Below are 115,343 nucleotides of genomic sequence, written 5' to 3'. Positions count from 1 at the left end.
AAAGGATAGGCGCCGAAGACGGTCCCTTCGCAGCCCTCGTTGAGGCTGCACATGCTGCAGTCAATATAATATCCCGGATTTGAAAAGTCAATGTATGGAGTGCCGGCGGCGGCTCTGAGCCAGGTGAGGAGCTTTTCCTGTGAGAAGGCGACGGGCCATCTGCTGCCAGCGTGATGGCCTGCATTTTCGTCTGCAAGGGAGCGGTCAAAGGGGGTATTACCGAAGAGGAGCTCATAGAGAATGATGCCCAGGGACCACATGTCATTTTTCTCGACGATTATCCTTTCAGCATGCTCAGGAGGAGAATACACCGAATATTCCCGCACGCTCCTTCTGTCCTCATTCCCAAGGCCAAGGTCAAGAAGGAGCACCCGGGGCTTTTCTCCCTGGAGGATCGCGATATTTTCAGGCCTGAGCTCGCCGTGAACTATGCCCTGCGAGTGGAGATAAGCCAGGATGTCAATGAGCTGGAGGCCGATTTCCTTCACCATGCTGGGCCGCAGGAAGGCGTTGAAGTTGGTGAAAGAGTTCAAAATATGCCTGCTCAGGTTTTTTGAGTGAAACGCTTCAAAGACAAGAGCGGTTCTGTCATTTAAGGTTATGGAAGTATAAAAGGTGGGGAGGCCCGGGTGGGAGAGCTCCGAGAGGAGAGCCGCCTCTCTCGCGAGGGGGTCATTATTTGTATCGGTGGCCGGGCAGAGTTTCAGAGAGTAGAGCTTCCCTGTTCTCTTCGCTTCAACGAGGTAGAAATTGGAATAGATCCCTCCGCCAAGCCATTCCTTGACGAAAAAATCTTCCAGCCGCGGGAAGACATCGCGGCCGTGGTAGCGGGTCCGGGGTGCGGGAAGGTTGCTGCTCATCGTCAGTAAATCCTGCGTACCTGATTATAGCAGATTATCATGATTCGATCAAAGGGCCTGTGGCAGGTAATTCACTGACCTGCTCCGAAAGGTTTTTGGGCATGATCCACTAAGTTTCAGTTCAGGAGGACCATGATGCGCCGACGCCTTTATGGAGTGATAATCGTTTTCCTGCTCCTGCTTGCGGGAGAGTACGCGGCAGGAACGCCGGTCTTCGCCGCCGGCGTCATGATAAACGTCGATTACAGGGCTCCTGCGGGAGAGTTCAGCCGCCTTTCAGGTGTCCAGGGCTCTCCTTATCCCATTGTGTCCTATGACAGGGAGAAAGTTTCCCTTTTCAGGGAATATCACGTGGAGCTCTGCCGCTTCCCCCAGGACTGCTACCCCAACACCCTTACCCTTGCAGGCATTTTCCCCGTCGATATCACAAACCCCGATGATCCGGGGAATTATGACTTCAGTGAAATTGACAGGCATATCAAGGCGGCAAGGGAGGCAGGATGCGACATCCTCTGGCAGTCTTCCTATGACGTGGGGCATTCTGATTTCTGGGTGACACCCAACCTCGGCGGGAGGGCACCGGAGAACATGATGCGGTGGTGCCGGGTTGTGGAAAAATGCCTTGAGCATTTCAATAACGGCTGGGCAGGGGGAAGCGACTATGCCGTAAAGTACGTGGAGTTCGTCAATGAGCCGAACGGCCTTGGCGGCTTCAAGGGGAAGGAGTCGGAGAGGCTTATCCCTGCCTTCATCGAGTTTATCGGGACTATAGAGCGGTACAACAGGAATCATCCCCGCACGCCTGTCAAGGCCGTGGGGCCGGGGATCCCCTTCAGCTGGGACCAGTGGGGCACCTGGGAGCCAAGGTTCAGGAAATTGTTCACGATCCTGAAGGAACAGAAAGTCACCCTGCCGGTGCTGAGCTTCCACACTTACGGCAGGGACACCTCTCCCCAGGCGAATCAGAAAATTGCAAGGGCATACCGCGCGCTCCTCGATGAATATGGCATGAAGGGCACGGCCCTGTGGAACTCGGAGTGGCAGGCCGGCGGTTTCCTGAAGGAGTACCTCAACGACAGGGTAATGGCGGCACAATCATCTCCTACGCCAGAGGAAGTGGCAGCCTATTCAAAGGCTATTGCCACCTATGCCCTTTCATGCAAGATACGCTGGCAGGGCATCCTGGATGGATCCTGTTATTATCTTGCAAGCGCCCGTGCCTTTCCTCCGACGATAGAAGAAAAGGCGAAGAAGAGAAACTTCTATGCATACTGTTATTTCACCCCCGAGAACAAGGCCACTCCCCTGGCATGCCACGAGAGGCTCACATGGCTTGTCAAGGAAAAGACCCCTTTGCGGTGCCGTACGGTGGTGCTCCAGGATGACGGCCTTTTCGCGGGCCTGGGGACCCGCTCGCAGGCAGGAGACAGGGCCGGACTCCTCATCGCCAACCTGGGAAGAGAAAAGCGCGTGGTGACTGTGAACGCTTTTCTCCCCGACGAATGGAAGGATGCGGATCTCTCACTTGCCACCCTCGAAGGGGAGAAGCCTTTCCCGGGGAGCCTGGAAAGGCCCCGCAATAAGGGCGATGCCTGGAAGATTGTCCTTGGCGTGCCCCCCCTTGATTCGTGGTTTCTCACCATGATAAAGAGGCCCTGAAAATTCACCTTGCCTCCCGGCTCCTGCATCTTGGCTCCCCCTTTTTTCCCCTTGCCGGAAAGATGATGCATGGCATGGGCATTTCGCGGTATGCTTAGGCTGTGAAAAATGAGCAGTAAAATTTAGGAGGATACACGATCATGACGCTTCAGAGTGTTGCATTAAATCAGCCGGTGAATCTTACCGCCCAGGAGCAGGCAAAGCCCCGGGAGAGAGCTCCCCAGCAGGCCGATGCCCAGCCCCAGGACAGCGTTTCAGTGAGCGACGGCTCAACGGAGCACAAAAAAGAGGACATCACCATCAAGCAGGCCGTCACCGGCCTTGCGAGCGCCGTTGCCGGCGCCGGCATAGAGACAGTGGGAAACACCGCATCGTCGCTCGTGAACCTTCCGAAAGCAGTATATCACGCAGGAAGAACGATATGGATGACCGACACCATCGGCCCCGTCCTCAAGACCACCCTTACCGCGCTTCTCCCCGTCGCGACTGTAGCCGCCCCTATCATTGTAGCAGTTGGATCTCTTGGATACGGCATGTTCCACGGCTTCGGCGAGGGCGTTGAGCACGGCTTCGGTTCCGCGGTGAAAGCAACGGCAGATGATGTGAAGCATTTCCATAATGACCTTGCCAAGAAGGCTGTCGATGCGATGCAGGAATTCGAGACGCCCCACCTTGAGCCCGGCGAGAAGCCCTATGACATCAAGCTCGTTGAGGCAGGCAAGGGCCTTGTCGGTGCCGTCGCAGGCGGAACCATTGAGGGTGTGGGAATCGGCGGCCTGACCCTTGCAAAGACTCCCAAGGCAACTTACAGAACCTATGAGGCAATTTACAAGACTGATAGCGTCGGCCCCGTCATCAAGACCACCGCGTCCATACTGGTTCCCGTGGCAGTAGCGCTCGCCACCCCCCTCGGCACGGTCGGCGGTGCAGTATACGGCGTCTACAAGGGCTTCGCCGATGCCTACAAGGAAGGGCTTGTGGAGTCGGTGAAAAACAGGGCCCACGATGTCAAGGAGTTCCACGAGACTACCTCAAAGTGGCTCAGCAAATCATGGGCTGACTAGGAAACTTTTCAGGAAGCAACAAAAGGTGCTCCGCGTCTCGCGGGGCACCTTTTTGCATGTCTGACCCTTAATGGTTATTTCAATTCTATGGCAGGCAGGGCCACTTTCTCGTCAACGCGGGTGACGCGGGCGATGCCGGGGCCTGACGCTGCCGTGAGGCGGCTCTCGTTTCCTTCGAGCATTATGGCCACCACGTAGTCATCGACGGGAAGCTCACTGAAGGTGAAACGGCCCGCCTCATCGGTTTTTGTCACGGCATAGAGCTCACGCATATTGAGGAAGTTGGGGCATGTGCGCCTGAGAAATTCTTTCAGGTCCTGCCTGCGGGTCTTCTGCTCCTCCTTGAGGCGCTGGTAAATTCCCTCGGAGAGGGCCCTGTCATCGCTGTAGCCCGGGGGCTTTTTGGGAAAGAGGCGCACCTTGATGCCGGAAAGCCCTTTCCCTTCCCGGAGCACCTCCCCAGTAATGACCCCGAGGCCCTCGGAGACGTCATTGTGTCTCTTGAGATACTGCGCCACCTGCTCATTTCCCTGGGGGCGCTTCAAAGCCTGCTCCATGAACTTTGCCGCCTCGCTGTGGTGGCCGTAATGAAGCATGACGTTGTAAATGTGAAGGCATGAGTATGCGCCGGGGTAGGTGAAGACCTTTGGATCAGCGAGGTGTGCGACATATTTTTCCAGGTCCGGCGAGCTGTGAGCCCTTGAGAGCACCGCCAGCGAGATCATGATGTCAATGATATTCTCATAGTGGCTGTCTATTCTCACCCTTGTCCATTCAAAGGCGCCGGGGAGATCCCAGCCGGTGATGTGCCAGTCGGCAAGGCGGGACGTCGCCAGCGAGGTATAGGCCGTTGGCCTGCGGTGCCTGAGCAGGTACTGCCTGAGGCGCTCCATGTTCTCTTCTGTATAGAAAGTAGTGGGAGCTGAGAGCATGCACTCCCTCACCGATGACCCCTCGCCGAAGAAAAGAGCTTTCCTGGGGGTGGCCTGTGCCTCGGTGACCGCGAGGACTTCCCGGCCGTCAGTGAAGAAATGGAGTTTTTCCACCAGCACCAGTTTATAAAACAGCGCGCCTCCCCCGATGATCACCGCCATAAGGGCGAGGTAGGAAAGAGCTTCCCTTGTGAGGGGATAGTCCCTGCCTTCTTCTTTTCTGAAGGCCATGAGAGGCAGGAGGAGCCCCCCCATGAAGCCGAGGAGCGCCAGGGCGAGGGTGAAGCCTATGGCGATAGCCCTGGGGGTGCAGTTCACCACGATGAACTCAAGGAGCCCCTCGATCTTTCCGCTCTGGACAAAATTGGTAATTGTGGTGTTCCCCATGTAGAGGACAAGAGCAGGGGGGAGGGCAAAGAGAATCGAGTAAAGGACAGAGCCGTAAGGGCCGAAGCCTTTGAGGGCCTTGATATGCCGCCACTGGTATCTTGATATGATGAGGAGCACCACAAAGCATACTGAGGTCATCCACTGGAGTATTGTCATCAGGAAGGCCGATTCACCGTAGTAGCCGAAAGGCACCAGGGCGCGGGCATCCGGCACTATGAAAAGGGATGCGATGAGCATGAGAAACGTGAGAGGTGCCATGAAGAGTGCCTGCTCTGCGAAGGGCACATATTCGGTGAACATGGCCTTGATGAAAGAGAAGAAATTCATTTTTCTCATGGCGATGTAGCCCATAATCACTGCAAGGACAATAATGCTTCCCGTGTACCAGGAGGTTTTTTCCAGGAAAGCGGGGTACATGGCGGCTACCCAGGCGCAGTTCTTATAGAAGCTGTGCGTGACGACAGCCCTCATGAAGTTAGGAGTCACTATGGCGAAGTATATGGCGAGGAAGCCCTGGGCCACGAGGGCCGCCATGACGGCGAACTGCAACCCTGTGAGATATGTCTTTCTTGTGAACATCGTAAGGTCCCTCCTTTTTGTTTTCAATGGAGTTTATCTCGGGTATCTCTTCACCGCGCGACACGACAATCTTCACGGCGTCGCCCTTTTTTGCGAGAGCCTGCACGAACGCGGGATTGTTGAGCTGGGCAAACTCTCCATGGGTGTCCGTGGGGGGAGAGAGGCAGAACCTGCCTACGACACAGAGGAGTGCCAGGCCATAGAAGGCGGGGGACCGGAAAAGGAGTATTCCCGCCTGTTCCACCGGGGCCAGCAGGCGCCTTATAAGAGGCACCCGCTTCTCCTCCCTGGCAATTCTTGCCAATGCCGACCCGGTGAAATCAGCCCGCGGTGAGGGCGCCGGCATGCCCTTCACCACGGTGATCACCTCCATCAGCTCATTGGCGTGCTCCCTGCAGGCTTTGCACGTTGCAAGATGCTCCTCCACGGTCTGCCGTTCCCCGGCGGTGAGCTCCCCGTCGAGAAAAGCACTCAGTTTTTCCTTGAGATCATTGCACGGCATTCTCTGTCACCTCTTTCTGTTTCAAAAAGCGCAATGCGAAGCTTCTCGCGCGCTGATGAGATTCTTGACTTCACGGTTCCAAGGGGGACCTGGAGCACCGCCGCTATCTGTTCGTAGGACAGCCCCTCGATGTCTCTCAGGATGACGGCGCTTCGGTAATGGGGAGGGAGTTTCGCGAGGGCCTCTTTCATGGCATCGTGACGCTCCTTTTTCTGGTAGAGGCTCTCCGGATCGTAGCGCCTGTCCTCGAGCATCGACTCATACTCATCGACGCTCTCCTCGGTCCTTGTTCCCTTAAGCTTCCTTCTTGACGTATTGGCGAGGATCTGGAAGAACCATCCGGTGAAGGAGCCCTCGTCCCTGAGGGTCTCAAGCCTCCGCCAGGCCTGGAGAAATGCCTCCTGCGCCGCGTCCTCGGCATCGAGGTAGTTTCCCAGGAAGTGGTAGGCGAACCTCACGGCCCTTGATGAAAGGGCATCGACGACTGCGCGGTAGGCGCTTCTGTTGCCCCCTCTGCACTGGCTGACTGCCTGTTCAAGTTCGCTCACATGTGCTCCCCGGTAACGGATTTTGTTCTCCAAAGAGTATGAGGCACGGAGGGTGAAAAAAGTTCGAACAGCAGAAAAAATTTCCTGCACAGCGGTGACACCGGGTGATCTTGACTTTCTGCACCAGAATCGTGAGGCCAGGGGCATTCTCCCGGCCAATAGAGTTTGTCTGTGTTACTTGGACAAGATAGTGACAAACTCAATCATTGGCTGAAGAGGAGAATGGCCCCTGGCCTCTTGGTGATTAAAAGTAACAATCCACGCCCCTGCGCGAGGGGCGACCCGGTATTTTTAACCTTGTGCCCTGCAATGTAGTGACGGATGTATGTATATATGCTATAATGATTACAGGATGCATATGCATATCGTTACTGATGTGAGACATATTTCCGGGTATATACTTCTGCTCACGTTCGATGATGGCGCCGTTAAAGTCTTTGACTTCGAGCCCGAATTATGGGGGGAGGTTATGCAGCCGCTGAAAGACATAGAGATTTTCGGGCAGGTGGAAATAGATCACGGTGCCCTGAGGTGGCCCAAGTATGATATAGACTTCTGTCCCGATTCTCTCTATGAGGCAGCGGTCCCCCTGAAAAGAGTAGTTGAAGCCTGGAAGGGGGCGGCATAATGAATGGCCACAAGCAAGGATGCCGATGCCCGGTATGCAGGTCTGAGAGGGGAGAGCGGGAAAGCAAGAAGCCTTTTACGCTCAGGCTCTCTCAGAAGATGCTCGACAAGCTGAAGGACAAAGCAGATAAGCAAGGTGTGACAGTGACGGCCATTATTGAAAAAGCCATAGAGAGCCTGTGACCATTCCCTCCTCTGTTTCAATCCACGCCCCTGCGCGAGGGGCGACCAAGTTCCTCGCGACGAAGGTCAAGTGTCACTGATCGCCTTAATCGATCCACCCATGATCGGCTAAGAGGGATTATTCAGTGGATCATTAGGGTGATTACTCAGTGGATCATTTCAGGTGACTAGTGACATCCCGGGCGTAATTAGAGATATAAGGGGTGGGTCAGGAAGGGCTCTGGTTCTGCGCATACAGAATCAGGGTTTTCTACCCGCTGTCCTGTCTTTTTCCCCACTCGGACTCACCGCTTTCCGGAATTTTTCTCTCTTTGGCCCCTTTAACCGCTCTTCTTTAAGAAATATTTGGACTTTTCGGAAATTTATTGTATAATTTCTGCGGATTCCGACGGAGGCCGGACTCAAAACTCCTTTCCTCAATCTGGAGGTGGCGACGAGATCTGTGAAGAAATTAATCCCAAATATAAGCCTGATATATGATATTAGCGTAATTGGCGAGGTTCAACATTTTATTTGATAATGAACGAATACTGTGTATTTCAGTACAGCTAAGGGAATCGATTTATCCGTAAAAACGGATCCGTTCAAATTTTATTGATGGAAACCCGAACTACTATGAGCAATGAAATCTATATCCCGCCTCATTACACGTTCTTTTCAGATTTCAAGGGATTTGAAGATTTAAGAGATAAAATTTCTCAGGATTATCTGGGCTCACGATATAGAAAGGAGACGCATGATATTTTTGAAGCTCTGGAATCCAAGAAGAGAGCAATAATACTTGCTGATCCGGGTTACGGCAAGACAAGGTTATTTGAAGAATTTAAGAAGTGGAATGAAAGAAAAAGCTTAGGCACCTTCATTATTAAACTCAAATCTTATCTTGAAAGAGATCAGCTTGTAGACTTCATCGAGAACCAAATTTCGATCGAACTTGGGTCTGTCTTCGTCCTTGCGAACAATTCAAGGCCGTTGAGTCTATGCCTCGATGGCCTTGATGAAGTCGATCAGAATCTTTTCAACTACCTTATACAGCAGATTCGTACCTTCATGGTGCGTTTCAGCAACAATAATATCTATATAGCTTGCAGATCATTCTTCTATAGAAAATTTCCAGTCTTCAGAGAAAGTGGCATCCCTTATTTCTATCTGGATAGATTTAATAATCAGCAGATTCGTGAATATCTTTCTTTAGTCATGAGCCCAGAAGCCAAAAGAGAATTCAGTGAAGAACTCATAAATGAAATCATCAATGATTTCCGGACACCTGACAATGAAGCGATAATACGAATCCCTCGTTATCTTGAAAAATATGCGCACTATTTCCTGAAGTTCAGACCCAATAAGCCCTCAAAATCGGAGCTCTTCGATTATTTCATTGATGAGAGGTTAACGTTGGAGGATTCAAAGAAAGGCTTTCAGGACAGTGCGCTTGTCAGACATCTCCTGGAAAAGATCGCCCTTATAATGGAGATATATCAGAAGAATGAGTTAGACAAGAATGAATTGTTGACGATCCTCGATGATCTCAACTCGAATATTGCAGCAAATTTCTTGAGCTCAGATAAATTGAGAATTCTCTTCGATCGTAGCCTATTGGTGGACAATGGAAAATCCATCTCATTCGAAGATAGGTCTCTCCAGGAATACCGGGCCTCACGTGAATTACTTCGTTTGGGCGGCCAAAGGGCAATTTTCGAATTGGCTGTTGAACAAATAGTCGAGGAAATTCATCCAAGTTGGTTCGAAACATTAATGTTTGCGGTTGATCAGAGTATAGATCTGCTTGAACCCCTCGTTGAATTTGGAATGAATAATTATGGAATTCATGACAGAGTCATTGAAAGTAAGGAATACTTGAGATTTCTCATAAATGCTAATACTTCACGATTATCGAAAGCTCAGAAAATAAGCATCTTCATGCGAGTCTTTGACCAATATCAGAAAGAGCTTGTCTGGATCGATTGGGAAATTGATGAGAAACTCGCAGATTTCTATGATGATTCAGTGGAAAAATACCTGAAGACTTTCATAAAGAAAAGAAAGAGAGTTAAGAAGAGTGTAAGTCTCAGCAATGACAATATCAGGCAGGGGAATATAACAATCATAATTGGCTATCTCCTGCATAAGAACAAGTTTGGCGAGAAATCCAAGAAATACTGGAGAAATAGACTAATACGATTCGCAAATGACAAGAATGAAAACGGTGTCCTCCAGAGAAAAGCACTGTATGCGTTGGCTGGCTTACAGGATAACTCAATCATAAAACAAGTTGCTAGTGCCTTCGATCATCCCGATTCGGCTGTCAGAGATAGTTTCCTTGAATTCTGTCGTGTCACTGATCCAAATGCTGTTGAAAGTGTGTCTTATTTTATCAAAGGAATGAAGCAAAATCAATCCCATGCTTTTCAGTGCCTGAATTCGATTACTGAGTCCGAAGCCATTAGGAGGGTTCTAGACAGCCTCATTGAAGATTCTGCATTCTTGAGAGCTTTTTCAAGAGACAATAGATCTTCTTCTAGAGATGGTGAGGGGATTTTCAAAGCCATCAACGCATGTTATAACATCGAAATAGGAGAGAAATTGTTCAAAATTCTTTTCCTTATGGTGAAGAATGCCTGGTCCACGGACTCTTTGGAAAATGAAATACTTAAATTGCTGGAGGCAAAAGACCAACACATCTTTGACAAAATCTGTAAAGAAATTGTGGATGCCGGTGCTTCGAACGAACTCATAATCAGTTTCAAAGATTTCTTTGCGGAGAATATAACGATGAAGAATGTATCAGCCTTCGCTGAATACTTTCGGGATTACAGTGGACCCATCTGGATCTTGTATGGTATCTTCAGAGCAGCCAGAGATATGCGAGGAGATGAGGGGATATCTATCTATGAGGAGGGCCGTAAATATTTCAGATCCATATTTGAGACTGCTGAGCATACTGCGAATGAAAATAAGGAAGAACAGACTTCAAAAGAAGAAGGAATCTATGATGAATTCCGATTCAGGTTAGCGCCCCTAGAAGGCAAATATATGACCAATTTATTCTCATTCTTTCTCAATAATCGTAAGAAATTGGAGCAATACCTACAGAAGGAAGATATTGACAGAATTAAGTTGTTGACGGTTGAAATTCTCACCAAATTCGATCCGAAGGATTTTCACCTGAAAATTCTAGAGAGTGATAGTAAGAAAGGAAATAGAAAGTTCAGTTTGAGCGGAGACATATTTCTTTTCGAGGACTGCATTGAGGTCGCACATGAACTCTCAATCCTGATAAGCCCAGAGATGAGACAAAATCTCATTAGTTTCATTCCATATGCTCATCAGTGCATGGAGACGATTCTCAAATTGATCGATAATATTCGCGATAGCGATATGCATCGCATCATGGACATCTACCATTCTGAGAATGATCTAAGATACTTCAGACCTGATAATCTGATAGATTTGGCCAAACATAGCAGGAGTAACGGTCTGCTTTCAATTCTACGAGGATTTGTTGTCGATGATAAAATTGATGATTCCCTGCGCGAAAAGGCTTTGAGGGCATGTGAAGAATTCCAGCCAGACCGAAATTACTTGAATGAAATAAGCAACTCTGAGAGTCTATGTGAGGCTCTGCAGATCATAGCGAATGAACTTCTAATTAGAAACCATGATGATCAGGAGGCGACTAAGTGGCGTATTAATCAAATAAAGGAGAGAAAATTCAAGTTTTCTTACCCTCTGAACGGACACATGGTGGGTCCAGAAGAGGAAGAGCTGGATAATAAGAGATTCGCATATCCAATTATGGTGATTAAATCGTCGATATACTGGTATGAATTTCAGGATCTCTTGAGATTCTCACTCACCATCATAAGGGAAGACATGAATTATTGGAATTATGCTCAATACATATGGCATATTGTAGTTCAATATGTCGATAATCTAAAACATCTCGGCAACTATGAACCAATAAGATTGCTTGAGCAGTTTATAGCGGGGCATGCAGAGGAAGAAGGCATTAATTGGTTCAAGCAAAAATTTAAAACACTAAAGAGGAGCTATCTTGTATATCTCGGTCAACAAAAATCAATCACTGCCTGCATTAAGAAATACAATACTCTAAAGGCTCACCAATATGTTGATATCAACACACCACGTGAACTCCATGAGAAGGTGATCGAACTCATAGATGGAAAATTTCGCTCATGGATTGAAATTGAGGGAGCTCGTGAACAATTCTATGATTCCAATAGAAGGGCATTCCGTGAACCGAGATTACAGAAACTTATCTATACAAAATTGAATGACGAATTGAGGCATCTGGGGATAAGAAGCATATTGAGAGAACCCCAGAAACTTGATGATGAAAGAGTGGACTTCCTGGTTTCATATGGTTTCTCTCCCAACATCAAGGAGGCGATTGAAGTCAAGAAATCTGACCATAAAGATCTTGGTCTAAATGCAGAACTTACGGAAAAAGAATCTTTTCTGAAGTTGAAAAGTTACATGGAAGGATTCCATTGTGATAATGGAATATTATTGATTTTCAATATTCATCATGATGATCTCAAGTGGTCTGCTCTGCTCAAGAAGGTGAAAGTTGCTTATTCCTGCATCAGGAATATAACTGTAATTGGCATCGATGCGAGAAATTGAGCTTGGGCACTAATACAGAAATACAAGCAAACATCCGAGTTCATGGTTCATCTAATATGCTAAGAGCGGAGCCATTGCTTACCTCAAGAACCTGCCACAGGCGATGGGTGTCCAGTCGCTGTCATGCTTCAATGGAGCCACCGATTTTCATCGGTGGATAGCATACAACCGGGCCGGGGTGGTGACGAAAGTTGAAGTGCTTCAATGGGGCCACCGATCTTCATCGATGGATATGAACCTGCAACGGTCCGGTTGTTGGGAATGTCACCGGGCTTCAATGGAGCCACCGATTTTTATCGGTGGATATCAATGTTGCCCACGATCTTCTGGTTGCCGTAAAGGTCGCTTCAATGGAGCCAACGATCTTCATCGGTGGATATAAGAAGAGATATATGAGATAGAAGGCATCGGTATCGAGCTTCAATGGAGCCACCGATTTCATCGATGGATATTGTGATCAACTATGTGCCTCGCCTTTACGATTTTGCGCTTCAATGGAGCCAACGATTTTCATCGGTGGATATTCTAGGAGCGTGTCACGTCGCCGGTGTAGACATTGTAGCTTCAATGGGGCCAACGATCTTCATCGGTGGATATGAAGAACGGGTAATGGAGAGCCGTCGAAGTGTGGGAGCTTCAATGGAGCCACCGATTTTCATCGATGGATATTTCAAGTGCCCCGGGGTAGAGCACCATGTCGCAGTCGCTTCAATGGAGCCGCCGATTTGCATCGGTGGATATAGGTCCTGCCACCACTCTCTGATCATCAGTGATATTACTTCAATGGAGCCAACGATCTTCATCGGTAGACACTTGCATCATCTGACGCGTCGTCGAAAAAAGCCGTAACCCTTCAATGTATCCACCGATTTTCATCGGTGGATACGTAGAAGAGGTCAATGGGTTCGACCCAATTCCCCTCGCTTCAATGGAGCCACCGGTTTTCATCGGTGGATATAGGCAGGAGGCACGGTGCTTGTATATTTCGAGGGCACGCTTCAATGGAGCCACCGATTTTCAATGACCACAGCAGTTCCTACTCTATATTCATTTGTCAAAGAACAAAAAACTATATCACTATAACAGTAGGTATTTCTGAAAAAATAGTCTCGGGCAATACTGATTCAGCATTCTGACCGGCACCAAATCAGGAATGTTGTGAGATGCCATTGCCATAGATGTTTCTGCCATCCTTTCGCTAATCAGGGAGAAAGAGCCCCATTCCATAATGGCTGCTGTGGCCAATGGTGAAAGGGACCTTCTGTTCATTCTCAAACTCGACCTCAAAACCCCAGCCCCATCGAGGTATTTCATTCTTGGACGGCCGCGCTCTCCTGAAGTCATACCATTTATTCTTACCTGAAGGATACAATGGCGACACTTTCAGTGGTTCAGGATATCCATGCAAACCGAACTCTTTCTTAAGCTTTTCACAGTGCCAGGCCAGGAAATCGCCTCTGCCCTTCCTGTAATGGTAATCAGGCAAAAAAGGGGTTACGCTTTTGTATCTTCTGGAAGATTTGTGCTTCTTTGGTAGCGCTTTGAGAACGCCTTCCTGGCTTCCCCAGTAAATAGGAACCAGATTTATTTCATAGTTCCCCCTTTGTGGAATTCTCGTATTTCTCCCCAAAGCCTCAAGTTCAGTATCAGTGTAATCTTCGCCGGCAATCACGGCAATATGATCGGTTTTCCCATCCTGATCGTTATCGAATACAATAAATTTGCAATGCTTATGGCCTTTCAGCGGAACACTCTTCCTCGTCTTGCCACTGAATTTTTCAGATACTGCGGCAGGATCACCAATAACTTTCTTATGAATCCCCATAAGGAACCTTCGAACCATTTCTGACGTGGAAATTGCCTCTGTGTACCGTGGAAGCACCTTTGAATTCAGAGCATACAGGACGGTATTTACCTTCAGTTTAGGCAATTTTTTTACCTGATAGTCTTTTCCATAAAGCTCATTTTTGCATATATAGGGCAGTGTAATCATTCCAGGAGGAGAACTGAGACAATCCTGCAGAACATTCGAAGTATCGTAGCATATTGCGTCAAGCCAACTTACCGTTTGTCGCTTCTTCCCTCTGATTATCTCGTACGGTTCCTTCTCGTACTCTCCTTTTGGCTTGGTGCAGCAGATAAATAAACGGTGTTCATCATCAATGGGATTTGATGGGTCATCATGCCGCTCTTCCGGAATACAGTTCCATTTTATCTTCTCCCATTCATTTTCCAGCTGGCATTGGACCCAGGATTCAGAACGGCCGAGATACTGCAAACCTGAAAGAAGCGTGCTTAAAAACTCCTGGCTGCCGTCAGACAATGGTTCACTTGTATGCCACCCTATATGCATTGTATCAGCTTTCCCCAACGAGATGAAAGGATCCAGAATCTTGTTTTTGTCTGAGGGATCAATTGTATTGGCACTCATGAAGTATCTCAGGTGTGAAGTCATCACTCTCGGAAGTGCATAAAAGGCCGGAGTATCGGATAGATGTTCCAGAATTGGAGCAATCTGCATTTCAGTGTAATTGCAGAATTTGCGCTTCCATGTATCTATCAGGGCTCGTACGAAACGATACTGAGATGGCGGCCATTCTGGAGTGCCTTCATTAACGTGTTTACCATAGGGTGTCGCATGATACCTGCCGGCAATGAATTTTATGCTTATCACAATCACAGCCGATGCCTCCTTGGTCAAAAATAACAGTCTGATACTGAAGCATCTGCCAGGATTATGCAGATTCTCTCTCTTCGTTCACGGCACCATCATCCGCAGGCTTTGCCTTACTTTCCTTCTTGACTGATTCGCATTCCAATTCAGTCACCGCAGGAGAGGCGAAAAGCCCTTCGTCTGCACACTCTTTTATCATTGATTGAAGGGCATTGAGCAGTTCACCTTCGTCAGGCACAGCAGGTAATTTTTCAGGCATGGTAATCTTCAGGCCGCCTTTACACTTGAAATCACATGAAGTCCTTAATCGAAGGCCCCTGTTGAGAAAGCGTCGAATTTTAAGCAGGCAGAATACCAGGAAGAATTTTTTCACACGGTCATTTCCGGCAAAATATCCCTGTAACTGGGTGATATCAATATTAAAGTATGCCTTTATTACAGATGCGGTATATTCCGTTCTGTGATACGGCACATTTCCATATACATCTTTATCAAAATCCTTTGCTCTTATTTCACCCTTAGGATCATAGGCATTGTTTTTAACGCCGCCGTATGAGACTTCCCTCACATCTTCGGCTTCAATGAATGCTGACAAAAGCCGCGGCACCTTCAGCCTTCCATCTCCAATATTGGCCATAAAAACACCATGCACAAGAGAAGAAGGATCATAATATAGCAAAGCCCCTGCAACTTTTTGCCAGTCAATCGGCTTTTTTTCTTCATAGCCGCTTTTGGCTCTGAACACCGATTCAAAGGGCTCCTTTGATTTATGAGCCTTAATAATAAAAGGTGAATTAATTCTATGGGCTTCCACAAGAGAGGAGGTTTCAGATTTCAGTGCTCCTTTCAGCTTTACTTTGATATATGGAATCCCAGCCAGATCATCATCTATACCGGGTCCATCACCTTTCACGCAGACTTTTTCAAATCTGTTTGCCATAGACTGCGCTGATTCCACGAGAATTTTGCGCCTTCCATCAGGGAGCTCATAGACCGCCGACCCGATATCGGGGAAGCCTGTCGGCTGAAATCTTTCACCCTGCACAGGCTCAAGCTCACATTCAAGGAGCAGTCTCGGACTTTTAAGGATCTGGTCGCAGAAAACCGTCACATTGTTATTCATCTCTTACCTCCTAAATTTTTATTAAGGAACCTTCAGAAAGACTTTCTCAGTTTTAAAACTCCAGATCAGCAGTTTTCACCGGTATGAGCATTGAGGCAGCAAGCCTGCCCCCATTGCAGTGATCAGGAAATATGACGTCCGGAGGATTAAGACCCGATGAAAAAAGGCGTCTTTGTGCAGTTCGGCAGGCATCACTAATTCTGTTGGCCAATAATTTCGGAATAATTCCCTCTTCCGGCTTAATTGTCTGCTTTTTACCAGAAATGCTGAATGGAATATACGGCAGAAAGAGCTTCTTTAACAGTTTGTATTCGCCGGAGACAGGAAGCTGATATACCGGCTTCTTCCACCTTTCAGGTGTTTTCATAAACCTGATATCTTTGATAGAAAAACAGGCGAAGAGGAGGTCTTCTATCAGAGAATCGCTACATAAATTCATTATGAAAGCCATCACATCTCGGGCAGATAAACAGACGGCAGATGACAGCGGATTTCTTTCAGCATTTTCTCTTGCAGCATCAACCATTCTCCTCATCAGTACATAAGAGAGCCTCCTGGAAAAATTCGATCCCTTCCAGCTTACCTTGCCTGAGCTCTTGTTCCATTGATAGGCATTTATAGGATCAACCCCATACAGGTATGCACTGAGAGAACCCAGCTTCTCCTCTGTCTGTATGGAAGCCAATGCCGCTGCAATGCGAAGCTCTACAGAACCATCATCAGCTGCTTCAATCCACCTGCTTGTGAGCGAATATATTGGATTTATACTATTTTGTTTATGATCCTGTATTGAGAGGACCTTATTTATACGGCCGAGAACAGTGAATGCATCAATGACCGCAGAAGCGTTACCACGCATCAGCATCTGATATATCTTTTCACGCAACATCTTCAGATGGGACAGGAGAGTCGTATTCTCGGTTTTTCTGAACTGCCTGAACACGGGGTCAAATTCTCTTACGAGATCATTATGGGTTCTCTCCTTAACTGATATGACTCCCGCCGGAACCGTTACATAGGCGTTCCCCCTTCTTTCTAGAAGTGCATACCTCGCAAAAGAGCCGACTCCTCTGTCTGTGCCGAGAGAAGAAACCGCTTCTGCAAACTGCATTGCACTGCGGACCCGCTTGGATTTTAATTCAGCCCTTCCTTCCGAAATAAAATGAATAAATTCAATTAATGTGACAGGATTTTTCCATACTGGAAGCCAGATCTCGCCTCGTGACTTTTCGTCATCTGATGCTGAAGAGAAGCCAAATGCGCCATTGCTTACCGTGAAGGGGCTCCTTGCGGATATACTCCCTGTGGAAGCAAATCTTCTTGAGAGAGAGCCATTCCAGCAGAGCACACCTTCAATGGCAAGAACATATTCCCAGGGATTTATCGGTATGTTTTCTGTCACGATTCTATTGCCCTGATTAGGTCCACCGGCTCTGCCGGGATAGAGAAATCCTATAGGGTATTTCTGAAAATCCTCACATGGCTTCCCATAGAACGAGTTATCCAGCAGATTCATTGATTTCTGGCAATTCTTGGGATCAAGGATCAGCCAGTGGATCATCTGCATAAACAATGACGAAAACTCGGAATTGCCGTCATTCCCCCCGCTGCCCATCACCGGCGGGAAGCTGAGCTCCCCGGAAGAGTCGATTATGACTGCTGTGTCAAGCCATTTCAAAAAATTCTCGCCAAGCGAGTTCCTGCACTGCTGTATCAATCTGGATTTATATGCTTTATCCTTATCGCCGCTGCATTTGAGCTTCTCGTTAAAACCCGGCAGACGCCTTATGTCCTCAATGGTCTCACAATATTCTCTCACCCTCGGATCGGCCGAATTGGATATTTGATTGAGAGACTTCACACATTCCCTGTTTCCGGGCACTCCCTTTGCATCATATGGATAAAATCCGCTTCCCATGTTCCAGGGAGAAAGAATGGGTGACGGTTTATACTTATCAATAAAGAAGTCGATAATATTGATATTTTGGGACATTTCAAGGCGGAAGATTCCTTCCTTCCAGTATCCCCTTATTTGGTCTGAGACTTGCTCTGAGAGAATGCGGAATATTCCCAGTGACTTGAAGAAGGATGAGAAGGGTTCCAATTTGCAGCCAGGCAAATCTACGGTCATCATATAAGCCCTCCACTTTCGCGTTCATCAGCGGCTCGAATAAGGCTTTCCATAAAAGCCAGCCTGAAAGGCCCGTATTCTTCTCGTAAACCAAGAACGCGCTGAGTCCAGCTTTCCATTTTACCGCTGCGGCCCAATTCCATATAAACCAAATCTATATCCGAGGGTAGTATCTTGAGTTCATTACCGACTCTTATTTCTGAATGCGGAGCTTCAGGAATTCTGTCTCCTTCCCAGACACCGCGGGCAAATCTCTTCTGCTTATCACCAGGCCGATCTTCTTCAGGTAATGCCCTTATGGAAAGCCTCACTTTCCCATGATGAGATGCCGCCAGATATGCAATAAGATCACCTGCTCCGTTCTGAAGTGCAAGAAGTGCCGACGCCAGCTCATGGCGGAATCCCTTCCGCTCGTGCCTTATCCGTTTTGAAGGCGACTTCGCATAAAGCTCATTGGAAGATGGAGCAGGACTGCTGTTATTGTGAAGGCTTTTTTGAAACACCGGGTGAGCCTTCCCAACATCATGCCACAAAGCCGATTTGATTAACCTGTCCTCGGGAAGACTACTATCATAGCCCAGCATTTTCAGAATATATCGCAGCTTGTTCACTACCCCGGTTGTATGATCCTGGATAGTCTTCCACGAATTGCTTTCAGAGAGGTCATCGGACGCGTTATTATCCATAGATGCCAAATGTATTGGATTACCTGGCAATACAACAGGGCTTTTGCTCTCCTTGCTCCATCCGATTTCTTCCAGGTAGCCTCCATCAGCACAATTCATCATCAGCACCATTCCCGGCACAATCTCATTTGCGCCGGCCGGTTGCCACTCACCTTCAATATAGTTTTTCTTCCACACAGTACCGGGCTTTTTCTTCAGGATCTCCTTTATATCTGCCACCGGCACATTACAAAGCTCCTTACGCGCAGGATCATTCTGATATTTCAAAAGCACAGTCTTACTGTCTTCCCTCCAAAACACATGCACGTTGAAATCTTCTGCCTCACGGATGAATCTTGAAATATCCATATCAAACCCGGAAATGTCTGCCGTGGTGTCGAAAAGCTCTACAATATCTTTTTTTCTTATCACAAAGCCCTCTTCTACCTCCATTTGCTGATTGCAGGAGTTAAGCGATCCTGGATTGACCTGCTTATTTTCGAATTTTTTGCAGATATCAGAAGATGTCCTTATCTGTTCAATTTGATAAGGACTTACGATTTTCAAGAGGTCCTTGTCAGCCGGTTCATCACTGAATCCGATCCAGTATATTTCAGAATGGTCAAGGTTTCCCCATCGGTTAACTCTGCCGTATCTCTGTACCATTGATGCCCATGGGGCTATTTCAGTGAACATGAGCGAACACGAGATATCCACTCCCGCTTCAATAACCTGTGTGGATACCACTATTCTGCCGAACTGGCCGACATTTTCATCTAAAGCTTTTTTCAAAGCTTTTTCTCTGTCATCTGGCCGAAACTGAGAATGCAACAAGACAATCTCCGGTTTCACCGCACAATCAGGTTTTCCTTGTTGTTCCTTAATTTTACGGTAAAGATCCCTTGCTCTTCGAACGGTATTCAGGACAACGATTGTGTTTCTGGATTCGCTTGGAGATCGCTCAGAGGCTTTCTGTTTCATATTGTTACAATGACGTTCCAAAACCTCCTTGGCAAGGCTTGAAATATAATTCTTATCGTCTAGTGTTGAAGAGGCCTTGCGCAGAGTTTTGTATGCCTTCATCCTGCTATTCAATAAGCGGTTCTTTTGATCATCATCTAGAAGCTCTTCGCGATGCATGCTTTGTGTCTGGTAATTCACTGTTCTGAGCCATTCTTCTCTCAGCGTGGCACTCATCCATAATGAATGACTGCCTCCATAGACTCCAAATGAATCCCTGAATGCCTGAAGCTGGGTTGTTGTATAAAGGCCGCTTCCCATGAGCTGTATCTCATCCATCACCCATAAACAGTCGTTATTGAGTAACGCGAAATCTTTCGGCCAGCGGTATTTTGATGCTCCGTATCCCCTGTTCAAAGCACGGGAAAGAAGCATGTCCTGAGTGCCCACCAATATTGCATCAGATTCCGGATAAAGAGACCAAAGATTCTCATTATCGGATTTGCTCGAACCTCCCGATGAATCGGCTGAAAAGGTATAAACACTCTTATCACCGCCGAGAAGCTTGGCAACAATAACACCCTTGCACGAATTCATATTGAAAGGGACGTCCAATTTCTCAATCCATTCCTTGATTACATTAAATGTCTGTTCTACAAGCACCCGCATGGGAAGACAGTAAATTAAGCGCATTGGAGTCTGCTTTCTCAACTTTTCGTCACCAGAAAACAATCTGCGCCAAAGCCAGGAGATTACGACTGCAGCGGTTTTCCCGGCACCTGTAGGTACACTGAGAACAGTGGGATATTCTTGATGACATCCCATTCTCTTTTGATATGGCCAAGGATCTGTGCCGGTTGCCGCCTTAAAGAAAACATCATAAGAACTGAAATTAGTCACCGTCATCTCCTCCGTCGGCCTCAAATAATCAAAGCGTTAGATTTTCAGATCAAATCATAATATCACTTTGCATGTCCGACAAACTTTCACGATCATTACATAACCGCATTTTACTATGCTCTGCTGACATCATGAATGTCAGTGAAAACAAATCAGGTACCATGTGAGCCATCAGAAAACTGTCTTCAGATCTCCTTCATACAAAACACTTCCAGATCGAACACAGTATTTTACGGGAAAAAAGCGGGGATTCTTGCTAGGATATTTGAAAAGATGAGTTTGATTTTCCTTATAATCTTTGACACCGTAATAAAATGCACCTCCATGCATTACTTATTCATCGTAGCACCTTCCGCTGACACATGTACGGCAGAGCTATTCTAAAACTTTTCACCTTAGTAAAACATTGCCGAGCGAATAGTGACAGAGAGGCGGGAAATTCTTTGAGAATTTTTCCCGGGGAGATGAAGACGAGGAAAACTTGCAGTTACAAAGCCATATGCGAAGAGGGCAGGGGACATTCTCCTCTTCAGCAAACAATTGGGATTGTCGCTATAGGTGCATCTCAGCGCAGACAATCCCTGTTTGCCGGGAGAATTCCCCTGCCCTCTCTTGACGCTTATAGTTATTTCCTCAGGTGGTCGGCTTTCTCTTTTTCGTTCACCGGCTCGGCCCTGCCGCCCAGGTGCTTTGCAAAGAACTGCTCGGCGGCGGCATAGAATATCATGTTGTTTTCCGGCCGCGCGAAGCCGTGGCCCTCGTCGGGGAAGAGGAGATACTCTACCTCTTTGCCGTTTTTCCTCATGGCCGCCACTATCTGATCGCTTTCAGCCTGCTTCACCCTGGGGTCGTTGGCGCCCTGGGCTATGAGGAGAGGCGCTTTAATCTGGCCCGCCTTGAAGAGAGGAGAGCGGGACTTCAGGAACTCCTCGTCCTTTTCGAGGCTTCCCACGCGCCTGGTGAAAATGGCCTTTCCGGCCTCCCAGTAAGGGGGAAGTGTTTTCATCAGGGTGATGATATTGGAAGGGCCCACCATGTCCACACCGCAGGCAAACTCGTCGGGGGTGAAGGCCAGTCCCACGAGCGTGGCATACCCTCCGTAGCTTCCCCCGTATATGGCAACACGCCTGGGATCCGCAAAGCCCTGGGCAAGAGCCCACTTTTTCCCGTCAAGAAGGTCATCATGCATTTTCCCTGCCCATTCCCTGTTTCCCGCGTTCAGGTAAGCCTTCCCGTAGCCCGTGGAGCCGCGGAAATTTATCTGGAGCACCGCGTAGCCCCTGTTCGCGAACCACTGCACCTCCCTGTTGAAGCACCAGCGGTCGCGGTACCATGGCCCTCCATGGACGTTCAGGATGAGGGGGAGGTTTTTGTGGGGGAGGCCCGCGGGAAGGGTGAGATAACCATAGATCTGCATGCCGTCGCGGGCTTTGAAGCTTATCGGCTTCATCGGGGAAAAGGCATACTTGTCGAGATCGGGATAATAACTGAAAAGGAAGGCGGCCTTCCCCGTGCTCCTGTCATACTCGTAAGCGCAGGGAGGCTTGCTGTCAATGGTATAATCAACGGTCCAGCGGGAGTTGGCATAATCCCTGCTGATGATCTGGAAGTCGCCGTCGCAGGCTTTCCTGAGGTTCTCAAGATCGGCGGCAACGCCGGGATCAATGGCTTTCCAGGTGGCGCGCTCACCGAGGATCTGCACTGCCAGCAGGGTGTGGTTTTTGGGATGGGTGAGGATGCGGGCCACGTCGAACTGGGGATCGGAGGCGATAACCTTCCGGGCTTTCGTGGCAAGATCAATTTCCAGCAGTCTTATGGCGTTAGCGCCGAGGCTTGTGAGGACATACACCCCCTTGTTATCGGGAGTGAAGGCAACGACGCCGTCGCCGGTATCATCACCGGACCATTTCATGAGGACTTCCCAGGGCGATTGCCCGTCTTTTCTTGTGCGGATCTCCATGCCGCCGTCGGGGAGGCTTGCCCCTGCAGCCCGCACAGTGAACGTGTTGTCGGGCACCCAGTCTGCAACATCACCGGGGTTCTTCGTATCAAGCTCCATGGCTCCGTTCTTCAGGTTAATCCTGTAAACATCCATGTAGCGCCTGTCGCGGATGTTGCACTGGACAAGGAGGGTATCGGGGAATGCGGGATCGACAGCGAGAATCTCCGCCCTGATACCCATGAAGGGCGTGAGGTCACGTGTCGCTTTGGTGGCAAGCTCGGTCTGGAAGATGTGGTAGTTTTCATCGCCGTCATTGTCCTGCATGTAGAGAATGTGGGCGCTGTCGCCCTGCCAGAGGAATACGTGGATGCCCCTTTTCCTGTCGCCCGTCACGACGGCGTCATCGGTTTTCCCCAGGGTCTTTACCCAGACATTGAGAACTCCCTGGTGGGGCGCAAGGTACGCAAGTCTTGTCCCGTCGGGCGAGATCCTGGGAACGGCTCTGGCGGGATTCCCGAAAAGAAGGCTCCTTGGAATGAGCGGCGGAGCCCCGGCCTCTGCCGGATCCGCTGCAAGCCCCGCAAAAATGAAAAAGCATGCCATTGCGCCAAGCCCCCACACTATATATCTGACTATTCCGCTCATGAGATATTTCCTTCCCTTCACTGTAAGAATAAAAAGGCAGAAACACAGGGTCTATGCCGCAGCAGCGCTGCGGGCCTCTCACACATTGGGTATGTTCGTTCCGTAGAATATCTCCACCATCTCTTTCTTGAGCCTGGCCTTTATCCTTTTCCTTTCCTCCCTGTCAAGCTCTTTCCTGGTGGTGCCGAAGAGGTAGTTGTCCAGGTCGAACTGGTTCAGCAGCATCTTGGTATGAAAAATATTTTCCTGGTATACGTTCACATCGATCATCTGGTAACGGTTCTTATATTTTCCCAGGATGAAATTCTGTATGGAAGTGATCTTGTGATCGATAAAGAGCTTCCTGCCGTCAATTTTTCTGGTGAACCCCCTCACGCGGTAATCAATGGTCACAATGTCGGAGTCAAAGCTCCCCAGCAGGTAATTGAGGGCCTTGAGGGGCGAGATGTGGCCGCATGTTGATACATCGATGTCGGCCCTGAAGGTGCTGATGCCCTCGTCGGGGTGGCTTTCAGGGTAAGTGTGGACCGTGATGTGGCTCTTGTCCAGGTGGGCCACCACCGCGTCGGGGAAGGCGCAGGGCCCCTCTTCCCCGTTGAGGATATGACTCCCGTTATGCTCTTCAATGGGCTTCCCGTCAGAGATCAGCATGGTGACACTCGCTCCCTGGGGATCATAATCCTGGCTGGCAATATTCAGGATGGTAGCGCCTATTATATCAGAGACATCGGTGAGAATCTTGGTAAGTCTCTCGGCGTTGTACTGCTCGTCGATATACTCGATGTAGCCTTTCCTGTGCTTTATTGATTTCGCGTAACAGATGTCGTATATGTTAAAGCTCAGTATCTTGGTGAGGTTGTTGAAGCCATGAAGCCTGAGTTTCCTGATTGGTTTATACTGCATCGGGCGCTCCTGCGGGAAAAGTGGCACTGGGCCTCTTGAAGGTCACTGGAAAGATTCTATCAAAAAAATTCCCTTTGCGCAACATGGCGGCCCTCTTCCCTGATCCTGCAGCAGTGCCGTTCCCGGTGAAGGATATCTCACCGGGTGAGATTAAATCTTTACCTGAGGAAAAATTCGTACAATAAGGAGGAGCCTTGAGCGAGACAGCATCATTTTGCAGTTACTGTGGCCGGGAATTCAAGCCTGGCGAGGATTTTTGTGCTGACTGCGGTGCGCCGAAAGAGGGGGAAGGCCCGCAGCCGGCCATTTCAGAGCCGCCGCCTGGAGGCCCCCCCGGTGGCCCGGAAGCAGTCCTGGACGTGATCCCTTACCTTGTAGAGATCAAGGGCTTCCTGGGCCTTGGCACAAAATTCATGAACCTGGTGGTGACAACTGAACGCCTTATTTTCGCCCTCATGCCTGATGAGCTGTTCAGCGAGGTCAGCGACATAGATATCAAGGTGACGGAAAAGGCTGAAGAGAAAGGGCTGGACTGGAGGGAATACATAGAAAGCCATGATTTTTCCAGTGCGCCATGGAGAAAATACCTGGCATGGCAGCCAGAGGATATAGTGAAGGAGCATAAAGGCAATTTCGCCTTTACCTTCAAGGATATTCTCACGGCGCGACTTTTGCTGGACAAAGGTTCCGAAGGCGAAGTTCCCTATGACGTGCTTGTCCTTGAGGCGGGGGGCAAAACCTGGGAACTCAACTGCGCCTGGGGCAACGGCCACCATGTGCGGAGGGCACTCTCGGAAGTGATAAGGCTCGAAGTAGGGGAGAGGGAGATCTCCAGTTGACATTTCCCGTATTTTGATATATCCTTTGATGTAACTGCCCGCCCTTATGAACTGCGGGCGGAATATCAATGAAAGCAGGTTATGGCAATGAGTGAATCATTAGTGTTGCACCGGTCGTTTTACTGCCCGGCAATGAACAAGGAGAAGCGCTACACCATCTATCTCCCTCCGAGCTACCGCTACCAGCCCGAAGCTCGCTATTCCGCCGTGTATCTTCTCCCGGGCCTTATGGATTACGAGATGACATGGGTGGAGAAGGGGAGAGTCCATGAACATATGGATCATCTCATATACAGCGGCACCATCGGCGAGATGATAGTTGTCATGCCTGACAAGGACGATGCCGCCCTTGACCCCCACAGGAAGGCGGAGTTTGCCTACTACCTCGGCAGAGACCTGGTAGGCCATATCGATTACGAGTTCAGGACCATCGCCAGCCGCTACCACCGCGGGATTGAAGGCCTCTCGCTGGGAGCCTCATGGGCTATCTTCATGGGAGCTCATTTCCCCGAGATGTTCTGTTCCGTCGGCTGCCTCTCGGGAGGCTTCGGTGATGATATCTACAGGACCATATGGGAGAAAAAGGAGTACCTCCATGAGCTGGGCATGCGCTTCAGAGTCGGAGTCGGCGCCTGGGAGCCCGAGTTTATCCCCGGGAACGAGAAGTTTGTCCATTTCCTGAGAGACCTTGGCTTTTTCTGCGAGTTTGAGATGACGGAAGGTCCCCATGACTGGCCCCTCTGGGTAAAGCAGATATACAACTCGCTCCAGTTCCACTTTTATTCCTTCAACCCGGTGCATGCGTAAAGGGAGCGTCCCCGGTCGTCAGACCGTCGAGAGGGAGCCAGAAAGGGGGATACCGGGAAGGTTATGGAAAATATGGTGCAGGTGAAAAGGATAATGGCATGTGCCATCCTTCTCCTCATTGTCGTCATGCCGCTCCAGGGCTTTGCAGAGAAGGAAAGACAGGGCGAAGAGAGCCGGGAGCAGGTGGAAAATACCAATGATGACATGCTGTGGAGCCATGCCTTCGAGTTTCTCAAGGCGGTCCTCAAAGGCTCTATGAGCAAAGCCCGGGTGATTCTGGAGGAGAATCCCCAGATACCCTTCGCCAGGGATAGAAACGGCTTTACCCTTCTCCATTACATGGCGCGGGAAAACAAGCCCGAAGCCGCAACAATGCTCATTGAAAGAAATGCCCCTGTCAAGGCGGAGACCACCCTGGGCTTCACTCCGCTGGAGTTTGCCGCGCAGACGGGAAGTATCGGCGTTGCAAGGCTCCTCATCGCCAAGGGTGCTCCCGTCAACGACGGCAGGGCGGGAAGCTCGCCTTCACTGAGCTATGCCGTGCAGAGCAACCAGAAGGACATGGTGCTCTACCTTATTGCACAGGGGGCAAATGTGGCGAAGGGCATTAATCAATCGGGCTATACCGCACTCCATTATGCCGCGAGAAACGGGAACCTGGAGATCGTGAAGATACTTGTTGAAAAGGGAGCCAACGTGAATGCCCGCGTGTCGGACGGCCCCACTCCCCTGAGATGTGCCGCCAGCAAGGGTAAAAAAGAGGTAATGCAGTACCTCAAGGAGCGCGGGGCAGAAGAATAGGCTGGTATGCTCCGGAGTATAAAAAAGGAGGACGAGGGGAAATGAACCGGTATGTCATCATTGGAAACGGAGTGGCCGGTGACAGCGCCGCAGTGAAGATCCGCGAGCTGGACAGCGCTGGCCCCATCGATATGTTTACCAGGGAGGAGCATTCTTTCTACTACCGCCCGCGGCTCATAGACTATCTTGCCGGGGAAGTGACCCTCCAGCGGATCACGCTTCACCGCAAGGAATGGTACGATGAGCAGCATATCGGCCTCCATCTGTCAACGGAGATAGCTTCCGTCGATACGGTGAAAAAAGAGGTAGCCACTTCTTCGGGAGAGGTCTTTCCCTATGACAGGCTCCTTTTCGCGACGGGCGCCGAATGCTTCGTGCCGCCCATTTCAGGCGTGCCAGAGCAGAAGGAGAGGGTTTTCACCCTGAAGCACAGCGGCGATGCCGACAGGATACTTGAAAAAGCGAAGGCCTCGAAGGAGGCACTGCTCATCGGCGGGGGGCTCCTGGGGCTTGAAACGGGAAACAGCCTCAGAAAACTGGGTCTCTCGGTGCATGTGGTGGAGTTTTTCCCGCGCCTGCTGCCGCGCCAGCTCGACGTGAAGGGGGCAGGGATCCTGCAGAGCATCCTCGCTTCCCTGGGGTTTGTCTTTTACCTGGGGGAGACATCGGAGAGGCTTGACGGCGACGGCGCAAGGCTCAGGCTCCACCTGAAGAGCGGAAAAACCGTGGAAGGAGACTTTGTCATAGTCTCGGCAGGAGTGAGGCCCGATCTCACGCTCGCACGGAAGGCCGGCCTGGCCGTCGGCAAGGGCATCACAGCCGATGACCTCATGAAGACCAGCGTGGCTGACATCTTTGCCGCCGGTGATGCCATTGAGCACAGGAGCAGGCTTTACGGCATCTGGCCCCCTGCCAGGGAGCAGGGAGAGGTGGCAGGATCGGTGATGGCGGGCCATCAAAAGGCCTACGAGGGCACCCTCCCCTCGCACAAGCTCAAGGTGGTGGGAATCGATCTTGTCTCCATGGGGGAGATTGACGCCGAGGAAAAGCATGAGTCTCTCGTGCTTTTCCATGAGGGAAAGTCCTATAAGAAGGCAGTGGTCTCAGAAGGCACGGTAATCGGGGCCATCATGCTCGGTGACACCGCCGGCGAGACCCAGGTGGCAAAGGCCATCAGGGAGAAAGCCCCTGTTGACAGCGTCAGGGAGTTTTTCCGCTGAGTGCCTTCAGACCCTTTTGGCCCCGATATGGATGTGGTTGAAATGGTTGCCGCCGACATTGGTTCTGTAGAGCACCTGGTAGCGGATGCCGTTGATGGTCTTCGTGAAGACGCCGCCCTTGGAGCCCCAGTTTGCGGGGCCGCCGAGGGCCTGGACAATTCTTGATGCCGCTGAGTCTGACGATGCCGTAGGTGTGCTTGATCCCCACCCGACATCATTGGCATAGGCTGTTTTGTTGCCGATGTAGTGATCAGACACGTTCCCCGAGGCGGTCATCTGCGTGCCGCGCTTTGCAGAGGTGACGCTGAAGCCTTTACCCGCAAGGGACACGAGGCTCTTCACCGGGTTCTCGGTGCCTGCCCATCCCCCTGAAGGTGAGAGATTCGCCTTGCCATTGGGCGTGCCATTCGTGTCAACGGGGCCTGTGTCGCCGTTGTCGTAGTCAGCGCCGCCTCCGCCGCCGTTGCCGCCTCCACCGTCATAGTTGTTTCCCTGGAGGCCGCCGTTGTTCATGCCGTTTGCCTGCATGAACTGGCTGTACATCGCCATTATTTCCATGAAGCTCTTCATCATGCTCATGAGGGTACCCTGCATGGCGAAGGAAGGAATCCCGGCCATCATCCCTGAAGCCTGAGGATTCTGCGTCATGAGGTTTGATGCTTCGAGGCTCGAGGAGAGCCTGTCGGTTCCCGTGCCAAATCCTCCCGTAAAGGATGGCATCCCGAATGAGCCCGAGGTGCCGGGAAGCCCCATCAGCGACGTGGCGCTGAAGCCTGAAAGGGCCGGCATACTGCCGGAAAATGAAGGCATGGAGCCTGTGAATGCTGGCTGCGTATATCCCATCCTGGTCATAATGATCCTCCTGGTGCAGTACCTTTGAGGCCATGTCACGACAGCAGATAAAAAGGCCCTGAAAGGGCCCTTAAAAAATGCTGAAATGATGAACGGGATGTTACTTTTTACCTCATTTTCCCATGCTCTGCCTCATCTGGGTGCAGCAGGGAAAGGAGGGATGGACAGGCTCATGGCCTACTACCTGGAGCGTTAAGGAGCTTTGCCCCTTCCTCACCGAGACTTCCCTGGGAAACCCGCTGTTGAGGCTCCCGTAGGAGGCGGGGTACCTGAAGAAATGCTCCCGGGCGAGGCTTTTTGGAGGGATGGTCCTGGGCCTCCCTCCTGTTCCTGCCTCCCCTCCGTATGCGACGGAATAGAGGGCGTAATTGTTCGCCGAGGCAATATTGAAGATGTATCTTGTCTTCAGGAACAGGTCAAACTTCCTGCAGTAGATGAGAGCCTTGTCGATAAGCCTGTTGGAGCTGTCATAGACCTCCACGAGATGCGTGCCTCCCGGAATGTCGAGCTTGGCGGTGGTATGCGGATCCACAGCTATGAGCTTTTTTGAATCAAGATGCACGGTTACTGAGGTCCCGAGGCCGTTGTCGAAATACACTTCGGCCAGGTTGGGGAAGAGCGCCCTGAGGGCAAAGAGGACAAGAAAAAGCGCAAGGACAATCAGGAGACCTGTAAAAAGCCATTTTCTGCCCTTTTTCAAGAACACCACCTCTCCTGAGATTTCAGCGAAGCGGCGTGAGAATCCTCTCTCACCTCCGGGGGCTTTCAGCGAAGCGGCTTTTTCAGAAGCCTGGAAGCGCTTTGCCAGGCCTCCTCCTCCCTCAGGATGCGCGCTTCTTCTTCCACATCTGGGGTGAAGTGCCTGATGATGAGATCCTGCTCCTGGCAGGCAGTCCGGGCCTTTCCGGGGGACCGCATGGTTCTTTCGAGGCGCTTGAAGAGAATGGAGCTCTCGACTCTCTCCCTGTTCTGCACGACACTCACCGAGAGGCGCGAGAGGGAAAGCTTCCTGGCATGGCTGTTAAAGCAGGCGATGATTTTCCGCATCAGTTTTACCAGGGAGGGATCTTTAAGGGAGAGGCCCGAGAAATACACGGTGAAAGAGTCAATGAAGCGGGCGATGTGGACCTGCTGGGCTTTTGCCCGCCTTCCTTTCCTGAAGCGTGCCATGGTCCGGAAAAAGGCCGATTCCAGCAGGCATATTACTTTGTCGCCCATCTCGTAGCCGAGAAGATCGTTGATGCCCTTGAGGCCGATTCCATACTCATCGCCCCTCAGGATGTCACGGGAGACGGCTTTGAGCCTGTCGCCAAGGGCGAGGGAGTAGACAGGCTCGGCGTGGAGAAGCACGCCCCGCTCTCCCGCCCTGTTGAGGTTGTTCACCACCGTTTTCAGGAATTCTTCGCTGATGATGGGGTATTTTACCCTCCGGGGATTGTAGGGCCTGAAGGGGGCGAGCGTCACTTTCAGGAGCTCCCGGGTCTCGGAGCCTATATCGCTTGTGACGCTGTCGAGGCTTATCCTGTGCGGGAGACTCTTGGCCCGCTTGAGATTGTGCTGGGCAAGCTCGAACATCATGAAGGCCGCCTTGCTGAGGTGCTCTTCCCCGAAGGGGGCTTCATGGTCAATTCCGGCGAGATGGAGAGCCTGCCTGCTTGAGATCACTCCGAATGAGATGGTGAGAGGCCATATTTTCCCGCTGTTGAACTCTTCGAAGCTTCCCGTCTGCCTGTTGAAAAGCCAGCGGGTCGTCGCCTTCACAGCTTCACCGTATCCCGCCGGAAGATGCTTTCCCACCTCTTTTGTGACTCTCCTGAGAGCGTCGGCCGATGACTCGCCGCTTTCCCTGCTGAACAGGACAAGGTGCCCCGCCGATCTCGGGAGGGGATCGAGGATAATGCCCTTTTCTTCAAGGTGATGCCTGATTGATGCGATAAAAGCCGTCGGCGATGTCCCCTGGCCGGCCTCGATGCCTGAAAGGCAGGCCACAATGTGGCGCTCCCTGAAGGCTCCCTCAAGGGCATGCTGGACTTTTTCAAGCAGATGCGTGAGGTGCGCCCCGTCGCTCTGAGATCGGGGGAAGACCAGGGCTGCCTCGTCACCAACGAAGGTGACCTCAGGGGACTCTTTTCCTCCAGGACCCCTGAACCGGGCGGCCCTGTCCCTTATCAACGCCCTGGCCTGCTTGAGCAGCGCGTCCATTATGGCTCTCCCGTAAAGGCTGTTCAGGTCTTTGAAATTATTGAAGTCACCTATGGCGAGCCATACAGTGGAAAGGGGAGTATCAGGCGGCAGGGCCAGGGCCTTCACGAGCTGGGTGATAAGGTGCTGTCCCTTTGATGCCATGGGTTATTCCGCTGAGCAGAAAGGGTTGTTCCTGAGGAATTCCAGGTATTCTCCGTAAATCTCGGCGACTTTCCTGAAGACATCCCTGATGCGGCAGATTTCGTCGCTCAGCATGAAGGAGCGGTATCCCATCAGGTGGAGCATATGGAGGTCGGCGAGGTCGCCCATCGCGGGGGTGTCCTTTTCATAGAGCGAGGTGAGGAGCCTGGAAGCGGCGATTGCCTGCGGGTCCTGCGAGACGAGGTAATAGAGGGCCGGGAGCATCTGCACCTTCTCTTCTCCAAGGTTGATATAGAGGTCGTCGCGGGCTGCCATGAGGCGCACGCAGTGACGGTATGAGGGGTAATCACGCTCGACAAAGTCAATGCCCCGCTTGGATTCTATCTTGGCGATAATCTCGGCATCGGGATCAAGGGAAAGGAGCTCTTCAATGTCCTCCCTCCTCTCCACGAAGGAGAGCATGTAGCGGTGGAGGCCCAGGCTCTTTGCCGCCTCGATGTAAGCCCTGTCCTGCTCGGTGAGGAATCCCTCGATGCGCAGCGACGGGTCAAGGATATTGACGGGCTCGCCGGCGCCCACGGTGCGAAGGGGCCTCTCGGCCAGGATGAGCCTGGTGCCGTTCACGACGCTCTCTATGTCTGCCACGCAGTCCTTGAAATAGAGCTTTGTCGGCATATTCACCGTGATTGGATGGCTTATTTCCACGTAGTCATAGGGCAGGTAGGAGAACTTCGTGATACGCAGCTGCCGGCACTTCAGGTCAATCCAGAGGGGCTTTTCGCCGGCAAGCTCGAGGAGCTGCTCGACGACGGTGATAATCTCCACGTCAATGGGCATCACGGTATTATAGCGAAGCTGGTCCACCACGGGGCTCCTCACTATGTCATGGCGGTACCTTGGCAGGAGGGGAAGCGTCGCAATGAGCATTACTTTTTGTCCTTCTTCACCGGCACCGGAAGCCGGCCCTTCACGGTGACCTTCACGAGGGCAAGGCTTTCGTGGTACTGGGACAGGGAATTCTCCACGTCCTTGAGGCGCCTGGTTGACTGTCCCCGGTCTTTCATATCCTTGAGGTAAGTATCGAGGCTTCTTGAGCCGCTCGTGAGGGCTACGGCTCCGAGCATCACGTCTATTATGGCCTTGGGATCATTGAGCATGAGGATCCTTTCGCCAAGGACGTCTTTCCACTGCTTGAGAATCTTGCCTTCCATGCCGTCGTATTCGTAGCGCTTGTGGATCAGAAACACGTTGAACTTGTTCCTGAGCTGCTCGAAGACCTTTCTGCTCTCCAGCTTTTCAATGCTGTCGCCGAAAAGATTTTTTACCTGCGAGGGCTCGATATGAGGGTAAAATCCCTCGTCACCGGTGATGAAAAGGAATGAGAGCTCCGGTTTGCTAAGGATGCAGTGGTGGAGATAATAGTACGCCATGAGCTCGTAGGACTCCATGTTCTGTCCGCCGCCGCCTGCTTCAAGGAACACCCTGGAGAGGTAGTCGTCAAGCTCGCGGCTCTGAGAAAAGTTGCAGACCTGGATCGGTGCCCTGTCGGTATAAGCGTCGCCGACGGCGGCGAAGCTTATTGCCGGATCTGTGAGGTATCCCTGCTTCTCGACCTCACCGAAGAAGAGGGGGAGCTTGTCGTAGATGGTCTTGCTCCAGTCACCCATCGAGCCTGTGACGTCAAAGATGCACACGATGGGGTTCTTGTGGAAGCAGTCAATCTCGCGGCATTTCCTGGCGCCGGGGTACTTCGGGAGGAGGTCATCGTCAACACCTGACCGGCTGATGACGGTGTCGGAAATATCGGAGAAAGCCCTGTTGCTGCTTGTGCTTATCACATCACGGTCGTAGCAGGAACCGCCCATACTTTGCCACCCTCTTTCCTCTGGTTTTACGTGTATTCAATACCCCTCCGGGCTTCACAGCGCGAAGGGATAGAATTCATGGCGCGCCCCGAAGACCTCCAGGCGAAGATCCGAGATTCTCCCGTACATATTCCAGGCGTCGTTGGCTCTCTGCACAGGGTTTTTGGTAAGAAACTCCTTGATAAATCTTGCGATTCTCCTGTCCACGTGGTGCGGTACCGTGTCACCTCTTGCATCACCGCCCAGAAGGTATATCATGGACTTCCCGAGGGCATACATATCGGCAGCCGGATGGGGTTTTGCTTTCGAGGCAAAGGAGGTGAGCTCGGGAGCGGCAAAGTCCTTGTGGGCTGCTTTCATCTTGTCGCTTCCATCGGGATGAACGAGGCTGTGGAGAAAATCAATCAGAAACACGTTATGGTCCCGGGGCCTCACAATGATGTTCCCGGGATGTATGTTGCAGTGCAGCACGGCGTTGTAATGCATGAATCCCAGCACGGAAAGGAGGCGCTCCATTATCCAGCACACGTGCCTGTCAGGGACGCCGTCAGGATATTTCTGCCTTATGGACGTGAGGTCGGCGCCTTCAATAAACCTTGAAATCACCGCCTTCTTTTTCTCTTCAGGCATGATGAAATGATCGATGAACTGCGGAAGAGACTGGTGCGTGAGGAGCCTGAGCACCTGGATCTCGTTCTCAATGAGGTGGTTTTCCGAGGGCAATGCTATGATCTTGATGACGGCCTGCTTGAAGGGGAGAATCTTGTCCTCGGGATCATCATACTCGGCATGGTAGATGTCGCATTTCTCCCCTTCGGCAAAGTGTCTCGTGACCCTGTACTCCCTGAGGGACGTGGTGATGATGCACTCGGAAGCCTCGTGGGCCTGATCGATGGGCTGGCCGTATGTCCCCTTTTCAATCTTTTTCTCGGCATCGGTGCGGAGAGAATTGATGAGCTTGGTCACGATGCCGGCAAGATGCTGCTCTTCGCTCCCCGAGGGGAAGAGGTCGGGATGGTAGAGTTTCACAAGGTATTTGAACGCATTGGAGAGGGTCTTGTACCGGGTCTCGTTGTCTTCTCCGAGGTCGCCGAAGAGCTCCTCGGGATGCTCGAAATGGCATATCCTGTCATGAAATTCCTTGATGGTCTCCTGGGAGCTCATTCCTTCTTATTATGCCCGGCCTTTCTCTCTTTACTCAACAATTTATCTTAAGCTCCTTCTTTTTCCTTCAAAAGGGGAAATATTGGCCATATAAAATAAGGACCCCCGGGGTTTTGATGCTCCGGGGGGGATGTGTGCTGATTAATAACGGTCGGCCGCTTCAGGGCTTGATGGTCCCAAGCTCGCTTTTCGCCCTCCTGAGGGCATCGGCGGCGTAATTGATGTTCTGGAGGGTGTCGCGCATGTCCATATCGGCCCTGCGCATGGTGCTCTCCGCCGAATTAAGGTCGTTACCGGTGCGCTGAGAAGTTGAGGCAAGGCTGTAACCCGCATGGGAGACATTTTTGCCGGGGCCGTCCATCTTGATGGTCATTATATCGGAGCTTATCCACGTGAGATCGCTCTCTGCCCTGTCCACGTCCCTGTCGGTGTCGTGGATGTCGCGGTCTGAATCCTTGCCGCCCCGCTGGGCCTGGGCTATGTCATTTTTCGCCTTGCGCAGGTGGGTGAGCACGCTCGAGTACGTGGGGCCCTCGGACTGGAGCTCCCGCTCGAGGCGCTCGACCTTGCTGTATGACGAGGCAAGCGAGTCATTTGAGCGGTCCACCCTGCTGTCGGCATCGTTGACTCCTCTTCCCGCCGAGCCAGTCTCCCTCTTCGCGTCGGAGAAGTACATGTCCAGCATGAAGCCTTCATTGCTCATATCTGTCTTGTCATTGTCCATCTGGACCCGGCGGAGGGAGAAATCGGCTCTCCTGAGGGCAGATTCAGCGTTCCTCACGCTGTATCCCGCGTTGTTGAGTCCTGACTTTGCCCAGTCCATTGAGCTTGTCGCGTCAGAGAGAAGGGAGAGGGCTTCATCGATAGTCCTTCCGGGATCGATCAGCAGATTTTCCTTGCCGGGATCGATCCCGGGCTTCTGCATAACCTGAGCGTCCTCTTTTGTGAAGGAATCCGCAGGCGGTCCGGCTTCCTGTTCCTTCTCCAGGGGCGGCTTGAAAGCCTTGAGGGGCTGCGGTGCTCCCGCGGAAATCCTCGGCTCCAGAGGGTTTGTCTGCATGGCGTGTCCTCCCGTTCCCTGACGGAAAATTCTGCCCAGGTCTCCCTCAGGCACTGCCAGGTACTCTCCATTATAGCACCTGAAGGGTGCCGGTGCTATGAACGAATCGTTAACTTTTTTCAAAAAAAAGACCGGGCCTTGCCGGCACCGGTCGTATATCAATGGGATCGCAGACTTTGTTACGCGGCCTGGTCCTGGAGCCAGCCCTCGGTCTGGACATCATCGGCGGCGATTGAGATGTCAAGGTAGTCGCCGCTGGCGTTTTCCTGGGGATTGATGGTCTGGGTCACGGTGCCGTCACCGCTCTTGGAGGTGACGGTATAGCTCCCGTCGTCATTCCTCTTGATGGTGGAGGTCCTGTTGACCTGATACTCCTCACCGTTGTCCATCGTGAACTCTTTGCCGTTAATCTTCAGCACCCCGTTCTCACCGTCGGCATCGAAGGAGAGCTTGTCGGCATCCCTTCCGAAGCCCGTGGTGATAGTGGCGTTGGTGGTCACTGCCGTATTTGCGTTGCCTCCCCACTGTTCTGTCGTGGTGTCCAGCTGGAAGCCCTCGCCTTCGAGCATTGTCCTGGTGCCGATTTCCTGGTTGTCAAAAGAGGTGCTCACGTCTTCGCCGTCGATCTCGCCGTCAATGGTGAAGTGGGGATCACCCGTGATTGATGCCGTGAAGTCCTCCTCCTCGGTGCCCACGCCGTAGTCTTCGCCGAAGCCCTCGAAGGGACGGGGCCTGAAACCGAAGCCACTGCCGTAGTCATTGCCGTAATTGTCGCCGTTGTAGATATTGATGATGTTGTTGATGATGTCAAGCGAGTTGCTGAAGCCTATATCTGAGCCGAAGCCGTTATTCCCGTAAAGGTTCGAATAGTCGCCGTAGCCTGACCAGCCGTTTGACTGGCCGGAATAGTCATTGGAGCTGCCCCACCCTTCAAGGCCGGAAAAGCCCAGGTTCGAGCCGAAGCCGTAATTCCCGAAGAGGCTCGAGTAGTCGCCGAAGCCGGAGTTCCCGAAAAGTCCCGAGCTGCTGCCGAGCCCGTTCATGCCGCTGCCCCATCCGTCAAGGCCCGAGAAGCCCATAGGCATGCCGAAACCCATCGGTGACCCGAAGCTGCCGAGTCCCGAGCCGAGACCTGACTGTGAGCTCTGGCCCATATTCGCGAAGAGCCCCGCGAGCATTATGAGATCCATCATCGTGGGTCCCTGGTTGGCGCTGGCGTAGTTGTTGCCGTATCCGAGCAGGCCGGAATAATCTGAGCCGACATTGTTGAAATATGAGCCGGAGCTCCCGTTGACAAGTATCTGATTCACTGTGATTCCTGACATTTTTTTTCTCCTCCTTTATGTTTCTGCAACCCTCTGGCTCCATGATAAGCCACCCCTTCCATGGAAATCTCAAAAGTGCCTCAAAAAAAACTCAAATCTGTAACGGCCACGTTAATTTTTGGCGCAGCGGGGATAATTTTCCGGTACCTGGTGCGGTACCATCGATGAAGGTATGGTCTCACGGAGGCTCGAATGTACCAATGAAAAGCAGCATTGAAAGGATTTCTTATGGGAAAGGAAGAGCGGAGATCCGAAAAGAGAAGGGAAAAGAGAAAGCAGACCCAGCAAAAAGAGAAGGTAAGCCTCTTACCCCGCCCTGAAGAAGCCTCTCAAGAGGAAGCAGTGAAAGACGCGGCCCCTGAAGAGCCACAGGTGCCGCCGCCGGAGAAGGATTCGCCCCGGCCCGGGAAACCCGCGCTAAAAAGGCCGAAGGAGCCTTCCGCGCCGCCTGTAAGCGCCTGCTATGTGGACTACGAGAACCTCTTCTATGGCGTGAAGAAGCAGTCCTATACCTTGAATGTGCCCCGGCTGGTGAGGGGCCTTAACAGGATCACCCGCGGCATGGGGGGAGAAGGGTTCTTCAAGACAGCCGTCTATGCCAACTGGGACGCCCTTGTGCCTGAGCACCGCCGCGCCCAGGATGACTGGGCGCTTGTAGGGTGGCGTACCGTGGCGGTGCCGTCAAAGGAAGACTACTGGAGCGGCAGGCCTGTCAAGAACCTCGTGGATTTTGTCATGAGCCTCGATATCGTGGAAGATGCCCATGTGACGCCCATCAGCCATTTTTTCATACTCTCGGGGGACAATGACTTTGTCGAGGCCATAGAGCGCGTCAGGCGCCTTGGGAAGAAATCCGTAGTGATGTCGCTGCAGCCGAACCTCTCCTTCCGCCTCCAGGAGGCTGCCGACGAGTTCGTGATCCTGAACATCGAGGAGATCACCGGCAGTGAGCCTCCTCCCATAGATACCTATGGCCGGGGCAGGATTGTACCCCGCCTTTCATTGAAAAAGCGGCAGGGTGAATCAGTCGATCATTTCCAGGCCCTCAGGATGGCCATTGAAGAGGCACAGCGCGATCAGAACACCCCCTCTGTCCCCTGGAGCGTCGTGAGAGACGAGTATTTTCTCAGGGTCGTCAGCATGACCGTTGAGGAGGCCAACAGGTTTCTCGAGATGGTGAGCGGGGCAGGATATGTGGAGGCAGCAAGGCGCTCCGTCGCCGGCATCGGCGCAGTGCTTTACATAAAGCTCTCGAAGATATGAAGGGAGCCGGCTCACTTACCGGGGGCCTTCGTCAAGCTTTCCTCCCTGCACGAGGTGGGGCTTTTTTTCCACCACTCTCAGGAATGCTTCCACGAGCCGGGGGTCAAAATGGGTCCCCCCGCATTTTCTGAGCTCGGCCACGGCTTCCTCCACACCCATCCCTTTGCGGTAGGGACGATCTGAGACCATCGCATCATAGGCATCGGTGATACAGACTATCCTCGCCGCCAGAGGTGTCTCTTCGCCCGCGAGGCCGTCAGGATATCCTTTCCCGTCCCATTTCTCATGGTGGTGCCGTGCCACGGGCAGCACATGGGCGAGGGAGGCGATGGGCTTCAGAATGGCTTCCCCGATGACGGGGTGCTGCTTGAGAACCTGGAACTCCTCGTCGGTGAGGCGTCCCGGCTTGTAGAGGATGCTGTCGGGAATCTTCACCTTTCCTATGTCATGGAGAAAGCTGCAGTTCTTCAGGTCAAGAATCCCTATATACCAGGAGAGACGGTCTTTCACCCGCGGCGGCGCGCTGTCAAGCTCAAGACCCACCTGGCCGATGTCATGAAAGCGGGCGCCGTCCTCAATGGTCTTGAGCTGGTCCTCGTCGGTTATTCCTATCTCCTGTGCCAGCGCTACTGAAAGGCCGATCACTCTCGATGAATGCTCGAAAGTGAAAGTGCTCGAGGCCTTCATGAGGAGATAGATAAGCTTTGCCGCCATCTCGTCGCCAGTCCACTCCTCGCCCGCCGATTTTTTTATCACGGACTCGATGCAGGTGGCGGCGTTTCTGGACGCCTGGGAGACCTGCTCGTTCTTCAGCTCAAGCTCCGTCCTGTTGTCAATGGCTGTCTCAACGAGTGCCTTCTCGCCGGCCTCTTCCGGGGTGCCCTGGTCCGGGAGGACAGGTACCTGGAGCACTGCCGGCTCTTTCTCCGCAGGTACACTCTTGATGGCCCTGACGGTGAGGCCCCTGGCCTCTGACTCCTCTTCGCGGCCTTCGCCGCCGGAATTGCCGGACTCTCTTTCATTGCCGGTGTTCTTCTCCTCCCTTGTCACCTTCTGGACCGATCCGGCGGTGCTTCTGTCGATGAAAACAGGGGTGCGGAATTTCTCGGCGACGGCCTTGAAGCGGGCGAGGTGCTCTTCAGTGACGGCAGCCGGGAAGGCGGCCACCATGGGGCTCTGGAAGAGGAGAATGCGGGATATGGAGCTTATGGCTTTGATAGAGGCCGTTGAGCGTCTGCCGATGGAGAGCGGTGCCTGCTCCTTCTCCCTTGCGGAGGCTTTTTTCTCAACAAGGGGCTTTTCCCTCGAGGGGACGGGGGCCGGGGAAGGCTTTCCAGGTGCTCTTGTCCCTGAAAGGGCCGCCTTTTCCTCGAGGCCCCTCTGTGCCCGGAGCGCGGGAGCGGCAGGCCTTGTTTCAATGTCCCCGGGGTGCGGAGGCGCTTTCTCCCTTCCGGGGGAAGGCACATCAAGGGCATTCTTTACGGGTATGCCTGTCATTCCTGGTCTTGGCGGGGGTAGCTCAGAGACTGCAGCCTGGCTCAGGCTTTTTACGGCTTTTGCTGCAGTCTTTTCGGCGCCCCCGATATTTGGAGCTCCCGGTAAATCACCTCTCATGCGCAGCGGTTCGCTGCCTGGCATTGGTTTCACCGGGTGCCGTGCTTCGCCGGGATTCATGGTAACCTTCAGGGGCTCACGGATTATGGCCTGAAATGCCTCTTTCCTTGCGTCAATGCGGGGAGTCTCTGTTTTCCGGAGCCTGTCCAGAGGAGGGGCTTCCCGTGAAGGCACTGCGGCCCCAGGGATTTTCGGAGTGATGGCCTGAACTTCTGCGGTGCCTCTTTCGCCTGCCGTGATGGAATTGCGCCCCTGGAAAGGGAGAGTGCCGGTGGCCTGTGAAGCTGTTGCCTGAAAAGGCTCCCGGGCCTGCGCTGAAGGGGAATCCGCCGGTCGCTGCTTCAATGCATCTCCGGGCGGGATGAGAGGCGTCCGGGAGAGCGTTTCAGGCAAGCCGTTCATTGCCGCTCCCGCAGATTCAAACGGACGTTTCTGGAGGCGGAATCGAGACTCCTTGCTCTCTCCGGCAGTGTGCGGATTCTGAAGCACTTGCCGATTACTCTCCCGGGGATTTTGAATGGCTTGAGAGGCCCTGGTGACACCTGGAAGGCTCTGCATGGGCATCTTGATAAAGGCGGCGTCATTCTGGCCGCCGGGCCTTGGCAAGCTTTCCGGGGGTAATGGCGCCACGGGCTTTGGCCTCAGGGGCTCCTGCTTTTCCGCCGGAGCGGGGGGAGCAAAAGTAAGGCCAGGTTTCCGGGCCGGCACACCATTCTTGGCCGACACACCTTTCGGGGAGATCGCAGCATGCGCTCCCAGGGCTTCGGGGGCTTTTTTCACAGGCACTGGCGTTCCTTTTGCCTGAAAGGGAGGGGCTGCAAAAGACCTTTCGGCTCTTTGAGAAGCCTCCTTCACTGTTCCCGGCGCCGGGTGCTTTATCGGCACCGGAGCGGGGTGGAATTCCCGGCAAGGTGTTTCAGGCTGCCGGGATTCCTTGCTACCGCTTCCGCCATTCTCTTTCGCGGCAGTTGCTGTTCTGGTAAGGCCTTCTCCCTGACCCTCTCTTTTCAGCGGCGCTGCCTGCGCGGTCTTGGGTACCTGGTCCCCGCCCTGAGAGGGCGTCTGCCGCTTTTCCCGGCTATTCTCCCCTCGTCTTTCACGGCCCGCCGTCTTCTGAAAGGGAACCTGCGCCATTATCTGCGAGGCCATTTTCTCGTCCTGCGAGATGAGGAGGGAGCGCGCCGAGGTCCCTCTCTGCCTGATTGAAGCCTCGGCCTTCTCGAGGGGCGACCCCCCGCTTTTCTGCTGCAGCAGGTTTTTCGCGGCAGGTTGTCTCTCGGACTGGCGGCCGAGCCTTTCAGCGCTTTTTTCAAACCTGTCATGGACTTTTCTGCAGGCCTTCCATGCCTTCTCATCAACGATTGCCCCAAGGTGCTCGACGGCTGACCTTGTTTTTTCACCTACAAGAGTGGTAATCTCATCTTTATCGTTGAGCGTGGCCGCCGGTTCAACGCTTTCTGCCTCTGTTCCCCCGGGGGAGAGGCCCTCTCTCTCCATCTCCTCTATTATTTTTCCAATATCAGACGCTCCTTCGTCAAGATAGAAGGTAAGGTCTCTCTCGAGGCCGGAAAGATCCCTCTCCATGCGGGCCTGGGTTATCTGCACGTCACTTTCGAGACGCAGCGCATCTGGAGTGCGCCTCTCGTCTGACTCGACAAAGCCGCGGTACACTCCATCGAGACGGGAGTTCGCCATCTTTCTCTCCCCTGCCTGGTCATCGGAGGAAGGGACCGTACCTGGTGGCTGCGTCGAACGCAGGAAGGGAAGGGCCGCATTTCTCTGTCCTGAGGGCTGTGAAGGCGGTCTGCGGGTTTCTCCGGAATTTTCTCCCTGTATCCGTAAAAGCTCCATAGAATTCCTCCCGTGACCACTATCACGACAGGGTGTTACAAATTCCTGCAAATTATGTTAAATAGCGGTGAACTTTCTTAAACTTTTGTTAAAAGAATAAATTTTTCGTTCACACGGGCCGGCGATTCATGAGGGGATAAAAGCGCATGGGAAAATGTGATCCCCTGTTTTTGCCGTGAAACTTGAGGGGATCCCCTTTTTTGTGCTATAATTGGAGCGATGCAAGATGAAAATCTTTGAGAGACAGTCGATGGTGAAAGCTCTCCGTCAAAAGTCGAGGGACCATGGGATTGCTATTCCTACGGCACTTTTCGTCGTGATGGCGATTTTTTTTCTCGTCACGGCAACGATTACCCTGGTGAACCAGAATATCAACTTCACCCGGTACACCCATCTGAAAACCAGGGCCTACTTTCTGGCCAAGGGCGCCGCAAACAGGTTCTACAAGGATCTTGCCGAGACGCCGTCGTACGAGTCGGCCCATACTGGCTTCGCCAATGCCGCCACCGAGCAGCCTTCGCCCGATGAGCAGCTCTTGGCCTGGATTGAGCCCCATCCCACCTTGAGCAATATTCTCTATATACACGGCCGCGGCGTCATGAGCCCCGGGAGCCCCCAGGCCATAAGCCAGGATTATGAACTCATCGTGAACAGGGAAATCAATTGTGACAGTATCACTTTTGCGGTCCGCTCCCTGAGCGGACCCGACATAATATACTACAAGCAGGGGAGCAGCGACTGGGTTGCCCTCGATCCCTTCGTCAAGAAAATGTATGATAATAATTTCACCTACGAGGAGGCAACCGGCGCCAGATCAGGCGATTACGCGTCAAATATGCGCTTCGCCTGCGGGGACAACAAGGGCAATCTCTATGCCGTGTGGGGCAGGAGCGGCCCTGACACGATATACCGTTACAATTTCACCACAACCCCGCCGACCTGCGATGCCATAAAGCCGCCAAGCCTCGTGACCTACAATTCCCTGGGCGAAAAAAAGGTCTATGACAGGCCTGTTGACAGCATTGACGACATGATCACCGACGGGAAAAAAAACCTCTATCTCCGCGATAGCCGGTCGGGCGTCGATACCATCTACCGCCTGGACCTCAACAGCATTGAGAGCAATCCGGCCGATGCCTCGTGGAGCGTCCTCCCCCCCGCGCTGATCAAATATTACGATTACTATGGTGCTCTCCACTGGGGGACAACCTATGCCGGGAATCTCACTGATATCGCAGCCAGCGAGTCGGGGGGGCTTTATGCCAGATATGCGAGAGACGGAATAGACACCCTTTACCGCTACAAGGAATACCAGGTGGGGGCGGAGACGAAGGGCCAGTGGGAGGTCCTGGACAAGGTGCCTTATAAATACTACCGCTATGAATCAGGGAAGCTCAACCTCTATGAGCCGCCGAGAACCTACGTGGGCAATGTATCCTGCCTGTCCTGCAGCGCCGATGGAACGCTCTACGGCCGTTATGCGAGGGAAGGTGTTGACACGATTTACCGCTTTTCGGGGACAAGGGATCCCGGGTACGGCAACTGGAGAAAGGTCGTGAAAGGCACGTGGGACACCATTGAGCCCCCCACCCAGGACTTTTATGCTTCCCTGACTCTTCCTCCCGGGGAATTTGATGACGGGATCGACACCGATCCCGACCCGCCCCCGAGAAACAACGTAGGCAGGACTGCCATTGACGGAGAAGGAAAGCTCAGCATGAAATTCTACGGCGATGGAGGGCCTGACGCTGTGATAAGGCTCCTGGACGATCAGAAATTCACTTACGAGAAATTTAATCCCATCCCCGTGACACGGTTCAAGTGGGAGGCCGGAGCCTATAAGAAAGAGGAGCGCTATGGCGCCACCGGCCGCTTGTATGAAAAGAAAATCAATGATCTCGGAGCCGGGGGAGTTCCCAGGAACACCGTCCAATACCGCTATGTGCACAAATCAGACTACTAAGCGGAGCAGGGGCTTTACCCTTGCAGAGATCATGGTCTGCCTGCTGCTCCTCACCATCGCAGTGATGGGCCTTGTGAGCACCCAGATATACTCGCTGAAAGCCACGGGAGGAAACAAATACCGTCACCTGGCAAGCGTGATAGCCTACCGCGTCATGAGCGAGAAGGAAAAGGCCCTCCGCACCGATTTTTCGGTATCAGCCGCCCACAGCAGGAGCGATGTGCCAGGTGAAGAGGGCTTTCAATACGAGGTCCTCGAGGAGGCGCCGGGGACCAGCATCAAAAAGGTCACTGTCAAGGTGTACTGGACAGAAGGAACGGAGCTGAAGAGCTATTCCCTCTGGACTTATCTCTATGACTATTGAAGAAGGATCATTATGAGGCTCAGCCTGGCAAGAATCCGTTTTCTGCGGGGGCTCTCGCTGGTCGAGACAACAGTTGCCGTTGCGGTGTTCATGGGCATCCTGGTTACGGTGATCCTGATTCACCACTCCAGCGCCACGGCCTTCCAGAAGACCCAGGTGGAGGGGAACACCTACCGCATGGCGATGCTTGCCGTGGAGCAGGTGAAAACGGAGCTCCATGGCTCTGTCGTTTCTGACGTGAAGTCCGATGAAATAACGTACCAGGTACCCAATGTTTCGGGCGGCCATGTGGAAGTGGACAGCTCTGGATATATTATCTACGACGCCGATGAAGCGAAGCTCACCTCGCAGGCTTCGGGAGGAAACCGCTACCTTGTGCGGATATGGAAGGGAGAGACGAAGCGCCTTGCCTGCATAGGAAATGGCGGCGCCGTCGCCTTTTCAAAGCCCGAGGAGAGGATGCTGGAAGTGGTTGTTACAGCCGCCGTCACCGGCCAGGGCACAAAGGAAAAGGAGAGCACCTACAAGGCCGCTGAAAGGTTCTTTCTCTCAAACCAGCTCCACTAGCTACAATGTCTGGATGAGCTGGAAGACGGGAAGAAATGCCGCAAGCACTATAAATCCCACGACAAACCCCATTATGAAAAGCATGCAAGGCTCGAGGACCTTGATGAAATCTTGAAGGGCAAGCTCGCTCTGGAATTCCTGGAGAGCGGCATACTGATCGAGGAGATCGCTCACCTCGCCGGTGGCTTCCCCTGCGGCAACGATGCTTATAAGCATCCGGGGGAACACGGGATGCTGCGCGAGAGCCTCTGAAAAGCTCATCCCATCTTGCGAGATATTCCTCAGCACATCGGCCAGGCCTGCGTCGAGGAGGTAGTAGCCTGTGGTGCCCATGCAGATCGTTTTCAGGGAGAGCGCGATGTTTCCCGTGCTCCTTATCAGGACAGCCAGCGTGCGGCTCAGGCGTTCAATCACTATGGTCCTGAAGTAATGGCCCATGAGGGGGGAATCATAGATGAGGCGCTGGAAGTGGATTTTTCCCAGGGGCGTCCTGAAAAAGGGCACAATCAAAAGCAGAGCGACAAGAAGGGTGGCCAGGCCTGCAAGGATCATCGAGGGGCGGGTGACGGCCATCAGAGTCCTGGTCAGCCCGGGTATCTGGGCGCCGCTCTGCAGGAACACCGCGTTGAACTGGGGCACCATGTAGAAGACCATGAAGGCCACCATTGCGAAGGAAAGAAGAAGGATGCAGCAGGGGTAGGTGAGGGCCTGGGTTATCTGGAGGCGCTTTCTCTCCTCCTTGAAAAGGAATTGAGCGAGCCTCGCGAAGGCTCCGGCGAGCTTTCCTGTTTTTTCATTGATCCGCACCACGTTGACGAAAAAGGGGGGAAAGGCCTCGGGAAGGCTTGCGAGGGCTTGTGAGAGCGATGAGCCCGAGATTATCTTCCCCTTCAGGTGAAGCACTGCCTCGTTAAGCTCAGGGTCCGAAGTGGCAGTGAGCGTCTCAAGGGCTGAGGCAATATTGATTCCCACGTCGAGCATCAAGCCGAACTGGAGGGCGAATATGCCAAGGGAGCGCGGGGTGAGCCTGCGAAGATGGTTGGGCCTTTCCACGGTTTCTCTCCGGGATCTGAACTTATTTGGGAGGTTCCTTCACCGACTCTTTCAGCACTATTACCACGTAATCACCGAGGAGCTTCGCTTCCTGGCCGGAGAGGGCAATGAAGGAGATGCCCGTAAGCCAGACCTTGTTATATGAAGAGTATTTCTTCCTTACCACCTTGCCCAGCAGAAGCAGGGAGGCAAGCTTCCCGTAGGGTCCAATCCGGATCTTGAGTTCCTCGTGCATGGGAACCTCGTTGAGTCCTGCAAGAAGCATTCCCCCCAGGCCGATATTCTGCGCGATTCCCTTCTGCCAGCTATTTTTCAGCTCGTACTGGATGGGGAGCTTCGAGCTTGCCCTCACGTCCTTTCTCTTCTGGAACGATGACCCGGCGTTGAAGCCGAACTTGTTGAGGAGGAAGGTGACCCAGGATTTTCCGATATTCTCCTCGGTCTCGCAGTATTTTACCCCGATATAGAAGACCTTGTCATCGGGCTTTTTCTTGCACCAGCGCACTTCAACGGTCACCTTGTCCACTTCGAACTTGGTGATGGTGTGAAGTCCCTGGCCTTTGAGGACCCTTATGCCGATTTTCTCCCCTCTATGCAGAGCCTTTGCTGATTCCAGCCTCATGCCGGTGACGCCGACTTCGACTATCTTGCCGGTAAGGGCGCTGTCCTCGGACTTATAGAAGGCCGCATCAATTGCGCAGCGGATCCGGGGTGACGACCTTTTCTCCTGCAGCAGGCCTTTTGAGGGAGGGATGATGACCTCGATAATCCTTGAGAAGAGCTCCATTTGGGGGTCCCCACCTTTCAATGAGAGTTGTCACAAGGCACCCTATTAACCATCTATCACCACAATATTCCTCATCATGGTATTTCCTCCTTTTAAATCGACAATTTTTATTGGAGCATCCCCCCTTGCAGGGACAGGAAGCCCGGGCGCGCCAGTTGAAGAGAGAGGAAGGCTGTGATATACTCAAGAGTAAGACTGACGACATCATCAGCATGATGGTATAAGGTGCGTCAGTACATAATCGGCAGGGAAGCAGTGTGAGGTGGTTTTCTTGAGAGACCTGGTGAGAAAAGCAGATTTCCTGTCAAAGCTCTTGCCCGTGTGCCTTGTTTTTCTCCTTCTTTTCCCCATGGGAAGGAAGACATGGGCGGTAACAGAGGGCATGGCATCCTGGACTGCCGAGTACGTGGCGTACATGAGAGCCCTTGCGGCCCTCGATCCCGATGAGAAAATAAGAAATCCTGATTCCATGGCGGGAAAGTTCATCCACCCAGATTTCTGGGCCACGGTCCCCGGTCTTTCCCTTGATTTTCCCGAAGCGAGGAGAACTATCGATGTCTGGAAGGTGGCCGTCTATTACTACGTGAATGCAAGGACGAAGCATATTGACGCCCTTCTCAGGGAGGCTGTCGCCGGGGGGGCCACTCAGGTGGTGATCCTGGGCGCCGGATATGACAGCCGGGCTTACCGTTTCCACAGTGAGATGCCCCAGGTGACCTTTTTCGAGGTTGACCTGCCGGAGACCCAGGCAGCAAAAAAGAAGAAAGTAACTGAGCTGCTGGGAGCCCCGCCTTCCTGGGTCTCCTTTGCGCCCATCGATTTCAACAAGGATACTCTGGAGAGCGTGCTGGCCAGGCAGGGCTTCAGGAAGGATGTTGTCTCTTTCTTCATATGGGAGGGAGTGAGTTTTTATATATCTGCCGAGGGTGTTGAGAGCACCCTCAGGTGTATCTCCAGAGAATCAGCCCCCGGGAGCACTCTGGTCTTTGACTACGTGCTTTCGCCGGTCATCAGAGGCGATTACCGCTATTACCGTGCACGGGCCGCCGCAGAAGTCGTCGCCGAGAAGGGTGAGCCTTTTACCTTCGGCATAGATGAAGGCCAGGCAGGGCATTACCTCAATCTCCAGGGCCTTGCCCTTGTCTATGACCTGGGCCCTCCTGAGCTGACATCACGGTATCTCAGCAGAAGCGACGGCCGTCCCGATGGCAAGATGTCGGGCTTTTTCAGGATTGCCTCCGCTGCGGTGCCAAAACCCGGCGAGCGTGGGGCTCTGATCAGCAAAGCCCTTCTTTCCCGCGGGAAAACCGCTCACCCGGAAGAGCGCCAGGCCCTTGAGCCCCCCCGGGATATAGGAGCCTTTCTTGACGAATATTGCGCCGCCCTCTCGAAGCACGATGTTTCGGCCGTCATGAGCTCTTACTCGGACAGCTACCTGGACGGCGGTGAAGACAAGCTCGCCATTCAGCTTTTCTGGGATCACAGCCTTATGAGGCCCTCATACAGGGCAATGAAAGGCGTGCGTATCTTTCTTACGAGGTGCGAGGTGAAAGGCGACAGGGCTGAAATCAATGGCTACATCAGAAGCTCCATAGGTCTTGACCCCCTCACCATTGATCCCGATGAGCCGGCGGTGATTGTCAGGGAGCAGGGCAGGTGGAAATGGTACGGCAACCAGAGGAAGGGTCCTTCTTGAAGCCCTCCCGGGCGGCCTGTCCAAATGTTAACATTTTGTTAACCCTCTTTTGCACTCTCATGATATTGAATACTGCCGCAGGGGCGGTATAATCATGGATGGGGGAACTCTCATTTCAAGGGAGGCAGACTGTGGAAATAGGAACAGGACCATCCGTTCAAGGGTTTTCTCCATTGCCGCGGAAGGCATCGGACGCTGCCGCGAAGCCTGAAGGCCAGGCTTCTGTTGAAGACAGGGTTGCTCTTGGCTCCACGCCTGACGATTGTCCCAGGGTGACGGGCACCATAGGTGCAGCCGTGGGGGCCATCACGGGCCGTGCCGCCCTGCTTCCGTCCCTTGGCGTGGCGGGCGCAACGGCTCTGGCGGCATCAGTGATTGGCCTCGGCCCCGTAGGCTTGATAGCGGCTGGCGTGGCCGGTCTCGGCCTGGGGATTTACACAGAGGCAAAGCTCAAGGCAGGCAGGGTCCTCGGGGGAATGATCGGCGGCACGATAGGCTCAGCACTGGGCCATGTCGCTCAGAAGCTCGGCTTTACGCCATCAGAAAAGCTCGCCGAGGAGACCAGGGGCTTTTCCCTGAAGTCCCTCTTCTCGAAGCTTCAGAACCCCGAATACACAAGCCACAAGCTCATTTCATCCGAGGAAGCCAATGAGATTGCCAAGAACTTGCAGCCCGGCGATCTCCTGCTGGGAAATAATGACGGCAATTTCGGCTTTGAGTTTACCCAGAAGGCCATCGGGGGAAGCGGCGCATGGACCCATATCGGCATTGTGGCCGATGACAAGACGGTGATGGAGGTCATGATACCTACGCTGAACGACAGGCCTCATGTGGTTGATGACAAGAGCCTTGCCGATGTATTCATGGCCCCCGACTCTCACGCCGGCGCAAACGCGAATAACAAGCCTTACATGGAGCGAGATCCCAGGGTTATCATACAGAGGAACCATCACGTCATCATTCTCAGGCCCAATTACAAGGACAGGGAGACCATCCTGAATGTCATCAAGACCGGCAAGCAGCACAAGAACGTGGAGTACGACAAGTTCTTCAACCTGAGCACCGATGACAAGATGTACTGCACCGAGTTCGCCTACAAAGTCCTCCACAAGGCCGCTCCCGAGATAAGCCTGGAGCCATCATCGTTCCTGGGCTACAGGTTCATCACCGGCGACGAGTTTATCGACTCTCCCGACATAAAGCCCGTGTTTTCCACGGGGAGCAACTTCTGGCATAATTACCTGAGCAAGTTTGATTAGAAAGTCTCCCAGGAGATTGCCTGAGGGAATGCCATTCCGGCCATTCCCTTTTTGATTGCCCGGAGAAAGGAACGGCGCTTCCATGCATCTTACCATAATCGACTGGACGGTGATTATCGGCTATTTCATCTTCAACCTTGCCATAGGCCTGTATTATCACAGGAAGGCCACGGGGAGCGTTGATGATTATTTTGTCTCGGGGCGCAGCGTGGCCTGGTGGCTCGCCGGCACCTCGATGGTGGCCACCACTTTCGCCGCCGACACCCCCCTGGCGGTGACAGGCCTTGTGGCCCGCAACGGCATTGCCGGCAACTGGGTGTGGTGGAGCATGGTGATGAGCGGCATGCTTACCGTTTTTTTCTATGCCAAGCTCTGGAGGCGTGCCGGCGTTCTCACCGACGTGGAGTTCGCGGAAATCCGCTACGCGGGGAAGCCGGCGGCCTTTCTGAGGGGCTTCAGGGCCTTCTACCTGGGAATAATGAATTTTATCGTGATGGGATGGGTAAACCTCGCGATGATAAAGATACTCATGCAGATAATGGCCATCGACAAGCTTCATGCCGTGATCATCTGCATCGGCATAATGGTCCTCACGGCTTCAATCTCCACTCTCTCCGGCCTCTGGGGAGTGCTGGTCATGGACCTTTTCCAGTTCTTCCTCAAGATGTCGATGGTCATTATCCTTGCCGTATTTGCCGTGGACGCCGTGGGGGGGATGGGGGGCCTCATGGAAAAGCTTCACGCCGTTGATCTGGCCAGGAATGCCACGCAGGGCGGCTCCATCACCTCGTTCATCCCCGATCTGAACTCGCCCTGGATGCCCCTTATCACTTTCCTTGTGTATGTTGCCGTGAACTGGTGGGCCACATGGTACCCCGGCTCTGAGCCGGGCGGCGGCGGCTACGTGGCGCAGCGCATTTTTTCAGCAAAGAACGAGAAACACTCCCTTCTTGCCACCCTGTGGTTCAACATAGCCCACTTCGCCCTGAGGCCCTGGCCCTGGATACTGGTGGCCCTTGTGGCGGTCGTGAAATACCAGGGCGACGCCGCCTTTGCGAAAGATCCCGAGTCAGGCTATATAAGGATCATGATAGACTGCCTCCCTGCGTATCTCAGGGGGCTGATGATTGCTGCCTTTGCAGCGGCTTACATGTCCACCATCGGCACGCAGCTTAACACCGGCGCCTCCTATTTCGTCAATGATCTCTACCGGCGCTTCATGGTCAAGGGAAGGGAGGAGCGCCATTATGTCCGTGCCTCCCAGGCCGCCACGGTGGTGATAATGATCATCTCGGCCATCATCTCCTTTTATATGGATTCAATATCGGGGGCGTGGAAATTCCTTATCGCCATCGGCGCCGGCACCGGCCTCGTCTTCATCCTCAGGTGGTTCTGGTGGCGCATCAACGCCTGGAGCGAGGTCTCGGCGATGATCACCGCCTTCATTGTCTCGACGGCGCTCCAGTTCGGCATGGGGCTCTCCGAGACCGATCCCCGTCAATATGCATACCTTGTGCTCATCACCACCGCCGCGACAACGGTGGTATGGATTTCTGTCACCTTCCTCACGAAGCCTGAGCCCGAAGAGGTCCTTCTTGCCTTTTACCGGAAGGTGAGGCCCTCGGCGGCGCTCTGGGGCCCTGTGGCGAAAAAGGCCGAAGATGTCGCTCCCCCCCATGACGAGGTCTTCAGCTTCATGGACTGGATTGCCGGCTGCCTGATGATCTACATGACCCTTTTCGGCGTGGGAAACATCATCTTCGGCAAGACTGCGCTGGGTGTTGTATTCCTTGCCATCGCGGCAGTCTCATTCTGGGTGATAATGAGGGACCTCTCCCGGAGAGGATGGGAAACCCTCGCGCAATAGAGAGCATATATCTTATGGTGAGAGAAACACAGCCTCAGGCAGCCCAGGATTCAGGCAGAAAGAATAACCAGCCCGGCGGCAGGATGGCGCTTCTTGCTCTCGCGGTGCTGGTCTTGCTTGACATCGCGGCCTTTTCCCCTGTCCTTCAAAGCGGCTTCACCAACTGGGACGATGACCGTTATGTCACCAGGAATCCAATGATCAGGGAGCTCTCCGTGCAGAGCGTGAATCGCATTTTCACCACGACAAAATATCATATGTACACCCCTCTTGTGCAGCTTTCATTTGCAGTCGAATACCGGCTCTTCGGGCTCAATCCCGTTCCTTACCATGCAGTCAATCTCGTTCTTCATATTCTGAACAGCCTTCTGGTCTTCTCACTTGTGCTGCTCATCACCGGGGACTTTACCGCAGCATTTGTCGCAGCCCTCCTTTTCTCCCTCTCTCCCCTCCGGGTGCAGTCCGTGGCCTGGATATCAGAGCGAAAAGGTCTTCTCTCAGCCCTCTTTTTTTTCTCTGCCTTTATCTCATATGTATATTATGTGAAAGAACACCGCGTTCTTTACTACCTGCTCTCTCTCTTTCTTTTTATAATGTCTCTTCTTGCAAAACCCCTGGGGGCCCTGCTTCCCTTTGCGCTTGCCCTTTATGATTATTGTATCTGCGGAAGATTCGGCATGCGCCAGTTTCTCCTGAAGCTCCCATACCTCTCAGGATTTGTCTTCGCAGGCGTGATTGCCTGGCTCCACCTGTGGAACTCCGCAGGCCTCAGTGGGCATTATCCTTATCCATTCTCTGTCTTTCAGAGCTTCTTCATCGCGTGTTATCTCTGTCTTTTCTATCTCAGGATTATCATGGTGCCTTTTCATCTTCACGAGATTTATCCGCTCTCCCCGGAAGTGTTTCAGGCGCTTCCTCTGGCGGCGTGGCTCTCCCCGCTGATTCTCCTCGTCATAGTCTTGGGCATACTTCCTTATCTGAGAAGGCTGAAGAGGCACTCACCCCTGCATTATCATCACGTGCTGTTCGGTGTCGTTTTCTTTCTTGTGAATATCTTCCCTCACCTGAGGATTCTGCCGTTAAATGCTACCTCGCTGTTGGCCCTTCGCCATGCCTATATTCCTTCTCTGGGCATTTTCCTCATCGCGGGTGTAGGTCTGTCATCACTTTATCATCTGCAGAAAACAGGCATGCGCAGGGCTCTTTTCACTTCATCCCTCGTCATAGTGATCGTTGTATTTGCCATCTCAAGCCATGTGAGGTGCGGGATTTATAAAGACGGCCTGACCCTCTGGAACCATGTGCTCGGGCACTATCCCCGCTATACGGCGGCTCTCAACAACAAGGGGATTATCTGCCATCAGGCAGGAGACTTTAAGCAGGCTCTCGAGAGCTTTGAAAAAGCGCTGGCGATTAATCCTTTTGATGTGAAGATACGGATCAATCTTGCCAATCTTTGCCGTGACATGCATGATAAAGAGGGTGAAAAGGCACATTTGGATTTCGCGCTTTACTTCATGCCCGATGATCCCCCGGCTTTCTATCACATGGGCAATATCTTCCGTGAGGAGGGCCATTATGACAGGGCTGTAGAAATGTACTCAAGAGCAGTTGAGAGGGAGCCTGGTTACATGAAGCCCTATGTCAACATGGGAAATGTATTCTATGAGCAGGGAGATTGGCCTTCGGCCATGAGAGCTTATGATAAAGCCATTTTATTGTGCGGAAGCCTGTCCGCCATTATTTCCAGGCACGAGAATATCGCTCTTCAGAACCTTGAAGCACCGCATGAGCTCTATGATTACTGCTCATTCATGAAAAAGAACGCCCTGGAAAACCAGAGGGCGGGCGCGAAAAAAGGTGCTCATCCCGTCATTTATCAGAATTGAAGGAGCAGAAGTGCCATAAGAGTTATTTTAAAGGGGCGCTGATGGTAATCATGGTCACTTTTTCATCATTGCCGACGGCGAAATGAATGCCCAGTTTCTGATAATGGAGATGGTACTTGCACGAAGTGTCGGTTGAGTCAAGGCGCTCGTAATCTTTCCCATACTGCTCGATGACTTTTCCTGCGGGACTGCCTACCTGGATACCTTTATCGGTGGCATAAGCAGTATCAAGGTATCTATCTTTGTTTACCTGTATAGATCTTATGGTACTGCCGCTTACCCTGAGAGACATTCCAAGACTCCTGTAGACATAAAGCTGGGGGCCTGCCGAAGCAGTCTTTTCACCCTGGCCCCAGATTTTCTGCGTATCCTTTAGCGGGGAATCCAGGGCTATGCTGCCAAAGCTCTTGCCGGGAATTATCTTAAAGGTTCTTGCAGGCCCGGTTGATGAGGAGCTTGATGAGGAGCTTGATGAGGAGCTTGACGGTAAGCTTGATGAGGAGCCTGACGGGGAGCTTGAAGAAGAAGCCGTGGTTTCTGTTCCCTCACCGGCCGGCCCGGCTTTTTGTGTGCATCCAGGCAGAGCGAAACTCAAGAGCAGCAGGCATAAGATGCAGATCATAAGGCAGGCGCCTGCCGAGGGTCTTGTGTTGCTGGTATTCAAGTTTTTCGCCTCCTTTTGTCATTCTATCGACATAGATGAATTTTGCCAGAGAGGGGCCTGTTCCTGCCTGTCTAGAGATTAGCAGGGCTTGCCGCGCCACAGGGAAGGTTGCTGAAAGTGGGGACGGCAGGCTTCTGGCTCCCCGATTTCCACAAATAACAGTGGTATGAGACTGCATTGTCGCATTCGTCCCAGAGCAGCTCGTCATCGACGGCCACGCGGGTTTCCCCGTTCTCGGGGTAAGGATTCTCAGGCGTCACCGCGCGGGCGGCCTTCTGAGCCGCCGTGCCTTTTGACGCCGGAGTCATATTGTACACGTACCCTTTCACGTTCGTGTAATCGGAGGGCATCCCGCCCGGGAGCGAGTACCACCCGTCCTGGCTGCTGTTCCATCCCATGTTGAGATGGAAGGTCCCGGTGGAGTCGTTATAGCCGTCGCAGACAATGCAGTGCCCTCCCGAGAAATTACCCTGGTCGTTGACCTCGCTTATGGCCATCACCACGGGGTGGCCTGTTGAAGCCTTGAGATCGTTGACGAGGTATGAGGTATCCAGGGTGTCATTTACTCCGAAGCTTATGGTTTTCGGCTCATTGTAGCCGAACCTGGTCATGGTCTTGCCCACCTGAAGCGTGTAGGCTGTTGAGTTTTTGCTCGTGTAGTTCATCTTTGCAGCCACGCCCAAGGCGAAACAGAGCTTCGCCTTGGTATCGCCGTCGGGCGTTCCATTGTTGTAGTTGAGGCCCGAGAAACTCGCCGAGGAAGCGGTTATGGCAATTTCTCTGGTTTTTGTCGTATAGTTGTCAGCGGCGGTGAAAGTGATTGCAGTGGGCACCTTCCAGTAATTGAGGACCTGGCTGTAAGCAGTCGCCACGCACCCGGTAATGCACTGGACTTCAGTTTCCGGATCCATGGGACAGAGCTTGTTGTAAGGGGACCTCTGGCCCCAGGTGGGATCGGTGAGGAGGGGGCCGTAAACTGCCCGCCCGGTTTCTGCCGCCCATTTCCCCGACAGGGAGCTTTCCCAGAGTGCCCTGTTTTTCTGGCTTAGCGACGGGGGGATCGTGGCTTTCTGCTGAAGAGCCGAGAGCCTCAATGTGATGTCGGAGCGGATCATTTTCACCAGCGCAAGTGAAGAAGCGCTGTGCGTGGAGAATGGCGAAGTAAATGAATAGGCCAGCACGGGAGGCAGCACGTCGGCGCTGCATGCAGGGACTATGACATAGCCCGCGGGGCTGAGCCGGAAAGCATAGGCGAGCGTTACTCCTCCAATCCCTGAAATGGGCTCCACTGATATGATGGCGCAGTATTTCGGTCCGTGTGAGGCCAGGAAGGTCTCCGCCACTTTCCTTGCAGTATCCCCGTCGATTCCCTGGGGTACCGAGAGAGGTCGCACGCTCCTCGCCGCCCCGGTGGAAAAGCTCCAGACCGGTCCGGGCACAAGCGTTCCATCGGCCTGTACCGCTTCAACCTGCCAGTTATATGCCTGGTCCTGCTCCAGCCAATCGTCTATGGCGGTTTCCATGGTGATGTCCTGAGTGGCTTCCTGTCCTTCGCTCACCATTACCTGCTCGCGGTCATCACTGTATTCCCTGCATGTCGCCTCTATAGTCTGCTGTCCCGCGGGAACCCCTGTGAGGGTATAGTTCCCCTGGGCATCCGTGGTGGTCTTCAGGGTGCCTATGGAGACGCTCGCGTTACTGAGGGGTTCGAGGGAGTCGCAGTCAACGACTGCGCCCTTGACGACGTTTCCTCCCGCCGTGCCTTCTCCCGAACCCGACCATGAAAGGGGCGCTACGCTGTTCTGGCCGCCGCTGCAGCAACCGGAATTCAGGCACAGGGCGCACAGAAGCATTATAGTCACGAACATGGAAGCTTTTACTGCGTTGATTTTCTTTGTGGGCATGGAACCAAGCTCCTTTTTGATGATATGCAAGACAAGTACATAGACCAGACGGCAAGCCATGAGGCAGAAATCATCTCACCGCCATACCCGGAATAAGTATTAGTGCGCTATTATGCTCCTCTTTTCCTTCCTCCTTTCCTGGAAAGCGATTCTGATGTCAATAAGACCGGCTCCTCCTCAATTTCTCCCTGCTCCCCGGTTTTATTATAAGGTTTCACTGTGAAGGCACGGTGAAGTCTCCGTGAAGACTTGATGAAGAAGGAGCTGAAGGTAAGGAGGATTATTGAGAGAAATATTACGGAACAAGGGAAATACTGCGCTCCGGGTCTCACCGCCGGTGGGCAGGCCCGATTCAGGCTGAAGGACGGGTTAGAGAAAAAATGTTTCTATTGAAGGCGCCGGCCGGAACTGTGGAAAACGGGGAGCTTTACGGCCACACGGTATTTAACGGAAAAATGATTGTCTGGAAACAATTCTGGTGGCATTTCCTCACCATGCGCGGCTGGAAGGACATCACGCCTCCATGGTGGGGCAGAAGCCATGCGAAGCTGGGTACCGTGAGAAAAGTGCTTCATATTTACCATGGCACCCTTTATGACATGCTCTTTCTTACGCCGGTGCTGCGGGCGTATGCGAATCAACATCCCGTTGTGATGCAGGTGGTGGATACAAGTAAAAAAGGAGCAGGGCTTCTTGAAGCCAACCCCTGGATATCGAAAATCACCGTGCAGAAGAACAAGGCAGGCTATCGTTTTGTGGACGAGTTCGACGACGTGCTGAAATATGACGGCATCGAGTCAGTATACCGCGGGAGCGAGCTCAATAATATCTACGATCTCATGGCGGGATGGGCAGGGATCGAGCTGGATGATCACGAGAAAAGGCCTGAAATCTTTCTCCGCTTGAATGAATCAAGATCTGCCGATGAGCTTCTCTTGTCGTGGGGTTTCAGAAAAAATGAACAGTATATAGTTATTGAGTATGATACCACCCCGAAAATCCGCACCTTTCCGCCCGAAACTCTGTTTGACCTTGCAAAGAGACTGGCAGGTGAAGGGCATAAGGTCATTCTATTCGGCTACACCGGCCTGGGCCGGAGGGGGGCAGTGAAGTGCGGCAGGTGCGGCAGAAGGAGCTTTATAGACCTCCCTGAAGGAATCAGCAGTGCCATCGTCAAGTGCAGATGCGGAATGCCCTGCAAGGGGCGGAGAGCCGAAAGCGGCTTTCCCGGCCTCTTCTTCATAGATAATGAAAAGGTGGGAGGGAGGACTGTTGCCTCGATCATCTCCCGGGCAGAAGCCTTCATAGGCCCTGATTCCTGGGGGCTCCACGTGGCGGCAGGCTTTGACAGGCCTTCCCTGGGGGTATTCTTCTCAACCGATGGCGATCTCAGTACGAGATATTATAAGAAAACCAGGTGCATGCAGATAGATGCACCCTGCGGGCCGTGCTTTCAGCATGGAGTGGATATATGCAGAAAACGTAACCAGGAAGGCTATTCTCTCTGCGCGGACAAGGTGACTGCCGATGAGCTTTACGGCGAGTTCATCAAGGTCATGGAGGGAGACTTCCAGAAAGGCACCACGCCTTTCAAGCCCTTGGCAAGCCGGGACTGCCCGGTGTGCGGGGGGACCGGGAGGAGATTCATCTCAAGGAAAAAATGGCTCTGCTATTACGAATGCCTTAACTGCACGGTGATTTACACCGATGGTGAGGCAGAGGAGCCTCTCTATACTCTGGGCTATTTTGACAAATACCATGAAAGGATCAACGAGAGCGGGCAGCGGTACGTGGCCAGGATTCTCCACAGGAATTTTTTCAAGGCCGGCGCCCTTGCGCTCGACGTGGGCTGCGGCACGGCTCATACGCTTGATGAGCTTCGGCGCCAGGGGTGGGGAGTCGAAGGGATCGATCCCTCCCGGGCCGCCATAGAGGAGAGTGAAAAGAGATACCCCCGCCTCGCGGGAAAACTCCACCGGCAGCCCTTTGAGCACTTTGAAGCCGATAAGGAATTCACCCTCGTATGGATGAACAAGGTTTTCGAGCGTTTCCACGAGCCCCGGGAAATTTTCAGCCAGGTTCACGCTCTTCTCGGGGAGGCAGGGGTATTCTCGCTGCAGTCTTACGATGGCGACGTGTGGAGAAAGAACAATTTATCGACCCACTGGGACGGCGTGAATACTTCCTATGCGGGCGAGCATTCGATAATCCCCAATGAGCGCTCTCTGAAGCAGCTCGCCGAAGACTGCGGCTTCGAGTTTATCGGGAGAGAAAAGCAGTATGACCCGGACTGCCTTTTTGCAAGCTTCAGGAAATGCGCACCAAATGTTAACTTTTCATGGAAAATGAGCTTAATCTCGCCTCTCAGTTAACAAAAGGTTAATTGACTTCAGCTTTTTCCTGCCCTATAATGAAAAGAGAGAATGGAGGGGAAAATACATTCTCCGGAGGTGACATATGGCTGAAGAAGAGGGTGGAAAAGAGATAGAGCAGATCATCAAGATGGAGATGGAGGCCCGGAAAGTCCGCTTTGAAGGGTTGCAGGGGATCAACAAGGCGAACAAGGAAGGCTTTGCGGTGGCCAACGAGTCGGCCCAGAAGGCAAGCGAATCAAGGACCGCAGCGGCTTTCAAGCGCTCGGCGAGCGACGGGGTCGATCTCTCAAAGGAGACGCAAAAGAGCATGGGGGGCTAAAAGCACTGCCTCAGCGAAAAGGATTCTCAAGGGACGGGTTTCACCGTCCCTTTGCCTTTTCAAGCTCCTTTGCCTTGTCGGGCAGTTGGGGGTCATAATAGACCAGGACCTTGTCGCCCGATGCGGGCCGCCACGAGGAAGGCGTATATTTCGTCGAGGGTGACGTGATGAAAAACCTGTTCTGCGTCCCTCCCGAGCCCGCCTCCTGGAGCAGGAGGCTGTTTTTGTTTATGACACCCATAATCTGCCCTTCAAAGGCAACGAGTGCCCCCTTCTTCACCGGCTTCCTGTTGAAAGGCTCCAGGGTGGGGTAGGGAACGGTGCCGGGCTTCCTTGAAAGCCTTGGAATGGTGACGGAGACCACAGGGGTGGCATTGAAAGTCACCTTCAGGGGGCTCAGGATTATCGGCGTAGGGAACGACACGGGGGTGCCCGCCTTGAAATCAAGGGCCACGAATTTTCCTTGGCCGGCCTTTGCCGTTTCCTCCCATTCGGCGGCGAATCGTCCCCTCTCGGTATCGCAGTATATGGTGTTGATGAGCACTTTCTTCTCCCTGGCATCCTCGCAGACCTGGGGGATGCTGATGAAGGGATCCTGCTGCACGCTCTCGTTCCCTGCGACAAAGATGGTGCGCAGCGTTTCTTTCCTGGTGCTCCACGAGAGCTCGGTAATCGAATAATGGAGCACCCTCGCCACGTACTCGGCACCGCCGTTGCAGCGCAGGTTGGCGAGCTTGTCATAAATGGTGTCCAGATCGGTGGTGAAATCAGATTCAAGCCTTACCCAGCCGGAATCGGAGCCGTATGAGGGTGTCCCGTAAGAGAGGAGCGCTATGCGGAGCGTAGGCTTCTGCTTGAGGCCCTTTATCTCCCTGGCGATGTCCATGAGCTTCTGCTTGGCCTGGGCAATGAGCATCTCCATGCTGCTGCTCGTGTCGAGGCAGAATACCAGATCCACGTGCTTTGCCCCGGTCTTGAAGGTCTGCTCGGTGACGGTGGAAATGACGGCGCCTCCAAAGGTGGTGGGCTTCGGTGAGGGTCTTATCGCCACGATACTGGGGGATTTCGTGGGCTTCGTGAGGCCTCCCGGAGAAGGCGTCGGTGGGGCGATCGCAATGCTTGCCGGTGAAGGCGAGGGCCTGACGAGAACGCTGTATCCCTCGTAGGCAGGTCCCCCTCCGCCAGGAGCGCCGGCCGGCTTCTTTACGCAGCCCGCCGGGAGAAGGAGGAGGCTTGAAATCAGAATTATCAGCGAAAAATGGATTTTTTTCAGCAAGGCCTTGTCCATGGAAGTCCCCCCCGCGTCTGACTAATGATCATTACTTGCTAGTTTCTCGTGAGCCTCTTGTACTTGATCCGGTGATGCTCCGCCGCAGCGGCCCCAAGGCGGGCAATCTTTTTTTCCTCGTAATCGGAAAAGTTGCCGTCAAACCAGTAGGCCTGGCTGTCGCCCTCGAAGGCCAGGATATGGGTGGCCACCCTGTCCAGGAACCAGCGGTCATGGCTTATCACGACGGCGCATCCGGCGAAGTTTTCCAGGGCCTCCTCAAGGGCTCTCAGAGTGTTCACATCCAGGTCATTAGTGGGCTCATCGAGGAGGATGACGTTGGCGCCCGATTTCAGGAGCCGCGCAAGGTGCACCCTGTTGCGCTCTCCGCCTGAGAGCATGCCCACCTTTTTCTGCTGGTCCTGGCCTGTGAAGTTGAAACGCGCCACATAGGCCCTTGAATTCACCTGCTGTTTCCCCAGGTCAATCAATTCTTTTCCGTCAGAGATGCATTCCCATATGGTCTTGTCCGGCTCGAGCTCATCGCGGGTCTGGTCAACATAGGCAAGCTTTACCGTCTCACCGATCCTTATGGTTCCCGAGTCAGGCTTTTCGATGCCCATGAACATCTTGAAGAGAGTCGTTTTCCCCGCGCCGTTGACTCCAATTATTCCTATGATACCCCCGGGGGGAAGGGAAAAGGTCACATGCTCCATGAGGAGCCTTTCATCAAAGCCCTTGCTCACGTCGCTGCACTCAATCACCACGTTGCCGAGGCGGGGACCGTTGGGGATAAAGATCTCCAGGTCCCGGCTTCGCTTTTCACTGTCCTCTCCCAGCAGCTTTTCATAGGCGCTGATACGGGCCCTCGATTTTGCCTGCCGGGCCCTGGGGGACATCCTGATCCACTCAAGCTCTCTCTGGAGGGTCTTTTTCCGGTCGCTCTCCGCCTTGTCCTCAACACGAAGGCGGTTCTCCTTCTGCTCAAGCCACGAGGAGTAATTCCCTTTCCATGGGATACCGTGACCCCTGTCGAGCTCCAGGATCCATCCCGCCACGTTGTCCAGGAAATAGCGGTCATGGGTGACGGCAATGATGGTGCCCTCGTATTCCTGCAGGTGGCGCTCAAGCCAGCCCACTGACTCGGCGTCAAGGTGGTTTGTAGGCTCGTCAAGAAGCAGAATGTCGGGTTTTGTGAGCAGGAGCCTGCAGAGGGCCACGCGCCTGCGCTCTCCGCCCGAGAGGACTTTTACGGGTGTGTCGCCGGGGGGGCAGCCCAGGGCATCCATGGCCTGCTCCAGGCGAGAATCCAGGTTCCACCCGTCGAGGGCTTCTATTTTCTCCTGGAGCTGGCCCTGCTTTTCAATGAGGCTGTTCATCTCGTCGTCACTTATGTCTTCGCCCAGGCGATCACTTATCCGCTCATACTCTTTCACGGCATCGGCAGTTTCCTTGAGGCCCTCCTCGACGACCTGGCGGATAGTGAGGGAGTCGTCAAGCCCGGGCTCCTGGGGGAGGAATCCCACCGAATATCCCGGCGAAAAGGTCACTTCGCCGTTATACTCGGTATCGACGCCGGCGATGATTCGCAGCAGGGTGCTCTTGCCGGCCCCGTTGAGGCCCAGCACCCCTATCTTGGCGCCGTAGAAAAAGGAAAGAGAAATGTCCCTTATGACGGGCTTCTTGTCGTAGAACTTGTTCACTCTCACCATTGAGAATATGACTTTATAGGGCTCGTTGCTCATTAGTCGTGCTCCTTCCTCGAAAAGGCCTGCTCCATAAGAGATTCTTTGCCCTTTCCCTCTCTCCTCCAGGGCATCTGCCGGTAATGTGGGGACTAGTACTTGTTGACGAAGACCAGCGTGGTGCTGTCCGAGACCACGTCGTTCTTCCCCTCGAGCATCCCTGTGAAGTAAATGACAAGCGAGGTAAAGACAAGCCCTGCGCCAAGGCCCAGAAGAACCCAGGCCGATCCCACGATGTCGGCAATCCATCCCCCCGCGAAGATGGAAAGGGGAATGGTGCCGAAAGCCACCGTGAGGATAATGCCGAAGATCCTGCCCAGGATGTTTTCGGGGAAGCTTGACTGGATATAGGACACGATACGGACCTCGGTGATGGTGCCGCAGAAGCCGATGGCGGCCATTGCGAGGAAAGAGAGGGAGAGAAACCTGCTCACGCCGACGGTGAGCACCGCGAGGGCAATTGCAATATTTGAATAGTAAAGAAAGAATTTCAAGTGCCTGAACCGGTTGAAAGAATTTATCATGATTGATGCAAGGAGCTTTCCTGCCGTGAGGGTCATGATGAAAGCCCCGAAGATCTGAGTCTTGTTGAAGAAGGTGAGATCCAGGAACTTCCGCTCGGAGATCTCAGGAAGAAGTATGGGAAGGGGATAGTAAGTGAAATTGACGGCGATGCAGCAGAGCAGAATGGCCTTGAGGGGCGAGTTCTGCCATATGAGCTTGATACCTTCCTTTACGTCCTCCATGAGGTTATCAGAGGATTCGCATTTTTCCTTCTCCTGACTCACTCTCATGAGCATGATGCAGAAGGCCGAGATGAAAAAGGTGATGCCGTCGGCGATGAAGGCGGTCCAGGCGCCCCACTGCGTGATAAGGAGAGCGCCAAGAGCCGGGCCTATGATGCCGCCAATCTGTATGGTTGTTCTTGCTACGGCGTTGGCGCTGTTGAGATCCTCGCGCTTCACGAAGTCCGGTATGATGGCCATCTCGGCAGGCTGGAAAAATGCCGTGCCAAGGGAGATGAGGACCGCCACGAGGTAGAGGTGCCAGGCCTGGAGGCAGTGAAAATATATGCAGAGAGGGATGATGAAGCAGCCAAGGCCCCTGAGCACGTCGGTGAGGATCATGATCCGCACCTTGCCGACGCGGTCGGTGATGGCTCCCGCCCACAGGCCCACGATGAGGCCCGGGAGGGCCTGGCAGATCCCCGTGATTGCCATCGTCGTGTTCTTTCCCGTGAGCTCCCTTACCAGGAGCAGGAGGGCCACGTAGCTTATGAAGGAGCCGATGCGCGACGTGAGCTGCCCCACCCAGAAGATGAAGAGGGTCCTGTTTCTGAACAGTATCCAGTTTTTCACGAGAGGCACTATATTTCCCATGACGAACCTATTATAGTAAAATAAAAAATTTTGTAAAGAGCCTTGAGCACCATCACATGTTAAAAGAATGTTAAATCACGCGCAGATGATGGTGTTTAAAAAACACAATATGGAGCGTAAAGATGGCTTTCTTTTTTAAGCCTTACCGGGCTGATACCATCGGCCTTATCACTACTTACCGCTGCCCGTTTTCCTGCCGGCACTGCCTTTATTGCTCGTCACCCCAGAGAGAAGATGAGATCAGCAATGAAGCCCTTTCCACTATAATATCAGAGGCATCCCTTGCCCTGGGAGAGGCGGGGGTGCACATCGGGGGCGGTGAGCCCCTTCTGAATGAGCATATGGTTGAATATGCCGTGAAAGCTCTCAACAAGACAAGGCTTGTCCTCGAGTATCTCGAGACCAATGGCTTCCCGTTGAGGATTGACACCGAAGGAAGGCTTCAAAGGCTTAAGGCCATGGGCATCCCCATGCTGCTGCTGAGCATAAGCCCCTTTCACAATGAGTTTATAAGCGCTCACGAGGTGGAGAGGATCTTTCACTCCATCATCAAGGTTTTCGGATACGAGGGGATTTTCCCCTGGCATCCCGGCTATTTCCCGTTCCTCCGGCGTGTCGATCCAGAACGCCCCGTGCCGCTTGAGGAGTACTTCGGCGCCTTTTCGCCGCAGGAGATCCGCCTGCAGCTTGAGTCCCTCATTTACCTTCATCCTTCAGGGAGGGCAGCCTACTTTTTTGCCCGGTACCTGCCCACTTTCAGGGCGGAGCATTTTTTCCGGCATCCCTGCGGCGAAGCCCTCAAGTCGCCAGTCCATGTGCATGTGGATTACAGGGGGGCCTACCTCCCGGGATTCTGTGCGGGGCTTTCCCTTGGAGAGGGTGCTGCCTTCCAGCTTGAAAAGCTTTACGGTGAAGGCATCGACCTTGCTCTCTACCCGGTGCTGGAGCTTATTGTGAGGGAGGGGCTTGAGGGGCTTTACCGTCATGGGCTCTCACAGGGGTATGAGCCCATAGCGGGCGGATATGTCTCGGCATGCCACCTCTGTATTGACCTGAGAATCCACCTGTATAACGGGGGATACCGGGGCGCCGAGCTCTATCCCCGTTTTTTTTATGATGAGTTAAGCCATCAAAGCCTGGCCGCCCGCATTGGGAAAGCTTCCGAAAGCCTGTCCTGAATCAATCGGCATACACAATGTCAATGTGAAGCTCCACGTCGGGGTGGAGGCTCTGCCTTACAGGGCATGCCTTTGCCGTCTGCTCCAGCTTTGTACGCGCTGCAGGCGAAAGGGCTGATCCGCGGGGGATTGTCACCGTGGCATGGAGAGAGCCTATACGCCTTACGGGCGCTGCAGCCATCTCCTTTTTCACATGGACCTTCGCTCCCCTTATGTCCAGGCTGTTGCGCTGGGCAACAAGGCCCATAATGGTGAGGATGCATGAGCCAAGGGCAGTGCCTACCAGATCGGTGGGAGAGAAGAGCTCTCCCTTGCCTCCATTGTCCACCGGGGCGTCGGTCATAAAAGATGACCCTGAAGGAAGATGGACGGCCCTGCAGTGAAGGTCGCCCTCGTAAAAGATATCCACCTCGACGGCCATGAGCTCCTCCCCTATGACTTGGAATTGACAATCTCCAGCTGCCTGTCCTGGATCTGGTCCAGCGTGACCATGGCTTTTTCGGCCATTTTGAAGCCTTCGGCGACATCCTTGAGGTCATTGGACTTGAGGTAGTTCCCTATCCTCGCGACGCCTTCATTGAAGTTCCTGAACTCCTGGTGCTGCTTGTCAGCAAGCTCCTTTTCCTCGCCTTCAAGCTTCCCCACGAGGTGCTTGCCGGCCTCGGTGTCCCAGAGGGCCACACCGATTGAGGCGATATTCTGAATCTTGGCATGGGTTTTCTTGAATTCCTCGAGAGGAATGGTGCCTGACTGTATCTTCTCGCAGATGTCCCTCAGCACATTGAGGGTCTTTGCCTCTTCAATGGGGATTTTTCCCATTTTCCCCGGGGTGCGGACCTCGCCCGCCACGGCATTGATGGCGAGGGCGTCATCATCGAGAGGAAGCTTCTTGCCGCACTCCTCGCACATTGTGTGGTCCTGGGGATTCTTGTGGCCGCAGGCCTTGCACGTAATTTCCCTGATATTCTTTATCTTGTCCCAGAAGGAGCCCTGTTCCTCTTCCGCCATAGTGCCACCTCTCTCTTTGAAAAATCTGGCAATCCTGTAATTCCCCGGGAGTCGCAGGACTGCTCATATAAAAAACAAACCCCGGGGTACCCGGGGTTTGTATTCAGCACCTGAGGGAGTATTTCCTTTAAAGTCCTCCTCCACCGCCCTTGAGCATGTCGGTGAGGCCCGAGAGCATCCCTGAGCCGCCGCCCTGTCCGCCGCCGCCCATCATGTTCTTCAGTTTCTCTATCGGTTTCATAAGCATCTCGCCGATACCTTTAAGCATCTCCATGGGGCCGCCGCCGCCGCCACCGCCGCCAATTCCGCCTATTGATCCCATGATAATTGACCTCCTTGTAGTCATTCTGCTTTACTTTCATTATCACATGGATTTCTCTCCCGGTAAAGACCTCTTTATTGCTATTTTGTAAAAATAAGCACTTTTTTGTAAACTTTTTATTCCAGCATGTTCACATGGGGACCCTGGCGGCCCACCTGACGCTTTCCTCGGTGAAATGCAGGCTCTTTACGGCGGTCTTGAGAGCCCTCTGGTTGTCATGGGAAATATCTCCCACGAGGTAGGTGATATCCCTTTCTGCCAGTGAGCGCTCGCCTTCCCGCATGATTCTCTGGGTGGCCCTCTTTCCCCAGTAGGCGGGGTCGATGGCCAGGTCGTAGATATAGCCTATCCGGTCTCCCGTCATTGAGTCGCAGGCATTCAGCTTGTACATCAGATAGCCTATGGGCTTTTCCGCGGCCCTGTCCTCTATGATGAAGGCGGTAAAGAGGTCATTCTCATCGAGTTTCAGCTCCATGTAAGCCTTCATGTAGCGGACCATGATCTCGCCGCGGGGCATGTCCCGGCCGGGGGGAATTGTGAAGGAGCCGCAGCTCTGGTTGAGAAGTATGACGAACATAAGGTCGCCCTGCACGGCCTTTCGTACCACGAAGGGGTCGGGATCGGGCACCGTGATGACAAGGCGCTCCGCTTTCTTGATGATCCGGTGCATTTCCATCCTGAAGCCCATGGACTCGAAGAGCTCCAGGCCTTTCCTGTCGGCAGGGGCAACCTCAACGATGGCATAGGGAACACCCCGCTCTTTTATCACCTCCAGGGCCCTGCCGTAGAGAAGCTCCATCATATCACGGCCTCTTCCGGCATCAGAGAAGGCATAATCGTAGAGCAGGGCCTGCCGCTCTCCTGTGATTGTCTCAACAAGGTTCAGCAGCACCATGAGATAGCCTGCGGGCTCTCCCCCTGAAATGGCCATGAAGACCCTGAGATCGGGATCATTGCCAAGGAAATGTCCCCGCTCCCTCATCATTCTCACCGCATAAGCCCTGTGCTCCTCTTCGGCATGGGCCCTTACCGGTGAGGGGAAGTACTCCTTTCTGCAGTAAAGGGAGATGATTGCTTCCAGGTCGCCTGCAACGGCATCCCTTACGGTGATCTCTTCCCTGTGGTCGGCCATTTGTGCAATGCTCCTTCCCTGTGACCGCTGTGGCGCAGAGGGCCGGTCATCTCTTGACAAGGTTTCTTTCCTGGCCGATTCTTTCCCTTTTTCACCCTTGAGGGAGAATATCCCTGAAGGTCTTTCAAGGTTTTTCTCAAATCTATAGCATAAGACAATGGAGCAGCAAGGAGGAACCATGGGGAGTCCCCTGAAAATCGGGTTATGCCAGATCAGGATAGCCGGCGAAAAGCAGGCAAATATCAGCAAGGCCATTCATATGGTGAGGGAGGCCGCAGAAGAGGGATGCTCCCTGGTGGTGCTTCCCGAGCTGTTCAACTGTCCCCTCGAGCCCGAGCTTTTCCACTCTTTTGCCGAGAGCTACCCCGGCGGTGAGACGCTGGAAGCGCTCTCCGGCGCCGCTTCAGATGAAAGGGTAGTCCTTGTGGGAGGGTCCATCCCCGAGACAGACGGCAAAGGGAGCCTCTATAACGCCAGTTTCATCTTTGACGAGAGGGGAATGCTCCTTGGGAGGCACAGGAAGGTCCACCTCTTTGACGTGGACATAAAAGGGGGCATCACCTTCAAGGAATCAGACACCATCAGCGCGGGAAATGAGATCACCGTGGTGCGCACCGATTTCGCCACCCTCGGCGTGGCCATATGCTATGATGTGCGCTTTCCCGAGTTTTCGAGAGCGATGGTGATGAGAGGCGCCGAGATCCTTGTCTTCCCTGCAGCCTTCAACAGCACTACGGGGCCTGCCCACTGGGAGATCCTTATGAGGGCGAGGGCCGTGGACAACCAGGTCTATGTGCTGGCTGCCTCTCCCGCGGCAGGAGGAAAGTCATCCTATAAGTATTACGGCCACTCAATGGCCGTTGACCCCTGGGGATCGGTCCTCACGGAGGCAGGGGCGGAAGAGACTCTCGTGATCTGTGAGATAGATATTGAGCGCGTTTACAAGGTGAGACGGGAGCTTCCCCTTCTCCGCCATATGCGCAGGAAGATCTACGAGGGGGCCTCGGATGCCAGCGAGCAGCGCCGCTTTTACTGAGGGCTAAAGGGAGGCGAGGCAGCAGTCAAGTGATTCAATGAAGCGGTCCATCTCCTCGAGCGTATTGTAGAAATGGGGCGAGACTCGAAGCAGGCCCTCGCGGAGTGCAATGTACACTTTGTGTTTTGTGAGCTCCTGGAAAATGTGCTCAGGTTTTTCGACGCGGAAAGTGACTATACCGGCTCTCCTGTGAAGTTCCTCCGGGGTGATGACCTCAATGCCCCGCTCCTTGAGGCCGGAAATGAGCCTCCCCGTGTTTTCAAGAATCCTCTTCTCCCTCAGCTCTTCTCCCACGCTGTTCAGAAGCTCCACGGATCGGAGCAGGCCCAGGGCGCCGATGAAATTCTGCGTTCCCCCCTCGTAGCGCCGGGCCGAGGGAAGCCACTTGAGCTGGTAGCCGAAAAAGTCCCATGAGTTCTCAACGGCAAGCCACCCGGCAAAAACAGGATCAAGCCCCTCGAGAAGGGGGGCGCTCATGTAAATGAATCCCGTCCCCATAGGGCCCATAAGCCACTTCTGGCCGCCGCAGGAAATGAAGTCAATGTGCATCTTCTCCACATTTATCGGCACGGCACCGGCGCTCTGAATGGCATCCACGCAGAAGACGATGCCCCTCTCCCTCAGGAGCCTGCCCATGGCGGCAAGGTCGTGCCTGAAGCCAGTGAGGAATTCCACATGGCTTACTGAAAGGAGGCGCGTGCGGGGAGTGAGTGCCCTTTCCACCTCCTCGATGGTGAAGCAGTTCCCTTTTTCCCTTGCAAAGTCAATTTCAATACCCCGGCGCTTCAGGTTAAGAAAGGGATAGATATTGGCGGGAAATTCCCTTTCAAAGAGGAGGACCCTGTCACCGGCTTTGAGAGGGAGGCTCTCTGCCAGTATGTTAAGGCCTTCCGAGGTATTTTTCACAAGGGCAACCAGGTCGGGAGGCGCCCCGATGAGCTGCGCTATCTGCAAGCGTGCTGCTTCCACCTTTTCCATCAGTGACGGGTAAAGGTCCACGTTGTCGCTGAAGGTCCGCGCCCTGATAAAATTCTTCATTTCCTTCGCCACTCTTGTGGAATAGGGGGAAACGGCGGCATGGTTGAGATAGAGGCTTTTCCCTGCCACGGGGAAAAGCTTCCTGATCCTGCTGATGAGGGCGATTTCATTGACGGCCATGGTGAGTGCTCCCTGGAAATCCTGATCTAGATTATAGCATACCTTGAAGGTGATAAGAAGGCGACAGAGAAAATTAAATGCCATATGGAACAGTTAAGAATTCTCATCATAGACAATGAAGAGAATATCATAAGGTCCCTGCGGGATATCCTGACAAAGGAAGGCTATTCCGTCGAATCGGCAACACACGGCACCGAGGGCATCGGCAAGGCAGCTGAGCATCCCTATGATGTGGTCTTTCTGGACCTGAAGCTCCCTGACATGAGCGGTGTTGACGTGCTGAGAAGACTCAATGAGATTAACGGATCCCTCTATGTGATTATCCTTACAGGCTACGCCACCATGGATTCGGCAACGGCCACCATAGGCCTGGGCGCCTATGATTATATCCTCAAGCCGGTTGAGCCCGACCATGTGAGGGTCGTGGTAAGGAGTGTGCTGAAACGGAAAGATATAGAGAAGAGAATTATTGAAAAAAGCAAGAAGCCCGGCGTTCTTTTCGTTGAGCCCTGCGAGAGCGCCTTCGGCCAGATAAAGGATCTTCTTGCCGGGGAAGGCATCCAGGCAACAATCGCCTGCTCCTCCGATGAAGCCATCCAGGTCCTCCAGAAGGAATCCTGGATTACCACGATTGTATATGACATCGACCTCAACAAGACCGATGCCACTGAGTTTCTCATCAGCCTGAAAGCTCTCAACCCCGCTTATACCTTTATCCCCATCACTTCTAAGCCGGTGGTGAAAGAGGCAATCAGGCTTATGAAGGAGGGGGCCTGTGATTACCTTATCAAGCCCGCGAACCCGGAAGACATTTATGACGTCCTTATAAGGGCATGGCGGAGCCAGAACCTGAACTTCAAGAACAGGCAGCTCATTTATGAGCTGCAGAAGCTCTATGAGGACCTTGAAATATCCTCAGAGTACATGGAAAATATCATCCACTCGGTGAATGACATCCTTATTGTGACCGACAACGAGGGAAAGATAACCATGGTGAGCAGCGCCACCTGGAGCCTGCTGGGCTATAAGGAGGATGATCTCAAGAGAGAGCATATCAGCAGGGTCATCGGCGGGGATTTCGGCGATTTCTTAAGCGTAAGAGACGAGATGAAGAGGGCAGGCTCCATAAAGAATATCGAGAAAAGCCTCATTACAAGATACGGGGAAAGGATCCCCGTCATCTTCTCGGGCTCTGTCATAAAGACGAGTTATGGAAGGATCTACGGGATGATCTTCGTGGCCGTCGATATAAGCGAGAGAAAAAAAGTGGAGGAGACCCTGCGCAAGGCCAAGGAGGATGCTGAGCTCGCGAGCCGGGCAAAAAGCCAGTTCCTGGCCAACATGTCCCACGAGATAAGGACACCTCTCAATGCCGTGATAGGCTTTGCCTCCCTTCTCAAGGAGACTGTCCTCGATACCGCCCAGGTCGATTATGTGAATACCATCAAGAAGAGCAGCGAGGTGCTCCTCTCCCTTATCAATGACATCCTGGACGTCTCCAAGATAGAGGCCCGGGAGATTCACCTTGAGCATATTGATTTCAACCTGGAGCTTGTCGTGGAGAATGTCCTGAAGATAATAAGGCCCAGGATAAAGAGCAGCATCATAGAAATCTTCTATGTCTATGACGACGAGGCACCGCGCTTTTTCGTAGGCGATCCCACAAGGATATACCAGATTCTTTTCAACCTGCTGAGCAACTCCCTCAAGTTCACTGAGCGGGGTGAAATATCGGTGAGGATTGCCGTGGAGCCCCAGCAGCCCATGCAGGGAGAGAAGAAAAGGGCCATGGTAAAGGTGTCAGTCCATGACACGGGAATCGGGATTCCTCCCGACAAGATGGACCGGATCTTCGATCTCTTTGTGCAGGTTGACAGCTCAACGACAAGAAAGTACGGCGGAACGGGCCTTGGCTTGGCTATTACCAAGGCTTTTATCGAGATGATGGGGGGCCATATCGAGGTGCGCTCCACTGTGGGCGAAGGCAGCGAGTTCGTCTTCACGCTCGACCTGGAGCTTTCCTCTTCAGCGTCAATAAAGAACCTTGCCGCTGACCTGATATCCTTTCTCAAAGGGCATAAAGTGGCGGTCCTGGACGATTATGCGAATGCCCGCAAAGTGATCGTTGACCTCTGCAGGAGCTTTCAGATGGAAGTGCTTCTCTCCTCATCGTCCCCCCATGAGGTTCTCGGCTGGCTTGAGATGACGGAGGTGCTCCCCGAGGTGGTCATTACCGACATCATGATGCCGGAGATGAACGGTTTCGAGTTTGCCAGGAAAGTAAGGGAGCTGCCGGCGCTCAGCCAGATCAGGCTTGTTGCCCTCTCTGCGGAAACAGTCATTGACAAGGCGGCAATGGAGGATTTTGATGCGAGCCTTGCAAAGCCTGTGCTCAGGCTGGAGCTTGCGAGAGCTCTGAAAAGAGTGCTGGCCTCGCCACTCTTGGAAGTGGCGCTGCCAAGAGCGGAGAAACCTGCTCAGGCTTCGAGCGGCCTCAGGTTCCTCATCGCCGAGGATAATGCCGTAAGCCGCAAATTCGTCACCCTTGCCCTGAAAAAGCTTGGATGTGCCTTTGACGCCGTGGAAAACGGCCGGGAGGTCGTTGACAAACTCAGGGAAGGTACCTATGACCTGATCCTTATGGACGTGCAGATGCCGGTGATGAGCGGTATTGAGGCGACAGAGATGATCCGCAGGGAACTGCACAGCGATATTCCCATCATCGCCCTCACGGCATCGGCGATGATAGAGGATGAAAAGCGCTGTATCGAGGCGGGGATGAACGATTTCCTCTCAAAGCCTGTCGATATAGAGAAATTGCGGGCCATGATGGAAAAGTGGCTGAAAATGATCTCCACCGGCTCTTCTTAGTCTTCCCAGCTGCTTGCCCTTTCCACGGCCTTCTTCCAGCCTTTGTAGAGCCTCTCGCGCATATCAGGCTCCATGGCGGGCTCAAAGCGCCTGTCAAGCTTCCAGTGCGCCGCGAGCTCTTCGCGGTTTTTCCAGAGCCCTACTGCGAGGCCTGCAAGGTACGCCGCGCCAAGCGCCGTTGTCTCCGTGAGCCTGGGGCGCTCAACGGGAACTCCGAGGATGTCGGACTGGAACTGCATGAGCAGGTTGTTTCCCACGGCTCCCCCGTCAACCTTGAGGGCCTTCAGCGTGATGCCTGAGTCGGCCTCCATGGCTCCCAGCACATCCCTTGTCTGGTATGCCAGGGACTCGAGGGTTGCCCTTACGATATGCTCTTTTCCTGTGCCTCTCGTGAGCCCCAGGACGGCTCCCCGGGCCTTCATATCCCAGTAGGGGGCGCCAAGGCCCACAAAGGCGGGCACCACATAGACTCCCTCTGAGTCCCTGACTTTCCCCGCATAAAACTCGGAGTCCGCTGCGGTGTCTATCATCTTCATCGCATCCCTGAGCCACTGTATGGCGGCCCCGGCAATGAATATGCTCCCTTCCAGGGCATACTCCACCACCCCGTCAAGGCCCCACGCAATGGTGGTGAGGAGGCCTGACTGCGAGTCATAGAGCTCCTGCCCCGTGTTAAGAAGCATAAAGCAGCCAGTGCCGTAAGTGTTTTTTGCCATTCCCGGCTGAAAGCATGCCTGCCCGAAGAGGGCTGCCTGCTGATCGCCGGCATCGCCTGCGAGGGGGATGGAAGTGCCGAAAAAGACCGAAGGGGATGTAGTGCCGTACACCTCGCTTGACGGCCGCACTTCAGGGAGCATGGCAACGGGAACGCCCAGTATCGAGAGGATCTCCTCATCCCACTTTTTTGTCCTGATGTTGTACATGAGGGTCCGGGAGGCATTGGAGTAATCGGTTACATGGAGTTTCCCCCCCGAGAGCTTCCAGAGGAGCCATGTATCAATGGTGCCGAAGAGGAGCTCCCCTCTCTCGGCCCGAGCCCTTGCCCCTTCAATGGTGTCCAGGAGCCATTTTGCCTTGGTCCCCGAGAAGTAGGCGTCTATCACGAGCCCCGTCTTGTGCTTGAAAATACCGGCGAGGTTCTGGGACTTGAGGCTGTCGCAGATATCGGCCGTTCTCCTGCACTGCCATACTATGGCGTTGTGGATTGGCTTCCCGGTCTCTTTATCCCATATCACCGTGGTCTCGCGCTGGTTGGTTATCCCTATTGCGGCGATGTCACGGGGCTCAATTCCTGCCTGGGCCACGGCCTCTGCGGCGACGCCCAGCTGGGTGCTCCAGATCTCCTCTGCGTTGTGCTCCACCCACCCCGGCTTTGGGAATATCTGGGTGAACTCCTTCTGGGCCGAGGCTACGGGGAGAGCGTTCCCATCGAACACGATAGCCCTCGAGCTTGTAGTTCCCTGGTCAAGGGAGAGAATATAATGTCCTGCCATCTGTGGTGCCTCCTTGAAAAGTTTCAGAGCAGTCCCAGGAGCCTTGCAAGGCCGAAGGCTATCGAGGCCCCGACGAGGGGCCCCACTACGGGGACCCACGAGTAGCCCCAGTCGGAGGTGCCCTTCCCCGCGATGGGGAGCACTGCATGGGCAAGGCGCGGGCCAAGGTCTCTTGCGGGATTTATGGCATATCCTGTCGGGCCTCCAAGGGAGAGGCCGATGCCCCAGACAAGCATGCCCACCATGTAGGGGCCGAAGCCGGCCGCCAGGGTTCCCACGGGCTTTGAAAAGATTGCGAATACCAGGAAGACCAGCAGAATGGTGCCCATGGTCTCGCAGATGAGGTTAAGGGGAAGCTTTCTTATCGCGGGGGTCGTGCAGAATACGGAGAGCTTTGCTCCCTGGTCCTCGGTGACCTCCCAGTGGGGGAGGAAATAAAGCCAGACAAAGCACCCGCCGGCAAAGGCGCCGGCGATCTGAGCGAGCATGGTGAGAAGGGCGGTACCGGGATCATACAAGCCGTTGAACATCTTGGCGAGCGTGACTGCGGGGTTGATGTCGGCCTGCACCGAGCCTGTGGCCTGGGCGGCGAAGATGCCCATGATGACGCCCATGGCCCACCCGGTGACAATCACCATCCAGCCGGCGTTCTCCGCCTTGGATTTTTTCAGCAGGCAGTTGGCGACGACACCGTCGCCGAAAATGATAAGGATCATGGTCCCGATAAACTCGCCGGTAAAGGGGCTGCTCATAGGGTTCTCCTCCTGGCGCGATTAGTGCTGAATGGCCGGCCTGTCAGAGTGCCGCTCCTGGAAACCAGCCGAGCATGGAAAATTCGCCGGGGGTGACGTGAGCACCTTTTATCTGGCTTCAGGTCTCCTTTCAGGTGCTTCAGGCCTGAGAAGGGCCGTCATATTATTACAGCTCTTCATGTTCCCCCGAAGGCGGCAGGCACTCCCTTTTGCTCTCCCACCATGGCAGGCTCACCCCGCACTTCTCCTTGAAGAACTGGAAGGTCCGCACGCTGATGGCTACAAGGAGAAAAAGGATGACAGCCATCAGCGCAAGGTCCACTGCCGTAACGAAATAGGTGGCTCCCGATACGAGAATGGACCTGATGCCCCACACGCCCAGCACAAGGGCGCCGGAGTTCACGATCAATTCACTGAGGGGTCTCATGAACACGGCATAGGAGGCCGCCGCAGCCACGAGGAGCACGAGGAGCACCGAGAGGACCTTGAGGTAGAGGGGGCGGTGGAGCGATATTCTCTCCACGTAAAGGTATCTGCAGCGCTCGCTTGGGCCGCTGACCTTCTGAGGATCGATATCGAGGGGCTTTTTCATGCTCAGGCGCGCCAGGTGCTCGCTGAGCTGCACGTAGACACGGCCCTTTACCTGGTCGGCCGTTGCCGTTTCAATTGTTCCGTCGGGGTAAACACCCTGCATCAGTATGCCAAGATCGAAGTCATAGGAATCGAAAGGATAGCGCAAAGGCTGCCCGCGGACGGGGAGCTGTATGGTCTGTGAAGAGCAGAACTCGTTGCTGGGGAAGTCCGCATAAGCAGAGGGGGGAAGGTCGCCCTGCGCCGAAATGTTGAGAATGGAAAAAAGCACGACCCTCCCGTTCCATTCTGGCTTCTTGAGGAAATCCCGCCTGATGGAGACCCGCAGAATCAGGACCTGCTCGAGCTCGTCAATGGAAGCGATGTCGATGCGCACGTGGAAGTGCTCGGGCGATTCGGCTGCTGCCTCAGTAGAAGGTATGGTGAATATATGGCCCTGAGGAGAGCCCAGGATGTCCTCAAAGGCGCTCGAGAGGATAAAGGGGAGCATTGCCACCACAAAGAGAAGCAGGGTGCCTATGGCAAAAAGTGCCACCTGGTGACGTTTCTTTACCCTTTCACCCTCCGCCATCGAGAGCCTCCTCACCTGTGCTGACCAAGGAGAGGCTGTGATATTTCCCCTCCGGCATATAAAGAATTATACCAGAAAGCTCTCTGAGGAGCAAGAATCATGGGGGACAATCAGGCGACTCTCAAGGTGCCGGGAGGGCGGGGTAAGGCTCAGTTATACTGGAGCACCATGACGGTGATGTCATCAGACTGTTCCGCCTTTCCCGCAAAGGCCTGCACATCCTGCGCGACAGCCTGGACAAGATACATTGAACCTGCGCTGAAGTGGTCCTTTACAATCTTGCAAAGCCTGTCATTGGAATAGAGCTCTGCCGACACATTGAAAGCCTCTGTCACGCCGTCAGTGTACAATACAAGCCGGTCATTCCTCTTGAAGGTAATGGCCTCATTCCTGAAAGCGGCGTCTTCATCAATTCCCACGGCCTCGCAGCCTGCTCCCCCGAGGAAGCCCACCTCGCCGGATTCCCTGACCAGAAGGGGCTTGTTATGGCCGCCGTTTGAATAGATCATTTCCCCGCTTCTTACATCCAGCAGGGCGCAGAAGATCGTGACAAACATGCATGAATCGTTGTCAATGGAGATTTCCTTGTTCACCCTGTCGAGGATGACCTGGGGATCGCGGCATTCATAGGCAATGGTCCTTATGAAAGTGCACACCTTGGCCATGAGGAGCGCAGCGGGGACTCCCTTTCCCGCCACGTCGCCTATTACCATAAGAAGGTGGCTCCCGTCGATGAAGAAAAAGTCAAAAAAGTCTCCGCCCACGGCCCTGGCAGGCTTCATGAAGGCGTAAATGTCACATTCCGGCCTCTCGGGGAAAGGGGGGAATTTTTTGGGAAGCATGCCCATCTGGATCTCGTGGGCCACCTTGAGCTCGCTTTCCATCCTCTCCTTGGCCGCCGTGGTCTCGGTAAGCTCTTTTATGTAATTCTTGAGGCTGTCGCGCATGGAGATAAAGCGATCGGTGAGCTGGCCCACCTCGTCCTTGGAGGCAAGGGGAACAAGCTCAAAGTCCAGGTTCCCCCTGGCAACCTCACCGGTCCTCTGGGCAAGCACGCGGAGAGGCTTTGTGATGGTGCGGGCTACGAGAATGGTCACCACGAGCAGTAGAGCGCATCCTGCAAAGAACAGTGTGAATACTTTCCGGGCCAGCTCAAGGATCCTGCTCATAAGCTCCCTGTTATTGAACACCATGCCCAGGGACCATCCCGTGGAGCCCAGGGGGGCATACATAAGGCTTGCGTATTGCTTTGTGTGAGAATCAAAAAAGCCCCGGGGTTTTTCAGAGGCCTCCCTGAGCATATCTCTTCCAAGATCGCTCAGCTCTGGAGATGAGAGCTCCTCGGGAAGGGAGAACAGCGACTCTTTCATCGCCAGCCTCTCATCGGGATGGAAAATGAATGTGCCTTTGCCTGAAATGAGAAAACTGTAGCTGTTGCCTCCTGCCTTCATGGAGGAAATAATCTCCTGGAGAGGGGCGAGTGAAACTTCGGCGGCAGCGACTCCCTCGAACTGCCTTGTGCCTTTCATGGTGAGGTAAAAAGGCACCGAATAGGTGGCCATGACGGCTCTGCCCCCGGGGGAGCCGTAGGGCTCGCTCCAGGAGGGTGTGCCCCGCTCCCGGGGCATCCTGTACCATTCCTCCCGGGAGAGCTTTTCAGGGCTCTCTTTGCTTTCGGCGAAGCGGGACCGGTCTTTGCCGTAACTGACAAAGCTGCCCGCACCTGCTCTGCCGTTCCCTGATGCGACGGCAAAGCCCGTAATCGCCCCTGAGCTCCCGGCAGCGGTTTTCAGGAGGTCCCTGACCTGAGGGCTGTCAGGGCGGGAGTGCTCAAGAAAAGAAGCGAGGCTCTGGGTCGTTCTCTCGATGGGAAGAAGCTCGGACTCCATTTTATAGAGACATGCTGATGTGCTGTATTTTGCGACATCTATGAGTTCCATCTGCAGAAGGATCCACGAGTAGATGAAGCTGATTATGAATATCCCCATCACAATAAGGGAAGTGAAGAGGAGAATGGAGAAGGAGAGCTTGAAGGCAATGCCAAGGTTCCTCATACCTTCACTCTATTCAATAAAGCATGAAAATCCCCTCGCTTCACCGGCTCATGTTTTCCCGCCAGTTCTGCTCAATTCCTTACCGGATCATGGCTATTCCGATGGATTCGCCATTCCCGGGGTTCTTGCCAATTTTTTCACCATGCAGTATAATTCCATTAGGGAAACCTAAAAAATATTTGAGGCATGTAAAATGAAATCAGAGAGCACCGATGAATATGTTGAATCCCTTTACAAGCTGGGCAATGAAGGCACTCCGGCGACGCTGAAGAGGCTTGCCACAGACCTCAGGCTTTCACCTGGAGCGGTATGTGAAAAGGTGAGGAAGCTCATCAAGGAGGGCCTTGCAAGCCAGGACAGGAAAAAAGAAATCACCCTGACCACAGAGGGGAACATGCGGGCCATCGACATCATAAGGAAGCACCGGCTCGCGGAGAAGTTTCTTGTGGACGTCCTCGGCATCCCCTGGGATGAGGTCCATGAAGACGCCTGCAGGTTTGAGCACATCCTGTCCGACCGTGTGGCCGATGCCCTCGAGGAGTTCCTTAAGCACCCGGCCTATTGCCCTCATGGCCATCCCATCCCTGACAGGCATGGAATCATAAAGCAGGAAAAGCACCTGAAGCTCTCGGAGCTCTCCTCCGATGATTCAGCGGAGGTCATGAAAGTGGCCGAGCACTCGCCGGGCCTCCTCCAGTACCTCGCCACGCTGGGCCTTATACCCCATGCAAGGATTCACATAGACCAGGTGGCGCCTTTTAACGGTGCTTTCCTTGTGAAGATAGGAGGGGCATGCTATGCCCTGGGAAAAGAGATAGCCGACAACATCTGGGTAAGGAAGATTGAAGAAAAGGCAGGCGCCTGAAAACACGGCAAAGGATAGCGGGAGAAGCACCGCTTCTGCCTCCGGTGGAATACATTGACTGACAATACTCTTAAAGAAATCAGCGCCCTCAGGGAGAAGACAAGCTGCCTGGTGGCCCTTGCAGGAAATCCCAACGTGGGAAAATCCACGATCTTCAACCATCTCACGGGCCTTGGCGTGATGACCGCCAATTACCCTGGAAAAACCGTGGAGCTCAACCTGGGAAGCACCCGCATAGGCGATGTCTCTGCAGGCATTATTGACCTTCCCGGCATCTATTCTCTCGGATGTATCTCCGATGACCAGTACGTGGCGCGCCAGACCCTGCTGGAAAACAGGTTCGACGCGGTCATCATGGTGCTGGATTCCACCAATCTTGCCCGCAATCTCTACATGCTGCTGCAGCTTGTTGATATGGGCTTCCCTGTCATTGCCGCCCTCAACCTCTCCGATGTGGCCGAGAAGAGCGGTCTTCAGACCGACATAAAGAAGCTGGAGAAGTACACGGGAGTGAAGGTGATTGCCACTTCGGCAGTATACGGCCAGGGGATCGAGGAGCTCATGCATGAAGCCCTCAAGCCGGAATGCACCGTGGAAACCTGCATGCGGCGCCATAATTATGGAACCGATATTGAGCATGAGATAGACAGTATTGCCGCCGCCCTTGAGAGGCTTCATATAGGGTTTCCCTATCCCCTCTCGTACAAGGCCTGCGCCCTTCTCCTTCTTGAAGGGGATCTGCAGTTCCTGGAGTTCCTTGAGAGCATGCCGGGAAGAGAGGAGGTCTTCTTGCTGCTGGGAAATGCCTGGAGAAAGATCCAGGACATCCATGGCGAGAACGCCTCTCTCTGGATAATAAGGGAGCGCCATGGCATCGCGGGGGAGATCGCTTCATCGGTACAGGCGAGGCAGAAGAAAAAGAAAGCCAACATGCTCTGGAAGCTCTCCACGGACCCTGTCATGGGCTTCCCTCTTCTCTTCGCCGTGTTCGGCCTTATCGTCTTCATCCTTTTTGAGGGCGGGAACACCCTTTCTGACGGCCTTACCACCCTCTGGTCAGCGTGGCTCTCTCCCCCCATCAATGCCGTCATTACCGGGATCGCCCATGCCTCCCTGTGGGCAAAGATACTCAGGTGGGGCTTTGACGACGGCCTTCTTGCCGCGGTGAGCGTGGGGATCCCCTATGTGCTGATCTTCTATTTCCTTCTCTCTTTCCTTGAAGATACCGGTTATCTGAACGCTGCGGCATTCCTCGTGGACAGGTTCCTCCATGCCGTGGGCCTCCATGGGAGGGCTTTCATCCCCCTGGCTGCAGCCATAGGATGCAACGTGCCCGCCGTAATCGGCACAAGGATCCTGACGTCGAAAAGGGAGAGGGTCATCGCGATCATTCTGATAGTCCTCATATCGTGCAGCGCCAGGACTGCCGTGATAATCGGCGCGGTGTCAAGGTTCCTGGGGTGGGGATGGGCGCTCTTGATATTTTTCATTGACGGCGCCATCGTGGTGGGGGCAGGGATGCTCATGCACCGCTACACGAGCGGTGAATCGGAAGGCTTTGTCATGGAGGTCTTTCCCCTCAGGTACCCCCACATGGGCACGGTCGTCAAAAAGACATGGGTGCGCTTTGCCGATTTCGTGTGGATTGCCACGCCTATTGTCGTAGCCGGAAGCATGGTGCTGGGCTGGCTTTATGAGACCGGTTTTATCTGGAAGCTCTCGCGGCCCCTCTCACCCGTCATCGAGGGGTGGCTCGGGCTGCCTCCCTTTGCGGGCCTCACCCTTCTTTTTGCCATACTCCGCAAGGAGCTTGCGCTGCAATTCCTGGTGACCCTTGCCGTGGCCCAGGAAGGGCATTCCATTGACAATCTCCTCCATATTATGACCAGGGAGCAGCTTTTCACCTTTACGCTCTTCAACACCCTCTATCTTCCATGCCTCGCGACGATTGCCGTGATCCAGAGGGAGCTGGGCCTGCGGTGGACAGTTGCCATACTGGGGGCAGTGCTGGCCTTCTCGGTCCTCTTCGTGGGACTGGTCCATCACCTGCTGCTCATGGCCGGTGTCTTTGCCATCCGATGAATCTCTCAGCTTTTCTGCGCCTTGAGTTTGTAGTCTGTTGCCCTGCCCATGCAGGGGTTGTTCTTGTAAAGCTTCATCCCGTAGGGCTTATCGCCTCCATGGTGCTCCGACGAGAAGACGGCGCAGGCCACGGTGGCTCCCTCTGCTTCCCCCTCATGATGACGGCAGACGCTGAAAGGTCTTCCCTCATGGGAGGACATTGCCTTCACTACAAGCTCAGGGGTAATGTCCCCGGGGTCTTTCACCGCGCCGAGGGTCTTCGAAAGGTACTTGTAGCGAGGTATCGAGGAAAGCTTCACATACTTGTCAAACTGGGGGAGATCCTTCATTTTGTCAAGGATGAGGTGGTTGGTATGGATATAAAGCCCCTTGATCTCTCTTATCTGTGCGTGAGAGGGCGTGAGCTCAATGGAAAAAGCCTTTTTCTCCTTCAGGGAAGCGACGATATGATGGCTCGCGAAAGCCCGCAGGGGATTCTGCGCTGCATTGAGGGCTTCATCTATTGTCTTTGATTCCATCACCATGCGGTGGATGAAATAGCGGGGAATTCCCGCCTTGACCTCCCGTGAGCCTATGTAGTTCGTCGTGAGCACGATGCCGTGCCTGTTGACTGCCGGGGCGTTCCCTTCCATGAAATCGGGGTAGGAGAGGCAGAGGAAATCATTGCCGCTCTCAGGGGCCGCCTTCATCACGAACATCAGGTCGGCATAATTGAAGTTGTGATCTTCGTTGTGGACTACGAGGAGGCGCTTTTCATCGCAGACCACCACCGTTGAGCAGCCCCCGGGGGGAACAGCGGTGTCCCGCTCCATGAAGGCATCCAGCTCAGGATTGCAGTTCACGGTGAAGAGATCGTCAAAGCCGACGCCGCTTCCCCAGGCCCACCCCTTCAGCTCTTCTATGACCTGCGAGGCATGCTCCTTCGAGGCTCCGAGCATCGTCTCATAGTTCTTTTTCCCGGGGCCTTCAGCATAGTCTCTGAGCCTTATCAGCCATTTCTGCCTCCGCTCAAGCCCCATTCCTATCTCCCCTGCAAAGGTCCTTCCGACAGAAAGGCCAATATCATAAGGTTTTCCCGAAGTGGTGAGGCAGGCGAAGCTTGTTTCGGTGGGAGGGGTATGGGAGGGTGCAGGGTCTCCCGCAAGGGCAAAAGCTCCTGAAAGGGGCGACCCGCCCGCTATGAGCCCCGGGATGAGCACGGCACTTCCCAGGCCTTTCATTAAAAACTCTCTTCTCGTGAGCATCGTGACTCCTTCCCGGCCTCTCTCCCCGAGGGACCCGTCGATGTGAAGTTCTTTCTGCCCGGGGCCTCATCCTCCTTCCCCGGAGAGGGTACGGGAGCAGAAGAAGAGAAGACTTATACCACTATCATGAATGAACAGGGGTGCAGAGGTGTTCAGTCTTCTTATCAGAAATGGCACCGTATGCGACGGTGACGGGACGCCTCCCTTTAAGGCCGATATTGCCGTGGGGGGCGATTGCATCGAGGCAGTCGGGAGCCTGGGAGGCGCTGCTGCGGGTGTTGAGATAGACGCCGAAGGCTGCGTCGTGGCGCCGGGATTCATTGATGTGCACTCTCACGCCGATCTTCACCTTCTCTCCGACGGCCTCTCCCTCCCCAAGCTCATGCAGGGAGTGACCACCGAGGTGGTAGGGAACTGCGGTCTTTCCCTCGTGCCTGCCCGCGCCGCCGACTCGAAGGCCCTGAGGGAATATCTCGAGGGTGTCCTGGGAAACTACGAGGTCCCTTTCATCGGCACGTCCCTTCCAGAATACATGGACGCTCTCGAGGAGCAGGGCACGGCAGTAAACGTTGCGTCACTGACAGCCCATGGCTCCCTCAGGAGAAAGGTGATGGGTCTTGAGAATGCACCTCCCTCGGGGGAGCACCTCGATGCGATGCGTGCCGGCGTTGAGGAAGCGATGGATGCAGGAGCTGCGGGGCTCTCCACGGGCCTGGCCTATCCCCCGGCGTTTTACGCGAAGACAGATGAGCTCACGGCGCTTTGCAAGGCTGTAGCCCGCCGCGGCGGCGTCTTCTCCATACATATCAGGAGCGAGGCCAATTTCCTCATCGAGTCGATTGAGGAAGCCCTTACCATCGCAAGAGAGTCAGGCGTGTCCATTGAGATATCCCACCTCAAGGCATACGGCGCCCACAACTGGCACAAGGCCGAGAAAGCCCTCATGGTCATTGAGCATGCCCGTGAGGAGGGAGTGGATGTCTCCTTTGACAGTTACCCCTACACCTATGGAAGCACCATCCTTGCCGCCCTGCTCCCGCCCGGTATTCTGAGCGACGGAGCGGACCTCGTGAGTCTCCTTGCCGACAGCGCCGTGAGGGAACGCATAAAGCGCGAGATCATGAACGAGTCGCCGGGCACGGAGAATTATGCCACTGCGCTGGGCTTTGACGGCCTCTGGAAGGCAATACTGTTTTCCGGCGGGAGCTCCGGTCTCAACGAGCGCTACGAGGGCATGCCTCTGGGTGATATTGCCGAGGCCTCTGGAGAAAGTCCTGTCGATGTCATCCTGAAACTCCTCCAGGACGAGGGAGGATCGGCAGCGATGCTTGTCAATGGCATGAACCAGGAGAATGTTGACGAGATAGCACGTCACCCTCTTCATATGTGGGGAAGTGACGGCCTTTACGGTGGAAAGCCCCACCCGAGAACCTACGGGACCTTTGCCAGGGTCCTTGAGGATTTCGTGTGCCGGAGGCAGGTCCTCACCCTCCCTGAAGCGGTGAGGCATATGACCTCCAGGCCTGCGGAGAAGTTCGGCCTCAAGGGAAGGGGCAGGCTTTCGAAAGGATATTTTGCCGACATTGCCATCTTCCGTCTCGATGAAGTGAGGGAAAGAGCCGCAATAAAGGAGCCCAGGCTTTTCCCCGAGGGCATCGAGGCAGTCATCGTCAACGGAAAGATAGCGGCATCAAAGGGGAGACCGACGGGGGAGAAGCCGGGAAGGATGCTGCGTAAAAGAGGCTAGGGAGCGCCATCCCGCGCGGGCTGAATCTTATTGGAGGAAGGATAGAAAAATGTCTATTGACAGCACACCGCAGACCCTGCAGATCATCGCAAAGGATTATTACCTCTGGCAGGCTGAGACATTCCCCGTTTCGTCGTCATACCTTGGCCTCCATACCTGGGATGACAGGCTTACAAACTATTCCCCCGGCGCTCTCTCGAGGCAGCGCTCCTATCTGGAGGCAACCCTTGACGATGTGCTCTCCATCAAGCCTGAGGGCTGGGAGAAGGATGACTATATCGACTGGCTCCTCTTCAGGGCGCAGGTGGAAGGGGCCTATTACCATGATATACTCCTCGATGAGTCCTCAACAAACCCGCAGGTCTATGTCAACGAGTGCTCCAATGCCATTTTTTCCCTGCTGAAAAAGGACTACGCCCCTGCGGCGGTCCGCGCGAAGGCTGCCGCGAAGCGTATGGCGGCCATGCCCGAGCTCATTGAGCAGGCGAAGAAGAACCTTACAAAGCCTGTGAAGCTCTTCATGAAGCTTGCCGCGTCTTCGGCCAGGGCTCTTAAGCCCCTTTTCACCGAGAGCCTCATGGCTATAGCCTGCGACCTGCCCGCCGAGGAGCGCAGGAACCTCGAGGAAAAAAGGGACAAGGCCCTTGAGGCCCTCAAGGACTTTGGCGAATGGCTGGAAGGGCCCCTTCCCGGCGCCCAGGAATTCAAGCCCATGGGAAGGGACAATTACAACTTTCTCCTCTCCCATTCCCTCCTTCTGCCCTACGATGCTGACGAGCTCATAAGCCTTGCGAAGGCCGAGCTCGTGAGGGCCCGGGCCCTTGAGTCGTGGCTCGACGACCCGGGGAAAGCCAACCCTGATCCATCGAGGAGCCCCAGGATTCCCGCCACGCAGCAGGAGTTTCTGAAGGTCTATGAGAGCCGCCAGGGAGAGATTATCGAGCACCTGAAGAAGAAAAGGCTTGTCACCCTTCCCGAGTCCCTGGGGTCCTTTTACATAAGGGAGCTTCCCGCCCCCTTCAGGCCCACGTCGCCGGGAGGATTCATGAACCCGCCCGGCCTCTATGACAGCGATACCTCGGGCTTTTACTTCATTCCCTCCTATTCCCCCGACTCTCCCAACTTTTACATAAGGGCCGCCATCGAGGAGCCCAGGCCCATCCTGGCCCACGAGGGGATTCCCGGCCATTTTCTCCAGATATCGCGGGCCTACGCACAAGCAAATGAGATAAGGAAGCATCACCACGACGGTGTCTTTGTCGAGGGGTGGGCCCTCTATACCGAGGAGATGCTGATGAGGACAGGGCTTTATGAGCATCACTCGGCAGGCGAGGGTCAGGTGCTCCGCCTGTCGAGGTACAGGGCGGCACGGATAGAGGTCGATGTAAACCTTCACACGGGCACCTGGAGCCTTGATGAGGCCGTAGAGCACTTCGCCGCGGCGGGAGGCCTCGACAGGGAGGCTGCCGAGGGAGAGGCCGCCGGGGCGGCCACGAGGCCTCTGCAGAAAATAACTTACACCACCGGGAAGTACCAGCTCATGGGGCTCCTTGGGCGCTGCCGCGACAAGGATGGCGACACTTTCAGGCTGGGGGAGTTTCACGACAGGCTCCTCTCTTACGGGAGCCTTCCCGTTTCCATCCTGGAATGGATCATGCTTGACAACAGGACCCTCCTTGACAGGGCCCTCGAGAAGCGCACCGAGACGGAAGTCCTCTTCAGGTGCGAGGCATAGTGCTGAACGGGCCTTTCAATGACGTGCCAGGAAGCTTCCCGGTAGGAAATGGTGCCGCTGGCGTATAATATACCCGGGAGTGCAATTTGCGTCATTACAGGGAGAGACTGACGAATGAAAGAGAGCCAGGTGAGTCATTATGAGCAGTGACCCGGTTTTTTCCTACAGGGTGCCGGGCCTTTCCAGGGCTGTCTCTTCGCTTGTCGCAACAGTGGTGACAGGATTGACGGGCGAGGAGTCACCGCCGGACAGCGAAACACTTGATGCCACCGCAGCTATCATTATGAAAAGGCTTGTCATGATGCCCCATTTCCTTGGCTATCCCATGATGATGGCCACGGTATTCTTTGACGCGGCAGGCTTTTTCTTCGCTGTGAAGCCATTCCACAGCCAGTCCCTGGCCCGGCGCACCAGGCAGATAAGGAAATGGCGGAGCTTTCCTGTGAGCTTTTTCGGAAACTTCGTTGATTTTTATGAAAAGATGAGCACCTTTGTCTATTTCTCCTATCTCGAGGAGCACAGAGGATGCGGGAAGAGCGTGGCTTCAGCATGAGTGAAAAGAGGATGGAGTGTGAATACCTGGTCGTCGGCTCGGGCCCGGGCGGTGCCACGACGGCTGCCCTCCTCGCCGGGGGAGGCCGGGACGTGCTGATGGCCGAGGAAGGGGGCAATTACCGCCTTGACTCGGCAGAGGCCTATTCCCTTCTCGAGATGGATCAGAAATACCGCAACAGCGGCCTCACCCCTTCCTTCGGCAAGACGAAGGTCACTTATATCGAGGGCCGCTGCGTGGGCGGAGGAAGCGAGATTAACGCCGCCCTCTGCCACCTTCCCATGGAATGCACCATTGAAGAGTGGCGGAAAGACTTCAAAATAGAAGAATTCTCCTACGGAGCCCTGGAGCCCCACTTCAGGGAGATTGACAAGGATTTTACCGTCTCGCCGATTCCCTACGGCCTGGATGCGGCATCGCGAAGGATCAAGGAAGGCGCCGCCGCCCTGGGGTGGGCCTCCGACGAGGTGAAGCGCTTCTGGCGTTACCCTGAGAATGCGGGCCTTGAAAATACCGGCATCCGCCAGTCCATCACCGAGACGATGGTCCCGAAGGCCCTGGCTTCAGGGTGCCGTCTTGAGGCCGACCTCTGGATAGAAAAGCTCATAATGTCGGGAAACCGGGCCGTCTCGGCAGTGGGAATAGAGAAGAGCGGTGACGGCCGAAGGGAGAAAGTGCGTATCGATTTCAAGAACGTGGTGGTCTGCGGGGGGCCTTCGCAGACTCCGGTGCTCCTCCAGAGGAGCGGCATCGGAGGCCTCGTGGGAAAGTCCTTTGTGCTTCACCCCATGGTGAGAATGCCCGCCCGCTTCAATGAAGAGATCAACGAGTGCGCCTCATACGGGGTGCCGGTGCAGCAGGTCGTGGAGTTCAAGCCCGCGATGACCCTTGGCTGCTCGGTGAGCACCCTTCCTCACCTTGCGATGTGGATGGGTGAAGACGTGGAGGACCGCATGGGCAGACTCAGGGAATGGCGCACCATGACCCTTTTTTATGTGCTGGTCAAAGGGAATGCGAGGGGCTCGGTGAAGAATGTGCCGGGATTCAACGAGGCCTTTGTGTCATATCCTCTCAATGAGAAAGATCTGAAACAGCTGGGAGAGGGTCTTTACCTTCTGGGCAAGCTTCTTTTCACGGTGGGCGCCCTGGAGATCCTGAGCCCTGTCCTTGGCATGCGGCCCTTCAGGAAGCTCGAGGACCTGGAACTTCTCAGGCAGGGCCTTCCCCACGCAAAAATGACGGTCTCGACCATCCATATCTTCAGCTCATGCCCCATGGGAGAAGACAGGAGCCGCTGCGTCGTAGACTCTTTCGGAAAGCTCCATGGCTATCAGAACATCTGGCTCAACGACGCGAGCATTCTCCCCGACGCCACGGGGGTGAACCCTCAGGCCACCGTGATGGCCGTAGCCAGGAGGAACGCTTTGAAAATGCTGGGCTAGGGATCGCCTGAGCGAAGCTTCCCCGGCCGGTGTCCTTAACCGATGCCGGGGCATATTTTCTGACCGCGAAAGGAGTGAGATTCTGTGAACAAGACAATTATCATTGCTCTTCTTGTGCTGGTGACTCTCCTCGCCGGCTGTTCCCAGTCGAAAGAATACCAGCCCGGCGCGCCGGCGCCGCCCTTGCAGTCCGAGAAAAAAACGGCCGTTTCCGTTCAGGATGAGCAGGCCCGGGAAATGGATAAGCAGAAAGCGGGAGAGGGCCGCGAAGAGGCCGGCGGGCGGATGATCGTCTATACCGTCGAGCTCTCCCTGGAAGTAAAAGATGTCGATGCGGCTTTCAAAACCCTTGATGCCATGGTGAAGGAGTCAAAAGGATATCTTGTCTCCTCCTCGGTGAGCAGGGGAGACGAAAAGTACAGGACGGCGCGCATGGCGGTAAGAGTTCCGTCGGGCAGCCTCACTCCCTTTGTGGACAAGGTCTCACAGGTGGGAGAGATGCTCTCCCAGCAGAAGACAGGCCAGGATGTCACGGAGGAATATGTTGACAGCTCGGCCCGCTTCACGAACATGAAGCTTGAAGAGGCGAAATACCAGGAGATGTTCAAGGCGGCGCAGTCCGTTGACGACATGCTCAAGGTAAGGCGTGAGCTCGGCCGAGTCCGCGGTGATATTGAAGCCCTTGAGGGAAGGCTCAAGTTTCTCAAGAGCAGCGCGGACATGGCCACCGTCAACATTTCTCTGACGCAGAGCCGCATTGAAGCGCCGCGCTCCTTCTGGAACTTCGGAAAGACCGCGGAAAGCGCTTTCACGACGCTGAAATACCTGGTGAAATTCCTTGCGGATGTCGTAATCTTTCTTGTCATTCTCATTCCATTTTTTGTGCTTGCCCTGCTGTTCTTCAGGGGGCTCGGGATATTAAGGGGGGTCCTGTTCCCGAAAAAGAAGAAGCCAGATTCCTCCGAGCAGTCAAAGGAGTGACTGCTGGAATCAGGAGCCCGGGGGAATTCTCCCGGTCGATGAGAAGGTGCTGCGCACAATGCACAGATTGATAAACAGCTTATTGAACCTCTTCATGGGGGGTGTTGCAGGCAGTGCTTCGCAGGGACTCTTCCTCCGGAAGGGCTTCAAAAGGCGTCACCGTCACTCAAGCTCCATATTCTCGGAGCTGTCACAGGCTTCAATATCAATCATGAGTGGCTCAGGCGAGCCTTCTCCCCTGATGTGGAGCTCCCCCTGCCTTATCGCGAAGAGGGAGGCCAGGGCATCCGAGAGCTCAGCCCGGGTGAAAATCCTGTCAAAAAAGAGATCCTGCCAGACCATGACAGTGCCTTCTTTGTCATCGCGGAGAAAAGATCCTTCCCGGTCACAGGTAACGCTTTTTCCTCCTGTGTACCTCGACAGTGACGCCGTGGACTTCATTTTCGAAGCACGGGAAGGCCTTGTCGAATTTCTCCCAGGAGGCCGGAGATGGTGTCTCCGCCGATGCTCATGGAGCCCCACCTCCTGTCAGCCTCCTTGCCTTGTGGATTCCTTTTTGTTACAATTGACTCAAGGCTGAAGGGTGCACCCGGGGGGACATGCTTCAATGAGTCTGGATGACTTGATAAAAATCGTGCTGCAGCAGCCCATATACGGTTTTTTTGCCTTGTTGATTATCGCCGGAATCATAGGCTCATTCTATGCCGAGCTCTATGAAACAAAAAGGATTGCTTTCTTTCATGACGCGGTCAGGGCGATAGAATATGGCAACATTGATGATCTCAAAGCGCTTCTTGCACAGCACCCGGAGTGCATAAACGCCTCAGACAGGCGAAAATACTGGAGACTGATCCATTATGCGGCTGCTGAGGGATACATAGATATGGTGGATTATCTCATCTCGCAGGGAGCAGAGGTGAATGCTTCATCACCGCACGGCACACCTTTAACCTGCGCTCTCAAGGGAAATCATATGGATGTTGCCGACCTTCTGCGATCCTGCGGGGCGAAAGAATAACCGCGCCGTCACAGGGCAGCACAATGAGAATCTCTGCTGAACCCGGCGGGAGGCCTTAATGTATCTGCTGAAAGGATGGCGGAATGAAGATGGAGCATGGTAAGTGCTGCGGGAGAGAGGTCACCTCTCCTTCTCAGCGCTTCACGCAGGGCAGCAGGTAACGCTTTTTCCCCATGTGCTCCTCGACAGTGACGCCGTGGACCTCGTTTTCAAAGCCTGGGAAGCTGTTGTCAAACTCCTCGCATGAGGCCAGGAAGGGGATAATCTGCCGTGCCTGCCCGCCGAACTGCTCTCCCGGCATGATGACGGGAATACCGGGAGGGTAGGGGACTGCCATCACGGCTGAGACCCGGCCTTCCAGATCCCCGAGGGGCACTTTCTCCACGCGGCCTTTCACGAGGTGCTCGTAAGCTTTGACAGGAAGCATCACCTGCGGGGGGAGGGAGTCATAGACATCCCTCATGATGGCCGTTATTTTCCCTTCCTTGAGGTGGTGATGCATTCTCTCGCAGAGATCGGCAAGCCCCAGGCCTCTGTAAAAGTCAGGGTGAGCTTCCACGAGGTCGGGGAAGACCTCGGAAAGGGGGGCATTGCCGTCATAGAGCCTCTTGAACTCAAGGAGCTTCGAGAGAAGAGTCCCTGATTTTCCCTTGGTGATCCCTATGGTGTAAAGGATAAGGAAAGAATAGTGGCCTGTCTTCTCTACGACGATGCCCCTGCTCCTCAGGAAGCGGCTTACGAGGGCGGCAGGGATCCCTCCCTTTTTCGCAAGGGTCCCCTTATGGTCAATGCCGGGGGTGATGACTGTCACCTTGATGGGATCGAGCATGGCATACCCGTTCTCCATTCCGCCGAAGCCGTGCCAGTCATCGCCGGGTCCTGCATCCCAGTAACGGCTCTCCCTGATGAGCTCTTTTTCATCGATCTCCTCGAGCCTTTTCACCGCGCCGCCGCGGGTTTTGACCGAGGAAGGCTGCCACAGGTCAAACCACCATCCATGCTCCCGGGCTATCTCATCCTTGAGGAGGAGCATTTTTTTCCTGAAGATGATGGCTTCCTCAAGGGTCTCCTCGATAAGGATCCTGCCGCCCTGGTCCTCCATCATGCGCGAGGCCACGTCAAGAGAGGCGATGACGAGGTACTGGGGCGACGTGGAGGTGTGCATCATAAAGGCTTCGTTGAAACGGTCAAAATCGACGGGAGCTTTCCCGTGCCTCACATGGATCATTGATGCCTGCGAGAGCGAGGCGAGGACCTTGTGCGTTGACTGCGTGGCAAAAACGGCGGGGCTGCCGTCGCTTCTCGCCGTATCGTGCATCCCGAACCTCCCATGGTAGAGGGGATGGAATTTTGCATAACCGAACCATGCCTCGTCAAAGTGAAGGGATTCAGTGAGGCCATCAAGCTTCCGCTTTATCTGGTCGGCATGGTAGCAGATGCCGTCGTAGGTTGAGTTGGTGATGACCGTGTGGGTGACGCTACGCTCTTTGGTAATGAGAGGGCTTGTCTTCAGCTTTTTTTCCATGGCCTTCCCGGCGAACTCCCCGGGGTGAATGGGCCCGATTATCCCGTAGGCGTTCCTGGTGGGCATGAGATAAAGGGGGATGGCACCTGTCATGATGACGCCATGCATGACTGACTTGTGGCAGTTGCGGTCGATGAGCACGACATCACCGGCGGTGAGACAGGCATGCATGACTATCTTGTTGGATGTGGAATTCCCGTTTGTCACGAAGAAGGTCCTGTCTGCGCCGAAAACACGGGCGGCGTGCTCTTCGGCTTTTCCCACGGCTTCCGTATGCTCGAGGAGTGATCCCAGTTCCGGCACCGATATGGAAAGGTCGCTCCTGAAGGCGTTCTCCCCGAGAAAGTCAAAAAAAATCTTTCCTGACGGCGACTTGAGGAATGCCACGCCTCCCATGTGGCCGGGAGTGTGCCATGAGTAGCGGCATTCCTTCACATATCTGGCGAGGCCCTTGAAAAAAGGGGGCAGCAGGGAGTCGTAGTATTCCTGGATGGCAATGTCAATGCGGCCGGCAATAAAATCGGCAGTGTCCTCCATCTTCCAGATATAGCCGCTGATTCTGGAGATGACGGCGAGGGGTATGTCCTTGACGGTGAGCTTTTCCGTGAAGATGAAAAGGGGTATGGCGCCGTTTCTCCCGCGCACGAAGCTGATAAAGCTCCCGGCGCCCTCGTCGCCGATGTCCCAGTCAAGGAGGATGCAGCATATGCCCGGCTCGGCGATGAAATGCCAGCGCCCGTCCTCGATGGTTGTCGCCTGGAGGACCGTGACGCCCATCTTCTCGATTTCCCTGACGATGGCACGGAGAATCTCGCCCTCGGTGGTCGGGGCCCTCAGCTGATCATCTATGATGAGAATGGAGTAGTCTTCTGTCCACTTCATGGGCCATACCTCACAGGGCCGCCGGTGAATGGTACCTGGGCCTGCCTCTCTTATGGGTTAAAAAGGAACCACAGGAACATTCCTTGCGGTGCTCCCTTTTCCCTTCCCGCGGGAGCCGGCGGCACGCTGCCCGCCTGTAAAAATATTTTATTAACCAACCGGTTGGGGGAATAAAATAAGGCGTACCCATGTAATATCAATGAAACCGATTGACAGCAGATGACCTTGGAGAAAACAAGGCCGAACATGTCAGGAAGGGAGACTCAAAAATGGATACAGTCATATCGCTCCTTCTGGTGAACATACTCTGCATCATCTGGATCCCTCTTTTCTGGCACTTTGACGGGATGAAAGCACAGAAGCAGATTGCACGGGCTATTTTTGAAAAGTCGGGACCTCAGCTGCAGTTTTGCACCGTGAGGCCTTTACCGGGGCGCCGAGCCCGATCTCATTGAACAGGCCCCGGGCAATGAGCTGAGAGCTCAGGCGGAGGCCTGCCTGGAAGGGTGTATAAACCGTGAGATATGGGGTCATGTCGCATGGAGCGTAAAAACGGGCAGGTCTCTCCCTGAGCTCCTGATTCAGTTCTGAAAGAGAAAAGGCTCTCATCATATGTGAAATGAGGGCCTTTTGTTTCAGTGACGCCCCGCGATTTTTCCCGGGAAAGAGCACTTGGAAACTGATGCCGATGGAAAGTATGGGGCCCGGGTCAGAAACTGAAGCCGTCAGAAGGTGGCTCGTCGTCCTGCCCGCCGGCATCTCCCTCTTTACTGCGGCGCCCCCGGCCTCTTGCTATAAAAAGCGCTGCTGCAGTAACGGCAGCCACAATGACAATAATCAGCATGATTACCAGAGGATCGGAGAAGTCAAGCTCATTGCGGATCCTTTGAGGGACGCTCCGGGAGGGTGATGGCGGTGGAGAATAGGTGAAAGCCGTCGGTCCCGTCGATGCCGCGGTGGGGGAGACAGACATCGGCGGGGCAGTGGCGGAAGGCATCGGGGCAGTGGCGGAAGGCATCGGGGCAGTGGCGGAAGGGCCCGGGGGAGTTGGCGGAGTGAATGCAAGGGGCTTTTCTTCAAAGACAAGAAGGGCATTGCTGATATTTCTCCCCGGCGGGGTGATATAGGTGCCTTTGTACCAGAGCGAGCTTGATGCTCCCCCGTCCAGGTTGATGGCATCGGTGCATCCAAGCTCCTTCATGACTTTTGCGAGCTCCCTTATGGTTCCCGCCGTCGTGACAAGGAGAAGGCGCCCGTCAGAGGTCACCCCCATGGCGCTCCGCTGGCACGACAATGTGAGAATCTTGGGATCTGAGAAGCCTTCGCCTGCAGGGTCGGGGCACACGGTGCCGTTTCTCAGCAGAAGAGGTCCCACCTCGAGGGCCTCCCGGACTTTCTCCCACCCGCTCAGGGGCATCCTGTCCTTGCGGGATATCCGGTACTCCACGCGGTCGCCCGGCGTGAATTTCTGATGGAGAATATGGTACAGGTTCTTGTAATAGATGACGAATCCGTCGCGGGGGATGAGCTGTGAGCCTCCCTGGGCCACTTTTTTCACCACGCCGCCGGACACGACAACCTGCACTCCGTCACTGAGGCCCGTCGATGAGCCCCACCTGGGAGTAAATATAGTGATGGTGTCTGCCGTGGGATACCTGTTGAGCCAGTAGGCAAACCACCCATTGGGGTAGGAATAGCTCCCGTTTATCGAGCCCTCAATGGTGAACTTCACCCTCTCCATTTTCATCTCATTTGATGAGGTAAAGCCGCAGAGTGTGCCTACTTTACCCACGTGGACAATGGTGCCCTCATGGATGATGGTATGGTTGGGATTCTTTATAGGATTGCTGGTGTATGCCTCAAAGAAGGTGCCGTTAATGGCGGCGACGGCCTTATGGCGCTCTGCGATGCTTTTAAGCTCCTCGGTGTGCCCCACGAGATCATCGGCAAGGCCCACCTTCACCGTGGCATCAGAGAGCTTCACCTCAAGAACATTGGCTTCACGGAAAGAGCCTCCCACAGGCACTTTTTTCCGAAGGAATTGCACCGCGTCGGCGCAATGCACGGTACAGACTCCGGTCTTCAAGGTGAGTAAGCCCGCGATAAAAAGGGCCAGCACCACGGGCAGCCTCTGCATAGCGCTGAAAGAGCGGGGGGGCTCCATGGGAGAGTTAGCCGCCATTGCTGCCGGGTGAGTCTTTCACCGGGTGGTAGCGGACTTCCGCCGAGATGTTCTTGAAGGACTTGTTCTCCTGAAGGTAGTCTTTCAGCACATCAAAGACCTTCCCGTATTTCTTGAGGATCGTGCCTGTCTTGAACCAGGATTTCCGGTGGGTGTAATTATCCATGTTCACCCTGAGGGTGAGCTTTTCAAAGTCTTTCCGGGGATAATCCCTGCCTTCGTAATTTACGGTGGTGATGCGCTCCCCTTCGGGCAGGCTCCGGTCATATTGAAGCGTCAGGCCCGAGAAGAGGGTGTAATTTCCCTTGTAACCGTCACGGAAGGCCGTTTCCAGGTAGCCAAGCACACCGGCGCCGTTTGTTTTTACCTGGATAAGCTCGTTGTCGAAGGGATAGACCTCGAAGAGATCCCCAAGGGTGATGGGGCCTTTCGGTATGCCGCCCCTGAGGGAGAACATGCTTGAAAGGGCAAGGTCTGCATCTTTTTTCTGGGCATCCACGAAAAGATTCGTAAGGTTTGTGGGGAGCACGCGCTCGTCGTACATTGCAAGATCCTCATCGGTGTGGGCCAGCACTTTTTCCTTCAGGGGCCGGAACTTTTCCATGTAGGGAGCAAGAATCTTTTCCACCTGGGGATCGGCTTCAATTTTAGAAGTGATAGGCATGAGGCGGGCATCGCAGGAGACCATGGTGCCCTTTTCCCTGTTGAAGACAAGCTCCACCTCTCCCAGGTAATCACCTTCGCCGCCAGCCTGCACGATGAGGGTATCCTTCACCTTTTCCCCTTTTTCCATAGCCGTGTGGGAGTGCGAGCCCACGATGACGTCAATGCCCTTGACGGATTCTGCGACTTCCCTGTCCTTGTCATAGCCAAGGTGGGAGAGGAGCACCACCATGTCGGCCTTCTCGTCATTTTTGAGCATGGTGACATATTTTTCGATGGAGGGAAGGGGCTCTTCTATCTTCACGCTCCCCTTTTCCGGCGAGCTGTTCGCAGTCATTTTTGAAGTGATGCCGACAATTCCGATTTTCAGACCTTTTCTCTCAACAAGCACGTAAGGCTTCACTGCTCTGAGGCTTTTCTCCTCGGTGAGATCGGTAAGATTTGCCGCCACGACAGGGGAACCGATTTCTTTCGCCAGGGAAGCGAATTTTTTTGAGCCCCAGCTCAGGTCATGGTTACCCAGGGCAATGGCGTCGGGCTTGATTTCATGATACGCATTGCTCACTATCTTGCCGTCCGTGTACTTGCTGTAAAAGCCGCCGTCAAAGAAATCCCCGCCGTCGAGGGTAATGGTCCCCTCGGGGTTTTCCGCCCTTTTCTTTTTTATCTCGCTGGCTGTCCTGGCAATACCGCCGGTAATGGCCTCGTCTCCTTCGGGCTTGTGCTCGTCAACATAGCCATGGCAGTCATTGGTATGGAGAATAGTAAGCTTGACCTCAGGCCCCCCGGAGGCGGCTTCAAAAGAGTCGGAAGGGAGAGGCTCCTCTTTCAGGGCCTGCCGGACCTCGCCTGCAGCGGGGCGGGAAGGGTGGGCGGAAGCTGGTATTTCGGGAATATTCATGGTATCACGCTCATTCTCGTTTATTTTCCACTCCCCCATAGCCGGGCAGTGCCCTCAGGGGAGTGGCTTACCTTTATTATAGTCCATGGAACACCCAGTTTAAAGCACAATTTGTTAACAGGTCATTAATTTTTGTATCGAGGGTTTTACTGCTCCGTGAAGGCCTTTTCGGGATCAACGAGGTGAAAGACCGTCACCGGTTCAAAAAAGTAGGGGGAACGGCTCACCGCCAGGTTAAAATTGACGGGGATGGACTCGATGGGCAGGAGGGTCTTGAGGGGATCGCCTGCCGCTTTGGATTCGCTGAGCCACTTCTCAAGCCTCTCGCCATGGCTGTTCTGGGCTTCGGCAAGATACTTCTGCTCCCCGTCGGCATCACCGGTATAATGGCACAGAAAGATCTTTCCTATCAGGGCCTCAAAGAAATCAGGCTTTATACCCAGGGCCCTCTCAAAGCCCTTGGCGGCGTCTTTCTGGTTGTTGGCAAGAAGGCTTGAGATGGCGAAGTTGTACCAGTTCACTTCGTCCTTCTCCTCTATGCCCAGGGCCTTGGAAAAGCTCTGGGAGGCCGCGGCGAAAGAGCCCATCCTGAACTCGATGATGGCCTTGAGGGACCAGGCATCGCGGTGCTCCGGGGAGAAATAGAGGGCCCTCTCAGCGCTTTTCAGAGCCTCGTCAAACATGGAGGTCTTGAGCCTGCAGTATGCCCGGTAAAACCATGCCTGGAAGCTCTCGGAGTCGATGCGGAGCGCCCCTTCAAAGAACTCCATCGCCTGGGGGAACCTGTTCTGCTTCAGCTCCATCACTCCAAGGTTTATCCACGCCGGAATGAAGCGCTTCTCGAGGCGTATCGCTATGGCGAAGCACTCGGCAGCACCCTGGACGTTATCCAGATGGTAGTTCACCGCCCCGAGGAGCATGAAGGACCGTTTCTCATTGGGCCTGAAGGAGGCGTAACGGAGAAAGTCCTGGAGGGCTTTCTGGTAGTCTTCAAGGCGGAAATAGGCAAATCCCCTCGTGAGGTACCCGTCGGCGTCATGGGGAAAATAGCGGAGAGATGCCTCACCGATGTCCCTGGCTTTCTGGGGGAGGTCCCTCATCACGGTAAGGAGGCCGAGCTGCTTGACAAAGGGAATGTTATTGGGCTCGAAGTTGTAGATGGTCTCAAGCTCCGCCACGGCTTCATCGGGCTTGTCCGATTCCATTGACGCGATTATCTTGAGCATCTTGAGGTGGGAGTGATGCTTGTTGACGGAGCTTATTTTCTCAAAAGCGTAAGAGAACTCGGTGAATTTCTTTGCCCTGATATTAATTTCCGCCTCTTTGCAGAGCACAATAATGGCATTGCCGCTCAGTTCCATTGCCTTCCTGAGGTGCTCGTCGGCCTTTTCATGCTCCCCTTCGAGGAGGTAATGGTTGCAGAGCTGATAGAACAGCATGGTGGACGGCCCTTTATCCATGATTTTCTGATAGATCTGGCGCGCCTGGGCCATCTCACCCTGGATCTCCAGAAGCTTTGCCAGGCCGAGGAGGGTCATCTCGTGGCCCTCGTTTTCCTTGAGAGCCTGCATGAAATAGCGCCGCGCCAGCTTGAGCCTGCCAAGGAGGAGGTTCAGGATTCCGAGAAGGCACCAGGCTTTGAGCTGGTCACCAGAAGCGAAATTACGCTCGTCGAAGTGTTCCAGCAGATGGGTCGAGAGGAGCCTCGCTTTGTCGTCCTGGGAGGTGAGGGCAAGGTGCTTTACGTAAGGGGGCCACGTATGGACATCGAAGGGATAGGCGCCAATCAATTTTTCATGGTAGTTCTCCAGCAGCACGATATCGGTGTCCTGGATTGTCGAGGCTTTCACCTTGTCGCGGAAATATCCTCCTGAAGACCTGAAGGACTGGATGAACCTGTCCGAGTATTCCTTGGCTTTCATGAAATCCTTCTGGTATTCCTTGCTTTTTGCCATGAGGTACCAGCATACATGGAGGTCGGGATTTGCCTTGAGGGTCTGCCCGAGCGCGGAGAGTGCCTCGTTGTGGTCATTTTTCTTTATCTGCCGGTAGGCTCTTTTCAGCCAGTCCAGGGCGCTCCCCTCATCCTTCTTTTCTTTGGAGAGGATGCCCTCAAGGAGCCCCTTCTTTTTCTCCTTTCCCGAGCCTCCCGCTGAGAGGTGCTCCTCGATTTTCTTTCGGATGTCCATGGCCTCCTGGAGGCCCGGCTCGGCTTCAAGGGCCTTTCCTGCCATCTCCCTCGCCTCATCGAGGTTGCCCGAGAGGAAGTAGAGAGTGGCGAGAATCACGAAGAGATGGGCATCACCTTTCTCCTCGATATACTGCAGGAGCTGGTCAATGGCATAGTGAGGGCTGATGAACATGGCAAGGGTGTTTCCAATGTTCTTGAACACCTCGTCCTGGTTGAGATCATTATAGCTGTATATCTTGCTGATCACCTGCTCCTTGGAGGCGATCCAGGTGTTGGCAGACTCGATAAGGAGCTTCACTTCCAGCTCTTCCTTGTTGAGGAAGTCCGAGTCATTGATGAGCTTGAGGGAAAGCTCAAAGTAGCCGAGCTCAAGGAGGACCCTTGCCTTCAGGAGGGTCATCTCGCGGCTGTCCTTGACATACTGATCACCCTCGATGAGGCATTCAAGCGCCTCGTCCCAGCGGTTGTGCTGCATGAGCAGGAGGGCCTTTTCCTGGTATACGAGGGGGTTCTTTTGATCGATTGACTGGGCGGCGTTGTACGACATCAGGGCCCGGCGGTAGTTTCCCATCTCCCTGTAGCAGTTGGCAAGCTGGACCCTTGTCTTGATTGACTTATCATCAAAGGAGAGGTATTTCTGATAGGAATTAAGCGCTTCAGAGTAATAGCCGAGGCGGTACAGGGTATCTCCTCTGAGCTTCCAGGGCTCCTCCATGCGGGGGTTTATCTCGAGGGCCTTGACAAAGCTCCTGGAAGCCTCTTCAAAAAGTCCCATATGCATGAGAAGAAGGCCCCTGTCGCTCCAGATGGTCTCGTCCTTGGGCTTCTTGCCGAGGGCTGCATCCAGGCAGGTGAGGGCCTCATTGAACTTTCCAAGCCTTGTGAGGGCCTTTCCCTTCTTGGCAAGAATTTCCGTGGGGTCATCGGTGAGCTTGAGGGCTATCTCGAAATTGGAGAGAGCCTTGTTGAACTCACCCATCTTCATCTGGGCCTCGCCCTTCTTGAACCAGGCCTGCCAGGTATCCTGCTTGAGGGTCCTTACCCTGTCAAAGTGCGCAATGGCGTCAGAAAGCCTGTTGAGCTCCATGAGGGATGTCCCCTTCTGCAGAAGGGCATTTATTGACTGGCTGTTCTGCTGCAGGGCCCTGTCGAAGGTGAGGATTGCTTCGGTGTGCCTTCCCAGTGAAGCGAGGGATATGCCCTTGTTCACCCAGTCAGTCTCTGAAAAGCCATCATCTTTCACCTTGAGCTGGTAAGGAGCGCCAAGAGCTGCCTGGTAAAGCCTGTTGAGAGCTGCCGCAATATCGTAAAAACTGTCAAAGCGACTGGCGGGATCCTTCTCGATGCACTTGAGGACGATGTCTGCCAGGGGCTGCGGTATCTGGGGATTAAGCTCCCTGGGGTTCGGGGGGATCCTGGTGATATGGTTGGCTACCACTTCCTTTGCCGTAGCGCCATCCATGGGGTTTATGCCGGTGAGCATGCCGTAAAAGAGAAGGCCGAAAGAATAGATGTCTGTCTTCTGCCCCGCAAACTTCATGTCGCTGAAGAGCTCCGGTGCCATGTAGGGGAGCGTTCCCGCCACGGCATCAGTGGATGAGAGCTTTGTCTTGCCCTGATCGGCAGAATCCGTAAGCGCAGGCTGCGCGGCCGAAGCGGCAGCCTTCCCGCCTTCCCCGGCCGGCATCTCGTCAAAGATCTTCCCCAGGCCGAAATCAGTGATCTTCAGGATGCCTTCCCTGGTGATCAGGCAGTTTGACGGCTTGATGTCGCGGTGGATGAGACCCAGTTTCTTGAAGGCATAGTCCATCCCGCAGCAGAACTGTATGGCAAGCTCTATGCAGACCTTGATGGGAATGCGCCTGGAGCTCATGAGCTGCTCGAGGTCGGATCCCTGGATGTATTCAAGGAAGATGTAGGGCTTGCCCTCAATCTGCTTTACAAGCTCTGCATTGACAAGATTGGGATGCCTGTCGAGCTTGACCCAGATTTCAGCCTCCCTGATGAACTGCCCGATGATCTTTTCATTCCAGAGGAATTTCTCCTGGAATGTCTTGAGGGCGTAATAGCGCACTGTTGCGGGGTCAAATATGATATACACGACGCCCATGCCACCCCGGAGCACTTCGGTGATGATGTAGTGGTTCTCTATGACATCACCTTTTTTCCACTCTTCCCTCTTCGCCGAGGGGCCGGAGGTTTTCTTGAGGGCCTCGTCGGAGATCTTGAGGGCATCGGCGCCGAGGGCATCCTTGTCAGACATGGTGTTGAGGGCATTAAGGCAGTAATCGACGACCTCCTTGATTGATCCGCATACAGGCAGAAAATAGGTCCCGCCCTTGATACCTCCTATGAGGGGCCTGTCAAGGTGAGCGCTGGTGAGGCGCTTGCAGATTTTTTCAGCAAGCTCCCTGAAGTTCTTATCCATATCGGTGGCGGTACGCACAAAAAGGTCAGGACCGCCCGCTGTTTTGGCTGATTCGTCCTGGAACCTGAACTCTCTGGGGTTCAGCTTGCCTCCGTCAATATAGAAGAGCAGGTCGGAATCCTTTGCAAGCAGCACGAGGAAGGGGACCTCTTCATCTTTTTTGACCTTTACTGCCGCGGCAAAGACAATATCCTCCCAGGGGTACCTGGAAGAACCCTGGAGATACTGGAGCTCAAGGTCATCCTTGCTGCCGTAACAGCCGGAAATCCTGAGAGGTTTGAGGGTATCTCTTTTAATCCCTGTATCCATGCGGAAGATATGACTTTCAGTGACTTTATGCTCAGCAACATAACGGACGACATCATAGTAATGCTGAATTTATCAGTGGGAATACAAATTTTATAATGTGCGTCAGTATATTTACCATTATAACACATGGAAGAGAGGAGAACAATGAATGCCGCGCTATCGGGGAAAATCTCTCCACCGGGGCGGAAAGCCGGGATTTCCTTTACATCGCTGCGGAAATTGTTTATAATTATAATGCTGATGCTTCCCGTTCTGAATCCCTGAATAACGAAAACGAGGGGGGTGCATTCATGGGTTTCATCATGGCTTCGGTGCTCTGGGTGGTCTGTTTCGCCGTCGGTATTCTCTTCAGCACTTGCATAATCATGCTGGGAGCCCGTTTCGCCGGCATAAGCAACCGGTCCTTCACCAAGGGGCTCGTCACTACGGTCTTAGTCTCCCTTGCCTTGTTTCCTCTTAGAGCCCTTCTCCACATGCTTCTGTTCTGGGCCCATTGGCTCATAGGACCCCTTATATTTCTGCTTGGGATACCAGTCGTCATGTTCTTCATCAAATCAGTCTATGACACAGAATGGGCTCTTGCCATGAGGGCATGGCTTGCCTGCTTCGCCGTGGAGATTGCCCTCATAGCGGCGGCCTATTCTCTTCACCTCCACCACCGGATTGGCCATCTCTTCCATTAGGCTCACCCTCCTGCTGCAGGCAGGACCCGGCGGCGGTCCCCAAAGAGACATTCTGTTTTTCTTCAGAGAAAGACGGAGAAATGTTTCATTTTGCTGGGAGCATTTTTTCCGCACGGAGGAATAGGAGCCCTTCATGGAATAGTCCATGATGAGCAGGTCACCAGGCACATGGAAAGACTGTAAGGTGAAGCTGACCTGGATTCGGGCGGATATGATTCAAAGGCAGGAAAGCTTACGAGGTGAGGCATGAAGAGGCTGCAGAATGAAGGCGGGGCCCTGGCATGGTGGCACGATGCCACTCCCTACCAGAGGCTTGTCCTCAGCGTAGCGCTCCTGGGGTGGGTTTTTGACTCCATGAATGCCACAATATATACCATTGTGCAGACACCAGCCCTTGCCGAGCTTCTCGGTCCCACGGCCACCAAGGGCGAGATAGGAATTTACGGCGGTATAATTTTTTCGGTCTTCATCATCGGGTGGGCCCTGGGGGGAATTTTTTTCGGGATCATGGCCGATTACTTCGGGAGAGCGAAGGTCATGATCATCACTATCCTCATATATGCCGCTTTTACGGGCCTTGCAGCCATCTCACGGACATGGTGGGAGCTTGGAATATACCGTTTTATCTGCGGGCTCGGGATCGGCGGTGAGTGGGCTGCCGGCGCCACCCTCGTGGCCGAGGCCTGGCCTGACAAGGACAGGGCCAGGGCTGCCTCGGTCATGCAGTCGGCATGGGCTATCGGGTATTTTCTCGCTGCCTTCATCAACTTCAGTATCGGCGTGCAGAGCTGGAGAATAATCTTTCTCGTGGGTATGACGCCGGCCCTGGTGGCCCTCTTCATAAGGCTCAGGGTGGAAGAGCCCGAGTGCTGGGAGGATGTGAAGGAGAAAAGGGTAGAAGCCCAGGAAAGAGGGTCCCCCGGAAGCAGCCTCTCGCACCTGAAGCGTTTTACCTTCCTGCAGCTTTTCGAGCCATGGATCCGCCGCGACACCATTGTAGGCACCCTTCTTGCCATGGTGGCGGCCTTCGGCCTCTGGGGAGCGACGAACTGGACTCCCTCCATCATCAGGGACACCTTGGCGCCCCTCTCGCTCTCTGATTACAAAGTGAACGATCTTGTGAGCATCGGGGTGATGAGCCTCAATGTGGGAGCCTTTATCGGCTACCTTGCCTTTGCCCCCATGGCGGACCGCCTGGGAAGAAAGGGAGCCTTCTTCATCATGCTGCTGGGAAGCGCCCTCATGCTTCCCTTCACTTTCCTGGCAAGCAGAAACATCACCTTCATCATACTGATGCTGCCCCTGCTGGGCTTCTTCAACAACGGCATTTTCAGCGGCTTTCCCATCTACTTCCCCGAGCTTTTTCCGACCTACATGAGAACGACGGGGTCCGGTTTCTGCTTCAATGCCGGCCGTGTGCTCTCGGCAGCAGGTCCCTTTCTCACCGGTTACCTGATCGCCATGACAGGCTCATACGCCAAGGCGGCGAGCGCTATTGCATTTATCTATGTGCTGGGACTTTTCGCGCTCATTTTTGCCAGGGAGACAAGGGGTACGACCCTTCAGGGTGCAGTCAGCCCCGTCCCGCATGCCCTGGGAAGAACAGCGCAGTGATATCCTCACAGGCCGAGAATGCCTGCAGTCTCAATTTCCAGGCCGTGGGCCATCGAAGTGATGGAGCCCTGTGATTCCTCACCTTTCCTCGCAACCTCCAGGAACTTCGTCAGCATATACCTCCTGATCTCCCTGTACTTAAGGAAGGTTTCGCTGTCATCGTGGATTTTTGCATAGCGGCCAAGCATAAAGGAGGCGGTCTCCTCGCATCTTAGAAACGCTGAAAGGATGGCGTCGATGAAAGGTGCCTTGAAGTGATACCCAAGCCAGTATTCATTATAGGGTGTCCTGAGCAGAAGACGGTCTGAGGGAAGTATATGGGACTCAAGGCTCCTGTAAAGGGGAATCCCGGGAAAGACCTGGAGAAACCTTGAGAAGGAAGGAAAATGCTCGGCACCGACATGGGAAGCCTCGGTAAGGTTCATTGCAAGCTCCGGGGAGGTCACAAAAGGATCGAAGGGGATGAGATAGATGGCAAGGTGCACTCCCAGGCTCTTGAGCACTTCAATGGAACGGGCGGTGGCGGCGCCATCATGCTTTTTCCCGTAAAGAGCCTGCTGCCTGGGCACGAATGATTCCACGCCCAGGCTCACTTTGACCAGTCCCGCCTCCCTGAGGGCTTTGAAAAGATCGGCATCTACCGAGTCGGGCCTGCACTCCAGAGAAAAGACAAGCTCAAGGTCTCTCGAGATTATCAGGGATGCTATGTCTGATGCTCTTTTTCTCCCTTCCCTGCCTGGGCCGATGAAATTGTCATCAAAAAAGGCGAAGCTCGATATCCCATGCTCCCTGTTGAGGTATTCAAGCTCCCCGACGACATCAAGGGCCGAGCGGCTCCTCCATTTCTTTCCTCTGCAGAGGGAATAAAAGCTTTTCACGCTGCAGAAGGTACACAGGCCTGTGCAGCCCCTGCTTGAAATGACCGTGGCGAAGTTCTGCCCCTTGAGGCGGGGGAGATAGGCCGAGCGGTCGAGGGGAAAGGGAAAATCGAGGGGGTCTTCCAGGGGGGCAGGCCCGTTCCATGCCACTGAATCTCCCCGCCTTGATGCGATACCCCTTATGGCACCCCAGACCCTGCCTTCCCGGAGGGCTTCTGCAAGCTCAACAAGCGGTTTCTCGCCTTCTCCGGTGATTACCGAGTCTATTGCAGGGTTATCCCGCAGGACCTGCTCATAACTGAAGGTGGGGAAATGGCCTCCCAAGGTGATGTGGCCGCCGAAGCCTTTTTCTCTCAAGATTGCCGCCCCTTTCACCGTCTCCCTGTAATTGGTGGAGAATACTGAAAAGCCTGCAATAAGAGGATTACCCTGTGCTATTGCCTCAATGGCTTCACCGGCGCTGCACCCGGTAAAATTGCAGTCAATTATCTCTGCGGAAAAACTCCGGTGGCGGAGATGGGCCGAGAGGCTGCAGAGGCCCTGGTGCTCATAGCGGGCGCCTAAGCCATGTGAGGAGGCTGAAAAGGGCATGGAGCAGAGGAGCACTTTTCCTGAAGTCTTATGATGTGCCATAGCTCCTTAATATGCCATCAGATACCCGGTCTCCTTTCTTTGAAGGGCTTTTGGGACCGGCAAAGAATAGTGAATATGCCTGTTATCCCATATGAGAGGAGCCTTGAAATGAAATCTACGAAGAGGGTGAGCCATAAGCTTTTTTTTGCCGTGCCTTTTCTTGTGACAGCCATAATGCTCTTTGGGGCTGGAATCTGCTCCTGGGCCGGTGATGATCCGGCACAGAGCGGAATTGATCCGCAGAAGCCCTCTAAAATAGTCTTACTGACGGTGCCTCTCGTGCTCTCGGGAGATTATGATCCCCTCACCGAGAGCGATATAAGGGCCCTTATTGAAAAGCACGCCGAGTCAGAGGCATCAGACCTGGACGTGGTTTTGGTAAAAGCTGATGACAGCAGAGTCAAGGGTATCCCGATGGATGGAGACCTTAGCAGGGACGAGGCAAAAGCGCTTGCAGACGCCTATAACGCACCACTGGTCTTATGGGGGACATACAAATTCGAACAGAACCTCAGAACTGTCCAGAGCGGCGTGGTAATCCAGTATATCCTGAGCGTGCAGGGAAATGCCCGCGTTGGAGTTTATGACAGGAATGCCGATGATGTTGTCGTCGATCAGCCCATGATCCAGTCAAACAGCGAGCGCAGCAGGTCCATGGAAGGCTCCGGCCCTTTCAATACTCTCAAGAAGAAGCTCATTGAGCAGTGCGTGAGCGACCTGACAGACAATCTTCTTAAATCTCTCCAGAAGAGCCTCCAGAAGGCCCGTCAGAAGTAGAGCGGTCCCCGGTCCCGAGGAACCGGTGCAGGGATAACGGCCGGAACAGGGGAATGATGGCGGCGCGAATCATCTGGTAAAGGAAGTGTGTGCTTGGCGAAAAAGCCCAAAGGAAAAAAACAGCAGCGCGCCTCACGATGGGCTTTTATAGAGAGCCCCGCTGTCCTTTGGTTCTGTGCCGTCATTCTTGTGCTGGCCGTGGTCCCGTGGTACCCCACTCTCCAGGGCGATTACGACATGTGGTGGCATCTCCGCTACGGCCAGCATTTTGTTACCCAGGGCACCTTCCAGATAGATCACTCCGCCTATTCCTGGACACCTGCCCCTCGCCCCTGGGTGTGCGGCTCCTGGCTCGGGAGCTCCCTGTTCTATTTTATTTATGTTTTCTGGGGCATCATGGGGCTTATGGCGGCAAAATGGCTGGTATATCTTGCAATGTTTCTGCTGCTCCTCGCAATCGTGAGACTGTCCGGCCGACGCCTCGATCTTGCCTGCATCATGGCCTTCGTGCTCATCGCCGCTGCCTATAAGCTCAACGGCACCTATATAAGGCCCGAGCGCTTCAGCAACCTTCTTTTCGTCGCGACAGCCTTTCTCTATTTTGCCGGAAGGCTTACCGGGCGGTCTCTCTTCTGGCTGTTTCCCCTCGTTATTCTTTTGTGGACTAATGTCCATGGAGGGTTTATCGTCGGCCTCCTCTTCATCACCCTGGCGCTTGCCGGCGAGGCCCTTGACTTCTTCGCAAGGAAAAAAGGCGATGCCGGCCGGCTGAGAGGGCTCGCTCTCTCGGTGCTTGCGTCCTATGCCGTGACACTGATAAATCCAGAGGGCATACGTTACCATTTTGACCTCTTCCAGAGTCTCAGCGGGACGGGCACTTATGAGCCTGTCGAAGGATTCACCATCAAGGAGTACCGGAGTCTCTGGCGCTATATTTTCACAGGCTCGGACCTGGCAAACCCTCTTATAAGGCTTACCCCCATATCGATGGTGATCATGGGCGCCCTCCACGGGGCTGCCGCCCTGATGGCCTACAGGCAGAAGAAATACCTTGACCTTTCCCTGACTCTGATGAACGCGGTGTTCTTTGTTTTCGGGCTCCAGGTGGCGCGGGCCGTGGTCTATTACCCCTTCGTATGGTTCTTTTCGACGGTGTGCCTCTTGAGTGAGAGCAAGGTGAGTATCCAGGGCTTCATGCCCTGGGCGCTGGCGATATTTCTCTGTTTTGCCGCTTTCATGGGCTATGACACCCTCACTTCGGCACTCCATACCGACTGGCAGGGAAGCCCCGGCCACGACTTCGTTCCCGAGGAGGAGGCCCGCTTCATCAGCACCTGGGGCCTTCCAGCCCCCCTTTACAATGATTACCTGTCGGGGGGATACCTGCTGTGGGCTCTTTACCCTTCCTATAAAGTCTTTCTTGATCCGCGGGGCGCTCCCTATGACCTGCAGTTTTTTGGGGAGGCTGAGCGCTTTGCCTCCAATCCCTCTGCAGGGGCGCTTGAAGCCCTGCAGCGAAAATACCCTTTCAGGACCGCCCTTGTCCACCGGACCAAGCAGAAGGTCCTTCTCGCCTTCCTGCAGTCCCCTCAATGGCGGCCCCTGTACTTTCACAAGAATGCCATCGTGCTCGTCAGGAAAGAGGATTTCGATGCTCTCCCCCCGGGGGCAAAAAACGTCGATCTCTCCCCTGAAAGGTACCGTGATGAAAAGAACCCGCAGGTTCTCGACTGGGCCTTCGGCATGTGCGGCAATCCTTCTGACGGGGCAAAGATTTACCGCTATTACTGCAGGAACGTGAGCGATCTTTACCGGCACAAGAAAACCATTGTGCGCATGATGGAGGAAAATCTCAGGAACAGGGGATACACCCCGTGATGACCAGGGGTGGAAAAGGAACTTGCCGGGCAGAAAAGGAATTACAAGGGGCACTTCTGTGCACCTGTCATTCCAGGAATGAGAAGGAGTGGTGGCCATGGCGCACCCGCCCGTAGGAATTGATTTCGGAACCTCCACGTCAGAGATAGCCTGTTTCATCGATGGCGAGCCCAAGGTGCTGCTTGACCGCGCCGCCATGAAGAGGAGCCCCATAATCCCTTCCATAGTCGCCATCGACAGGCGTCTCCAGCTCCTGGTGGGAGACCAGGCAGCCACTTATATTGACGTTCCGGGCAAGGGAATAAGGGAAATCAAGCGGCTCATGGGCACTGACAAGCTTGTGGCCCTGGGAGAGGCTTCCTACCGTCCCCAGGAGATAGCGGCCCTGATACTCAAGCATCTGCGCAGGAATGCCGAGGAGGCCCTCGGCATGCCCATAAGCAGGGTGGTCCTCTCGGTCCCTGCCAACTTTGACGATGCCGCCCGGCAGGCTACAAAGGATGCCGCGGAGCTCTCCGGCCTTGAGGTCATCAGGCTCATCAACGAGCCCACCGCCGCGGCCCTCGCCTTCGGCATCAGAAATATCACCCATGAGGGGCAGGTGGTGGTTTTTGATTTCGGCGGCGGAACCCTGGATATCACCGTGCTGGAGATGGTGGCAGGCGTGCTGGATGTGAAGGCGAGCTACGGCGACCCGCAGCTCGGAGGGAAAGAGTTTGACGAGAGCCTTGTGAAGCTTATCCTGGCCCGCTTTGAGAGGGACTATCCCTCGGCGGAAAAAAGCCTCCAGTCCATGGCAGCCCTCAGAACCGAGGCGGAAAGGGTGAAAATATGCCTTACCGCCAGTGAGGCCGTCGTGGCACGGTGCCCCAACTTCGCGGTCGTGGCGGGAAAGCCCGTGGAGCTGGAGTACGAGGTGACCCGCCGGGAGTTCGAGAGCGCCGTTCACCCCCTCATTGAGCGCGCCCGCTCCTGCGTCAGCAGGGCTCTCACCTTGAAGAAAATAAGGCGTGAAGCCGTTGACAGCATCATCCTTGTGGGGGGAACCACTTATATCCCCGCGGTCAGGAACCTCGTGGCAGAGCTTTTCGGGAAGGAGCCTCTCTCAGGCATCGATCCCGACCTGGCCGTGGCCCAGGGTGCTGCCATTCAGGCGGCCCTTGCCGAGGGGCAGATCCCTTCCGACGAGGGCATTATCCTCACTGACGTATGCCCCTTCGGCCTTGGCGTTGCCGTAGCAGGCTGGGTGGGCCGCCATTTCGTGACCAATCTCTATGATGCCCTCATAGATCCCAACACGACGATCCCTTTCTCGGTAAAGAGGACTTACAGCCTTATCCATGAGAAGCAGCAGGAGGTGACTCTCACCATCTACCAGGATCACGAGGGTCTCGCCTCCACTATAGAGGAAGCCCTCGCCACGGGCCTTTCCGCCACCATCAAGGATATTCCCCTCTCGACGAGCGGTGCCCCTCACCCCGTGGAAGTGGAGTTTTCATACGACATCAACGGTATGGTAAAGCTGCACGCCTTGATCCCCACTACGGGGAATGAGGTGGAGGTCGTCTCCTTTAATGACGCATCGCGCCGTCTTGCGCTGAGTGACAGGGACGAGGCCAGGAGCCGCGTCGATGAGCTCTGGAGGCGGAGCCCCATGGCCCGTGATTATGAGCCGATTCTCATGCAGGCAGAGAAGGTCCTCGGCAGGCTTGATGAAGATGGCAGGAAAAGGGTGGCCGCGGCAATCGAGGAGCTCAAGGCGGCCCTTGCAGGCACCGATGCGAGCAGGATCGAGAAGGCAGGCGACGAGCTTATAGATGTGCTTTTTGACTTTGAATAGCAGAGCGGAGATGCTATGGAGCACGACCTTTACAGGATTCTTGGAATCACAGGCGGTGCAACGCCCGAGGAGATAAAGTACGCCTACTATGCCTCGGTGAGAAAGCACCCCCCTGAGAAGGACCCTGATGGCTTCAAGAAGATAAGGCATGCCTACGAGATTCTCTCCAATGCCCAGGCGCGCTCCAATTACGACTCCATGGAGCGCTTCGGCACGGAGATTCTCCAGAGTTTCGAGGAGGCGGTGCGCTGTCTCGACGAGGGAAACTACCAGGCCGCCTGTTCGCGTTACCGCCATATCCTTATCCTTGCCCCCGAGCTTGATCAGGCCAGGGATATGCTCGCCTACTGCCATTTCCAGATGAAGGAATATGAGAAGGCTGTCCAGCAGCTCGACATGCTGGTGATGGGTGAGAAGCCTCTCCCCTTTTACCTCCATAATGCGGCCAGGGTCCGCCACCACTGGGCCTATGACCTACTTGACGATAAGGAGAAGCCGGAGAACCTTCTTCTGGCGGATAAGCTTTTTGAGGAGGCCCTGGGATTCTACAGGCGGGCTGCGGAGTCCGAGCCTCTCAACTCGGAGTTCTTCCTTGGCATGGCCGAGATTCTGCTGGCCAAAAAGGACTATGACACTGCGGTGGCTCTCGCGGAGAGGGCTGCGGCTGTCACAGGGAAGCCGGACTTCCAGGATTTTGATGCGCTCTTTTTTCTCTGCATCATCCACCTGAGCAGGAATAACCTGGAGCAGGTCAACAGGACGGTGGCAAGGATAGAGGGCCTTGTGAGTGATGAAACGGAGCTGCGATCTTATGTGGCCTGGAAATTCGGGCGCCTTGCCATTGATCTTGCAAGCGCCTACGGCTTCAGTGCAGCCCTGGAGGTTGCCAGGGCCTCGGTGCGCTTCGATCCCGGTGAGGATGCCTACGGAGCCCTTGTGAGCCATTATGGCGATGTCGTGGACCTGGAATCGGAGTTTCGGCAGATCCCCGAGGGAGAGGATTTCCTCAAGTATTTCTTCGCCCTGGAGCTGCAGCTCTCCACATCCAAGGAAGAAGAGAGGCCCCTGCTTGAGTCGCAGTGGAGGGATCTTATGAAGACCCTTGAGAGGATGGACCCTGAGAGGCTCTTTCATTACGCCGAGAAGATCAAGACGGAATGCCCGACCTTTTACCGCCGCAACAGGGATCTCATTGACAACGTGATTGACATCACGAAGGCCCTTTACCCCGTCATCCAGGAGGCCCAGAAGGCATCGAGGGACAGCTCCATTCCCAGGATTCTGCGCTATATCTGCGCCCTCTCCCATGATATGATCCTGGACGTGGACGGCAAGTACACAGGGGAGCATGAAGTCAACATGAAGCACTCCATCGAGATAGTGGCCCGCGAATCGCCCGGTGCCATAAAACAGGGCATAGGGCTCATCGCAAAAGTGTACCCCGTGCTTTACGGGTCGCAGAAAAAGCTCTGGGAGTACATCGTCACCATAGCGGGAATGGACAGGCCCTGGTGGCAGAAGATCTTCGGCTAGGCCTGCCCGCTTTCCACGTCCCGTTGTTCTTTTCCGCGCTCCGCCTTATCCCTGCAGGGCGCATTTTTGGTGACGAGGCGCTTCTTCAGGGTGCAGTAGAGGGCGATAAAAGTGCGGCAGCTCCCCGATCCGTCAATGCCGTTCTCCTCGGGCACTTTAGCGTGGGCGCAGTAGAGGTCGCAGAATTCCATGGCGGCTCCTTACTTTGTGGTGTGTGCTCTCTGGGAATTATTTCTTTATGTGAATATCTTCACATATTCCCACAGGATAAATAATCTGTTCCTGGAGAACCGGGTTATCTCTTTTAACATGGTGGTATCATTAAATCTCCTTACCAGGGAACTCGCAGTATTGAAGGAAATATCCAGTTTATCCGCAACCTGCTTGATGCTTACCACCGGCTGCGAGAAGAGGTGCAGCAGCAGCTCATGTCCCAGTTTACCCTGCCGGCCAAAAGTGAGAAGGTTCTGCTCGTATATCCGGCGCAAATCAATTATCTTACGAAAAGTCTCCTTGCTGTTTTGAGCTGTATTGCTTATACCTTTCAGAAAAAACCTTATCCATTGCTCTATGTCATTGGAGATTCTGACCATCGTCAGTGAGTCATAATATGAGCCGCGGTTTTTTTCAAAGAAATCAGACAGATACAGCGTGGGCTTCAATAGAATATTATATGCAATAAGCTGTAAAGTAATGAGCAGCCTGCCAATTCCTCCGTTGCCATCAAGAAAGGGATGAATAGTCTCGAACTGGTAGTGACTCAGTGCCAGCCTTATCACATCGGGTATTTCCAGTGAAGTGTCATTCCAGAACATCTCAAGGTCAGTCAGAAGCTCGGGGAGATCCTCATGATGAGGGGGGATGAAACTGGCATCCTGAATACTTGATCCGCCTATCCAATTCTGGCTTCTCCTTACCTCTCCGGGAAGCCTCTCATGCCCTCGGACTCCTGAGAGCAAGACTCTATGAGTATCCTGAAGAAGCCTCATGCTCATGGGACGCTTCTCAAGTTGCCCGATGGCGTAATGTATCGCGCGAATATAATTCTGAACCTCTTCCCAGTCATTGCGCTTTTCCGGGGGTATCTCCATTTCCGGCAGTAAAACCTCATCAATTTTTGTCTGAGTGCCCTCTATTCTGCTTGATTTCGTTGCCTCTTTTATAATGTGCATCTGGATAAAAAAGTTCACATCGGGCACGAGCTGAGAATAGGCGTTGAGCTCCCCAAGCAGTCTCACCGCTTCTTCCATGAGCATCATGATTTTTCGGTCATTCCACTCAAAAGGCTTGTTTATTTTTGAAGGCATGAAGCTCTTATAGGCATAGTCTTTCTGTATGAAGTGTGACTTGTAAGTTCCGGCGTGAAATAATGGTTTTTTCATGCCCATGCTCAAACTTGAGATATACTATTTCTTATTTCAAGTTTAAGCGAAAATTTGAAATAAGTCAACGTGGTTGATTGTGATGTGCAGGTCAAGGTTATCCCTGCAGGAAGCGTTCTTGGTGACGAGGCACTTCTTCAGCGTTCAGGAGAGGTCGCAGAATTCCATGGCAGCTCCTGCCCTCCTGGTATAAATTAAGACCTCACCTGCCGCGGGGAAAGATGAAGGTAAGGCCATGGGGCGCAGTGCCCCTGATGATGAGGTACCCCTCGTGGAGGCACCTGAGGTGGTGGGTTCTGCAGAGGGTAGTGAGGTTGCCCTCAGTCGTGGGGCCGCCCTGGGAGCGGTATTTGATGTGGTGGGCGTGGAGATTGCGCCTTGAGCGGCAGCCGGGGGCCTGGCACTGGTAATTATCCCGGGCAAGGGTGCGGTGGTGGATGTCCCGTTTTTCCGGGAGGTCCCAGGCGGCAAGGAAAGTATCAAGGAGCGCCTCCACGAAGAGGGTAAGCTGCTGACTGGCATCGACGGCCGTTTCTGGCCTGCCGGCGGCCCAGAGCCTCACGGCATGGTTCCAGAGAAGGACGAGATCTTTTTTGATGAAGAAGCGGATGAGGGCGCCCCTCTCCTGGGGGTTCGACCCGAAGGTCCCTTCTTTTGAGGGTTCCCCGGAGAGCACCGAGAGGATCTCGGAGAGCTCAGGAAACTCCCCGGGGGCCCCGGTGACCTGCCAGGTGACGGGAGTGAGTCTGAGGGGGACACCACCTTCGTGTGTGCACATCTGGACTGCGGCATCAGAACCCTTATCCCCACTGGGTTCAGAGGCAATTGAACCTGCCTGGATTGTCCTCTTGACGGACCTCCCCGTGACGGCCACCTCGAAGGCCTCGGGATTGATATCCCACTTTTTATGGACAGCCCTCTTCGCAAAACGAAGGAATCCCTCGACAGCCTGCATGAGGGTGGCCACCGGGACCTCCTGGGCGTAGGAGAGCCACGCCCCCTGGACGCGGGTCCCCTCAATGAATACCCTGGCGAGATACCGCGCCTGCTCTGGCGTGAGCTTCCCCGCCTGTATAAGGTCCAGCATATCGGGATACTCCAGATAGCTCCTTTCCTGTTTGATGAGGGAATAGGCAGTGCTGCGGGACATCCCGAGGCGTTCCCTGGAGTAGTGGCCCAGGCTGAGGAAGAGCATGTCCTTGTAGAGGCCGAAATTGTTGAGAGTCCGAAGGAGGCGCCCCTGGTAGAAGGAGAGGGAATGGCGCAGCATTGCCATCTCCCTGAGCCGTGCAATGGTTTCGAAGGGATCGGCGGCAGGACGCACCAGGGACCCATCGGGAGTGACAGCGGTATCGACATCGGGCCTGTGGCCTGCGGGAGCCTGGAATTCCGAAGGAAGCTCCACCGTGACGGGCTTCCAGGGGAGGAACTCCCACAGATGCGACACCTCTTCGAGGTCCTTGTGGACCTGCCGTGCAAGCTCTCTGTCCCGCTCGCCGAAGGGGGCCTCATTATCGAGGGAAGCTATAGCACCCGCCAGGGCGCTAAGGAGAAGTGCCTTCTCCCCGAAGGCGGGATCGGCGCCGGTCTCCCTGGAGCCGGAAGCATCAGGGCCATCGTGAGAGTGTGCTCCATCACCGAGGGTGGCGCAGGCGCCCTGGGAGGCCTCACGGACCTGGGAGCTATTCCCCTGCTGACGGCAGAGAGAAGCTCCCGCGGCCTCCTGAGCCTCAGGCTCCTGTGCCTCCAGGCCCAGGCTTCCGATGCCCTCAAGCGGCGCCGAAGCGGCGAACTCGGCGAGAAGAGCCTCCACGAATGACTCCGAAGGGAGCTCTGCCTCTTCCATCCTTCGGAAGACCTCAAGGGCCCGGTCCCACTTCGCGGCAACGGGAAAAGGAACCCGCGCGCTTACGGCGAGGCTCCCTGTTTCCTCTTCATCGTCATCCTTGGCGACAAATGTCATGATACCGCTGATCTCTTGGGAGATTCCTCCGGCATCACCAGAAATACCAATGGTTCCGGCCTCACCGGCTCCAGATTTAAACCTCTTCACCTCCTCCTCGATTTCTCTCACAGTGAGGCTCATGGCTTTTGAGAGCCACTCCGCCTCGGTCTCACTTGTGACGACCTGGAAAAGATGCCGCAGCGCGCTCTTGCGCAGAAGCCCCTTCTCGAGAGCCTCCCTGATGAGGGGGAGTTTCTGAAGGGCCTTCGCATTCCGCATCAGCTCATAGCCGCTCCTGGATGAGATGCCCAGCTCTTCTCGCACAAAGTCGGACACTCTCACATAGCCGAGCTTCTCGAGCCTCCCGTCGAGGGAGAGAAGGACCTCCCCGAAGAGAAGATCGAGCCTGGCCCCGGCATGGGAGAGGCACCAGAGGTTCCAGTCCAGGACCTCCGCGGTGAGATCGCGGAATATGTGCCTGCAGTTCGAGCGTGAGAGCACCTCGTCGGCGCCGTACGTGACCAGCGGGAGGCCGTGGACAGCTTTGAAGACCTGCCCGCCCTCCATGGTAGCCTCATAGCCGGGATACTCGCGGATCACGCCGGTATTCACAATAACCTCCTTTCAATAATTATTTTAAAGGGAAACTTGTGTATCTCCTTATTCAATTATACTTGATAATATTATGCATGTCAAAAGCGTTGCTGTTAAAAAGCCTGTAACCATTGAGTTTAGAGCCCATCACAGGATGCTCTTCCAGTGTACAAAGAGCGGTATTTTGAGATTTCTCCGCCCAAGGCCGGGAAAAGTCTGCCATGTGAAGAATTCTGCCATCATACGACTGCGCCAGTTGATGGATATCCCCCGCGGGATGATGTTTTTTAATTTTCGCAGCAGGGGTATCTTTTCACGGAGGGTAACCTTTGAGGGAAGGACCGGATCTTCCTGGGGATGTCTGCCAGGTGCACTGACACCCATGTGTCATAAGCCCGTGGTAAAGTAAGTGCAGGATTCCCCGGGCACGCGGTGAAAAGAGGCAATGGCTGCCAGGGGGAGAAAGGAGAAGCCATGGAAGAACATGAATCACTCGACAGAGCTGCGGAGCGCCAGCTCAATGACATCGTGATCCAGAACCCTCTCCCGAGGGAGCGGGGGAACAGGGAGCACATTGAGCAGGTTGCGGATCATATTGAGAGGCACCTGGGGCCTATCCATCAGGTCTTTCATGAGATCGCTTCCGATATCGTGCATATCGACATTCATCACGTGAAGCCGACCCCTCAGAGGGACTTCAATATTCTTATTACGACCGGCATGAGCGAGAAGGCGATGGTGACGCCGACAGAAGCCTGGGAATGCCGGTTCGCCGAGCTCATGCTCTTCCTTCCTCCCTCGTGGCCCCTCACAATGGAGGTCATGAAGAGGGAAGAGCTTTACTGGCCTGTCCGGTGGATGAAAATGCTGGCAAGGTTTCCTCACGAGCACGAAACCTGGCTGGGATGGGGACACACCGTGCCCAACGGGGATCCGCCTGAGCCTTTCGCCTCCGACACGAAGCTCTGCGGCTTTCTTATCATGGGTCCTCCCATTGAATATGAGCCCTTCTTCGCCATGAAGGTGAATCCCGGAAAAACCGTGTACTTCTACGAGATGATGCCCCTCTACCGTGAGGAGATGAAATTCAAGCTCAGGCATGGCGTTGACGCGCTGCTTGACCGGTTCGCCGCCGGGCGGATCGGCCATGTGCTCGATGTCAGGAGAAGGAACGTCTGCCGCGGTAAAAAGAGGTGACTGCCTTTTTGACGCTCTGCGCCTTCTCGAGGACCGCATCCTTGATTTCTGAGGCTTTCTGCATTCCCGACTCGATGAGCTGACCTGTTTTTTTCTTTTATCCGAGCGCCGTCGCCGTAAGCATCCTTGAAGGCATAAGCATCGATGATCTTGATGGCGGCCTCGACGATCAGAAGGGTTATAAGTCCCTCCTTCACGGATCTCCGCCGAAAGTAAGGCACTTCAAGTCCTTTGAGGAAGAGGTCGCCTTCATTACAAAATACCTGGGATATATGCAGAGCGAGGGAATTGATTTAAGACATGCATGCCTTGTGGTCAGGACCAACACGCTCCTGAAGCAGTATGAAAGCGCTTTGAAAGAAAAGAATATCCCCACGTATCTCATCAAGCGGAGCCAGTCTGAGGACACAAGGTCCCAGGGGATAAGACTCGCCACGATGCACCGCGTGAAAGGCCTGGAATTTGATTATGTGATAGTGGCATCTGTCAATAAAGACATCATACTGCTCAAGTTAGCGGAAGACGAGATGTTCTGCTCCGATCAGGAGCCCGAGTACTGCGAAAGAGCCCTGCTCCATGTGGCTGCGACCAGGGCGAAGAAGGACGTGCTCGTGACGAGTTATGGTGCCAAGAGCCCTTATATCACTTGAAAGATTGAGGGACGATAAAGGGGCAGTGAAGATTCCATGAAGGAAGGGGGGCATGTTGCCACATTGACACATTTGTGTTTTTGTGGTACACTGAAGAAGGAGATGAAGATATGGCAACAACAGAAACACGGCGAATGAGGCTCAGCATAGATATCAACCCTGAAGAGCACAGAAAGATAAAGATGTGCGCCGCTCTTAATGATGAGAGCGTGAGCGCTTACGTGCTCAAAGCAGTGGAAAAGAGGCTGCAGTCGGATCTTGAGCTGGAGATCTTCCGCATGATGACCGCCAAGGGCGACCCTGTTCTTGCGGAATTATGGGATAACGAAAAGGATTCCGCCTATGACAGCCTTTAAACCCGGTGATATCATACTGGTAAGCTTTGCATTTGCAGAGAAGGAAGAGACCAAGCAGAGGCCCGCAATGGTATTGAGCACCGAAAACTATCACAAAGGGCGCAGGGAGCTTATCATGGCTGCGGTCACAAGCAATACCGTACGGGTTCTCGCAGGCGATACGGTGCTCAATGAATGGAAAAAAGCCGGTCTCCTCCATCCATCGGTCGTCACTGCCGTTATCCGCACCATAAAGCAGGATATGGTAAGGCGAAAGCTGGGCAGTATCACCCCTGAAGATTTCCACTCGGTGAAAAGCAGCCTGAAGGAGATTCTGGGCCTCTAATCGGCTCCCCATTGCCTGGGAAAATGGCTCACTGCGGCGCCACCTCTTCAGCTGTGTATTCCAGCCAATTCGATCACTCATTCCAGACGATCCCGATCAGGGATT

At 54.1% G+C, this 115,343-nt stretch carries 87 protein-coding genes (1 of these 87 running past the window's edge); 42 read left to right on the top strand and 45 right to left on the bottom strand.

The window, feature by feature from the left end:
* Window positions 1-860 carry the 5' portion of a protein kinase gene (locus RDV48_00435; protein MDQ7821235.1) on the bottom strand. The gene continues 1,675 nt to the left of window position 1, outside the view, so the window shows 860 of its 2,535 coding nt (coding positions 1-860); the start codon lies at window positions 858-860; its stop codon lies beyond the left edge, outside the window.
* 132 nt (window positions 861-992) lie between these two features.
* Here RDV48_00435 and RDV48_00430 point away from each other — a divergent pair, with 132 nt between their 5' ends.
* Together RDV48_00430 and RDV48_00425 are read left to right on the top strand one after the other, a co-directional pair.
* A complete protein-coding gene (locus RDV48_00430; GenBank protein MDQ7821234.1) occupies window positions 993-2,519 on the top strand; it encodes a hypothetical protein in 1,527 nt (508 codons plus the stop codon).
* Window positions 2,520-2,659: 140 nt separating this feature from the next.
* The gene (locus RDV48_00425) at window positions 2,660-3,583 is read left to right on the top strand and encodes a hypothetical protein (protein MDQ7821233.1); all 924 of its coding nucleotides are present in this window, start codon (window positions 2,660-2,662) and stop codon (window positions 3,581-3,583) included.
* Between the two features lie 74 nt (window positions 3,584-3,657).
* Here RDV48_00425 and RDV48_00420 read toward each other — a convergent pair whose 3' ends face one another.
* From RDV48_00420 to RDV48_00410, 3 genes are read right to left on the bottom strand one after another with little or no spacing between them, the layout of a single operon-like run.
* Window positions 3,658-5,484, bottom strand: coding sequence for a hypothetical protein (locus RDV48_00420; GenBank protein MDQ7821232.1), 1,827 nt, complete (start codon window positions 5,482-5,484; stop codon window positions 3,658-3,660).
* A complete protein-coding gene (locus RDV48_00415; GenBank protein MDQ7821231.1) occupies window positions 5,381-5,986 on the bottom strand; it encodes a zf-HC2 domain-containing protein in 606 nt (201 codons plus the stop codon). Before RDV48_00415 ends, RDV48_00420 begins: the two co-directional genes overlap by 104 nt.
* Window positions 5,956-6,534 carry an RNA polymerase sigma factor gene (locus tag RDV48_00410; GenBank protein MDQ7821230.1) on the bottom strand — a complete coding sequence of 193 codons (579 nt, stop codon included), beginning with the start codon at window positions 6,532-6,534 and terminating at the stop codon, window positions 5,956-5,958. The genes RDV48_00415 and RDV48_00410 overlap by 31 nt, the downstream gene beginning before the upstream one ends.
* Before the next feature lie 358 nt (window positions 6,535-6,892).
* Between RDV48_00410 and RDV48_00405 the strand changes: the two genes are divergently transcribed.
* The 3 genes from RDV48_00405 to RDV48_00395 all read left to right on the top strand — a co-directional run bounded on the left by RDV48_00405 (window position 6,893) and on the right by RDV48_00395 (window position 11,991).
* Window positions 6,893-7,162: a DUF2442 domain-containing protein gene (locus tag RDV48_00405; GenBank protein MDQ7821229.1), complete on the top strand. Its 270-nt coding sequence runs from the start codon at window positions 6,893-6,895 to the stop codon at window positions 7,160-7,162.
* Window positions 7,162-7,344 carry a ribbon-helix-helix protein, CopG family gene (locus tag RDV48_00400; protein MDQ7821228.1) on the top strand — a complete coding sequence of 61 codons (183 nt, stop codon included), beginning with the start codon at window positions 7,162-7,164 and terminating at the stop codon, window positions 7,342-7,344. The genes RDV48_00405 and RDV48_00400 overlap by 1 nt, the downstream gene beginning before the upstream one ends.
* Window positions 7,345-7,959: 615 nt before the next feature.
* Window positions 7,960-11,991, top strand: a complete 4,032-nt coding sequence (locus RDV48_00395; GenBank protein MDQ7821227.1) for a hypothetical protein — start codon at window positions 7,960-7,962, stop codon at window positions 11,989-11,991.
* Window positions 11,992-13,189: 1,198 nt separating this feature from the next.
* Here the strand turns inward: RDV48_00395 and csb2 are convergent.
* The 6 genes from csb2 to speD form a co-directional block, all read right to left on the bottom strand.
* The gene (gene csb2 / locus RDV48_00390) at window positions 13,190-14,671 is read right to left on the bottom strand and encodes a type I-U CRISPR-associated protein Csb2 (GenBank protein ID MDQ7821226.1); all 1,482 of its coding nucleotides are present in this window, start codon (window positions 14,669-14,671) and stop codon (window positions 13,190-13,192) included.
* 55 nt (window positions 14,672-14,726) lie between these two features.
* Window positions 14,727-15,788: a type I-U CRISPR-associated RAMP protein Csb1/Cas7u gene (gene cas7u, locus RDV48_00385; protein MDQ7821225.1), complete on the bottom strand. Its 1,062-nt coding sequence runs from the start codon at window positions 15,786-15,788 to the stop codon at window positions 14,727-14,729.
* A 52-nt stretch (window positions 15,789-15,840) separates the two neighbouring features.
* On the bottom strand, window positions 15,841-17,922 hold the full coding sequence (gene csx17, locus RDV48_00380; GenBank protein MDQ7821224.1) for a type I-U CRISPR-associated protein Csx17: 2,082 nt from the start codon (window positions 17,920-17,922) through the stop codon (window positions 15,841-15,843).
* Window positions 17,919-20,444 carry a CRISPR-associated helicase Cas3' gene (cas3, locus tag RDV48_00375; GenBank protein MDQ7821223.1) on the bottom strand — a complete coding sequence of 842 codons (2,526 nt, stop codon included), beginning with the start codon at window positions 20,442-20,444 and terminating at the stop codon, window positions 17,919-17,921. Before cas3 ends, csx17 begins: the two co-directional genes overlap by 4 nt.
* A 625-nt stretch (window positions 20,445-21,069) precedes the next feature.
* Window positions 21,070-23,031, bottom strand: a complete 1,962-nt coding sequence (locus RDV48_00370; protein MDQ7821222.1) for a S9 family peptidase — start codon at window positions 23,029-23,031, stop codon at window positions 21,070-21,072.
* A 78-nt stretch (window positions 23,032-23,109) separates the two neighbouring features.
* Window positions 23,110-23,934 carry an adenosylmethionine decarboxylase gene (speD, locus tag RDV48_00365; GenBank protein MDQ7821221.1) on the bottom strand — a complete coding sequence of 275 codons (825 nt, stop codon included), beginning with the start codon at window positions 23,932-23,934 and terminating at the stop codon, window positions 23,110-23,112.
* 194 nt (window positions 23,935-24,128) lie between these two features.
* Between speD and RDV48_00360 the strand changes: the two genes are divergently transcribed.
* From RDV48_00360 to RDV48_00345, 4 genes are all read left to right on the top strand, one after another.
* Window positions 24,129-24,773 (top strand): zinc ribbon domain-containing protein, encoded by a 645-nt coding sequence (locus RDV48_00360; protein MDQ7821220.1) that lies wholly within the window; start codon window positions 24,129-24,131, stop codon window positions 24,771-24,773.
* An 87-nt stretch (window positions 24,774-24,860) separates the two neighbouring features.
* Window positions 24,861-25,580, top strand: a complete 720-nt coding sequence (locus RDV48_00355; GenBank protein ID MDQ7821219.1) for an alpha/beta hydrolase-fold protein — start codon at window positions 24,861-24,863, stop codon at window positions 25,578-25,580.
* Between the two features lie 63 nt (window positions 25,581-25,643).
* The gene (locus RDV48_00350; GenBank protein ID MDQ7821218.1) at window positions 25,644-26,381 is read left to right on the top strand and encodes an ankyrin repeat domain-containing protein; all 738 of its coding nucleotides are present in this window, start codon (window positions 25,644-25,646) and stop codon (window positions 26,379-26,381) included.
* A 41-nt stretch (window positions 26,382-26,422) separates the two neighbouring features.
* A complete protein-coding gene (locus RDV48_00345; GenBank protein ID MDQ7821217.1) occupies window positions 26,423-27,601 on the top strand; it encodes an FAD-dependent oxidoreductase in 1,179 nt (392 codons plus the stop codon).
* Window positions 27,602-27,607: 6 nt separating this feature from the next.
* On the opposite strand, the gene RDV48_00340 is transcribed toward RDV48_00345, so the two are convergent.
* The 8 genes from RDV48_00340 to RDV48_00305 all read right to left on the bottom strand — a co-directional run bounded on the left by RDV48_00340 (window position 27,608) and on the right by RDV48_00305 (window position 36,213).
* Window positions 27,608-28,453: a hypothetical protein gene (locus RDV48_00340; protein ID MDQ7821216.1), complete on the bottom strand. Its 846-nt coding sequence runs from the start codon at window positions 28,451-28,453 to the stop codon at window positions 27,608-27,610.
* Window positions 28,454-28,565: 112 nt separating this feature from the next.
* Entirely contained in the window at window positions 28,566-29,153 is a 588-nt protein-coding gene (locus RDV48_00335; GenBank protein MDQ7821215.1) for a hypothetical protein, read from the bottom strand.
* 65 nt (window positions 29,154-29,218) lie between these two features.
* On the bottom strand, window positions 29,219-30,799 hold the full coding sequence (locus tag RDV48_00330) for a hypothetical protein (protein MDQ7821214.1): 1,581 nt from the start codon (window positions 30,797-30,799) through the stop codon (window positions 29,219-29,221).
* A gap of 3 nt (window positions 30,800-30,802) precedes the next feature.
* Window positions 30,803-31,726, bottom strand: a complete 924-nt coding sequence (locus tag RDV48_00325; GenBank protein MDQ7821213.1) for a pyruvate kinase — start codon at window positions 31,724-31,726, stop codon at window positions 30,803-30,805.
* Window positions 31,726-32,664: a hypothetical protein gene (locus RDV48_00320; protein ID MDQ7821212.1), complete on the bottom strand. Its 939-nt coding sequence runs from the start codon at window positions 32,662-32,664 to the stop codon at window positions 31,726-31,728. The genes RDV48_00325 and RDV48_00320 overlap by 1 nt, the downstream gene beginning before the upstream one ends.
* Window positions 32,665-32,718: 54 nt before the next feature.
* Window positions 32,719-33,828, bottom strand: a complete 1,110-nt coding sequence (locus RDV48_00315) for a hypothetical protein (protein ID MDQ7821211.1) — start codon at window positions 33,826-33,828, stop codon at window positions 32,719-32,721.
* Between the two features lie 160 nt (window positions 33,829-33,988).
* The gene (locus RDV48_00310) at window positions 33,989-34,888 is read right to left on the bottom strand and encodes a hypothetical protein (protein MDQ7821210.1); all 900 of its coding nucleotides are present in this window, start codon (window positions 34,886-34,888) and stop codon (window positions 33,989-33,991) included.
* A 179-nt stretch (window positions 34,889-35,067) separates the two neighbouring features.
* Window positions 35,068-36,213 (bottom strand): hypothetical protein, encoded by a 1,146-nt coding sequence (locus RDV48_00305; GenBank protein ID MDQ7821209.1) that lies wholly within the window; start codon window positions 36,211-36,213, stop codon window positions 35,068-35,070.
* A gap of 342 nt (window positions 36,214-36,555) precedes the next feature.
* On the opposite strand from RDV48_00305, the gene RDV48_00300 reads away from it, so the two are divergent.
* Window positions 36,556-37,476 carry an NYN domain-containing protein gene (locus RDV48_00300; GenBank protein MDQ7821208.1) on the top strand — a complete coding sequence of 307 codons (921 nt, stop codon included), beginning with the start codon at window positions 36,556-36,558 and terminating at the stop codon, window positions 37,474-37,476.
* A gap of 15 nt (window positions 37,477-37,491) precedes the next feature.
* On the opposite strand, the gene RDV48_00295 is transcribed toward RDV48_00300, so the two are convergent.
* A complete protein-coding gene (locus tag RDV48_00295) occupies window positions 37,492-40,785 on the bottom strand; it encodes an HD domain-containing protein (protein MDQ7821207.1) in 3,294 nt (1,097 codons plus the stop codon).
* A gap of 382 nt (window positions 40,786-41,167) precedes the next feature.
* On the opposite strand from RDV48_00295, the gene RDV48_00290 reads away from it, so the two are divergent.
* From RDV48_00290 to RDV48_00280, 3 genes are read left to right on the top strand one after another with little or no spacing between them, the layout of a single operon-like run.
* A complete protein-coding gene (locus tag RDV48_00290; GenBank protein ID MDQ7821206.1) occupies window positions 41,168-42,904 on the top strand; it encodes a hypothetical protein in 1,737 nt (578 codons plus the stop codon).
* Window positions 42,798-43,268, top strand: a complete 471-nt coding sequence (locus RDV48_00285) for a prepilin-type N-terminal cleavage/methylation domain-containing protein (protein ID MDQ7821205.1) — start codon at window positions 42,798-42,800, stop codon at window positions 43,266-43,268. The genes RDV48_00290 and RDV48_00285 overlap by 107 nt, the downstream gene beginning before the upstream one ends.
* A gap of 12 nt (window positions 43,269-43,280) precedes the next feature.
* A complete protein-coding gene (locus tag RDV48_00280; GenBank protein MDQ7821204.1) occupies window positions 43,281-43,835 on the top strand; it encodes a hypothetical protein in 555 nt (184 codons plus the stop codon).
* Here the strand turns inward: RDV48_00280 and RDV48_00275 are convergent, their stop codons facing one another.
* Together RDV48_00275 and RDV48_00270 are read right to left on the bottom strand one after the other, a co-directional pair.
* Window positions 43,836-44,888 carry a type II secretion system F family protein gene (locus tag RDV48_00275; protein ID MDQ7821203.1) on the bottom strand — a complete coding sequence of 351 codons (1,053 nt, stop codon included), beginning with the start codon at window positions 44,886-44,888 and terminating at the stop codon, window positions 43,836-43,838. It abuts the gene before it with no gap.
* A gap of 22 nt (window positions 44,889-44,910) precedes the next feature.
* Window positions 44,911-45,675: a PilZ domain-containing protein gene (locus RDV48_00270; GenBank protein MDQ7821202.1), complete on the bottom strand. Its 765-nt coding sequence runs from the start codon at window positions 45,673-45,675 to the stop codon at window positions 44,911-44,913.
* A 271-nt stretch (window positions 45,676-45,946) separates the two neighbouring features.
* Between RDV48_00270 and RDV48_00265 the strand changes: the two genes are divergently transcribed.
* From RDV48_00265 to RDV48_00250, 4 genes are all read left to right on the top strand, one after another.
* Entirely contained in the window at window positions 45,947-47,371 is a 1,425-nt protein-coding gene (locus RDV48_00265; protein MDQ7821201.1) for an SAM-dependent methyltransferase, read from the top strand.
* Window positions 47,372-47,544: 173 nt separating this feature from the next.
* Window positions 47,545-48,630: a YiiX/YebB-like N1pC/P60 family cysteine hydrolase gene (locus tag RDV48_00260; protein MDQ7821200.1), complete on the top strand. Its 1,086-nt coding sequence runs from the start codon at window positions 47,545-47,547 to the stop codon at window positions 48,628-48,630.
* 82 nt (window positions 48,631-48,712) lie between these two features.
* Window positions 48,713-50,497 carry a sodium:solute symporter family protein gene (locus tag RDV48_00255; GenBank protein MDQ7821199.1) on the top strand — a complete coding sequence of 595 codons (1,785 nt, stop codon included), beginning with the start codon at window positions 48,713-48,715 and terminating at the stop codon, window positions 50,495-50,497.
* Between the two features lie 14 nt (window positions 50,498-50,511).
* On the top strand, window positions 50,512-52,386 hold the full coding sequence (locus RDV48_00250; protein ID MDQ7821198.1) for a tetratricopeptide repeat protein: 1,875 nt from the start codon (window positions 50,512-50,514) through the stop codon (window positions 52,384-52,386).
* Window positions 52,387-52,408: 22 nt separating this feature from the next.
* On the opposite strand, the gene RDV48_00245 is transcribed toward RDV48_00250, so the two are convergent.
* Window positions 52,409-52,678: a hypothetical protein gene (locus RDV48_00245; protein MDQ7821197.1), complete on the bottom strand. Its 270-nt coding sequence runs from the start codon at window positions 52,676-52,678 to the stop codon at window positions 52,409-52,411.
* Window positions 52,679-52,778: 100 nt separating this feature from the next.
* Here RDV48_00245 and RDV48_00240 point away from each other — a divergent pair, with 100 nt between their 5' ends.
* Window positions 52,779-53,132, top strand: coding sequence for a hypothetical protein (locus RDV48_00240; protein ID MDQ7821196.1), 354 nt, complete (start codon window positions 52,779-52,781; stop codon window positions 53,130-53,132).
* On the opposite strand, the gene RDV48_00235 is transcribed toward RDV48_00240, so the two are convergent.
* Window positions 53,122-54,954: a C10 family peptidase gene (locus RDV48_00235; GenBank protein MDQ7821195.1), complete on the bottom strand. Its 1,833-nt coding sequence runs from the start codon at window positions 54,952-54,954 to the stop codon at window positions 53,122-53,124. The two genes, RDV48_00240 and RDV48_00235, sit on opposite strands and share 11 nt — an antisense overlap.
* A 380-nt stretch (window positions 54,955-55,334) precedes the next feature.
* Between RDV48_00235 and RDV48_00230 the strand changes: the two genes are divergently transcribed.
* On the top strand, window positions 55,335-57,326 hold the full coding sequence (locus RDV48_00230) for a methyltransferase domain-containing protein (protein ID MDQ7821194.1): 1,992 nt from the start codon (window positions 55,335-55,337) through the stop codon (window positions 57,324-57,326).
* Window positions 57,327-57,411: 85 nt separating this feature from the next.
* Window positions 57,412-57,648, top strand: a complete 237-nt coding sequence (locus RDV48_00225; GenBank protein ID MDQ7821193.1) for a hypothetical protein — start codon at window positions 57,412-57,414, stop codon at window positions 57,646-57,648.
* A 40-nt stretch (window positions 57,649-57,688) separates the two neighbouring features.
* Here RDV48_00225 and RDV48_00220 read toward each other — a convergent pair whose 3' ends face one another.
* The 3 genes from RDV48_00220 to RDV48_00210 all read right to left on the bottom strand — a co-directional run bounded on the left by RDV48_00220 (window position 57,689) and on the right by RDV48_00210 (window position 62,039).
* Window positions 57,689-58,936, bottom strand: coding sequence for a VWA domain-containing protein (locus tag RDV48_00220; GenBank protein ID MDQ7821192.1), 1,248 nt, complete (start codon window positions 58,934-58,936; stop codon window positions 57,689-57,691).
* Between the two features lie 38 nt (window positions 58,937-58,974).
* Window positions 58,975-60,660: an energy-dependent translational throttle protein EttA gene (ettA, locus tag RDV48_00215; protein ID MDQ7821191.1), complete on the bottom strand. Its 1,686-nt coding sequence runs from the start codon at window positions 60,658-60,660 to the stop codon at window positions 58,975-58,977.
* A gap of 92 nt (window positions 60,661-60,752) precedes the next feature.
* Window positions 60,753-62,039, bottom strand: coding sequence for an MFS transporter (locus tag RDV48_00210; GenBank protein ID MDQ7821190.1), 1,287 nt, complete (start codon window positions 62,037-62,039; stop codon window positions 60,753-60,755).
* Between the two features lie 122 nt (window positions 62,040-62,161).
* Between RDV48_00210 and RDV48_00205 the strand changes: the two genes are divergently transcribed.
* Window positions 62,162-63,217, top strand: coding sequence for a radical SAM protein (locus RDV48_00205; protein MDQ7821189.1), 1,056 nt, complete (start codon window positions 62,162-62,164; stop codon window positions 63,215-63,217).
* A 1-nt stretch (window position 63,218) separates the two neighbouring features.
* Here RDV48_00205 and RDV48_00200 read toward each other — a convergent pair whose 3' ends face one another.
* From RDV48_00200 to RDV48_00185, 4 genes are all read right to left on the bottom strand, one after another.
* The gene (locus RDV48_00200) at window positions 63,219-63,638 is read right to left on the bottom strand and encodes an OsmC family protein (GenBank protein MDQ7821188.1); all 420 of its coding nucleotides are present in this window, start codon (window positions 63,636-63,638) and stop codon (window positions 63,219-63,221) included.
* 11 nt (window positions 63,639-63,649) lie between these two features.
* Complete coding sequence (locus RDV48_00195) at window positions 63,650-64,225, bottom strand: hypothetical protein (GenBank protein ID MDQ7821187.1); 576 nt, start codon at window positions 64,223-64,225, stop codon at window positions 63,650-63,652.
* A gap of 127 nt (window positions 64,226-64,352) precedes the next feature.
* Entirely contained in the window at window positions 64,353-64,547 is a 195-nt protein-coding gene (locus tag RDV48_00190; GenBank protein ID MDQ7821186.1) for a hypothetical protein, read from the bottom strand.
* A gap of 130 nt (window positions 64,548-64,677) precedes the next feature.
* Window positions 64,678-65,679: a GNAT family N-acetyltransferase gene (locus RDV48_00185; GenBank protein MDQ7821185.1), complete on the bottom strand. Its 1,002-nt coding sequence runs from the start codon at window positions 65,677-65,679 to the stop codon at window positions 64,678-64,680.
* 178 nt (window positions 65,680-65,857) lie between these two features.
* On the opposite strand from RDV48_00185, the gene RDV48_00180 reads away from it, so the two are divergent.
* Window positions 65,858-66,715 carry a carbon-nitrogen hydrolase family protein gene (locus RDV48_00180; GenBank protein MDQ7821184.1) on the top strand — a complete coding sequence of 286 codons (858 nt, stop codon included), beginning with the start codon at window positions 65,858-65,860 and terminating at the stop codon, window positions 66,713-66,715.
* A gap of 3 nt (window positions 66,716-66,718) precedes the next feature.
* On the opposite strand, the gene RDV48_00175 is transcribed toward RDV48_00180, so the two are convergent.
* Window positions 66,719-67,873: an aminotransferase class V-fold PLP-dependent enzyme gene (locus tag RDV48_00175; protein MDQ7821183.1), complete on the bottom strand. Its 1,155-nt coding sequence runs from the start codon at window positions 67,871-67,873 to the stop codon at window positions 66,719-66,721.
* A gap of 84 nt (window positions 67,874-67,957) precedes the next feature.
* Between RDV48_00175 and RDV48_00170 the strand changes: the two genes are divergently transcribed.
* Entirely contained in the window at window positions 67,958-70,744 is a 2,787-nt protein-coding gene (locus RDV48_00170) for a response regulator (protein MDQ7821182.1), read from the top strand.
* Here RDV48_00170 and glpK read toward each other — a convergent pair.
* The 4 genes from glpK to RDV48_00150 form a co-directional block, all read right to left on the bottom strand.
* Entirely contained in the window at window positions 70,741-72,237 is a 1,497-nt protein-coding gene (gene glpK / locus RDV48_00165) for a glycerol kinase GlpK (protein MDQ7821181.1), read from the bottom strand. The two genes, RDV48_00170 and glpK, sit on opposite strands and share 4 nt — an antisense overlap.
* Window positions 72,238-72,260: 23 nt before the next feature.
* On the bottom strand, window positions 72,261-72,989 hold the full coding sequence (locus RDV48_00160) for an MIP/aquaporin family protein (protein MDQ7821180.1): 729 nt from the start codon (window positions 72,987-72,989) through the stop codon (window positions 72,261-72,263).
* A gap of 166 nt (window positions 72,990-73,155) precedes the next feature.
* Window positions 73,156-74,151: a hypothetical protein gene (locus RDV48_00155; GenBank protein ID MDQ7821179.1), complete on the bottom strand. Its 996-nt coding sequence runs from the start codon at window positions 74,149-74,151 to the stop codon at window positions 73,156-73,158.
* Between the two features lie 149 nt (window positions 74,152-74,300).
* Window positions 74,301-76,205: a SpoIIE family protein phosphatase gene (locus RDV48_00150; GenBank protein MDQ7821178.1), complete on the bottom strand. Its 1,905-nt coding sequence runs from the start codon at window positions 76,203-76,205 to the stop codon at window positions 74,301-74,303.
* 193 nt (window positions 76,206-76,398) lie between these two features.
* Here RDV48_00150 and RDV48_00145 point away from each other — a divergent pair, with 193 nt between their 5' ends.
* Window positions 76,399-77,070, top strand: coding sequence for a metal-dependent transcriptional regulator (locus RDV48_00145; GenBank protein ID MDQ7821177.1), 672 nt, complete (start codon window positions 76,399-76,401; stop codon window positions 77,068-77,070).
* Window positions 77,071-77,124: 54 nt separating this feature from the next.
* A complete protein-coding gene (gene feoB / locus RDV48_00140; protein MDQ7821176.1) occupies window positions 77,125-79,152 on the top strand; it encodes a ferrous iron transport protein B in 2,028 nt (675 codons plus the stop codon).
* A gap of 5 nt (window positions 79,153-79,157) precedes the next feature.
* On the opposite strand, the gene RDV48_00135 is transcribed toward feoB, so the two are convergent.
* Window positions 79,158-80,396, bottom strand: a complete 1,239-nt coding sequence (locus tag RDV48_00135; GenBank protein ID MDQ7821175.1) for a C45 family peptidase — start codon at window positions 80,394-80,396, stop codon at window positions 79,158-79,160.
* A 148-nt stretch (window positions 80,397-80,544) separates the two neighbouring features.
* Between RDV48_00135 and RDV48_00130 the strand changes: the two genes are divergently transcribed.
* The 5 genes from RDV48_00130 (at window position 80,545) to RDV48_00110 (ending at window position 86,854) form a co-directional block, all read left to right on the top strand.
* Entirely contained in the window at window positions 80,545-82,143 is a 1,599-nt protein-coding gene (locus RDV48_00130; protein MDQ7821174.1) for a D-aminoacylase, read from the top strand.
* A 49-nt stretch (window positions 82,144-82,192) separates the two neighbouring features.
* Window positions 82,193-83,878, top strand: a complete 1,686-nt coding sequence (locus RDV48_00125) for a DUF885 domain-containing protein (protein MDQ7821173.1) — start codon at window positions 82,193-82,195, stop codon at window positions 83,876-83,878.
* A 139-nt stretch (window positions 83,879-84,017) separates the two neighbouring features.
* The gene (locus tag RDV48_00120; protein MDQ7821172.1) at window positions 84,018-84,431 is read left to right on the top strand and encodes a hypothetical protein; all 414 of its coding nucleotides are present in this window, start codon (window positions 84,018-84,020) and stop codon (window positions 84,429-84,431) included.
* Window positions 84,404-85,873, top strand: a complete 1,470-nt coding sequence (locus RDV48_00115; GenBank protein MDQ7821171.1) for a GMC family oxidoreductase — start codon at window positions 84,404-84,406, stop codon at window positions 85,871-85,873. The genes RDV48_00120 and RDV48_00115 overlap by 28 nt, the downstream gene beginning before the upstream one ends.
* Before the next feature lie 84 nt (window positions 85,874-85,957).
* The gene (locus tag RDV48_00110) at window positions 85,958-86,854 is read left to right on the top strand and encodes a DUF4349 domain-containing protein (protein MDQ7821170.1); all 897 of its coding nucleotides are present in this window, start codon (window positions 85,958-85,960) and stop codon (window positions 86,852-86,854) included.
* Between the two features lie 162 nt (window positions 86,855-87,016).
* Here RDV48_00110 and RDV48_00105 read toward each other — a convergent pair whose 3' ends face one another.
* Window positions 87,017-87,196, bottom strand: coding sequence for a hypothetical protein (locus RDV48_00105; protein ID MDQ7821169.1), 180 nt, complete (start codon window positions 87,194-87,196; stop codon window positions 87,017-87,019).
* Window positions 87,197-87,461: 265 nt separating this feature from the next.
* Here RDV48_00105 and RDV48_00100 point away from each other — a divergent pair, with 265 nt between their 5' ends.
* Window positions 87,462-87,872 (top strand): ankyrin repeat domain-containing protein, encoded by a 411-nt coding sequence (locus tag RDV48_00100; protein MDQ7821168.1) that lies wholly within the window; start codon window positions 87,462-87,464, stop codon window positions 87,870-87,872.
* Between the two features lie 133 nt (window positions 87,873-88,005).
* On the opposite strand, the gene RDV48_00095 is transcribed toward RDV48_00100, so the two are convergent.
* Window positions 88,006-90,279 carry an Orn/Lys/Arg decarboxylase N-terminal domain-containing protein gene (locus tag RDV48_00095; GenBank protein MDQ7821167.1) on the bottom strand — a complete coding sequence of 758 codons (2,274 nt, stop codon included), beginning with the start codon at window positions 90,277-90,279 and terminating at the stop codon, window positions 88,006-88,008.
* A gap of 269 nt (window positions 90,280-90,548) precedes the next feature.
* Here RDV48_00095 and RDV48_00090 point away from each other — a divergent pair, with 269 nt between their 5' ends.
* Entirely contained in the window at window positions 90,549-90,734 is a 186-nt protein-coding gene (locus tag RDV48_00090) for a hypothetical protein (protein ID MDQ7821166.1), read from the top strand.
* A 254-nt stretch (window positions 90,735-90,988) separates the two neighbouring features.
* On the opposite strand, the gene RDV48_00085 is transcribed toward RDV48_00090, so the two are convergent.
* The 3 genes from RDV48_00085 to RDV48_00075 form a co-directional block, all read right to left on the bottom strand.
* Complete coding sequence (locus tag RDV48_00085) at window positions 90,989-92,461, bottom strand: phosphodiester glycosidase family protein (GenBank protein MDQ7821165.1); 1,473 nt, start codon at window positions 92,459-92,461, stop codon at window positions 90,989-90,991.
* Window positions 92,451-94,025: a bifunctional UDP-sugar hydrolase/5'-nucleotidase gene (locus RDV48_00080; protein ID MDQ7821164.1), complete on the bottom strand. Its 1,575-nt coding sequence runs from the start codon at window positions 94,023-94,025 to the stop codon at window positions 92,451-92,453. The genes RDV48_00085 and RDV48_00080 overlap by 11 nt, the downstream gene beginning before the upstream one ends.
* A gap of 146 nt (window positions 94,026-94,171) precedes the next feature.
* A complete protein-coding gene (locus tag RDV48_00075) occupies window positions 94,172-98,953 on the bottom strand; it encodes a tetratricopeptide repeat protein (protein MDQ7821163.1) in 4,782 nt (1,593 codons plus the stop codon).
* Between the two features lie 290 nt (window positions 98,954-99,243).
* On the opposite strand from RDV48_00075, the gene RDV48_00070 reads away from it, so the two are divergent.
* Both RDV48_00070 and RDV48_00065 read left to right on the top strand, forming a co-directional pair.
* On the top strand, window positions 99,244-99,636 hold the full coding sequence (locus RDV48_00070; protein ID MDQ7821162.1) for a hypothetical protein: 393 nt from the start codon (window positions 99,244-99,246) through the stop codon (window positions 99,634-99,636).
* A gap of 246 nt (window positions 99,637-99,882) precedes the next feature.
* Entirely contained in the window at window positions 99,883-101,250 is a 1,368-nt protein-coding gene (locus tag RDV48_00065) for an MFS transporter (protein MDQ7821161.1), read from the top strand.
* Between the two features lie 5 nt (window positions 101,251-101,255).
* Here the strand turns inward: RDV48_00065 and RDV48_00060 are convergent, their stop codons facing one another.
* The gene (locus tag RDV48_00060; protein MDQ7821160.1) at window positions 101,256-102,761 is read right to left on the bottom strand and encodes a radical SAM protein; all 1,506 of its coding nucleotides are present in this window, start codon (window positions 102,759-102,761) and stop codon (window positions 101,256-101,258) included.
* Between the two features lie 108 nt (window positions 102,762-102,869).
* Between RDV48_00060 and RDV48_00055 the strand changes: the two genes are divergently transcribed.
* The 4 genes from RDV48_00055 (at window position 102,870) to RDV48_00040 (ending at window position 108,789) form a co-directional block, all read left to right on the top strand.
* Window positions 102,870-103,538, top strand: a complete 669-nt coding sequence (locus tag RDV48_00055; protein MDQ7821159.1) for a hypothetical protein — start codon at window positions 102,870-102,872, stop codon at window positions 103,536-103,538.
* A gap of 93 nt (window positions 103,539-103,631) precedes the next feature.
* On the top strand, window positions 103,632-105,416 hold the full coding sequence (locus RDV48_00050) for a hypothetical protein (protein ID MDQ7821158.1): 1,785 nt from the start codon (window positions 103,632-103,634) through the stop codon (window positions 105,414-105,416).
* A 97-nt stretch (window positions 105,417-105,513) separates the two neighbouring features.
* Window positions 105,514-107,256 (top strand): Hsp70 family protein, encoded by a 1,743-nt coding sequence (locus tag RDV48_00045; protein MDQ7821157.1) that lies wholly within the window; start codon window positions 105,514-105,516, stop codon window positions 107,254-107,256.
* A 15-nt stretch (window positions 107,257-107,271) separates the two neighbouring features.
* Window positions 107,272-108,789: a tetratricopeptide repeat protein gene (locus RDV48_00040; GenBank protein ID MDQ7821156.1), complete on the top strand. Its 1,518-nt coding sequence runs from the start codon at window positions 107,272-107,274 to the stop codon at window positions 108,787-108,789.
* Here RDV48_00040 and RDV48_00035 read toward each other — a convergent pair.
* The 3 genes from RDV48_00035 to RDV48_00025 form a co-directional block, all read right to left on the bottom strand.
* Entirely contained in the window at window positions 108,786-108,980 is a 195-nt protein-coding gene (locus RDV48_00035; GenBank protein ID MDQ7821155.1) for a hypothetical protein, read from the bottom strand. The two genes, RDV48_00040 and RDV48_00035, sit on opposite strands and share 4 nt — an antisense overlap.
* Window positions 108,981-109,025: 45 nt before the next feature.
* Complete coding sequence (locus tag RDV48_00030; GenBank protein ID MDQ7821154.1) at window positions 109,026-110,171, bottom strand: Fic family protein; 1,146 nt, start codon at window positions 110,169-110,171, stop codon at window positions 109,026-109,028.
* 202 nt (window positions 110,172-110,373) lie between these two features.
* A complete protein-coding gene (locus RDV48_00025; protein MDQ7821153.1) occupies window positions 110,374-112,728 on the bottom strand; it encodes an HNH endonuclease in 2,355 nt (784 codons plus the stop codon).
* 456 nt (window positions 112,729-113,184) lie between these two features.
* Here RDV48_00025 and RDV48_00020 point away from each other — a divergent pair, with 456 nt between their 5' ends.
* From RDV48_00020 to RDV48_00005, 4 genes are all read left to right on the top strand, one after another.
* Entirely contained in the window at window positions 113,185-113,907 is a 723-nt protein-coding gene (locus RDV48_00020; protein ID MDQ7821152.1) for a suppressor of fused domain protein, read from the top strand.
* A 311-nt stretch (window positions 113,908-114,218) separates the two neighbouring features.
* The gene (locus RDV48_00015) at window positions 114,219-114,557 is read left to right on the top strand and encodes a 3'-5' exonuclease (protein ID MDQ7821151.1); all 339 of its coding nucleotides are present in this window, start codon (window positions 114,219-114,221) and stop codon (window positions 114,555-114,557) included.
* A gap of 110 nt (window positions 114,558-114,667) precedes the next feature.
* Window positions 114,668-114,913, top strand: coding sequence for a hypothetical protein (locus RDV48_00010; GenBank protein ID MDQ7821150.1), 246 nt, complete (start codon window positions 114,668-114,670; stop codon window positions 114,911-114,913).
* Window positions 114,900-115,238 (top strand): type II toxin-antitoxin system PemK/MazF family toxin, encoded by a 339-nt coding sequence (locus tag RDV48_00005; GenBank protein ID MDQ7821149.1) that lies wholly within the window; start codon window positions 114,900-114,902, stop codon window positions 115,236-115,238. Before RDV48_00010 ends, RDV48_00005 begins: the two co-directional genes overlap by 14 nt.
* Window positions 115,239-115,343: the final 105 nt, after the last annotated feature.

This window comes from Candidatus Eremiobacterota bacterium, from assembly GCA_031082125.1.
GTDB lineage: Bacteria > Vulcanimicrobiota > CADAWZ01 > CADAWZ01 > Ess09-12 > Ess09-12.
The sequence above is the reverse complement of the archived record's forward strand: the minus strand, read 5'-3'. Positions and strand labels throughout refer to the sequence as shown.

What these genes read in the sequence shown, in the direction of transcription:
- RDV48_00430 (MDQ7821234.1), top strand. Translation starts at nt 993, where the DNA reads ATGATGCGCCGACGCCTTTATGGAGTGATAATCGTTTTCCTGCTCCTG.
- RDV48_00425 (MDQ7821233.1), top strand. Translation starts at nt 2,660, where the DNA reads ATGACGCTTCAGAGTGTTGCATTAAATCAGCCGGTGAATCTTACCGCC.
- RDV48_00420 (MDQ7821232.1), bottom strand. Translation starts at nt 5,484, where the DNA reads ATGTTCACAAGAAAGACATATCTCACAGGGTTGCAGTTCGCCGTCATG.
- RDV48_00415 (MDQ7821231.1), bottom strand. Translation starts at nt 5,986, where the DNA reads ATGCCGTGCAATGATCTCAAGGAAAAACTGAGTGCTTTTCTCGACGGG.
- RDV48_00405 (MDQ7821229.1), top strand. Translation starts at nt 6,893, where the DNA reads ATGCATATCGTTACTGATGTGAGACATATTTCCGGGTATATACTTCTG.
- RDV48_00400 (MDQ7821228.1), top strand. Translation starts at nt 7,162, where the DNA reads ATGAATGGCCACAAGCAAGGATGCCGATGCCCGGTATGCAGGTCTGAG.
- RDV48_00395 (MDQ7821227.1), top strand. Translation starts at nt 7,960, where the DNA reads ATGAGCAATGAAATCTATATCCCGCCTCATTACACGTTCTTTTCAGAT.
- cas7u (MDQ7821225.1), bottom strand. Translation starts at nt 15,788, where the DNA reads ATGAATAACAATGTGACGGTTTTCTGCGACCAGATCCTTAAAAGTCCG.
- csx17 (MDQ7821224.1), bottom strand. Translation starts at nt 17,922, where the DNA reads ATGATGACCGTAGATTTGCCTGGCTGCAAATTGGAACCCTTCTCATCC.
- RDV48_00370 (MDQ7821222.1), bottom strand. Translation starts at nt 23,031, where the DNA reads ATGAGCGGAATAGTCAGATATATAGTGTGGGGGCTTGGCGCAATGGCA.
- speD (MDQ7821221.1), bottom strand. Translation starts at nt 23,934, where the DNA reads ATGCAGTATAAACCAATCAGGAAACTCAGGCTTCATGGCTTCAACAAC.
- RDV48_00355 (MDQ7821219.1), top strand. Translation starts at nt 24,861, where the DNA reads ATGAGTGAATCATTAGTGTTGCACCGGTCGTTTTACTGCCCGGCAATG.
- RDV48_00350 (MDQ7821218.1), top strand. Translation starts at nt 25,644, where the DNA reads ATGGAAAATATGGTGCAGGTGAAAAGGATAATGGCATGTGCCATCCTT.
- RDV48_00345 (MDQ7821217.1), top strand. Translation starts at nt 26,423, where the DNA reads ATGAACCGGTATGTCATCATTGGAAACGGAGTGGCCGGTGACAGCGCC.
- RDV48_00340 (MDQ7821216.1), bottom strand. Translation starts at nt 28,453, where the DNA reads ATGACCAGGATGGGATATACGCAGCCAGCATTCACAGGCTCCATGCCT.
- RDV48_00330 (MDQ7821214.1), bottom strand. Translation starts at nt 30,799, where the DNA reads ATGGCATCAAAGGGACAGCACCTTATCACCCAGCTCGTGAAGGCCCTG.
- RDV48_00325 (MDQ7821213.1), bottom strand. Translation starts at nt 31,726, where the DNA reads ATGCTCATTGCGACGCTTCCCCTCCTGCCAAGGTACCGCCATGACATA.
- RDV48_00320 (MDQ7821212.1), bottom strand. Translation starts at nt 32,664, where the DNA reads ATGGGCGGTTCCTGCTACGACCGTGATGTGATAAGCACAAGCAGCAAC.
- RDV48_00315 (MDQ7821211.1), bottom strand. Translation starts at nt 33,828, where the DNA reads ATGAGCTCCCAGGAGACCATCAAGGAATTTCATGACAGGATATGCCAT.
- RDV48_00310 (MDQ7821210.1), bottom strand. Translation starts at nt 34,888, where the DNA reads ATGCAGACAAACCCTCTGGAGCCGAGGATTTCCGCGGGAGCACCGCAG.
- RDV48_00305 (MDQ7821209.1), bottom strand. Translation starts at nt 36,213, where the DNA reads ATGTCAGGAATCACAGTGAATCAGATACTTGTCAACGGGAGCTCCGGC.
- RDV48_00295 (MDQ7821207.1), bottom strand. Translation starts at nt 40,785, where the DNA reads ATGGCGAACTCCCGTCTCGATGGAGTGTACCGCGGCTTTGTCGAGTCA.
- RDV48_00290 (MDQ7821206.1), top strand. Translation starts at nt 41,168, where the DNA reads ATGAAAATCTTTGAGAGACAGTCGATGGTGAAAGCTCTCCGTCAAAAG.
- RDV48_00285 (MDQ7821205.1), top strand. Translation starts at nt 42,798, where the DNA reads ATGGCGCCACCGGCCGCTTGTATGAAAAGAAAATCAATGATCTCGGAG.
- RDV48_00280 (MDQ7821204.1), top strand. Translation starts at nt 43,281, where the DNA reads ATGAGGCTCAGCCTGGCAAGAATCCGTTTTCTGCGGGGGCTCTCGCTG.
- RDV48_00270 (MDQ7821202.1), bottom strand. Translation starts at nt 45,675, where the DNA reads ATGGAGCTCTTCTCAAGGATTATCGAGGTCATCATCCCTCCCTCAAAA.
- RDV48_00255 (MDQ7821199.1), top strand. Translation starts at nt 48,713, where the DNA reads ATGCATCTTACCATAATCGACTGGACGGTGATTATCGGCTATTTCATC.
- RDV48_00250 (MDQ7821198.1), top strand. Translation starts at nt 50,512, where the DNA reads ATGGTGAGAGAAACACAGCCTCAGGCAGCCCAGGATTCAGGCAGAAAG.
- RDV48_00245 (MDQ7821197.1), bottom strand. Translation starts at nt 52,678, where the DNA reads ATGTCTCTCAGGGTAAGCGGCAGTACCATAAGATCTATACAGGTAAAC.
- RDV48_00240 (MDQ7821196.1), top strand. Translation starts at nt 52,779, where the DNA reads ATGCTGCCAAAGCTCTTGCCGGGAATTATCTTAAAGGTTCTTGCAGGC.
- RDV48_00235 (MDQ7821195.1), bottom strand. Translation starts at nt 54,954, where the DNA reads ATGCCCACAAAGAAAATCAACGCAGTAAAAGCTTCCATGTTCGTGACT.
- RDV48_00230 (MDQ7821194.1), top strand. Translation starts at nt 55,335, where the DNA reads ATGTTTCTATTGAAGGCGCCGGCCGGAACTGTGGAAAACGGGGAGCTT.
- RDV48_00225 (MDQ7821193.1), top strand. Translation starts at nt 57,412, where the DNA reads ATGGCTGAAGAAGAGGGTGGAAAAGAGATAGAGCAGATCATCAAGATG.
- RDV48_00220 (MDQ7821192.1), bottom strand. Translation starts at nt 58,936, where the DNA reads ATGGACAAGGCCTTGCTGAAAAAAATCCATTTTTCGCTGATAATTCTG.
- ettA (MDQ7821191.1), bottom strand. Translation starts at nt 60,660, where the DNA reads ATGAGCAACGAGCCCTATAAAGTCATATTCTCAATGGTGAGAGTGAAC.
- RDV48_00210 (MDQ7821190.1), bottom strand. Translation starts at nt 62,039, where the DNA reads ATGGGAAATATAGTGCCTCTCGTGAAAAACTGGATACTGTTCAGAAAC.
- RDV48_00205 (MDQ7821189.1), top strand. Translation starts at nt 62,162, where the DNA reads ATGGCTTTCTTTTTTAAGCCTTACCGGGCTGATACCATCGGCCTTATC.
- RDV48_00200 (MDQ7821188.1), bottom strand. Translation starts at nt 63,638, where the DNA reads ATGGCCGTCGAGGTGGATATCTTTTACGAGGGCGACCTTCACTGCAGG.
- RDV48_00195 (MDQ7821187.1), bottom strand. Translation starts at nt 64,225, where the DNA reads ATGGCGGAAGAGGAACAGGGCTCCTTCTGGGACAAGATAAAGAATATC.
- RDV48_00190 (MDQ7821186.1), bottom strand. Translation starts at nt 64,547, where the DNA reads ATGGGATCAATAGGCGGAATTGGCGGCGGTGGCGGCGGCGGCGGCCCC.
- RDV48_00185 (MDQ7821185.1), bottom strand. Translation starts at nt 65,679, where the DNA reads ATGGCCGACCACAGGGAAGAGATCACCGTAAGGGATGCCGTTGCAGGC.
- RDV48_00180 (MDQ7821184.1), top strand. Translation starts at nt 65,858, where the DNA reads ATGGGGAGTCCCCTGAAAATCGGGTTATGCCAGATCAGGATAGCCGGC.
- RDV48_00175 (MDQ7821183.1), bottom strand. Translation starts at nt 67,873, where the DNA reads ATGGCCGTCAATGAAATCGCCCTCATCAGCAGGATCAGGAAGCTTTTC.
- RDV48_00170 (MDQ7821182.1), top strand. Translation starts at nt 67,958, where the DNA reads ATGGAACAGTTAAGAATTCTCATCATAGACAATGAAGAGAATATCATA.
- glpK (MDQ7821181.1), bottom strand. Translation starts at nt 72,237, where the DNA reads ATGGCAGGACATTATATTCTCTCCCTTGACCAGGGAACTACAAGCTCG.
- RDV48_00160 (MDQ7821180.1), bottom strand. Translation starts at nt 72,989, where the DNA reads ATGAGCAGCCCCTTTACCGGCGAGTTTATCGGGACCATGATCCTTATC.
- RDV48_00155 (MDQ7821179.1), bottom strand. Translation starts at nt 74,151, where the DNA reads ATGGCGGAGGGTGAAAGGGTAAAGAAACGTCACCAGGTGGCACTTTTT.
- RDV48_00150 (MDQ7821178.1), bottom strand. Translation starts at nt 76,205, where the DNA reads ATGAGGAACCTTGGCATTGCCTTCAAGCTCTCCTTCTCCATTCTCCTC.
- RDV48_00145 (MDQ7821177.1), top strand. Translation starts at nt 76,399, where the DNA reads ATGAAATCAGAGAGCACCGATGAATATGTTGAATCCCTTTACAAGCTG.
- RDV48_00135 (MDQ7821175.1), bottom strand. Translation starts at nt 80,396, where the DNA reads ATGCTCACGAGAAGAGAGTTTTTAATGAAAGGCCTGGGAAGTGCCGTG.
- RDV48_00125 (MDQ7821173.1), top strand. Translation starts at nt 82,193, where the DNA reads ATGTCTATTGACAGCACACCGCAGACCCTGCAGATCATCGCAAAGGAT.
- RDV48_00120 (MDQ7821172.1), top strand. Translation starts at nt 84,018, where the DNA reads ATGAGCAGTGACCCGGTTTTTTCCTACAGGGTGCCGGGCCTTTCCAGG.
- RDV48_00115 (MDQ7821171.1), top strand. Translation starts at nt 84,404, where the DNA reads ATGCGGGAAGAGCGTGGCTTCAGCATGAGTGAAAAGAGGATGGAGTGT.
- RDV48_00105 (MDQ7821169.1), bottom strand. Translation starts at nt 87,196, where the DNA reads ATGGTCTGGCAGGATCTCTTTTTTGACAGGATTTTCACCCGGGCTGAG.
- RDV48_00100 (MDQ7821168.1), top strand. Translation starts at nt 87,462, where the DNA reads ATGAGTCTGGATGACTTGATAAAAATCGTGCTGCAGCAGCCCATATAC.
- RDV48_00095 (MDQ7821167.1), bottom strand. Translation starts at nt 90,279, where the DNA reads ATGAAGTGGACAGAAGACTACTCCATTCTCATCATAGATGATCAGCTG.
- RDV48_00090 (MDQ7821166.1), top strand. Translation starts at nt 90,549, where the DNA reads ATGGATACAGTCATATCGCTCCTTCTGGTGAACATACTCTGCATCATC.
- RDV48_00085 (MDQ7821165.1), bottom strand. Translation starts at nt 92,461, where the DNA reads ATGGCGGCTAACTCTCCCATGGAGCCCCCCCGCTCTTTCAGCGCTATG.
- RDV48_00080 (MDQ7821164.1), bottom strand. Translation starts at nt 94,025, where the DNA reads ATGAATATTCCCGAAATACCAGCTTCCGCCCACCCTTCCCGCCCCGCT.
- RDV48_00075 (MDQ7821163.1), bottom strand. Translation starts at nt 98,953, where the DNA reads ATGGATACAGGGATTAAAAGAGATACCCTCAAACCTCTCAGGATTTCC.
- RDV48_00070 (MDQ7821162.1), top strand. Translation starts at nt 99,244, where the DNA reads ATGGGTTTCATCATGGCTTCGGTGCTCTGGGTGGTCTGTTTCGCCGTC.
- RDV48_00065 (MDQ7821161.1), top strand. Translation starts at nt 99,883, where the DNA reads ATGAAGAGGCTGCAGAATGAAGGCGGGGCCCTGGCATGGTGGCACGAT.
- RDV48_00060 (MDQ7821160.1), bottom strand. Translation starts at nt 102,761, where the DNA reads ATGGCACATCATAAGACTTCAGGAAAAGTGCTCCTCTGCTCCATGCCC.
- RDV48_00055 (MDQ7821159.1), top strand. Translation starts at nt 102,870, where the DNA reads ATGAAATCTACGAAGAGGGTGAGCCATAAGCTTTTTTTTGCCGTGCCT.
- RDV48_00045 (MDQ7821157.1), top strand. Translation starts at nt 105,514, where the DNA reads ATGGCGCACCCGCCCGTAGGAATTGATTTCGGAACCTCCACGTCAGAG.
- RDV48_00040 (MDQ7821156.1), top strand. Translation starts at nt 107,272, where the DNA reads ATGGAGCACGACCTTTACAGGATTCTTGGAATCACAGGCGGTGCAACG.
- RDV48_00035 (MDQ7821155.1), bottom strand. Translation starts at nt 108,980, where the DNA reads ATGGAATTCTGCGACCTCTACTGCGCCCACGCTAAAGTGCCCGAGGAG.
- RDV48_00030 (MDQ7821154.1), bottom strand. Translation starts at nt 110,171, where the DNA reads ATGAAAAAACCATTATTTCACGCCGGAACTTACAAGTCACACTTCATA.
- RDV48_00020 (MDQ7821152.1), top strand. Translation starts at nt 113,185, where the DNA reads ATGGAAGAACATGAATCACTCGACAGAGCTGCGGAGCGCCAGCTCAAT.
- RDV48_00010 (MDQ7821150.1), top strand. Translation starts at nt 114,668, where the DNA reads ATGGCAACAACAGAAACACGGCGAATGAGGCTCAGCATAGATATCAAC.
- RDV48_00005 (MDQ7821149.1), top strand. Translation starts at nt 114,900, where the DNA reads ATGACAGCCTTTAAACCCGGTGATATCATACTGGTAAGCTTTGCATTT.